Consider the following 111,638-nt stretch of genomic DNA (forward strand, 5'->3'; position numbering starts at 1 on the left):
CGCCGTTGAACACGGTGGGGGTGCCGGTGCCGAAGGCGGGGAAGGGGATGACGGCGATGTCGTCGCCGTGGGCCTCGGCGATCTGCGGGAGGGCCCACAGGCCGCACCACTGGATCGCGCACAGCTCCTGGATGATCGAGGAGGGGTCCCAGGCCTCGGTGGGCGCGCCGACCAGGAGCGAGGAGGAGTCGTGGAGCTCCTTGACCTGGAGGGCGCCGGCGATGACGGTGTCCTTGTCGAAGCCGATCCGGTTGTCCTCGGTGAGGAGGGTCTGGCCGGCGGAGAAGACGATGGGCTGGAACAGCTTGGTGGCCGAGTCGTCGTTGCCGAGGAAGAGCCCCTTGACGTCGCCGGTGGTGAGGTCGGCGGCGGCGGCCATGAGCTCGTCGAAGGTGGTCGGCGGGGTGACGCCGGCGGCGTCCAGGAGGGAGGGCCGGTAGTACAGGAACTGCGGGTCGTCGATCATGCGGACGCCGTAGACCTTGCCGTCGATGGTGTTGCGGGCCAGATCGTCGGCGGTGTAGTCGTCGAGGACGTCGGTGAGGATGTCGTCGAGCGGGACGACCTGGCCGCTCTCGACCATGGCGCGGTTGAGGTGGCCCTCGAAGACGTCGGGGTAGTCGCCCTCCTTCTCGGCGAGGAGGCCGGAGGAGAGGGCGGTGTCGTAGTCGCCGGGGATCCAGTTGATGCTGACGTGGGCGTCCTCGTAGGCGGCGGCGTACTTCTCGGCGGCCTGCTGGGTGCCGGCCTCGCCGTACTGGTGGTACCACTGGGAGAGGTTGACGCCGTCGCCGGAGCCGCGGCCGGTGTTGGAGCCGCAGGCGGCGAGCGCGCCGGTGCCGGCGGCGAGGCCGCCGAGGGCGAGCATGCGGCGGCGGTTCATCGCCAGGGCGGCGAGCGGTGCGGGGCGGTGGTTGCGGAAGGCGACCATGGTGGGCTCCTCGCTGCGTTGAGAGGTAAGGGATGCCCGCGCGGGCCGGGTCGGCGCCGCAGCGGGGATTCGACATGTGTCGATTCGTTTTTCAGTCTTGCGATCGTCCTTCACTTTGTCAATGGGTTGAAGTAAGTCGATGGGTAACGATTTCCACTCGGCCCCGTCGGGAGGGTTTTTCCTTGTGCCGCAAGTATTTTGAAGGCGCGCAGGGACCATCGCGCCCCGGCGGCGCGAACGCGTGGGGCGGGAGTGTCCGGTGTGGCGCGGTATTCGGTTGGGGACCGGTTCAGCGGCGGTTGCGCGAGCCGACCGTGTTGAGGCGGTTGAGGTGGCCCTCCAGGGCCAGGGCGGCGGCGCCGAGGGCGACCATGTTCCGCTCGTGCTTGTTGCGCCGCAGCCGGGCGGCCTTGAGGGGGGCCTCCATGGCGTGGGCGGGAAGGCGGCGCTCGACCTCGGGGACGAGGGCGTCGCCGAGGGCGGCGGTGACCCAGCCGTCGAGGACCACCAGGTCGGGGTTGACGAGGTTGATGAGGTTCGCGACGCCCGCGGCGAGGTACTCGGCCACGGTCTCCACGGTGCGGACCGCCGAGGCCTCGCCGGCCTCCCAGGCCGCCGCCAGGGCGGCCATCGCCTCGGTCTGCGACCCCGCCGCGGCGCGGCCGTCGAGCTGCGCCCACTGCCACAGGACGGCCGGGGCGCCCACATAGGCCTCGATGCACCCCTTGGCGCCGCAGCGGCACTGCGGGCCGGTCGGGTTGATGGTGGTGTGGCCCCACTCCCCCGCCGAGTTGGTCGCGCCCCGGTACAGCTGGCCGCCGAAGGCCAGCCCGGCGCCGACGCCGGTGCCGAGGATGAGGACCGCGAGCCGGTCGACCCCGCGGCCCTCGCCGAACCACAGCTCCCCCACGGTGATCGTCTTGAGGGGGTTGTCCAGGTAGATGGGGACTCCCAGCTGGAGGCGCTCGCCCAGGAGCCGCCGGAAGGGCACGTCGTGCCAGTTCCAGTTGGGGGCGAAGCCCGAGACGCCCCAGGCCACGTCCACCTGCCCGGGCAGGCTCACGCCCAGGCCGAGGATCGCGCGGCCGCCCAGGCGCGAGCGCACCTGGTCCAGGGCCGAGGCGATGTGCCCGATGACCTGGTCGGGCCGGTTCTCGCTCGGCTCCATGCGCTCGTCCACCCGGTCGACCACGGTCAGCGCCAGGTCGTAGACTTCCAGGTGCACGTAGGTCTCGGCCACGTCGACGCCGATCATGACGCCGCCGCCGACGTTGGGCGCCAGCAGGGCCCGGGGCCGCCCGCCCCCCGAGTCCTCGCGGCCCACCTCCACCACCACGCCGAGCTCGATCAGGTCGGTCACCAGGTTCGAGACGGTGGCGACGCTCAGGTCGGTCTCGCGGGCGAGGATCTGCCGCGAGGTGGGCGCGTCCGCGATGAGGTGCCGGAGCACCGCGAAGCAGTTGCGGAGGCGGATGTCGCGCGAGGTGGACTTCATGGCTGCATGCTACGACGCCTGTGCCCCTTTGTAAATGGGTTAGATGAAGGGTGTCCCGTTTTGCGGCGCTCTGACCTCGGGGCATGCGTTCTCTCCTCGCGTTCGCATGTACGCGCGTCGATGCGTCGGCCGGTTCGCGCGGTCGAGGGCGGCGCACGGGCGCCGCGTGCTTGAATGCGGGCATGGCGATCACGATCCTCCAAGGCGACATCACCCGGCAGCGCGTGGACGCGATCGTCAACGCCGCGAACTCCTCGCTCCTGGGCGGCGGCGGCGTCGACGGGGCGATCCACCGCGCGGGCGGCGGGGCGATCCTCACCGAATGCCGGGAGCTGCGCCGGAGCCGGTACGGCCGGGGCCTGCCGACCGGGCGAGCCGTGGCGACCACGGCGGGGCGCCTGGACGCGCACTGGGTGATCCACACCGTCGGCCCCGTCTACTCCCCCACCGAGGACCGCAGCGAACTGCTGTCCTCCTGCTACCGCGAGTCCCTCCGCGTCGCCGACGCGCTCGGGGCCGCGTCCGTCGCGTTCCCGGCCGTCTCCGCCGGGGCCTACGGCTGGCCCGCCGACTCGGCCGCGCGGATCGCCGTCGAGGCGGTGCGGGCCGCCGAGACCGATGTGGAGGACGTCCGGTTCGTGCTGTTCAACGACGAGGTCCTGGAGGCCTTCGAGCGCGCCGCGCGCTGATGTCGGAGCCGTCGGCTACGGTCGGGGGCTCCGGTACCGAACGAAGGGGTTCACTCTTGAAGACGCTGACCGAGGACGCGTTCGCCGCCGCCGAGCGGTATCTGGCCCTCCACGCCCGCCTCATCGACCGCGCCCGCTTCGCGAACGCCTTCCGGGGCGGCCAGGCCGGGCCGGTGCTGCACGCGGTGCGGGCCTACCAGAACCCGGACGGCGGCTTCGGCACCGCGATCGAACCGGACCTGCGCGGCGCCTCCAGCCAGCCGCAGGGCGTCGAGGTCGCGCTGTGGGCGCTGGACGCCGTGGGCGCCTTCGAGGAGGCGATCGTGCTCGGCGCCTGCGCCTGGCTGGAGGCGAACTCCACTGAGGAGGGCGGGGTGCCGTGGGTGCTGCCGAGCGTCCTCGACGACGAGCGCGGGCCCTGGTGGCAGCCGCAGGGCGAGGAGCCCCCGGCGGCGCTGAACCCGACCGCGCCCATCGCGGGGCTCCTGCACCACCACGGCGTCAAGCACCCGTGGCTCGAGGCGGCGACCGAGTTCTGCTGGCGCGGGATCGGCGATCTGCGGGAAGTGGGCGCCTACGACGCGATGTGCGTCCTGGCGTTCCTCGAGCGTGTGCCCGACCGGGAGCGGGCCGAGGCCGAGTTCGAGCGGCTGCGCGACTCCCTCAGGGCCGCTGCGGCGATCGACCCGGAGGCCGAAGGGCACGTCCACACGCCGCTGGACCTGGCGCCGCGACCGGCCTCGATGGCCCGCGGCCTGTTCAGCGACGAGGAGATCGACCTGCACCTGGACGCCCTGATCGAGGCGCAGCAAGAGGACGGCGGCTGGGCCCCGAACTTCACGATGTGGACGCCCGCGGTCGTCCACGAGTGGGGAGGGTTCCTCACCAGAGCGACCCTGGAGACCTTGAGGGCCTACGGGCGCCTCGCATAGGCGGCGTCTCCGCGGGGAGCGCAATTTTTGGGCGCAAGAATTGCGGACGGCGATGAACGCAAGGGTGTTCGCCGCTCGTGGTGGTTCTCGTTTCCACTGCCGACATGGGACGCTGAGTGTTCCACCAAGCTCAATGGAGGCGCTCATGGCCGTTCCCTCTGCGCTCACCAGTTGGCAGGTCGGCATCCATCTCGCCGACCGGCGCCAAGCCCTGGGACTCTCGCCGCTCAAACTCTCCCTGACCCTCGGCATCAGCGAAGGGACCGTTCGCAACTGGGAGAGGGGCGAGACGCTCCCCAGCTACGCCGAGGTGCTCGGCCTCGGCAAGGTCCTGCGCATGGGCGAGGAGATGACCGAGTTCCTGGCGGTCATCGCCCGCGACAAGAAGAGCCTCAACCTGGAGACCCATCCGCGGTACAACGCGCTGGGCCTGGCCAAGGCGGAACTCCACTACGGATCGATTTGGAAGTGGGAGCCGCTGATCTTCCCCGGGATCGCGCAGACCCGGGCCTACAACACGCAGGTCCTGCAGGTCGCCGAGGACACCACCGACCAGCAGGCCAAGTTCGGGGCGGACTTCAAGGAGCAGCGGCAGGAGGACATCAAGGACCGGACGACGCCGTACCGGATGAGCATCATGATCGGCACCAACGCCTTCTACGACATGAAGGTCATGGAGCGCGACGACCGGCGGGAGCAGATCGAGGCGCTGCGGGAGTGGAACGCCATGCCCGACTGGGAGATCCGGGTCATGAACCGGCCCAGCGACCTCGGCGGGCCGTTCGAGGTCTACGTGCCCGGGAAGAGCCCGACCGCGGGCCCGGCCTTCGTCTACGCGCAGATCCAGGACCGCAGCTGGTGCATCGAGGAGTTGAAGCGGGTCGAGGGATACCATGAGCGCATCAAGAAGAACTGGACCCGCGGCGACGACTTGGAGGCTTTCCTTGAAGCAGAACGTGACCGCTTGGCGTAAGAGCACGCGCAGCAATAGCGCCGGGACCTCCGAGTGCGTCGAGCTGCGCCGGTCCTGGCGCAAGAGCACGCGCAGCAGCAGCGGTAGCGACGGCAACTGCGTCGAGATCGCCCCGTGCGGCGACGCCGGTTTCCACGTGCGCGACTCGAAACTGGGCGATGCCTCCCCCCTGTTCGACCTGAGCGAGCGGGACCTCACCGCCCTCATCAACGCCACCGCTTGATCACGACGACTTCGCCTGCGGCCCCGCCCTTTCGGACGGGGCCGCAGTGCTCGACGGCCTGCTGCGCGGACGGGGGACGTGCTTGAACCGGCGGACGACCCATGAGGAGATCCTCGCCGAACGGCTCCGCGAAGCCGGTTACGCCGCAACGAGAGTCGAGAGTGCCGTCGGCGGGGTGGTCGCCGTCGCCGGACTGGTCGCGCTCCAAGACGGCTCGCAGGTCTTCGCCAAGACGCTGCCGGGACCCGAGACGGACGTGTTCACCGTCGAGGCCGCCGGGCTCGCCGCGCTCCGCGACCTCGGCGGCACGAACACGCCCGAGGTGCTGCACGCCTCCCCGCGCCTGCTCGTCCTGGAGCGGATGCGGCCGCGCCGCGACGACGAGCCCTTCTGGGAACGCCTCGCGCACACGGTCGCCGCGCTGCACACCTCCACCGTCGGCGACCGGTTCGGCTGGCACCGCGACGGCTGGCTGGGCCGGCTGCGCCAGGACAACGCCTGGGAGCGGGACGGCCACGTCTTCTTCGCCGAGCGGCGCGTCCTGCGCTGGCTGTCCGAACCGCTGGTCGGGGCGGCGTTCGACCGCGAGGAGCGCCGGGCCCTCGAAGGCCTGTGCGCCGCGCTGCCCGAGCTGGTCCCCGCGCGGCCGCCGTGCCTGCTCCACGGCGACCTGTGGCAGGGCAACGTCGTCGCCACCGACGGAGGCGAGCCCGTGCTCATCGACCCGGCCGCGTCCTACGGCTGGCCCGAGGCCGAGCTCAGCATGACGTGGTGCGCGCTGCGCCCGCCCGCCTCCGAGCGGTTCTTCGCCGTCTACCGGGAGGTCGCCGGGCTCGACGACGGCTGGGAGGAGCGGATGCCGATCCTGCACCTGCGGGAGCTGCTCAGCGTCATCGCCCATGACGACGACGACGACGGCGGCGCGGCGGCCGCCGTCCGGGCGGTCATCGCGCCGTTCCGGCGCCGCGGAGCGCCCCCGCGCTGAGGCCGCTCGCGGTCCCAGGCGTCACAGCCGTGCTCCTCGGGCACCGGGACGGGCCGGCCGGGGCGTAGTCTCGCGAAGCCCCTTCGGCCCCTGCGCATCTCGAAAGGAAGCCATGCCCTCCTCGTCTTCCCGCACCGCCCCGAGCCCCTGGCCCGTGCTCGGCGTCTTCACGCTGCTCGCCTTCCTGTTCTCCGGGGCGATCGGCCTGCTCCAGCCGGCGGTCGACGCCGAACTGCTCACCCTCGCGCAGTTCGGCCCCGCGCTCGGGGCCCTGGCGACATGGCTGATCTACCGCAGGCGCCTCAAGGCCCTGCTGCCGCAAGCGGTCTCGCGGAAGCAGGTGGTCGCCCACACCGTGCTGATGGCCGCCGCCGTCGCGCTCTTCGCCGCCCTGGCCATCGGGTTCTCGCTGGCCACGGGGACCGGTCTGGCGGGCGTCTCCAGTGTCGCGGGGGCGCCGTTCGTCCTGTACCTGGTGCTCCAGCTCGTCGGGGCGACCGGCGAGGAGATCGGGTGGCGCGGCCTCATGCAGCCGCTGTTCGAGACCCGGATGGGGCGCTTCGCGGCGTCGGTCGTCACCGGTGTCGTCTGGGCCCTGTGGCACGTCCAGATCTTCACCGCCGGGCTCCTGGTCGCCGCCTCGTTCCTCGTCTCGACCATCGCCTTCGCGGTCCTGCTGGGGCACATGGGCAACGGCGCCTTCTGGCAGCGCGTGGCCACGGCCGCCGCGGGCCACTGGCTCATCAACGTCGCCCTGCACACCGTCGCGGGCGAGGAGGTCAACGAGTCGCCGCAGGTGTACGTCACCGCCGTCGCCGCCGTGGTCACGACCGCGGTGTTCATGGCGCTGTTCCGGCGCGCCGTCGCCCGGCGCCGCGGGCGGGAGGCCGCGGCCCTATAGGGACGGCTTGCGGGCGGTGCCGACGAGGTGGGGGCTCTGGGAGACCGGCCACGGCAGGAACGGGAGCCGCTCGGTCGCCAGGTCGTCGGTCGCGAAGCCCGCCTCCCGGATCGCGCCGAGGGTGTCCCGGGAGAGGTGGCAGCCGCCGTTCAGGTGCGTCCAGAGGACGGCGTCGAGGGCCTTCTCGGTGAAGCGCCGGGCGCGGCCGGGCGAGCCGACGTGCTCGAAGCCCACCAGAGCGCCGCCGGGTTTGAGCACGCGCGCGATCTCGGCCAGGGCCGCGGCCTGGTCGTCCACCGAGCAGAGCACGGCCGTGGCGACCACGGCGTCGAACGAGCCGGTCTCGACCGGCAGCGACTCGGCGGTGCCCTCGACGACGGCGGCCTTGAGGCCGAGTTCCTCGGCGCGTTCGCGGGCCAGGTCGCGGAAGCGCTCCTCGGGTTCGACGGCGACCAGTTCGGTCACGGCACCGGGGTAGTGGGGGAAGTTGGCGCCGAAGCCGCAGCCGATTTCGAGGACGCGCCCTTCCAGCGGGGCGAGCAGGCGCGCGCGCAGCGCGGCGAGGCCGCGCTCCTCGAGCCGGGCGGCGGCGTCCGGGTACCAGCGGGCGAACAGGGGTCGGTTGCGGCGTGCCAAGGGGGTCCTCCTCTGGGGAGCGTGTCAACGCGGGCATTGCTCGTGTTCGAGCCTAGTCAAGAGTGTTCACCGGTGGGTGCCGCAGGGCGGCGGCGGGGACCGCCGGGGTCACTCCTCGTCGCGCTGCGACCGGGCCAGGGCCACGACGGCGACCACGACGCCCAGCAGCAGGATCGCGGCCACGAGGAAGGTGTCGACCGCGAACAGGGCGTTGAGGCCCTGCGCGAGGAACGGGGCCGCCATCGCGAGGAGGGCCGCCAGGGCGATCCAGCGGGCGTTGCGGCGCATGAAGTCCATCGGTGCTCCTCCCGGGTTCCCCGCGAGCCTACGGGAGGCGCCGGGGCGGGTGGACCCGGCGTCGCCCGGGGCGCTCAGTTGGTGCGGGTGTTGGGCAGGTGGTCGCCGAGGTAGCCGATCCAGATCTTGCCGGTCGCGCCGCCCGCGTCGTCGAGGAAGTGCATGCGGGGCGCGGGCGAGCCGACGGCCTGGAGCTTGATGTGCGAGGGCATGAAGACGCGCCCGGACGGGTCGATCTGGGCGGGGACGCGGAAGACCCGGGCCCGGTGGTACTTGGGGTTGCCCGAGACCGAGTCGGACTCCTTCATGGACACCATGGCGGGGGTGATGACCGGCGCGCCGGGCAGGGGCCGGGCGCACCAGTCGTAGAAGCCGCCGGTGAAGCGGTCCTCGGCGCGGGCCTCGGCGTAGGCGTCGAGGGCGAGCAGGGCGTCCCAGGCCTTGCCGGTCCAGCGGCGGCGCTGGCGCGGGTACATGACGTCGAGCCGGGAGACCTCGGTGTCGAGGGTGTCGGGCAGGTCGAGGCGGCGCAGGCGCCTGCGGGCGCGCTGGACGACGTCCATGAGGCTCTCGGCCTCCCAGTGGCCGTCGAGGTCGGTCTGGACGCCGTAGACGGGGTCGGCGTGCTCGGCGAGGCGGCCCTCGAGCCAGCGGACGCGGTCCTGGGCCTTGCGCTCGTGCTCCTGGAGCTCGACGTAGTCGGACTCGAGCTGGTCGTACTGCTCCTGGAGCCGTTCGAGCCCGTGGCCGCGGCCGTGCGGGCCGAGGAGGCCGGAGGCCTCGACGGCGCGGGTGAGGGCGTCGAGGTGGGCGGACATGGTCTTGATGAGCGCGGTGGTCTCGGAGTCGCCGCCGCGGGCCATGTCGACGAGGGCCTCGAGGACGCTGTCGTCGAGGTGGTCGGCGAGCCGCTCGGCGATGCGGTCGGCGAGGCCCTCGGCGGCGGCGGGGGTCTCGACGACGGCGGGGGCGGCCTCCGGCGGCGGTGCGGGCGCGACCGGCGGCGGGGCGGGCTCGGTCGGCGCGGGGGCGGGTGCGGCCGGCGGCTCCGGCGCGGGGGCCTGGGCGGGCGGGGCGGCCCGCTGCGGCCGCGGCTGGCGGGGGACGGCCATCGCGGCGGGGCTCGGCGGCGGGGCGTGCAGGTCCCCCGGGGCGAGGGTCCCGGCGAGGACGCGGGCGACGCGCGGTTCGGTCTGGCGCACGTCGGTCGGGAGCGGGCGGTGCACGGAGAGGTCGGCGACGCCTTCGACGACGACGCCGAGCGCGCGCACCCCGTGGTCGCGGATGGCGCCGCCGCCGCGGGGCTGGTGGCGCATCGCGTAGGTCTCCTCGCCGGGGCGCACGCCCGGCAGGTAGGTGCGCAGGCCGCCGCCGAAGACGCTGAGGTCGGGGCCGAGCCAGGCGTTGAGGTCGTCCTGGGTCCTGGTGTCGTAGAGGCGCGCGACGACGGCGACGCCCGCGAGGGCCGCGGCCAGGTGGTCGGCGCAGGCGGTGACGAGTCCGGGCTCGGTGCGGTCGGCGGTGAGGACGATGACCGGGACCCCGCGGTCGGGGTCGGCGAGCCAGGCGGTGAGCTCCTTGACCTCCTCGGGGCCGACCAGGTGCGGGCCCGCCTCGACCGGGACGGCGCCGTCGGTGGCGCGGCCGGTGGCGAGGAAGGGCGCCACGAACCCGGGGGCCTGGGCGGGGGGCTCGTCGGCGTCCCCTTCGACGGTGACGCGGACCCAGCTCTTGGCGGGGTCGGGGGCCGCGGCCCAGGTCGCGGTGGTGCGCAGACGCCCGCCGGGGGCGGGCGCGTCGAGGAGGTAGCGGCCGCAGACCCCGTCGTCGGCGAGGACGGCCCGGCCGCGTCCGGCGGCACGCTCGAGGCGGGGCGAGCCGTCGTCCGCCACGCCGGCCCACGCGGCGAACGTCCGCCGCAGGCGCGGGCCGAGCCGCTGGCCGCCGTCGCGGAGCAATGCCTGGTAGAACTGCGTCACGGCGCCTCCAACGGTCGGGCACGAGGCCACATTGAGGCAACATGCTACTGGAGGCGGGCGGCGCGGTCGTCATCCAAGTCCGATAGGGACGGTCGGGCGGAGGGCGCGCGGAGGGCCCGCGGCGCGAGTGCCGCGGGCCCTTGGGAAGCGGGGCGCGTCAGGTGGCCTCGGGGGCGGACTTCTCGGTCGCGGCGGGCTCGCCGGCCTTGTCGAGGACCGGTCCGCCCACGTCCCGCTCGGCGCGGTGGCGGCGCACCGAGTGGACGACGGCCGCGGTCCACGCGGCGGCGATGACGATGTAGACGGTCGCGGCGACCCCGCCGGGGGCGTCGATCCAGTCGCTGCGCAGCAAGGTGCGCGTGTTGGTGAGGACGATGACGCCGCCGACGGCCGAGCCGAGGACGCGCGGGGGGATGTGGCGGACGAGCCAGGCGGCGATCGGCGCGGCGATGAGGCCGCCGAGCAGCAGGACGCCGACCCAGGCGAAGTTCACGCCCTCGCCGCCGATGCCGATGATGAAGCCGATCGAGGCGGCGACGGCGACGAGGAACTCGGAGGTGTCGATCGAGCCGATGACCTTGCGGGGCTCGATGCGGCCGCTCGCCAGCAGCGCGGGGGTGCCGACCGGGCCCCACCCGCCGCCGCCGGAGGCGTCGAGGAAGCCGCCGACGAGGCCCAGCGGGGTCAGGAACCGCTTGCGCAGCGGCTTGCCGAGGTGGCGGGTGTCGACGCCGCGGAAGGTGAAGCGGATGAGCAGGTACAGGCCCAGGGAGAGCAGCACGAGCGCCATGAACGGGGCGGCGAGCTCGGTCGAGAGCCAGGAGAGGAAGGTGGCGCCCGCGAAGGCGCCGACGGCGCCGGGCACGCCGATCTTAAGGACGACCTTCCAGTCGACGTTGCCGAAGCGCCAGTGGGCGGCGCCGGAGGCGAGGGTGGTGCCGATCTCGGCGAGGTGGACGGTGGCCGAGGCGGAGGCGGGGTTGGCGCCTATGGCGAGCAGGAGCGTCGTGGAGGTGACGCCGTATGCCATGCCGAGGCTGCCGTCGACGAGTTGGGCGGCCAGACCGACCAGGCCCAGGAGGACGAGGGTGCGCACGGGGAAGCCTTTCGGGACGTTGTCCGGGCAAGTAATTCTACTAAATCTATGGGAAATATAGATTGTCGTGGAGTAGCCGTCAACCGGCGGTCCCGAAGCGCGGGACGCCGCGGCGGCGGGGCTGGAGGCCGGGGTTTCGCGGCGATTCCGGGACGCGGGCGCGCCGCGGGGCCCACAATCGGGCCAGACGCCGCCGCCGGCGGCTCAGCAGAGAGGAAGCAGCATGAGCCAACTCATCGCCGTGGGCTACCCGGACGTCGCCACCGCGCAGACGGTCCTGGCCAAGCTCGCCGACATGCAGAAGCGCGAGCTCATCAAGCTCGGCGACGCGGTGGTCGTCGAGCGCCGGGACGACGGCAAGGTCAAGCTCCACCAGTCGAACTCGCTGGTCGGCGTCAGCGCCGCGGGCGGGGCCCTGTGGGGCGGCCTCATCGGCCTGCTGTTCTTCGCGCCGCTGCTGGGCATGGCCGTGGGCGCGGCGGCCGGCGCCGCGGGCGGGGCCATGACCGACGTCGGCGTGGACGACTCCTTCATGAAGGACCTCGGCAGGGAGCTCAGCCCGGGCAGCGCCGCGCTCGTCCTCCTCGTCCTCACCGCCACCCAGGACAAGGTCCTCGAGGAGCTCGGCGGCCAGTACCAGGGGCGGCTCCTCCAGACGAACCTCTCGTCCGAGGACGAGGAGCGCCTGCGCGAGGCCATCGACGAGCAGACCTCGGGAGCGGCGGGGAACCGGACCGCGGAGGCGCAGCCGACGCAGCCCGCGGGCGCCTGACGCACGGGACGGAAGCGGACGGGAGCGGCCCCCGTCCGCTTTCGCCGTTTCCGGGGTCCGGGGGCGCCCGGCCCGCTTACGCTCGCCTCGTGAAGGCGACGGGGCGCGTGGCGGACGACATGCAGGGGTACATGCGCTCCTATGTGCTGCCCGAGACCCCGTGGAGCCGCATCGCCGGCGGCCACCCCGGCTCGGTCCTGGTGCTGCGGCTGCTGCCGCTCCTCCTGCTCGCCGTGACCGTCCCGCTCTCCTTCGTGAACCCGATCATGATCCCGTACGCGAGCTACGCGCTCGTCTTCCTGCCCGCGTTCACCGCCCTGGTCAACGGCCCGGTCGCGACCGCCCTGGCCGCGCTCCTCGTCGTCGCGGTCGCCTGCACCGGGGCCATGGGGATCCTCCCCTACCCGCACATCGCCTGGGGCGACCTGCCCGCGGTGGCCGCCGTCGGGATGCTGTGCGCCGCCCTCGCCTGGATCAGGAACCGGATCGTCATGCGCCTGCTCGACATGACGTTCGTGGCCGAGACCGTCCAGGGCGCGATCCTGCCCGAACTGCCCGAACGCGTCGGCGGCGTGCGGGTCGCCGTGGCCTACCGGACCCCCGAGGGCAGCCCCGGCCTGGTCGGCGGCGACTTCTACGACGTGCAGGAGACCGAGGCCGGGGTGCGCGCCGTCGTGGGCGACGTGCAGGGCCACGACCTGAGCACCGTGCAGCTCACCGACGCGCTCCTGGGGACCTTCCGGGAGCGGGCGCTCGACGACCCCGACCTGACCGTCCTGGCCGCGCGCATGGAGCGGCGGGTGCGCCTGCACAACCGGGGCCGCGACGAGTGGGACCAGTCCTTCGCCACCGCCGCGCTCGTCGAGATCACCCCGCGGCACGACACCGTCCGCGTCGTCCTGTGCGGGCACCACGCGCCCCTGCTGGTGCGCGGGAGCGCGGTGCCGATCGACGCCAGGCCCATGCCGCCGCTCGGGCTCGTCGACTTCGGGCTCCAGCGCGCCGAGATCCGCGAAGCGACGCTCATGCCCGGCGACCTCATCGTGGTCTTCAGCGACGGCATCACCGAGGCCCGCAACGGCGAGGGGCGGACCTTCCCGCTCACGGCGATGCTCAACTCCCACATCGCCGCGGGCGTGCGCGACCCGGACGCGCTGCACCGCAAGCTCAAGGCCGACTTCCGGGGCGGCGGGTTCGTCCGCACCGACGACCTGACCGTGCTCATCATGCAGGTCTCGGGGTCGGCCTCGCGGTAGGAGGCGGGAGCGGCGCCGCCCCGTTCGGGACGGCGCCGCAAGGCCAGCGGCGTCATGCCGTGCGGACGGCCCGCCGCGGTAGGCCCTAGTGGCCGTCGTCCGACGGCTCGAAGTACTCGCGGGTCTGGGCCTCGGCGGGCTCGCCCATCGGCAGGCTCACGGTCACCGCCTCGCCGTTGGAGAAGAGGAACACGACCTCGACCTCCGAGGCGGCGGTCAGCTCCTCCTTGAGGCCTTCGAGCATCAGGTACGAACCGGCCTCGGGCTCCAGGCGCACATGGGCGCCCGGGGCGATCTCCACGGTGAAGTCGCGCTCGCCGGACGGGGCGTCGCCGCCCTCGTCCCCTCCGGGGGTCGCGGTCTCCGCGGCGGTCGGCGACTCGCCGTCCCCGCCGGGCGTCGGGGACGCGTCGGCGCTCGGGGTCTCGGAGGCGTCCGCCCCGGGGGTCTCGGAGGCGTCGTCGGAGGTCTCGAAACCGTCCGCCTCGGACGGGGAGGGCTCCTCCTCGGTCGGCTCGGCGGGGTCGCCGTCGGGCGTCGCCGAGGAGCCGCCCGGCGGGATCTCGGTCGGGCCGGTCGCGCCCTCGGGGTTCACCAGCGTGACGGCGTCGGCGTCGGGACTGGTCACCCCCTCCAGGATCACGGTCTCCCCGCCCTCGTTGGCGATCCACACCCGCAGCGGGGCCGAGCCCCCCTCCGGGTAGCCCCCTGGCCCGCCGAAGTCCACGTGCAGGTCGCGCAAGGCCAGATCCCCCGCATTCACGTTGATGCCGTCGATGGCCGGGACCTTGTCACCGGTCTGGGCGTCCTGGCCCGCACCGCATCCGGTCAGCGCCAGGCCCGCCGCCGTCAGCGCGGCGGCCCAACGCCCCGCGGCCCGGACGGCGCCCCTGGCGGCGGTGCGGCCCGCCTCGGTGTTCGCGTCTCGTCTCTCCACAAAAGCCACCTTACGGGCGCCGGTGCGCCGGGCCCGCCGCGACATACCGGACGCGGCGGCGCGGCGCGGTGCCGGATCGGGGCCGGTCCGGGAGCGGCGGGGCGTCAGGTCCGGCGGCGGCCGACCGCGCGGTGGTCCAGGGCGGCGAGCACCCGGTCGATCAGGGCCGGGTCGCGGCCCGGCGAGGACCGCAGCCGCAGCACCCGGCCCGTGGCCGCCGAGAGCATCTCGCCCTCGACGCGCCGCACCGCGTCCAGGCGCTCGGCCAGCCGCTCGACCTCGGGGTCCCCGCGGTTCTCGACCAGGGCGGCGACCTGCTCGGACCGGCGGCCGAACCAGCGCTCCATCTTGGCGGCCGCCTCGTCGTCCACTTCGCCCGCCTCGCGCAGCTCGCGGAGGCGGCCGGTGGCCGCCGCGGCCGCCTCGGACATGATCGAGCGCAGCGCCTCGGTCTCCTTCGCCTCGTCCTCGCGCACGCCCAGGAACGCGATGAGCCCCGGCAGCGTGAGCCCCTGCGCGACCAGGGTGGCGAGCACGACCGCCACCGCGAGGAACTGGATCTGCTCGCGGCCGGGGAACGGCGCGCCGTCGGCGGTGGTCTCCGGCAGCGCCAGCGCGGTCACCACGGTGACCACCCCGCGCATGCCCGCCCACGCGGTGACCGCGGCCAGCCGCGGGTGGTTCCCGATGTCCTTCCAGCCGATGCCCATGCGCCCCAGGAGGAGCGCGAGGCCGAGCCAGACCGCGCGGACGGCGATCACGGCCCCGGCCACGGCGAGGGCCTTCCACAGCAGGTCGCCGACGCCGGGGCCGGCGGCGTCGATGATGTCGACCAGCTCCATGCCGACCAGGCCGAACGTGAGCGCGTTCAGGGCCGTCTCGAGCACGTCCCACACCGAGCCCTGCACCAGGCGGCCCTCGAAGTCCTCGGGGTCGTCGGAGCGGGCGACGAGGTAGAACGCGGCGCAGATGACGGCCAGGACGCCGGAGGCCCGGAGGCCGTCGGCGAGGAGGTAGGCGATGTAGGGGCCGGTCAGGCTCAGCGCGGTGCGGACGCGGCTGTCGTCCACGAGGGAGCCGAGTTTGACGAGGAACCAGCCCGTGGCGAGGCCGACGGCGGCCGCCGCGACGGCCGAGTAGGCGAACAGGCCCGCCGACCACAGCACCGAGACCGAGCCGCTGACCACGCCGACCACGGCCACGTTGTAGAGGGTCAGGGCCGTGACGTCGTTGAACAGGCCCTCGCCTTCGAGGACGGTGACCAGGCGCCGGGGCAGGCCGAGCCGGTCGGCGACGGCGGCGACCGCGGCGGCGTCCGGCGGGGCGCAGATCGCGCCGAGGACCACGGCGGCCCCGACCGGCAGGACCGGGCTGATCGCGGCGGCGAGCGCGGCGACCGCTGCGGCGGTGACGAAGACGAGGACGACCGCGAGGAACAGGATCGGGCGCCAGTTGGCGGCGAAGTGCCGCCAGGAGGACTTGCGGGCCGCGGCCCACAGCAGCGGCGGCAGCAGGATCGGCAGGAGGTGCTCGGGGTCGAGCTCGAGGGCGGGCACGCCGGGGACGAGGCCGAGGGCGAGGCCGTAGACGCAGATGAGGACCGGGGCGGGGATGCGCATCCACTCGGCGGCGGCCGTCAGCAGCAGGCCGCCGACGGTGAGGGCGAAGAGGGTCGCCACCAGTTCCATGCGCGTCCCTCCTGGTCCCGGGCGTCCGGGTCATCCTATGCGCGGCGGGGGCGGGTTCGGACGCTCTCGGCCACCGAATGCCCCTTTTGCGACTATCGTTTCGGCCTATGAGCACTGTCGACACCGCCGAGATCGTGGACGCCGCCCACCCCGCGCCGCCGGTGCTGAGCAGGTCCCGCCGCAACCTCGTGTTCGTCACGATCCTGCTCGGGATGCTCATGGCCGCGCTGGACCAGACGATCGTCTCGACGGCGCTGCCGACGATCGTCGCCGACCTCGGCGGCGCGGGGCACATGGCGTGGGTCGTGACGTCCTACCTGCTCGCGGAGGCGATCGCTTCGGCCGTGGTGGGCAAGTTCGGCGACATGTTCGGGCGCAAGGCGGTCTTCCAGATCAGCGCGGTCGTGTTCGTCGGCGGCTCGGCGCTGGCGGGGTTCAGCGACGACATGGTGTTCCTCATCGCCGCGCGGGCCGTGCAGGGCCTGGGCGCGGGCGGGCTCATGGTCACGGCGATGGCGCTCATCGCCGACGTGATCCCGCTGCGCGAGCGCGGCAAGTACCAGGGCGCGATGGGCGCGGTCTTCGGCGTGACGACCGTGCTCGGGCCGACCCTGGGCGGGCTGTTCACCGACCATCTGTCGTGGCGGTGGTGCTTCTACGTGAACGTGCCGATCGCGGTGGTCATGATCGCGATGGCGGCGGCGTTCGTGCCGCGGGTGCGGTCGGCGGTCCGGCCGGTCATCGACTACATGGGGCTGGTGCTCGTCGCGATCGGCACCTCGCTGCTGATCCTGGCGCTGGAGTGGGGCGGGGACGAGTACGCGTGGGACTCGCCGACGATCCTGGGGATGTTCGCGGGCGCGGTGGTCGCGCTGGCGCTGTTCGTGGTCGTGGAGCGGCGGGCGGCCGAGCCGATCCTGCCGATGGGACTGTTCGCCAACCCCGTGTTCACGGTGTGCTCGGTGCTGAGCTTCATCGTGGGGTTCGCGATGCTCGGGGCGATGACGTTCCTGCCGACGTACCTCCAGTACGTGGACGGGGTCTCGGCGACCGTCTCGGGGTACCGGACGCTGCCGATGGTGGCTGGCATGCTGTTCACCTCGATCCTGTCGGGCGCGGTGGTGAGCCGGACCGGGCGGTACAAGCTGTTCCCGATCGCGGGGACCGCGGTGATGGCCGCGGGGCTGTACCTGATGTCGACGATGGGGCCGGGGACGAGCGTCTGGCTCGAGTCGCTGTACATGCTGGTCCTGGGCCTCGGGCTGGGCCTGGCGATGCAGGTGCTGACGATCGCGGTGCAGAACACGGTGCCGTACGCGCAGCTGGGGGCGGCGACCTCGGGCGTGACGTTCTTCCGGACGGTGGGGTCGACGTTCGGGACGGCGATCTTCGGGACGCTGTTCACCAACCACTCGACGCCGCTGCTGGCGTCCGCCTACGCCGAGAGCGGGATCGACCCGGCGGCGGCGGCCGGTCCCGGTGCGCTGCACGAGCTGCCGGAGGAGGTGATCGCGCCGGTCGTGCAGGCGTACGCGGACTCGATCAACTTCGTGTTCTTCTGGACGGTGCCGGTGGCGGCGCTGGGGTTCCTGGTGGCGTGGCTCCTCAAGGAGCGGCCGCTGCACGACGCGGCGCGGGGGCGGGCCTCGGACCTGGGCGAGGGGTTCGCGGCCCCGGACCCGGCGCCGTCGGAGGAGCGGTTGGCGCGCATGGTCTCCGACGTGATGCAGCGCGAGCGGCGGACGGTCTACACCGAGGTGTACCGGTCGGCCGCGAGCGCCTCGCCGCTGGACCGGGCGGGGACGTGGGCGCTGCGGCAGGTCTACATGCGGCAGGTGGCGGGCGTGGAGGCGACGGTGTCGCGGATCGCGGCGGCGCACCGGCTGCCCGCGCAGGTGCTGCTGCCGGTGTTCACGCAGGCGGTGCGGGACGGGTACCTGGCGGTGGACGAGGGGCGGCTGCGGCTGACGGTGCGGGGGCTGCTGGAGTTCGAGCGGTTCATCGCGGCCTGGCAGCGGTGGCTGGACCGGCGCCTGGACGACTGGGACATGGACGACCCGCAGGACCGGGCGGTGTTCAACCGGGCGGTGACGCGCCTGGCGCGGGACCTCGCCGCGCAGGAGTCGTTCTCGGACGGCGAGCCGAAGGCGCGGGTCGAGGTCGGCAGCGCCTAGGTGTGATGTCCGGGAGCGTCTCGGCGGTTCTGTGCGAATCGGACACCAGAGGGACCCCCGGGGGACGACCATGGCGCGGGGGTGCGACGGGAATGCCTGCCCCGATGTCGGACACGCGCCGGACCCCGAAGCGGGGTCCGGCGCGTTCGCCTTGCGGCGCAAGGTGTTCCGATGCCGAGGTCAGGCGGTGGTGCGGAGCCAGACGGTGGTCTCGGGCGGCAGCTCGCCGCCCTCGACGGGGCCGCTGGCGAGGAGCACCTCGCCCTCCGGCAGCGGGGCGGGCCCGGCGCCGAAGTTGGCCACGGCCTCCCAGCCGCCCGCGCGCTTGACGTGCAGCACTTCGGGTCCCGAGGGCGCCCAGTCGAGCGCCTCGGTCGTCTGGAGCTCCCGGCGCAGCGCGAGGGCGTCGCGGTACAGCGCGAGCGTCGAGGCCGGGTCGCCCTCCTGGGCCTCCACCGAGAGGCCCCCGAACCACTCGGGCTGCGGCAGGTGCGCGCCGTCGTCGCCGAACCCGAAGGAGTCGCCGCCGGTGGTCCACGGGATCGGCACGCGGCAGCCGTCGCGGCCGACGTCGACGCCGGGGCTGCGGAAGAACGTCGGGTCCTGGCGGTCCTGGGCCGGGATGTCCGCCACCTCGCCGAGCCCGAGCTCCTCCCCCTGGTAGAGGTAGGCGCTGCCGGGCAGGGCGAGCATGAGCAGCGTCGCGGCGCGGGCGCGGCGCAGCCCGGCGGCCGCGTCGAGCGCGGGCTCGGCGCCGCCGGAGAGCAGCCAGGCGCGGCCGCTGCGGCGCGGCTGGTCGCCGTTGGGCGGGAGGCCGTAGCGGGTCGCGTGCCGGATCACGTCGTGGTTGGAGAACACCCAGGTGGTCGAGGAGCCCGAGTCGGCGGCCTGCTCGAGGTTGTCGGTGATGATCCGCCGGAAGGCGCCCGCGTCGAAGTCGGCCTCGAGGAGGTCGAAGTTGAACGCCTGGCCCAGGCCCTCGGCGCTGGCGTAGCGGGCGCGGCGCCAAGGCGGGTTGACCCACGCCTCGGCGACGGCGATGCGCGGCGGGTCGTACTCGTCGAAGACCCGGCGCCAGTCGGCGTAGATGTCGTGGACCTCGTCGCGGTCCCACAGGAGGTGGGTGCCGGTGGCCTTGTCCATCGCGGCGAGCTCGGTCTCGGAGGGCAGGTCGTCGGGGAGGTGCTTGGCGAGGGCGTGGGCGACGTCGACGCGGAAGCCGTCCACGCCGCGGTCGGACCAGAAGCGCAGGGTGGTCAGGAAGTCCGCGCGGACCTCCTCGTTGCGCCAGTTGAAGTCGGGCTGCTCGATGGCGAAGAGGTGCAGGTACCACTGGCCGTCGCCGACCGGGGTCCAGGCCGGTCCGCCGAACATGGAGGTCCAGTCGGCGGGCGGCAGTTCGCCGCGTTCGCCGAGGCCGTCGCGGAAGACGTACCGGTCGCGCTCGGGCGAGCCCTTCGGGGCGGCCAGGGCCTGGCGGAACCACTCGTGGCGGTTGGAGGAGTGGTTGGGGACGATGTCGACGATGAGCTTGATGCCCTTGTCGTGCAGGGCCTTGATCATGACGTCGAAGTCGTCGAGGGAGCCCAGGCGGGGGTCGACGTCGCGGTAGTCGTCGACGTCGTAGCCGCCGTCGGCGAGCGCGGACGGGTAGAAGGGGCTGAGCCAGACGGCGTCGACGCCGAGGTCGGCGAGGTAGCCGGCGCGGGAGGTGATGCCGGGCAGGTCGCCGATGCCGTCGCCGTTCGCGTCGGCGAAGCTGCGCGGGTAGATCTGGTAGACGACGGCCTGGCGCCACCAGTCGGCGTCGGCCGCGGCGCGGCCGCCGGTGATCGGCTCGGTCATGTGCGGGTGCCTTTCTGCGGTGGTCGAATCGCCGGTGGTGCCGTACCGGTGCCGGTGCGGCGACATCATTGATCCGGTGATTAAATCTAATGTAAAAATCAATTTGCCACCGTCATACTGGTACACCGAAGGCGAGGTGTCAAGCATCGTGACCGCGATCGACGAGAGGGCCGCGTTCTCCCAGCGACGGGCGAACGCGGCCGCCGTGCTGGACCGCGGGTGGGACGCGCCGGTCTTCACCGCGAGTGACGTGATCGCGGCTACCGGGCTGGCCCGTTCGACGGTGATCGCCCTGTGCGACGAGTTCGTGGAGCGCGGCTGGTTCGCGGAGCTCCCGAACGCCCGGGTTGCGGGCGGGGAGTACCGCAAGGGGCGCCCGGCTCGCCGGTACGAGCTGCGCGCCGACGCCGGAGCGGTCGTGGGCGTCGACGCCGGGCAGCACTGCGTCACGGCCGCGGTGGCGGACTTGCGCGGGAGGGAGCTCGCCCGCGCCCGCACCGGGCTCGACTCCGACGACCCGGTGCGGCGCACGGAGGCCACCGACACGGCCGTCGCGGACGCGCTCGAGCGGGCCGGCGTCGACGCTGCGTCGGTCCTGTGCATCGCGGTGGGGGTCCCCGCCCCGACCGACGCCGACGGCAACTCCCCCGAGAGCGAGTTCTGGTCCCGCATGAACCCCGGTTACGCGGCGCGCTTCCGCGACCGGGGGTGGCTCACCGAGGTCGAGAACGACGCGAACCTGGCCGCGATCGCCGAAGGGGCGGCAGGGGCGGGCAGGGGCGCCTCGTCGTACGTCACACTCGTGTCCGGGGAGCGGTTCGGCGCGGGGTACGTGGTGGACGGGCACCTGGTGCGCGGGCGCCGCGGCGGCGCCGGGGAACTGGGGCTGCTCGCACTGGTCGACGGCGTCGGCTCGGCGCACGGCGTCGGGGCGCTGCTGCGCGAATGGGCGCTGGAGGCCCGGGCGGCGGGCGCGCTCCCGGACACGAGCCCGCTCATGTGGACGGCGCCTGAGCAGACCGGCGCCGAGACGGTGCTGAAGGCCGCCGAGGCCGAGGACCCGGCGGCGCTGAAGCTCGTGGAGCGGATGGCCGAGCGACTGGCCCGGATCTGCGCGGTCCTGGGAGGACTGCTCGACGTGGAGCGGATCGTTTTCTCGGGCGCGGTCGCCGCCTCGCTTGCGCCGGTCCTGCGGCACGCAGCCGCGCGCCTCGAGGACCTGACACCAGCGCCGGCGCCGGAGCTCGTGGCCTCGACGCTGGGCGGGGGCGTGGTCAGCGTCGGGGCGCTCACGCGGGCGCTGGAACTGGTGCGGGCGAACGCGATGACGCTCGACCCGGTGCCGCGCGGAGCCGGTCCGACCGGCTGAAGCAGCGGTGTCCCGGGCGCGGGGTCGCGGGCGGGCGCGGACCGGGGGCTTCGGACGGTTGCGGGCGGCGGACGACCGGCGGCATCAGCGAACGGTCGCTAATCGCGCCCAGAGGCCCGGGGCGGGACGCCGGCGACTGCCGCGGTTTCGGCGATGCGCCGCAGTTCGGGGGCGATCCGCCTTACCAGGCCGGAGAACTCCTCGAACACCGACCGTGCGGTGTCCGGATCCGGTCGAAGCAGCCGCTGGAGGCTCTCGGGCGTCACATCTTCGCCGCTTCGCGTCAGGGCCAGGAATCCTTCGAGTCCTTCGCGGGAGGTGCCGCGCATCGTCTCTCGGTAGGAGGTTCGCATCGCCAGTTCCCTACCGAGAACGTCGGTCATCGCATCATGGTAGGCGACGGGCAGGGGGCCGACGCTGATCTCGCGGCGCCGTTCTCCTTGGCGGATCACGGCGACGCACTCCGATCGCCGCGTCCCGTCCTCGGAGTCTGACGGTGCGGGCGTTCGCGACACGACGAATCGCCATCTGCCGAGCAGCATTGCGACGGCGATGCGGTCGCGTGCACGGCCTTGGCGGCTGAAGAGCACCCTGAGGAGGCTGAAGGTGCGGACGTCCATGGGGCCGAAGGCATGTTCGGTGTCCGCCGCGAACCGCTCGAACGCGGCGGCCGCTCCCTCGACGTCGTCGGCCTCGGCCCGCTGTATCACCAGGTTGACCAGCACACGGATCGTCTGAGCGTGGCCGGCCCCCAAGGCCCGGTCCATGTCGTCGACGAGCACTTCGAGTTCGGCGGCCGCACGGGCGGGGTCGCCGGCTTCGCCTCGCCAGCGCGCCAGGTTGGACCGGACCCTGAACAGGTTCGGATACTCCGGAGCGAAGACGTCCTCCATGTCGCTCAGGAGCGATTCGAGTGCGGCCACGGCGGCGCTCGGGTCGTCCGCTCCGAGCCGGTTGGCCGAACTCGATCGCAGCGAGAACGCGGTCTCGCTCTCGGCGGAACGCCGCTCGAACTCGACGCGGACGTCCTCCGTCATCGCGGCGTCGGCGGCAGCGCCCGCCGATTCTCGCAATCCGACCAGTTCGGCCTTGAATTTGAGGACCTGGGCGTCGGCGGCGCCGAGCACGTCTTCGGCGTCGGCGACGATGCTCGTGTACTGTTCGACCGCCCGGTCCGGAAACCCCATCTGCCCACTGAGCCTCGCCAGGTCGGCCCGGTGCCACAAGGTGCGGATGTCGGTCGGGCCGTGAACGCGGACCATGCGCTCGAGGAGCCCGTCGAACACCCGGACCGCCCCGGAGAAGTCGTGCGCTTCGGAGAGCACGCTGCCATGGCTCACCTGCGCCGCCAGCGTGTCCGGATCGTCCCGTCCCAGCCGGGCCTCGCCGAGGGCCGTCAGCGCTTCGAAGTAGGCGGCGGCTTCACCGGTCCGGCCCCATTTCCCAAGGCTGATGCCGATGCGCATGAGGAGGGGGTGCATCCCCCCTTCGAAGAGGAGTTCGTCATGCTCGGCGCGGAGCCGCGCGGCGCTCGCCCGCAGTACGGCGCCGACGGCCGCACTGAGATCGAGGCGCTGCCAGGAGAGTTCCAGGCAATCGGCGGCGACCACCGCCATGCGGCGGTGTCGCTCGGGAGAGAACCAGTCGCGGACGATGCGCTGGACAAGCGAGTGCACGTCCACCGTCTCACCGTCCCAGTTGAGGAGCGACAGGCGGTGCAGGCGTGAGAGCACCGCCTCCGTCTCGTTCGCGATCGCGGTGCGGGGGGACAGGCCGGTCGACGACGTTGTGGTCTGGAAGTACCGTGATGCGGCCTGGTGCAGATAGAATCCCGTGGGAATCCCGTTCGGCTCGACCATGCTGGCCAGCTCGAGCAGCCTCGTCGGCATGCCGTTCGGGTAGTCCGGATCAGCTCGCTCGACGGCCAGTGAAAGCGCCGCCGCGGCCGACCGACGGTAGTCGTCGGGAATAGCCCGAGGGCTGAGATCCGCGAGCTTCGTGGTGCGGTCGGCGAGGCGTTCGCGATAGGCCTCGCAGTTCAGGCTCGGCATGTCGAGAATGTAGGCAGCGGCCTGAGCGAGCGCGAGCGGCAGATGGCCCAGGTCCTCGGCCAGCGCAGCGGCGCCCTCCAGGCGCCGGGAGTCATGACGCAGCCGACCACCGAGGAAGTCGGCGGCCTCCTCCGGGCTGAACATGCCGACGTCGGTTCGCGCTCGACCAGCCCCATCGAGTGCGGCGTCGCGTCGACGAGTGGTGATGACGGTGCGCCCGTTCCTGTTCGCCGGCGGCCAGAGGCCGATGAGGTCGTCCTGAGCGGTGAGGTCGTCGAGCACGATCAGCCATCGAGGCGTATCGGGGCGGTCGAGCCAGGCCAGAAACCGCTGCGCGGCGTGTTCGCCGCCGGCCGGGTCGGCGCCGCAGACCTCGGCGGCGGCTTGACCGAAGGCGGCGATGATCGCGTCACGACTGCCAGCGTTCACCCATACCAGCAGGTCGACCTTACGGTCGGCCCACTGCTTGAGAGCGCAGGCGGCGGCGATCTGGGTCTTCCCCACGCCGCTCATCCCCGACAGGATCTGGATGGCCGCGCCTCCCTCGGCGAGTGTGGCGTTCAGACGCGCATCGACCGGCCGGTCCTGCCGCGCGGCGGCCAGCGGCGGGATCGTCCCGAACCGTCGCGGTTCGAACCTCGACGGCGGGTCGCGGTCAAGCAGTCGCAGCAGGTTCTCGGACCGGAACCGGCTCCATCTCGGGTACAGGATGACGTTCCGTATTCCGTTGTTCTCGGCGCGGAAACCGTAGGAGGTGATGATGTAGCGGCATAGGACTTGCAGGTAGGGGTGCTCGTCGGCGCTCGACGCCCCGGGGCCGCCGGGCCCGGGGTCGTTCTCTAGGAGCCAGGCGTGGACGTCGCTGACCAGGTCATCGAGGTCGGTGCCGTCGACCAGCGGCCAGTCCTGGGTCTTGCCGCGGCACAGGGTGGTGCGGAGCTTCTTCTGGAGGCGGGGCTCGCCGGGGAACAACTCGGTCGCAGTCTCCGCCACGGCGGCGGTGATGACCGCCGCCAGTTCGGCCTGCTGGTCCTTGGCAGGGCGGCCTTGCGTGAGCTGCCGGCTCCGCAGCTTCACGTCGAGGCCGGCGGCGATGCGGCTGCCGACCCACTTGGCGGCCGCTGCGCTGACGAGGTCGAAGAGGGGTTCGATCACGTGGGGTGGAACCTCCGTGTCCGTGCCGCTGAAGCCAACCCATCATACTCGCCGGCATGCCACCCGTGCTTGCGCTGCGACCGAGGCAGCAGGCCGCGGCCGGTGCCGTGGGGCTCCGCTGCGAACCGGACCGGGCAGGAACGGACGGCCGGGGCGGCGTCCTTGGGCGCCGTCGCAGCGGGCCCGTTCACCCGCCGCGGGGCGGGTGGACGGGCCCGGGCGGTCAGGCGCGGCCGTACTGGACGGGGAGGGGGCGCTCGTCGCCCAGCTCGGCGGCGGCCTCGTGCGGCCAGTAGGGGCGGCGCAGCAGCTCGCGGCCGATGAAGATCGCATCGGCCTCGCCGTCGGCGAGGATCTTCTCGGCCTGGCGGGCCTCGGTGATGAGTCCGACCGCGGCGGTCGGCAGCCCGGTCTCGCGGCGCACCCGCGCGGCGAAGGGGACCTGGTAGCCGGGGGCGGAGGGGATGGGCGCGCGCGGGACGTTGCCTCCGGAGGACACGTCGAGGAGGTCCACGCCGTGCTCGCGCAGGAGCGCGGCGAGGCGCACCGTGTCGTCGGCGGTCCAGCCCTCGGGCTCGATCCAGTCGGTGGCCGAGACGCGGTAGAGCAGCGGGGCCCGCTCCCCCACGACGGCGCGGACGGCGTCGACGACCTCCAGGTGGAGCCGGGTGCGGTTCGCGAAGGAGCCGCCGTACTCGTCCTCGCGGCGGTTGGACATGGGCGAGAGGAACTCGTGGAGGAGGTAGCCGTGGGCTGAGTGGATCTCGAAGACCTCGTACCCGGCCTCGGCGGAGCGGCGGGCCGCGTCGGCGAAGGCCGCGACGACGCCCTGGATCTCCTCGCGGGTGAGCTCGTGCGGGACCTGGAGCTTCTCGCTGAAGGCGACGGCGCTGGGGCCGACGGGCTTCCAGCCGCCCCCGCCCTCGGCGAGGGAGGCGCCGCCGTTGAACTCGAGGTCGGTGCTGGCCTTGCGGCCCGCGTGGGCGAGCTGGATGCCGGGGACCGTGCCGTGGGCGCGCATGATGGCGGTGAGGCGGCGGTGGCCCTCGACCTGGGCGTCGTTCCAGATGCCGAGGTCGCCGGGGCTGATGCGGCCTTCGGCGGTGACGCCGGTGGCCTCCACGAGGATCAGGCCGGCGCCGCCGACGGCGCGGGAGCCGTAGTGCTGGAGGTGCCAGTCGTTGGGGGCGCCGGTGCCGGGTCCCTCGGTGTCGGCGCTGTACTGGCACATCGGCGCCATCCAGGCCCGGTTGGGGATGGTGGTGCCGCGGATGGTGAGCGGGGTGAACAGGTTGCTGGTCACGGTCGTTCCTTCGTGTGGCGCCGGTCGGGCGCGGTTGGCGGTGTCGGGCGGTCGCGGCGGCGTCGGCGCGATCGGGGCGGTCCGGCGACGCTATCCGATGATCCTGGACAGGGCCTCGGCGGTCGCCTGGGGCGGGGCCGGAGCGGTTCCGGCCGCCGTCCGGGTCGGTCTACTCGTCGAAGCTGGCGTAGTAGGAGGCGGCCATGTCCTCGCCGCCGCGGCCCTGGGCAGCGGCGCGGCGGAACCGCTCGGCCCCGGCCTCGGCCAGGTCGAGGCGGACGCCGGCGCCGCGGGCGGCCTCGACGATGAGGCGGGCGTCCTTGACGGCGGTGTCGAGGCCGAAGCTGGTGCGGCCGGTCTCGCCGTCGAGGATGAGGCCGCCCTTGACACGGGCGTACCCGGCGTCGAGCGGGCCGCCGTCGATGAGCTCGAAGAACCGCCGCGGGTCCACCTGGAGTCCCTCGGCGAGGGCGAGGACCTCGCCGATGCCGTGGGTGAGGACCAGGACCCAGCTGTTGGCGACGAGTTTGAGGCGCGAGGCGCTGCCGTCGGCCCCGTCGGTGCCGGTCCACACGGTCTTGGCGCCGACCGCGTCGAACACGGCGTTCGCCGCCGCGTCGCCGTTCGGCCCGGAGGCGAGGACGGTGAGCTTCCCGGCCTCGGCGGGCTCCCTCGTGCCGAGCACGGGCGCGTCGAAGAACACCAGGCCGTGCTCGTCGGCGAAGGCGGCCAGGGCGGCGACGCCCTCGATCCCGGCGGTCGTGGACTGCACCCAGCGCATGCCCGGGCGCAGGGCGGGCGCGGCCTGCTCCATGACGTCGAGCGCGGCGGGGCCGTCGTAGAGGACGGTCAGGACCGCGTCGGCGCCGTCGACGGCCGCTGCGGGGGTGTCGGCGATCAGGACGCCGTCGGCGGCCAGGGGCGCCGCCTTGTCGCGGGTGCGGTTCCACGCGCAGACCTCGTGTCCGGCGCGGGCGAGGTTGCGGGCCATCGCGGCCCCCATGATGCCGGTGCCGAGGACGGCCACGGTCGGCTTGTCGCTCATGGTGCTCCTTCTTCGCTGGTCGCGGGCGGCGGTCTCGGCGCCGGCGCGGAACGTTCGGCCCCCACATTACTTGCAAACGCGGGATAATTGCAAGCGATGGCAATTGGCGTGTTACCTATATCGCTGTACGCTAGACTTGCCCGGATCTCCGAGAGCGAGGAGGAGCGCTGTGACCGCGACCCCGGAGGCCACGACCGCCCTGGCGCAGCACTGGTGCGCGCTGTCGGCGCTGCACGAACGCATCGCCGACCGCGTCGAGCGCAGGCTGGAGGCCGAGCACGACCTGAGCGTCCGCGAGTTCTCGCTGCTCACCGTGCTCAGCCGCCAGACCAAGACGAGTCATCTCCAGATGCGGCAGGTCGCCGAGGCGATCGTGCTCAGCCAGAGCGCCACGACCCGGCTGGTGACCCGCCTGGAGGACCGCGGGCTGCTGGCGCGCACGATCTGCAAGGACGACCGCCGCGGCATCTACACGAACGTCACCGAGGAGGGCCTGAGGCTGCTCGGCGCGGCCCGGCCGACCCATGACGGCGCCCTGCACGAGGCGCTCGACGAGGCGCGGGAGAACCCCGAGTTCAAGCTGCTGGTCGAGGCGCTGGAGCGCATCGGCTGAGCATGGCGGCGGGCCTTACGGCCCGGCGGGGTCAGCTCTTCCAGAACTTGACGCCGGCGCGGGCGAGGGCGTCGCGCCGCGAGTGCTTGATACGGGACTGGTAGCGGTGGTTGAGCGAGAGGGCCGGGGGCTCGGACTCAACGCGGAAGACGTTGCCGAGCCAGCGGACCGGGTGCCCGTCGACCAGTTCCCACAGCTGGACGATCTTCTCCCCCGGGGTGACCGTCAATCTGATGTGGAGCCCTTCGAACTCGATCTCCTCGGACCGGATCCAGCCCACGACCGCCGGGTCGGGATATTTAGCGGGCAGTGCGGGTTCATCGGGTCCGTTCATCTCCGGGCCAGCCATTCCATGCATTGATGACAATCCGGTCTCCATCATCGCAGACCACGGTATGCACGCAACTGCCGCACAGAGTGACACCGGGTCCGCAATGGCCAGGATAGTAGGCGCTTCCGGCACCGCGACAGGGGGCGGGGCCCGCGGCGGGGGCCGGTGTGGCCCGCGACCGCCGCGCCGCGCCCGGGACGGCCGGGCCGGGAGGGGCCCGGATACTGGGGGCATGAAGCTCAGCCGCCCGGTCTCGGTGTTCCTCCTCGCGTTCGGCGTGTTCTCCGTTTTCGTCTGGACGACCTTCGTGAAGAACCTGTTCGCCGACGTCAGCGGCCTCGCGTTCGACGCCGCGGGCGACCCGACGGGCTACTTCTGGGTCCACATCGCACTCGCGGTCGCCTCGTTCGGGTTCGGCGTCGCGATCGGCGTCATCGGCCTGCGGGGCCTGCTCGCGCTCCGGCGGCCCGGCCGCGACTGATTCCTGAAAGGACCGTTCGACGACCGGGCGACTCGTCCGGGAGTCGGAAATCCGACCAGGGGTTTTTCACTCGTTCGGGACCGGCGTGCCGGAAGCGGGACCGGAAGGCGCCCGCCGGTGCGGGCGCCGGCGGCCTCAGGCCCGCTCCAGCTCCTCCATCGCCTCCGCGACGGCGGCGCGGTGCTTGTCGTTCTCCGTCTCCTCGAGGTGGTCCATGAACCGCAGGAGGGCCCAGGACCTGAGGCGCTCGGCGTCGACGCCGAGGCCCTCGGCGACCGCGCGCAGGAGGCCGGCGCCGCCGTGCGGGCCGTGCAGCTGCTGCATGAACAGGAAGTAGCCGCCGTCGAAGGCGCGCTCGGCGGCGTACGGTTTGGGGTCGATGACCAGCCACGGCTCCCGCTCGGCCGAGACGATGTTGCTCAGGTGGGTGTCGCGGTTGCCGATGCCCAGCTCCGGCGGGTCGGCGAGCGCGTCGCACAGTTCGAGGCCGCGGCGCAGGCGCTCCTCGCCGACGCGGCGGCGCGTCTCCGCCGAGGCGTCCGCGAACGCGGCGCGCCAGCCGTCGAGCATCTCGGTGGCCGCGGGCAGCTCGGGGAACCCCTCGGGGACGTCGATCGGGCGCCACAGGCGCCGGTAGAGCCCGCACGCGATGCCGATGCGCTTCCACGCCGACTCGGGCGTGCGGTGCCCGAAGAAGCGGGTCGACTTGAGCCGGTTGCCGGGCACGGCGTGCTCCATGAGCATCGCGCCGGCCTCGCGGTCGTACTCGTACAGGCGCACCGCGCCGTCGCCGTCGTAGGCGCGCAGCGCGGTGGGTTCGGCGCGGTTCTCCTCGTCGACGTAGACGACCTTGAGGACCGCCCGCCCGCCGTCGCCGCGGCGGACGGGGACGACGTACGAGTGCGAGCCGCCGCCGAAGGGGGCGCCGTCGATCCGCAGCGACCACTGGCGCGTCAGGCCCCAGACCGTCTGCGGGAGTGCGTCGAGCCATGCCTGACCGGCCTCGCCGTGCCAGCCGAGGACGTCGCGTCGAACCGAGGAGGGAACCACACCAAATCGCATCCGTACAGTATCGAGCACCGCCCTTTGGCGATGCGATCCGCATGCGCATGTGCGGCAAGCGGTCTGGGACCGCAGGTGGGTCAGCCTCCGGATGCCAAGGCGCCCACCGCGTCCGCCACCGGCGTGTCCCCGCCGCGCAGTTCCAGGACGACCTTCGCGACGGCCGGGGTGCACAGGAGCTCGGCGAGCACGGCGGCCACATCGGAGCGGGTGACCGCGCCGCGGCCCACCGGCGGGGCGCCCAGGAGGACCGAGCCGGTCGGCGGGTCGTCCGTGAGCTGCCCGGGGCGCAGGATCACCCAGTCGAGTTCGCGGGCGCGCAGGTCCTCCTCGGCGGCGGTCTTCGCGTCGATGTAGGCGGCCCACACCTCGTCGCGGTCCGGGTCGGCCTCCTGTCCGGCGCCCATGCTGGAGATCTGGAGGAAGCGGCGGACGCCGGCGCGCTCGGCCGCGTCGGCCAGGAGCACCGAGGCGGCCCGGTCGACGCTGTCCTTCCTGGCGGCGCCGCTGCCGGGTCCGGCCCCGGCCGCGAAGACGACGGCGTCGACCCCGCCGTAGGTCTCGGAGGCGAGGAGCCCGGCGAGGTGCTCGGCGTCGGCCTGCTCGAGGTCGAGGACGATGGGGCGCCCGCCGATCGCGGTGAGGTCCTCGGCCTGGTCGGGGTCGCGGATCAGCCCGGTGACCGAATGTCCTCCGGCGGCCAGGGTCTCGGTGAGGCGCAGCGCGATCTGTCCGTGCCCTCCGGCGATGACGACATGCATACGGCCCACCCTAGCCCGGACGGCGCGGCGGCGGGCCGCTTGCGCACAGAGGACGCGCAGGCGGCGAGTCCGGGGGCCGGCGCGGTGCGGGCGGCCGGTTCCCGCCACCTGCTTGGAAAGCGATGTCTTGACGCTTGTGGACCGATGCGCTAGCGTAGGCCGCTCCGTTCGCGGCGGAGCCGCCGTCGCGTCGGCCTAAGGCGCCGCCGCAATGCGTCTCGAGGAGCGAAGCCGTGATAACCGACGCCGAACGCGAGATGACGAACTACGCCCACGCCGGAAACCTCAAGTCCCGCATCGACCTCTACCGGTACCGGGAGCCGCGGTTCGACCCGGTCGACACGGCCGTGGAGCTGTTGCCGAAGGAGGGCCTGGGGCTCGTCCTCGACGTCGGCGCGGGCATCGGCCGCTACACCCGCCGCCTCCGCGCCGAGCACCCCCGGGCCGCCGTGGTCGCGATCGACAAGTCCCCCGGGATGCTCGCGGAGGTCGAAGCGCCCGTGATGGTCGCCGACGCGCAGGCGATCCCCTACCCCGACGACAGCGCCGACGCGGTCCTGGCGATGCACATGCTCTACCACGTGGCCGACGTCGCCGAGGCCCTCGCCGAGTTCAGGCGGGTGCTCAAGCCCGGCGGCACCTTCCTCGCCTCGACGAACATCGCGGGCGACATGGCCGAGATCGGGGCGGTGTGGGAGCGGGCGGCGCGCTCGACCACGGGCCCGGGGGCCTACGACTTCAACACGGCCCTCGACGGCTTCAACTCCGCCAGCGCCCCCGCGCCGCTGCGGGCCGCCTTCGACACCGTCGAGGAGTTCAGGGAGGAGGGCGTCGTCAAGGTCCCCGAACCCGGCCCCCTCCTGGGATACCTCGCCTCGCTGCGCTCATGGGCGGACTGCGAGGACGCGGCCTTCGACGCGCTCCTGGAGGCGGCCGCGCGGGAACTGGCCGGCCACTTCGCCGAGCATCGGACGTTCGACTTCACCAAGACGGCGGTCTTCTACCGCTGCCACTGACCGCGGCGCCCTCGCCTACCGGCCGCCTCCGGCGGCGGCGTCCCGGCGCCGAGCGGCGGCGCCCTCGCGCCCGGGAGCGGTGGCGGCGATGATCGCGGCCCCGATGAGGGCGGCGGCCAGGGAGCCGACGAGCACGCCGATCTTGGCCTCGTCGGTGAGCGGTTCGGCGCCGCCGTGGAAGGCGAGTTCGGTGATGAACAGGGCGACGGTGAACCCGATCCCGGCGACGGCGGCGATGCCGGTCATCAGCGGCCACCGCGTGCCCTCGGGCAGGCGCCCGGCCCCGGTCTTCACGGCGATCCACACCGCGGCCGTGATCCCGAGGGTCTTGCCCGCGACCAGGCCCAGGACGATGCCGATCGTGACCGTCGAGGCCGCGGCCGCGGCCATGAGGTCCCCGCTGAGGGCGACGCCGGCGTTGGCGAGGGCGAACAGCGGCAGCACCACGAACGAGGAGAACGGGTGGTGCCGGTGCTGGAGCCGGTGGGTGGGCGGCTGGGCGTCGCGGGTCAGGCGCACGAGCTGCTCGGTCTCCTCGACGGTCAGGCCCTCCTTGGCCAGCTCCTGGGCCTTGGCGTGGGCCGCATCGGGGTCCAGGAGCGGCTTGGCCGAGATGATCAGGCCCATGGCGACGCCGGCGATGGTGGCGTGGATGCCGGATTCGAGGACGGCGAGCCACAGGGCGAGGCCGACGACGAGGTAGACCGGCCCCGACCAGACGTTGAGCACGCGCAGCGCGATCGCGAGGGCGAGGATCGCTCCGGCCGCGGCGAGCCAGGGCATCGAGAGGTCGTCGGTGTAGAAGATCGCGATCACGGCGATCGCGCCGAGGTCGTCGACGATGGCGAGGGTCAGCAGGAACACCTTCGCCGCCGAGGGGATGCGCGAGCCGAACAGGGCCAGGACGCCGACGGCGAAGGCGATGTCGGTGGCCATGGGGACGCCCCAGCCTCCGGAGCCCTCCCCGCCGGCGTTGAACGCGGCGTAGATGAGGGCGGGGACGGCCATGCCGCCGATCGCCCCGGCCACGGGCGCGACCGCGTTGCGGACCCGCCGCAGCTCGCCGGAGACGATCTCGGACTTGATCTCCATGCCGACGACGAAGAAGAAGATCGCCATGAGGCCGTCGTTGATCCAGTCCTTGAGGCTGTGGTGCAGCTCGAAGGAGCCGACGTGGATCGTGATGTCCAGGCCCCACACCGCCTGGTAGGAGGCGGCCCACGGCGAGTTCGCCCACAGCAGCGCCACGACGGCGCAGGCGACCAGGACCACGCCGGCGGCGGGCTCGATCTTGAGGAACTCCGCGGCCGGGCGGCCGACGTAGCGCGCGAGGGGCTTGCGCGAGTACAGGAAGGCGGGCCGGTTTCGCCAGACGGGGGACTTCCACGGCTCTTTGGAGGCGGCGGGCACGGGCAGGGCTCCGATCGGGTCGACGGCAGGACTTGCCGACCAGACTTCCCGGCGCACCGGGGCCTACCGTACCCCGTCCGCGGCGGCGGCGCCCGTGCGGGCGGCGCGGGGCGCTACCAGGCCGGGCCGGGTTCGAGGATCGCCTCGACCGCCTGGGCGACGCCGTCCTCGGCGCCGCCGGCGCGGTCGGTCGCGGCCGCGACGGCCTCGGGGTGGGCGCCCGCGACCGCGAAGGACCGCCCGGCCCAGGCGAGCATCGAGACGTCGTTCGGCATGTCGCCGAAGGCGACCACCTCGTCGTGGCCGATGCCGCGCTCGAGGCACCAGGCCGCCAGCGCGGTGCCCTTGGCGGCCTCGGCGGCGCTGCACTCGATCTCGGGGAAGCTCCCCCAGCGCCACAGGCGCGCGCCGGGCGGTTCGATGCCGCGGGTGCGCTCGGCCATGTCCTGGCCGGTGGAGCCGGGGACGCGGACGATGAGCTCGGCGACGCCCTCGGTCGCGGGGTCGAGGACGGCGAGGGGGTCCTCGCCGGGTCCGAGGAGCGTCCAGGGGTCGTTGCAGTGGACGCCGATCTGGAGGTCGGGCGACTGGGCGATCTGCCGCTCGCCGGTCTCGACGGCGAAGACGGCGCCGGGGAGGGCCTCGCGGAGCCGGTCGTAGAGGTCGCGGGCGACCGGCGGCGGGATCGGGTGGCGCAGCTCGGCCCGGTCCGCGGCGGGGTCGTAGACGATCGCGCCGTTGCAGCAGACGGCGCCGTCGAGCACGGGGGCGAGCCCGGGGACGCGGTGGACGGCCCGGGGGGCGCGGGCGGTGACGGCGACGGTGAGGAGGCCGTGTTCGCGGGCGGCCTGGAGGGCCTTCCGGTTGCGTTCGGAGAGTCGGCCCCGGCGGTCGAGCAGGGTCCCGTCGAGGTCGGTGGCGATCACCTTCGGCACTGGCACGTGACGAGTATCGGGGTTCGGGGCGGGCGGTGGCAAGCGGGTTGGAGCGGGACCGGTCCCCCGGTCCCGCTCCGTGCGCTCGGCGGCGGTTCAGTCCGCGTACGGTGCGGCCGCGGCCTGGGCGGCGGTCATGAGCGCGCCCTCGTTCTCGGGCCACAGGGTGTCGTCGACGCACGAGAAGGCGGGGAAGAACCCGCCGCAGTTCCCGAAGCCGGGGCCGATCTCGAACGTGAAGCTGGCGATGCCGAACTCGCCGTAGGTGAAGTCGTCGGTGGTGCCGCTGGTGGCGTAGCCGACGGTGTCGTCGTTGGTGCCGACGAAGTACCCGTTGGACTCGGCCATGGCGGCGCCCAGGTCGCGCAGGGCGGCGTCGTTCGGGGCCGTGTCCGAGGTGTAGCCCCAGGGGACGATGATGTACTCGCCGTAGGAGTGCAGGCTGATGAAGACGTCGCGGGCGTCGGCCGGGGCCGCGTCGCCGGGGTCCTCGCCGCGCTGGTCGGGGTGCAGGGCGCGGAGCCAGTCCTCGACGGCCCGCGTCTCGGGCTCCGACGCGGCCGCGGGGCCCTGGTAGGTCTCGGCGCACGGGTTGGTCGAGTCGGCGCCCCACTCGAAGCCGGAGTTGCGGTTGAGGTCGATGCCGAGGCGGTCGCCGCAGTCCCCGTTGGAGTCGTTGGCGTTCTTGCGGTGGAGGACCGGGTCGTCGCCGCCGGAGGCGACGATGTCGACGCCGTCGGGGTTGGCGATCGGGACGACCCACACCTCGGTGGTGTCGAGCAGGGCGGTGACGGCGGGGTCGGTGCCGTAGCCGTCGACGAGCTTCTCCATCCAGCGCCAGGCGATCTCGCCGGTGGCGATCTCGCGGGCGTGGATCTGGGCGATGAGCGAGAACCGGGGCTTGGCCGAGTCGGGGTCGGTCTCGCAGTCGCCCGCGGCGATCGCGGTGAGGCAGACGGCGTAGACGTCGTGGCCTTGCGTCTGGTCCTGGGTCTTGAGCCAGGAGTCGCCGATGTCGTGGAGGCGGGTGAGGCCGGGGTTGGCGGCGGTGAGCTCCTGGAGGTCGGCCTCGTAGGCGTCGACGGTGCGGTAGCCGCCGTAGTAGGTGCCCTCCTGCTGGGCGGTGGTCTCGACCTCTTTGTAGACGGTGTCGAGGAACTCGGGGTCGTGGCCGAGGGCGCGCAGCTCCTCGGCGACGGCCTCGTCGCCGAGGACGTGGGCGCCGCCCCGGGTGCGGACGACGTCGAAGCCGAGCCGGTCGAGTTCGGCCAGTTCGGGGCCGGTGAGGTCGCCGACGGTCCAGGTGACGGTCTCGGAGGGGTCGGCCGGTTCGGCCTGGGCGGTGAGGGCGGCGCCGGTGGAGGCCGCCGCGACCCCCAGCGCGATGCCCGCGGTGGCGAGCCTTCGCTTGAGGTGCATGGGTCCGTTCCTTTCTCGGCCCTCCACAGGTGCGGTCGACCGGAGGGACGGGCCGAAATGATCGTAATCATACATTTAGCCATCAATCCCTTGAATAGTCAACATATTGGAACACAATGGAATTCGTGGCGGTCGCGCCGGTCACCGGCCCGCGAGGCGGCGGCTCAGGGCCAGGAGGTACGCCTCGCGGTCGAGCGGGTCCGCGTCCGTCCGCGCCCGGGCCGGGACCGGTCCGGTCACCGGCTCGTGGCGCTCGAAGGCGCTTTCGAGGACGCCTTCGCCGCTGGTCAGGCCGGGCAGGCGCCGGCCGAGTCCGTGGACGGCGGCGGCCGGGACGGTCCCTTCGAGGACGCAGCGGTCGCCGCGGTGCCGGGGCGGCTCGGGGACGGCCCGCGCCTTCGCGAGCGCGGCGAGGACGCCGCCGAGGTCCGGGGCGGGCAGCTCGATGCGGAAGCGGTGCAGCGGTTCGCACACTGCGGTGCCCGCCTGCCGCAGGGCCTCGGCGAGCACGAGCGGCACGAGGTCGCGGAAGTCCCCGGCGGTGCTGGACATGGCCTTGTCGAAGCCGCCGTGGGCGCTCGACTGGCGGGCCCAGTACCCCGAGTGGGTCATGGTGACCGCGCAGCCCTCGACCTGCCAGCCGTGCAGCCCCTGGGCGAGGGTCGCGTGGACGGCCTCCTCGACGGCCTTGAAGAACGCGAGCGGCATCGAGCCGAGCTCGACGCCGAGCCGGAACTCGGCGCCGGTCCCGGGCGCCGGTTCGATCCGCAGGCCCACGGTGGCCAGGAACGGGTTGGGGGCCTTCGCGATGAACTCGACCGCCGCGCCGGCGCCGGTCGGGCGCTCGACGCAGATGACGGTGGACTCGCGGAAGGCGACCTCCAGGCCGTGCTCCTCGGCGAGGGTCGCGCCGATGACCTCCTTCTGGACCTCGCCGTAGAGCGAGACGGAGAGTTCGCGGCGCTCCTCGTCCTGGCGCAGGCCGATGAGCGGGTCCTGCTCGGCGAGCCGCGTGAGCGCGGCGTGCAGGCCGGGGCGGTCGCTCTCGCGGGCGGGGACGACGACGGTCTCCAGGGTCGGCGGCGCGAACCGCTCGGTGCCGCGGTCCGGGGCGCGGCCGATCGGGTCGCCGACGCGGACCTCCCCCAGGCCCCAGAGCTTGGCGATCCGGCCGGCCTCGACCCGGGCGGCGGGGCGGTCGGCGCCGTCGTCGAAGACGCTGAGGGCGGTCACCTTGGCCTCCCCGCCGCCGACGGGGACGCGGTCGCGGACGCTCAGGGCGCCGGAGAACAGGCGGGCGTAGGCGATCCGCTCCCCCGCCGGTCCGCGCTCGACCTTGAAGACGGTGCCCGAGAGCGGCCCGTCCGGGTCGCCCGCCGAGGCGGGCAGGAAGCGGCGGATACCCGCGAGGAGCCCTGCGATCCCCGCGCCGGTGATCGCCGAGCCGAAGTGGACCGGGTGCGCCCGGGCGCGGGCGGTCTGGGCGGCGAGGGCGTCGTCCAGGCGCTCGCGGCCGAGCGCGTCAGGGGCGTCGAGGTAGTCGCGGACGAGGTCCTCGTCGAGGTCGGCGAGCGCTTCGGCGAGGTCGTCGAGGTAGGGCCGGTCGCGGGGGCGCGGCGCGCTGGAGGCGGCCGCGGTGCCGAGGCCGGAGGCCGCGTCGACGGCGACGACCGCCGGGTCGAGCCGGGCGGCGAGTTCGGCTAGGAGCGGGGCGCCGCGGGCTCCGGCGCGGTCGATCTTGTTGGCGAACACCAGGGTGGGCACGCCGAGTCGGCGCAGGGCGCGGAACAGGACGCGGGTCTGGGCCTGGACGCCCTCGACGGCGGAGACGACGAGCACCGCCCCGTCGAGGAGGCCGAGGACCCGCTCCACCTCGGCGATGAAGTCGGGGTGGCCGGGCGTGTCGATGAGGTTGACGGCGGTGTCGCCGAGCGTGAACGAGACCACCGCCGACTTGATGGTGATCCCGCGGCGGCGTTCGAGGTCGAGCGTGTCGGTGCGGGTGCTGCCCGCGTCGACGCTGCCGACCTCCTCGATGACGCCGGCGGCTTGGAGCAGCCGCTCGGTCAGGCTGGTCTTACCGGCGTCGACATGGGCGAGGATGCCGAGATTGAGTGTGCGCAACAGCGGTCATGTCCTTTGAGCGTCGGGTTCCCTTCTCGATGAACATGAGCTGATTCCGCATGGTGGTGGCTCCTTCGACGTGGGGCCGCGCTGAGGCGCGCGGGAACCAGTTCAGCAGAACGGGACGAAGGCCGCAATCGGTTTTCGGGGGCGGCGAAGGGCGCCCGGGCGCGGTGCCCGGGCGCTCGCGGCGGGGTCAGGCGGCGGCGTCGGCCTCGGTGTCGGCCCGGGCCTCGGCGAGGAGGCGCTCGACGACCTGGGCGACGCCGTCGTCGGCGTTGGCGGCGGTCCGGTCGGTGGCGGCCTCGACCGCTTCGGGGTGGGCGTCGCCCATGGCGTAGGAGCGCCCGGCCCAGGCGAGCATCGGGACGTCGTTGGGCATGTCGCCGAAGGCGACCACCGAGTCGGGTCCGCGGCGGCGCTCCTTGCACCAGTGGGCGAGGCCGGAGGCCTTGTCGGCGCCGCGCGCGTTGAAGTCGAGCATGCCGAAGTCGCCCCAGTGGCACATGGCGAGCCCGCCGAGGTCGGCGTCCGCGACGGCGTCGGCCATCTCCTCGCCGGTGCGGGACGCGCAGTAGACCTTGAGCTTCACCGTGCGCCGGGCGCGCTTGAAGACCGCGTCGACGCCGTCGGCGAACTCCCAGTTCGAGGAGCCGACGAGGGCGCGGTAGGCGCTCTCGCCGACGATGCGGTCGCCGGTCTCGACCGCGAAGACGGCGTCGGGGAGCCGCTCGGCGATCAGGGCGGCCGCCTTGCGCGCCGCGGCGACGCGGATGGAGCGCAGGATGCGCGTGCGGCCGGTGGCGGGCTGGTAGACGACGGCGCCGTTGGCGCAGACCGCGCCGTCGAGGTGCGGGATGAGGTCGGGCAGCATGTCGACGCCGTACGGGGTGCGGGCGGTGACGGCGACGACGAGGGCGCCTTCGGCGCGGGCGGCGGCGAGGGCTTCACGGGTCCGGTCCGACAGGTTCCCGCCCGGGGCGAGGAGGGTCCCGTCGAGGTCGGAGGCGATCACAAGGGGTTTGAGCACCGCTCAAGTATCGCCCGGCCCCGCCAGTGCCGGCAACCGCGACGGCCGCGGGCGGGGAGCGGCGACCGCTGGCTTTTCGATGCCGTTGCGCTGCAATGATTCCTGAGATCAAGGGCCGAGAGGACCCCTTTGTTGACCCCTGGGTCAAGAATGGTGTAGGGTTCTCGCATGGGCAGGCCGAAGAACTTCGAACCGGACGTCGCCGTCGCGCGGGCGATGGAGGCGTTCTGGACGAACGGCTACGCGGGCACCTCCCCCGCCGACCTCGCCGAGGCCACGGGCATCGGCAAGGGGAGCCTGTACCACGCGTTCGGCTCCAAGCGCGAGCTGTTCGGGAAGGCGCTCGACCTGTACGGGCAGGTCGGATCGGAGGTCACGGCCGCGTACCTGGACGAGCCGGGCACCGCCAAGGAGCGCATCCGCGCCTACCTGGCGTTCCTGGTCGAACTGGACTGCTCGGGCCCGGCGCCGCGCGGCTGCCTCGCGGCCAACACGGCACTCGAGCTGGGCGGGCGCGACGAGGAGGCCCTGCGCGCCGTCACGCGCATCACCGACGAGACGATCCGCCTGCTCGGCGAGCGGATCCGCAGGGGCCAGCGGGACGGCGACGTCGCCCCCGAGGTCGACGCGGACGCGCAGGCGCGCTTCCTGATGAACACCATCGTCGGGCTGCGCGTCATGGCCACGACCCATGAGCTGCCGGCGCTGCGCGGGATCATCGAGACCGCGCTGACCGGTTTCTGAGGCACGACCCGGCGCCCTCGCCCGAGGGCGTTTTTTCTCGCTCCAATTTTTGACCTCTAGTTCAAGAAAAACGAAAGGCACTCCCATGGAACTCGGACTCAACGGCAAGACCGCCCTCGTCACCGGCGCCAGCCGCGGCATCGGCCTGGCGATCGCCCAGACCCTCGCGGCCGAGGGCGTGCGCGTCGTCGGCGCCGCCCGCACCGCCACCCCCGAGCTGGAGAAGGCCGCCGAGGCCGTCGTCGGCGCCGACCTCTCGACCCGCGAGGGCGCCGAGGGGATCGTCGCGGAGGCCGTCGCAGCGGTCGGCGGGATCGACCTGCTGGTCAACAACGTGGGCGGCGGCGACGCCGGCCGGATGGCCGTCGGCGGGTTCCTGGACGTCCCCGTCGAGCAGTGGGAGGCGATCCTGGACCTCAACCTGCTCAGCGCGGTCTGGACCACGAAGGCGGCGCTGCCGGGGATCATCGCCCGGCGCGGCGCGATCGTCAACGTCTCCTCGGTCAACGGCCGCATCCCGACCGCCTCGCCCGTCGGCTACGCCGAGGCCAAGGCCGCGCTGACGATGTTCTCCAAGCGACTCAGCGAAGAGGTGGGGCCGCAGGGCGTGCGGGTGAACACGGTCTCGCCCGGGGTCGTCCGCACCTCGCTGTGGCGCGCGGAGGAGAGCTTCGGCGCGAAGGTCGCCGAGGCGTACGGCGTGTCGCAGGAGGAGCTGCTGGCGAACCTGCCCGGCCAACTGGGAACCGCGTCGGGGCGCATCAGCGAGTCCGAGGAGGTCGCGGACCTGGTGGCGTTCCTGCTCTCGGACCGGGCGGCGAACATCCACGGCGCCGACCACGTGATCGACGGCGGAACCCTCAAGGCGGCGTAGGCGAACGAGCGGGCGCGGCGAGACGCCGCGCCCGCTCCGGGAGGGGTCCCCGCGGCAGTGTGAGAAGAACGGAGTGTCGGTCCGCCGTGTCACGGTTGCATCACGAGTGCAACCCGGTCCCGGCCGGGTTCGTCAGACCGGAGCGCCGACCGGTTCGCAACACCGCCCTACCTTGGACGGTGACACCGCCCGCCGAAGGAGCCCAGCATGTCCTACAACCAGCCGCCGCACTACAGCTTCGGCCCGCCCGAGCAGCCGCAGCAGCCCCAGAGCGGGCCGCCGTCGTACTCCCCGCAGCCGCCGCCACCGCCGCAGGAGCCCGGGTACGCCCCCACGCAGCCCGCGTACCTCGCGCCCACGCAGCCGACGTACGGCACGCAGGTGCTCCCGACGCCCCCGGCCGCTCCCCGGCGGTCGCCGCTCGTGCCCGTCCTGGCGGTGGCGATGGCGATCGGCCTGGCCGGCGCGGCGCTCTCGCTGGCGCTGTGGCTGCGCTCCAGCGGGGACCTGGAGGACGCCGAGTCCAGGTTGGACGACCGCGACACCGAGATCGCGCAGCTCGAGGAGGACCTCGGCGCGGCGCAGGCCGCGGCCGACGAGGCGGAGGTCCAGGCGGCCGACGCCGAGTCGATGCGGGCCTGCCTGGACGACCTGAAGGAGTACTACGCCACGCCGGTCGGCTCGGACGAGGAGGCCGCGGCCGAGGCCGCGCTCCAGGACTCGTGCGCCACCTGGATCTGGTGACCCCCTCGGCCTCCGCCCGGAACCGCCGCGGTTCCGGGCGGCCGTCGTCTCCGGGGGCGTCGCGGCCGCCCCGCGGCGTCAGCGTTCGCCGCGGTCGCGGGCGAAGGCCGCCGGGACGCGCAGCTCGTGGCCCCGGAAGAGGTCGATCCGCTCCGACTCCTCGCGGGTGATCCAGCGCGAGTCGGAGGCCTCGAGCTCGGCGAGGCGGATCGGCTGGTCCGGGTCGGCCATGCGGGCCGTGAAGCTCATGATCATCGGCATGCGGCTGTCGCCGAGGTCCGTGTCGCGCTTGTCGAAGGCCCAGGACAGGCCGGTGAGCCCGACGTCGAGGCCGGTCTCCTCGCAGGCCTCGCGGACGGCGGCCAGGCCCACGGGCTCGCCCACCTCGGCCGCGCCGCCGGGCACCGCCCACTGGCCGGTGTCGGTGCGGCGGATGACGAGCAGCCGCCCCTCGTCGTCGAAGACCGCGGCATCGGCCCCCGTGGAGACGCAGTGCGCGGCGAGGTCGCCGCAGTCGATGCGCGGGTAGTCCAGTTCGGTCTCGCGGGCGCGCTCGCACAGGGCCGCGACGCGGTGCTGGCGCTCGACCTCATACGGGTTCGTCACGGCGGCAAGGGATTCCTTGGCCAGGGCGGCGATCGCGTCGAGGATCTCGCGGGCGGCGGGCGAGACGGGGAGCGGCCCGGCCTCGGGCATGGCCGCGCTGTCGGCGGGGGCGACGGCGGGCAGGTCGCCGTCGAGGTCGGGGTTGCCGGGGGGCAGCAGCGCCGCGGCCGCCGCGGCGTCGAGGCCGGTCGCGAGCTCGTAGACGAGCAGGTACGTGTGCGGGCAGGGCAGGCCCGCGAGGTGGGTGTCGGCGATGGCCGCCGGCGCCTCGGGGACCGCGGCGCCGAGGGCGGCGGCGGTCGCGGCGAGGCGCTGCCCGAGCGTCTCGGCGGCGTTCAGGCGCTCGCGGCGCACCAGCCGCGCGCCGTCGGCGCACTCGACGCGGAACTCGATGCCGGGCATGGGGGTGCGCAGGTTCGCGTCGGTCGCGAAGACCGCCAGGATCGCCGCGAAGGGGCGGTGGTCGACCTCGGCGAGGAGCGCCGCCGCCAGCTCCCGCAGCCGGTGCAGCCGCGCGGTCTCGTCGGGCCCGGCGCCCCAGTACAGGCCGTTGGCGGCCTCGGCGCGGAGCGCGTCGGCCAGTCGGGCGAGGCCCGCGGCCGCGAGGTGGGGGTCGGCGGTCGGGTTCGTCATGGCGCTCCTTCGCTGCTGGACCGGTACTCGCCGGATCAGCGGTTTCGTCGCGGTTCCCTCGCTGTCCGGCCGGTCAGATGGTACGCTGCGCGACCGCCGCGCGCGCGGCGCTCAGCGCCTCGCGGGTGGAGGCGATCAGGGCCGGGTCGCCGATCCGCTCGCGCATGATCAGGACCTCGGCGAGGACCTCCACGGCGAGGTGGGGCCGGCGGGCGTCGACGAGGTGCTTGCCGTAGTGCTGGAGCGCGAAGTGCAGGGTGCCGGGCGCCTCGGCCCGGGCGATCTCGACGGCCTGCTGGTAGAGCGGTTCGGCGGTCTCGAGGTCGCCGGGGTAGCGGTGGGCGTCGCCGAGGTTGACGAGGGCGGCGACCCGCTCGCGCGGGGTGGCGGCGCGGTCGAGGGCGTCCCGGAGGACGCGCTGGGCGCGGCCGTAGTCGCCGAGGGCGATGAGGCCGACGCCGGCCTGGCGCAGCTCGCCCTGCGGGAGCCGGGGTTCGCGCGCGAGTTCGAAGTGGACGAGGCGGCGGAGCTTCTCCGGCTCGGTCGCGTACATGCGGCCGTCGCTGCCGGTGGCGATGAGCTCGGTGATCCGGTGCTGTGCTGCCGGCATGGCGTGTCCTCCGTTTCCAGGCGGGGCGGGCCGCGAGGGGGCCTCACGTGAGGATATGCCCGCGCGGCGGCGCTCGCCCAGCCCCGCGGTCAGGGTTTGCGCAGGATCAGCCCCTGGTACTGGTCGACCTTGCCGTCGAGGGCGGTGAGGTGCACGTCGACCACGGTGAACTGCTCGGCGGCGATCGCCTGGATGCGGTCGGCGGTGAAGTAGGAGAAGAACCGCTTGGGCTCGTACGCGTCGCCCTCCCAGACCCCCTCGTGGTCGTGGCCGCCGTACTGGCCCCAGTAGCAGAGCCCGCCGGGGGCGAGGACGCGGCGGACCTCGGCGAGGACGCCCGGGAGGTCGGCGCGCGGGACGTGGAGCAGGCAGTTCATGGCGAAGACCGCGTCGAAGGCGGCGTCCTCGAACGCGAGGTCGCCGAAGTCCATGACGCGGGCGTCGAGCCCCTTGGCGCGGCAGTGCCCCACCAGCGCGGGCGAGAGGTCCACGCAGGTCACCGCGAAGCCCTCGTCGGCGAAGTACCGGCCGCTGACGCCGTGGCCGGCGCCGATCTCCAGCAGCCGCGAGGCCCCCGCCTCGCGCAGGCGCGCGGCGAACCGGGCCCGCTCGGCGGGCTTCCACGGCCGGTCGTCCATCGCCTCGCGGGCGTCGGCCCCGGCGTCGTAGGCGCGGCGCAGGTCCCGTTTGAGTTCGGCGTATCCCATGGGGCCCATGATGCCCGAGGGTTCCGGCGGGCTCAGCGCAGGCCGGCTCCGGTGAGGGCGCGGTTGCGGGCCTTGCGCGGCAGCCGGTCCACGTAGACCGTGCCCTCGAGGTGGTCGTACTCGTGCTGGAGGCAGCGCGAGAGGGTGCCGGTGCCCTCGATGCGGACCGGCGCGCCCGCGGCGTCGAAGCCCTCGACCGCGGCGGTCGCCGAGCGGGCCGTGTCCTCGAACGAGCCGGGGACCGACAGGCAGCCCTCGTCGCCGGTCATGAGCTCGCGGGGCGGCGCGGGCAGGGCGAGCACGGGGTTCACGACCGCGGCGACGGTGCGCACGCCGTCGGCGTCCTCGCAGTCGAGCACGAACACGCGGGCGTCGACGCCGATCTGGTTGGCCGCCAGGCCGACCCCGTTGGCGGCGTACATGCTCGCGAACATGTCCTCGACGAGCTGCGCGAGCGCGTCGTCGAAGGCCTCGACCGGCTTGCAGGCCCGGTGCAGGACGGGGTCGCCGTAGTGCACGATCGGGTGGACCCGGCCGTTCGCGCCCGGCTCGGCGCCCTCCTCCACCGGCGGCTCCTTGTCGGCCAATGCTGCTCCTCGTGTCTCCCTGCGGCGCCGTCCGCCGCGTTGTTGCAAGTGTATTGCAACAGTATCCGGCGGGCGGCGGTGACGTCCGCCGTGGGAGCGATGAAATCGCGCCCCGCGGGTAGTCCTCACCTAGGGCGGTCGCGACCGCGGCCGCGGATGAGGAGATCCATATGGGCAAGGTCTTCGTCGACGCGACGGTCTCCCTCGACGGCTTCATCGCCGACGAGTACGACGGCGTCGGCCCCCTGTTCGACTGGTACAACAACGGCGACAGGGCCGTGGCGCTGGGCGATCCGACCCGCGCCCCACGCGTGACCGCGGCCAGTGCGGCCTACCTCGAGCACGACGTCCGCCCGGCACAGGCGATCGTGATCGGGCGGCACCTGTTCGACATCACCAACGGCTGGGACGGGGTGCCTCCCGCGGGCAAGCACGTCTTCGTCGTCACCCACGAGCCGCCGAAGGAGTGGGCGTACGCCGACTCGGCGCCGTTCACGTTCGTCACCGAGGGCGTCGCGGCCGCGGTCGAGCTCGCGAAGGACTCCGCCGGGGACGGGGACGTCTCGGTGTCGGCGGGGACCACCGGCGACCAGGCGATCAGGGCGGGAGTGGTGGACGAGCTGCACTGCAACGTGGTGCCGGTCCTGTTCGGCTCGGGGAAGCGGTACTTCGGCGGGTTCGACGGCGCGCCGCTGATGCTGGGGAACCCGCGGGTGATCGAGGGCGACCGGGTTCTGCACCTGATCTACCGGATCGCCAAGCCGTGAGGCGGCGGGCCGCGGCGGGACCGCCGCGGCCCGTCCGCGTCAGAGGCTCCAGACCTCCACGAGGCCGTCGGCGGTGCCGACGAGGACGACCGGGTGGCCGTCGACCGCCCCGACGGAGGCGGACCGGATCTCGCCCTCGCCGGTGTGCGCGGCGAAGGTCGTGCCGATCTGGGCGCCGGTCTCGAGGTCGAACACGCTCAGGCCCTTGTCGCCGACGATCACCGCGGCGGCCTTGCCGTCGAGCTCGGTGACCTGGACGCCGGTGACCGCCTGGAGGAGCTCCTGCCCGGCGGCGCCGTACGGTTCGGCGGTGGCCAGGTCCCAGGCCTGGACGGCGCCGTCGCCGGTGACGGTGACCGCGAGGGGCCTCCCGGCGGCGGTGCCGGCGCTGAAGGCGTTGACCTCCAGGCTGAGCTGGTCGAAGGTGCCGCCGACGGGCTCGCCGCTGCCGAGGTCGGACACGAAGACGCTGTTGTCGTAGACGCCGACCTGCCGCAGGGTGCCGTCGACGTCGGTGAGCACGCTGAAGTCGCTGTAGGAGAGGTCCGCGTCGCCGAGCACCGCGCCGGTGTACAGCTGCTTGACGTCGTAGTCGCTGATGTAGACGGGGGTGTCGTCCTGGACGCCGACCCAGTAGATCGTGTCGTAGCCCGCCTCGCGGGTGTTGATCGGGTTCTCGGGGTCGTCGAGGTACCAGACGGCGTCGGTGGTGTAGTCGCGGGAGAACGCCACCCAGCGGCCGTCGTACTCGAAGACCGAGAGGTGCTCGACGACGTCCTTGTGGCCGCGGAAGGCGCCCAGCTCCTCGCCGGTCGCCAGGTCCCAGACGCGGATGACCTTGTCCTCGCCCGCGGTGACCGCGACCGGGACGCCGTCGACCTGCCCGGTGCGGACCTGGGTGACGGCGCCGACGTGGGCCTGGGCCATGGCGGCGACCTGGTCGCCCTGGACCGCCTGGGCCAGGGGCACGAGGCCGTCGTCGTCGCCCGCGGAGGCCGAGCCGCCGTCGCCGTCCTCCTCGACCGCCTCGGCGCTCGGGTCGGCGTCGGCGGCGTTCTCGGTCGCCCCGTCGTCGCCCGCGATCGTGCCCTCGCCCTCGCCCTCGGGCAGGAACTGGAAGGCCACGAGCGCGCCCACGGCGAGGACGACGACCACCGCGGCGGCCGCGAGCGCCGTGACGCCCTGCCTGGACTTGATCCAGGGGCCCTTCGCGGGCGGCGGGGCGGGCTGCGGGAACTGGCCGGTCGGGTGCGGGGGCGGCGACGGCTGGTGCGGCTGGGTGACCGGGCCGGGCATGGCCGGGAGCGCCTGCGGGGTCGGCTGGGAGGGCGGCCGGGGCGCCGATTGGTGCGGCAGCGGCATGGTCTGGTTCGTGGCCGGGACGGCGGCCGGGGTGGCCTGCGGGGGCGCGGTCTGCGGGGGCAGGGCCGGGCTCGGGACCGAGACCGGGGAGCTGACGGTGTGCCGGGCGACCAGGCCGCCTTCGGAGACGGCCAGCTCGGGCTGCTCGATGGCGGCGGGGGCGATCCCGATCTCGCGGTGCAGCAGCGTGGCGACCAGGGGCATGCGGCTGGCCGCGCCGACGAGGAAGAGCCCGGTGATCTGCTCCTTCGCCAGGCCCGACTCGCGGATGACGCCCTGGGTGACGCGGAGGGTGCGCTCCACGAGCGGCTTGCAGACCTGCTCGACCTCGTCGCGGGTGAGGTGGGCGTCCACGTCGAGCAGGGGGATGGTGAGCTCGGTCGAGGCGCTGCGGGAGAGGCGCTCCTTGGCCTGGCGGACCTCCTCCATGAACGCGGTGCGGTGGCGCAGGTCGGCGGGCTCGGTCGGGGCGGTGAGCCGGGCCCAGCGCTCGTCGTCCGTCTGGACGCTCGCGGCGAGGTGCTCGGCGAGGGCCTGGTCGAAGTCGAGGCCGCCGAGGTCGTCGGCGCCGTCGACGGCGAGCACGTCGAAGCCGTCGGGGCTGCGGCGCAGCACCGTGGCGTCGAAGGTGCCGCCGCCGAGGTCGTAGACGACGACGCCGGAGCCGGGCCCGACGTCGACCGCGAGGGTCTCGACGAAGTAGCTGGCGGCGGCGACGGGCTCGGCGACGAGGTCGACCCGGCCGAGCCCGGCCGCGGCGGCCGCGTCCGCGACGACGTGGCGGCGGGTCGGGCCCCAGGCGGCGGGGACGGTCACGGTGACCGGGCCGAGGCCGCCGAGGGTCTGCTCGCACTCGCGGGCGACGCGGCTGAGGACCGCGGCGATGACGCTGGTGACGGGGATCTCGGTCTCGCCGAGGAGGATCGAGGCGTCGTCGATGCGGCGCTTGGGGTTGGGCTCGTACCGGTCGGGCTTGCGCCGTCCCGAGTGGACGGCGTCGGCGCCGACGACCGGTCCGCCCTCGTCGTTCATGAACACCGCGGAGGGCAGCTGCGGTGAGCCGTCGAACAGCTGCTGGTGGACCCGCCCGTCGGCGCGGCGGATGGTGGCGACGGTGTGCGAGGTGCCGAAGTCGATGCTGATCGAGGCGGGCCGGGGGAGGCTGTTGGACATGTCCTCACTGTAGTGACCGGGGGCCAGGGCCTGTTGTACAGGGAACCCCCGTACGGCTGGGCCGGAACGGGCCGGGGGCGCCTGCGAGAATTCCTCGGTGGGCATCCAGACGCAGTTGCGGCGCGCGGTGGCGCTGTTCAGGTTCGCCGCCCTGGGCTACCCGGTGCTGCTCGGCGCCCTGTCGTTCGACGCGCTCGCGCACCCGGTCTGGGCGGTGCTGCTGGTCGCGGCGCTCGCCGCGTGGACCGGCGCGGTCAGCTACCGGTACACCCGCAGGGGCGACGAGCCGCGGGTGCTCTACGCGGACCTCGCGGTCACGGCGCTGGCGGTCGCGGCCTCGGCGCGGGCCCTGGCGGTGTCCGGCGGCGCGGTGCCGATCTCGCTGGGGCCGTGGATAGCCGGGGCGGTGCTCTGCTGGGGCGCGGCGTGGGGGCGGCGCAGCGGCGCGGTCTCGGGCGGGGTGATCGCCGTGTTCGGGATGGTCTTCCGCGGCGGCGTCAGCGAGAACACCGTGAACGAGGCGGCGCTGCTGGTCCTGACCGGGTTCACCTTCGGGCACCTGGTGCGCCTCGGCGTGGAGGCCGAGGAGCGGACGCGGCGGGCGATCGAGCGCAGCGCCGCCGCGCGCGAGCGCGAGCGCCTCGCCCGCGACATCCACGACTCCGTGCTCCAGGTGCTGGCGCTGGTCCAGCGGCGCGGCAACGAGATCGGCGGCGAGGCGGCCGAGCTGGGGCGGCTGGCGGGCCGCCAGGAGGAGGCGCTGCGCTCGCTCATCGTCTCCGAGTCGTACCGGCACCCGCTCGACGGGCGGCGCGACCTGCGGGAGCTGCTGGGGCGGCACGCGGGCGCGGCGGTGACGGTCGCGGCCCCGGCCACGCCGGTGCCGCTGCCGGCGCGGGCCGCCGGGGAGGTCGCGGCGGCGGTGGCGAGCGCGATCGACAATGTGCGCGAGCACTGCCCCGCGGGGACGCGGGTGTGGCTGCTGCTGGAGGACGACGGCGAGGCGGTCCACGTGACGGTCCGCGACGACGGCCCGGGCATGGCGCCGGGGCGGCTGGCCGAGGCCGCCGCCGAGGGCAGGCTCGGCGTGGCCCAGTCGATCCAGGGACGCGTCAGGGAGCTGGGCGGGACCGTCGCGGTCGTCTCGGCGCCCGGGAAGGGCACGGAGGTCGAGCTGCGCCTGCCGCGGCCCGCAGGAGGAGGGGACTGATGGCGACGCTCATCGTGGTCGACGACCACCCGATCTGGCGCGAGGCGATCGGCCGGGACCTCCAGGGGGCGGGGCACCGGGTGCTGGCCGCGCTCGGGGAGGGCCGCGCGGCGCTCGCGGCGATCCGGGAGCTGCGGCCCGAGGTCGCGATCCTCGACCTCCAGCTGCCGGACCTGTCCGGCGTGGCCGTGCTCCAGGGCCTCGGCGAGGACTGCCCGACGGCGGTCCTGGTGCTCTCGGCCAGCGGCGAGTCCGCCGACGTGCTCGAGGCGATCAAGGCCGGGGCGCGGGGCTACCTGGTGAAGTCGGCGTCGGCGGCCGAGCTGTCCGAGGCGGTGGAGCGGGTCGCGGCGGGCGACGCGGTCTTCACGCCGGGCCTGGCGGGCCTGGTGCTCGGCGAGTACCGCCGCCTGGCCAACGAGGCGTCCCCGCGGCGGCCGAAGCTCTCCGAGCGGGAGACCGAGGTGCTGCGGCTGGTCGCGAAGGGGCTGGCCTACCGGGAGATCGCCGAGCGGCTGTTCCTGTCGCAGCGGACGGTGCAGAACCACGTGCAGCACATCCTCACCAAGCTCCAGCTGCACAATAGAGCGCAGCTGGTGCGGTACGCGATCGAGCAGGGCATCGACGGGGACTGACCGCGGGGCCGCGGCGGAATTGAGTACTTCCGCGGCCGCTTTTGAGTAGTTCAGCCGATGCGCGGCGGGTCTGCGGTGTTGCTCAATGGAGGCATGAACGCCTACATCACCGCGGCCGGCGCGTACCTCCCCGGCGACCCGGTCGGCAACGACGAGATCGCGGCGCGCCTCGGCGGCGTCGACGACCGGGGCGACCGGCTGCGCCGCCGCGTCCTCGCCGCCAACGGCATCGCCAAGCGCCACTACGCCCTCGACGCGCGGGGCCGCACCACGGAGCTGAACGAGGAGCTGGCCGCCGCCGCGCTGCGGGCGGCCCTGGAGGACCGCGGCGCCCGCCCGGGCGACCTCGACATGCTCGCCACCGCCACCACGCAGGGCGACCTGCTCGTGCCGGGCTTCGCGTCCATGGTGCACGGCCGCCTCGGCGGCGGCCCGATGCAGCTGCTGTCGGCCGCGGGGGTGTGCGCGTCGAGCCTGGCCGCGCTGGACGCGGCCGTCGCGAAGGTGCGCCTGGGCGACCGGCGCCGGGCGGCCGTGGTCGGCTCGGAGCTGTCCAGCCGGTGGCTGCGGGCCTCCCGGTTCAACGGCGGCGGGGACGCCGACGCGCACTTCCTGCGGTGGATGCTCTCCGACGGCGCCGGGGCCGTCCTGGTCGAGGACCGGCCCCGGGCCGACCGCCCGTCGCTGCGGGTCGACTGGGTCCGCACCGTCTCGCTCGCGCACGAGCACCGGGTGGTGATGCGCGCGGGCATGGGCGAGGGCCCCGACCCGGCGGCGGGGCGCACCTGGCAGGACATGGGCAGCGCCGCCGCGGCCGAGCAGGCCGGGATGATGCTGCTGCGCCAGGACACGAGCGCCCTCGCCGCGCTGGCCGAGGCGGGGCTGCGCGAGTTCGACGCGCTCGCGAGGCAGGGCCTGGTCGACCTCGGGCGGCTCGACCACGTGCTGTGCCACTACTCGACGAACGCCTTCCGCGACCTCGTCTTCGCGAAGCTCGCCGAGACGGGGGCGGCGATCGACACCGGGCGGTGGTTCTCGAACCTGGAGACGCGCGGCAACACCGGCGCGGCCTCCATCTTCATCGCGCTGGAGGAGTGCTGGCGGACCGGGCGGTTCGCGCCGGGCCAGACGGTCCTGCTGGCCGTCCCCGAGTCGGGGCGGTTCTCGTTCGGCTTCGCGCACCTGACCTGCGTGGGCGCGGAGGGCGGTGCGCCGGCGTCGGTCGCGCCGACCGCGACGGTGGCCGGGTCCTCCCCCGCCCGGGCGACCGCCTCGGGGGCCGCCGAGGCGGCCCCGGGCAGCGTGTTCGCCCGCCTGGACGAGGTGTGGCAGGACTTCGAGCGGCGCCTCGCCGAGGTCCCGGTCATGCGGCGCCTCGAGGAGGGCACCGCCACGCTCGAGGACTACAAGCGGCTGCTGTTCAACCTGCGGCAGCAGGTCGCCGACGGCGCCCGCTGGATCTCCCGGGCCGCCTCCAACTTCTCGGTGGACCTGTTCGACCTGCGCAGCGCCGCGATCGGGCACGCCGCCGAGGAGCACCGCGACTTCATGCTCCTGGAGCAAAACTACGCGGCCTGCGGCGGCTCCCTCGAAGACATCCGCTCCGGCGAGAAGAACATCGGCTCGGAGGCCTTGTCGGCGTACATGTTCCACACCGCGAGCCGGCCCGACCCGGTCGGGCTGCTGGGCGCGATGTTCGTCATCGAGGGCCTGGGCACCGGCAAGGCCGCCGGGTGGGCCGCCCGGTTCAAGGAGCTCCTGGACCTGCGCGACGACCAGGTCAGCTTCCTGGCCTACCACGGGGAGGCCGACGACGACCACTTCGCGAAGCTCCAGGCGATCCTGGCCTCGCCGCTCGTCGACGCGACGGCCGCGGACGCGATCGTCAAGACCGCCAAGGTGGTCGCCCGCCTGTACGCGCTCCAGCTGGAGGAGCTCGACCATGTCTGACCTCGCGGGCCCGCCGCTGTGGGACGCCGTGGTCGCCGACCCCTCGGTGCCGCTGGAGCGAGAGGTCGTGCGGATGATCGCCGAGGACCAGCGCGGATGGACGCGCACCTGGCTGTACCCGGTCGCCCGGCCCGTGTCGCGGGTCCTCGCCGTGGTCATCGTCGTCCTCAAGCGCCTGACGCCGGTGCGCTGGACCGCGCACCGGCTCATGGATCGGCTGTGCATCTGGTTCCTGCGCCGGTTCGTGTCCCCGCTCGCGGTCGAGCTGCTCATCCGGCACTTCGTGATCGAGACGAACCTGCTCAACTTCATCGTCCGCAACACCGCCACGCCGATTGCGCCGGTGGCGCTGCGCCCCGTGGACCTGGCCGGGCTCGGGAACAAGGCTGTGATCGAGCACGACGTCAACGTGTACGTGGTGCTCGCGGCCCTGGACATGACGCCGGCGGGTCCGTTGGACTACAGCGGTCTCGACATGCCGCCGCTGGACCCCGAGCCGCGGCGGCGGCGGCTCATGCGGCTGGACGTCCAGACCGCCCTGTGCCTCATGAACCTGCCGTTCGCCGCGTGCCTGACCCCCGAGGAGTACCGGCGGGCCGTCCACTCCATGCGGTTCGACGACTCGGTCCTGGCGATCCTCGCCGAGATCACCGGCGACCCGACGTTCCTGCGCTGGCAGAACGGGGACCTGTCAGTGCGGGCCGACTCCAACACCGACGTGCCGCGCGCGGTCTACCGGCACGCCGTGGTCTGCGAGTACGCGCACGCCCAGTTGTGCAGGCTCGCGGCCCGGACCGACGCGGTGAGCGAGGCGGCGTAAGAGCGCTGTGGCTCTCCTGCCAGGATTCTGTGGAGTGCTCTATAGCGGGCGTTTACTTGCTCGCAGTCCCGCTGACGCGGGTCTGCGAGCCTGCGGCCGGCTGAGGTGTCGTACCCCGCATTTATCCTCAAAGCGTGCTTCTCCGGTACCGCTACCGTGTGTATCCGACTGCCCCGCAGCGAGCCTCGCTCGCGCGGGCATTCGGTTCTGCTCGGGTGGTGTACAACGATGCGGTGGCCGCGAGGAGGCACGCATTCGCGGAAGGCTTGGCGTTTCCGTCCACGGCGGCCTTGTCGAAGCAGTTGATCACCGAGGCGAAACGGACCCCGAAACGCTCGTGGCTGGCGGAAGTCTCGGCGGTGGTGTTGCAGCAGTCCCTCGCGGACTGCGACCGGGCCTACAGGAACTTTTTCGCCTCGCTGAAAGGAGCACGGCGGGGCCCACGCATGGGACCACCGAAGTTCAAGCGGCGCACTGGTACGCAGTCGATCCGCTTCACCCGCAACGCCCGGTTCGCCGTGCTCCATAGCGGGCGTTTGCGACTGCCGAAGGTCGGCGACCTGCGGGTGGCGTGGTCGCGGGAGCTGCCCTCCGAGCCGTCCTCGGTGACGATCGTCAAGTCCCCGACGGGGAAGTACTTTGCTAGTTTTGTGGTCGCGGTAGAGGACGGATCGCAGGAGCTGGAGCCGCTCGCCGACCCGGAAGCCGAGACCGGTGTCGATCTGGGGTTGAAGGACTTCGCGGTCCTGCGCGGTGGCAAGTCCATCGACAACCCGCGCTTCTTCCGGCGCCTGGAGCGGAAGCTGCGGAGAGAGCAACGGGCGTTGTCGCGGAAGATGAAGGGCTCGGCGAACCGGGCGAAAGCCCGTCTCGAAGTGGCGAAGGTCCACGAGAAGATTAGGCACACTCGCTCCGACTGGATCGACAAGCAAGTCCTGGACATTATCCGCGAAAACCAAGCGGTCTATGTCGAGGGCCTGTGTGTCACAGGGCTCAGTCGAGGCCGGGCCGCGAAATCGATGTATGATGCGGCATTCGGGATGTTCCTGGCCCGGCTCGAATCCAAAACGGCGCGCACCGGGCGTACCTTTGCCCGGGTGGACCGGTTCTTTCCGTCGACGCGGTTGTGTTCGGAATGCGGAGCCCTCACCGGCCCAACCGGTTTGGAGGGCCTGAAGGTTCGGAAGTGGTCGTGCGGGTGCGGTGCGCATCACGATCGGGATGCGAACGCGGAGGTCAACATCCGCCGCGAGGGCAGACGCCTCGCCATGGAACGAGAACGGTTCGCCGCGGGGCTCGCGGAGAACTAAAACGCCTGTGGACCGGAGGTAAGACCAAGCGTGCTTGGCGCATCGGGTTGAAGCAGGAACCCGCCCGTGACCGGGTCGTGCAAACGGGCCGGGAGCCGGGAATCCCCGTCTTTTCAAGGCGGAGAGGAAGTCAAGGTCGTGCGGCGCGGACTGGGAGAGGGGATCGGACCGTTGGACTCATGGGTGGCGATCGACTTCGAGACGGCCAACGGCAGCCGGGCCAGCGCCTGCTCCGTCGCGGCGGTCCGCGTCAGCGGCGGCGAGGAGCAGGAGGCGTACGCGACGCTCATCCGCCCGCCCGAGGGCCACGACCGGTTCGACTCGCGCAACACCGCGATCCACGGCATCCGCCGCACCGACGTGGCCCGCGCCCCCCGGTGGCCGGTGGTGTGGTCGCAGCTGCGCGAGTTCATCGGCGACGCCCCCGTGGTGGCCCACAACGCGGCCTTCGACACCTCGGTGATCCGCGGCGCGAACAGCGCGGTCGGGCTCGCCCCGCCGAGCCTGCGGTACGCGTGCACGCTGGTCATCGCCCGCCAGACCTGGCAGTTGGACTCGTACACGCTGCCGCGGGTGGCGCGGGCGGCCGGGATCGCCTTCGGCGACCACCACCGGGCCGAGGCCGACGCCCGGGCGGCCGCGAACGTGCTGCTGGCCGAGCGGCGCGCGCACGGGGCCGCGTCGCTCGACGAGCTCCTGGCGACGGCGCGGGTGCGCTGGGGGCGCCTGCACAGCGAGGGCTACGAAGGCTGCCGCAAGTGCTGAGCCGCGTGCGGCGGGAGCGCTGGACGCTTCGCCGCACGGGGTGTCAAGAACGCGTCAAGAACGTTGACGCCGCTCCCGGACGGTGGTGCGCTTGAACCTGGAACGGTTCGACACCGGAGGTGGAAGATGGAGCGCACGCCCTCGACCCCGTACTCGCGCGCCGGCGGCCTCGCCGCGCTCGGCGGCTCGATGCTGGTGGCCGGTTCGATGTTCATGCCGTGGGTCGACACGGCGGGAGGCGGGGTCGACTACTGGCACCTCGCGTCGCTCGACGGGGTCGCGGCCGACGCGCGCGTCTGGGGCCTGTCCCTGACGCTCATCCCGCTGCTCGTGCTGTGGTGCGCGCTGTACTTCGCGTGGCGCACCCACGAGGCGCGCGCGGCCTGGGCGTTCGGGGGGTTCGCCGTGACGATGATGCTGTACGCGGGCGAGCTGGTCGTCAGCCGGGACCTGCCGGCGGCGGCCCACGGGGTGGGCGAGATCGCCGCCGTCGCGGGCCTCCTGGCGCTGGCGGCCGGGTGCGTGACGGCCCTGGCGGCCAACGTGCCCGAGCCGGTCGAGTCCCGGCCGGGCTGGAAGCGCCCGCTGTAGGCGGGGGCCGGTGCCGCGGCCCGGGGCCACGGCAGCGTGGAGGGCCGGTTCAGGCGCCGATGCGGACGACGCGCTTGCCGCGGCTGTGGCCGGTGGCGATGTCGCGGTGGGCCTCGGCGAGCTCCTCCATCGCGTAGACGCGCTCGACGGCCGGTCGCAGGTCGCCGCGTTCGACCAGGTCGGCGAGGCGTTCGAGCCGGACCCGGGTGGCCTTCGCCTGGACGAGGCCGATCCGCGGCCCGGGCGTGAGGACCGAGACCAGCGCCGCGCCGGCGCCCTTGGCCGCGACCGTGGCCATGCGTCCGCCCGGGCGCAGCAGCCGCCGGTAGGCGCGCAGGTCCGTGCCGTGGGTGTCGATGACGGCGTCGAAGCGCTCGGCGCGCAGTCCGTCGAGGTCCTCGTGGGCGTAAGCGTCGGCGGCCCCGTGCTCGCGGCAGAAGTCGAGGTTGGCGCGGCCGGAGACGGTCGCGACCCGGGCGCCCGCGGCGGCGGCCAGCTGCGCGGCCGCGTTGCCGACGCCGCCGCTCGCACCGACCACGAGGACGCGCCGCCCCGGTTCGAGGCGGACCGCCTCGACGGCCAGGACGGCGGTGACGCCGACCGTGGGGAGCGCGGCCGCGGCGACCGGGTCGAGGCCGGCCGGGGCGAGGGCGTACGCGTCGGGGCCGACGGCGAGGTACTCGTCGGTGGCGCCGCCCGCGAGCGGGTCGAGCGCGCCCCAGACGGGTCGGCCCGGCAGGTCGGGGTCGCCGCCGGGGCCGACCTCGGTGATCGTCCCGGCGAAGTCGGCGCCGACGCCCCTGGGGAACGAGCGGCCGGTGAGCAGGCGCAGCGCGCCCGAGCGGACCTTCGCGTCGACGGCGTTGACGCTGCCCGCGTCGACGCGCACCAGGACCTGCCCGGCCTGCGGCACGGGCCTGGGGAGGGCGCGGACCTCCAGGACGTCGGGCGGGCCGTAGCGGTCGTAGCGGACGGCGCGCATGGCGGGGGCGGGCATGAGGGCTCCTCGAGGGGTGTCGGTGTCGTCCCCACCATCATTCACGGCCGCCGCGGCGGCGCGGGGCCGCCCCGAGAGCGCCCGCCGGTCAGGCGCTGTCGCGGACGACGAGCTCGGTCGGGAGGACGACGGGGGCGACCGGCTCCTCGTCGAGGAGGGCGATGAGGAGGCGCACGGTCTCCTCGGCGACCTTCGCGAGGGGCTGGCGGACCGTGGTCAGGGCCGGGCGGGTCGCCGAGGCGATCGCCGAGTCGTCGAAGCCGCCGACGGCCACGTCCTGGGGCACGCGGCGCCCCGCCTCGTGCAGAGCCTGGAGCGCCCCGGCGGCCATGAGGTCGGAGGCGACGAACACGGCGTCGAGGTCGGGGACGGCCGCGAGGAGCCGCCGCATCGCGGCCTCGCCGCCCGCCTGCGTGTAGTCGCCGTGGACGATCAGCTGCTTCCCGGCCTTGCGGCCCAGGACGCTGGTGAAGCCCTCCAGGCGCAGGGAGCCGCCGGGGGTGTCCATGGGGCCGGTGATCATGCCGATCCGGCGGCGGCCCTGCCCGACGAGGTACTCGGTCATGACGCGGGCGCCGCCGTGCTCGTCGGCGGCGGCGTACGGGATGACCGACTCGCGCCCGAGCACCGCGCCGCAGGCGACGGCCGGGATGCCCGCGCGCTCGATCTCCTCCAGCAGCGGGTCGCCCGCGTGGGTCGAGGCGAGCAGCGCCCCGTCGGCGTGGCCGCCGCGCAGGTAGCGGGCCACGCGCTCGCGGCCGCCGTCGTCACCGGCGATCATGAGGACCAGGGACATGTCCCGGTCGGCGAGCTGGTTGGTGGCCACGCGCATGAGCACCGAGAAGTTCGGGTCCTCGAACAGGCGCTCCTGCGGTTCGGACAGCACCATGACGATCGAGCCGGTCCGGCTGGTCACGAGGCTGCGGGCGGCCCGGTTCACGACGTAACCGGTCTCCGCGACCGCCCGGCGGACCGCCGTCTCGGCCGACAGCGAGACGTTCGACTTGCCGTTGAGGACCCGCGAGACCGTGCCGCGCGAGACCCCCGCGGCCTCGGCGACGTCGTGGATCGTCGGTCGTTTGCGTGCCAAGATGCTCAGCTCTCCCTTGTGTCTCATTCATTATCGCCCCCGCCGCCCGGCGGGACCGGCCCGCGGGCGGGAGGGGCGCGGGGAGGCCGCCCAAGGGGACGGCGGCCTCGCCGCCTCAGGTGCCGCCGAGCGCCCGCAGCGACGGCAGCGCGTTGCCGTCGAAGTCGAAGAGGCCCTGGTTGGCCCAGGAGTTCCCGGCCTCGTCCACGACGTCGTCGCCGTACTCCATGCCGGCGCGCGACGCCCAGGTGGTGCCGGGCACGGGGAGCCACGCGGGCTCCCAGTAGACGACGCCGAGGCCGCGGCCGCCGGGGACGGCCGCCACGGTGGCGTACAGGTCGCGCAGGAACGCGGCCTGGCCCTCCGGGGAGGCCTCGTAGCCGCCGGTCTCGGCCATCGCGGGCTTGAAGACCTGGTGGTGGCCCTCGGGCTGCGCGCCGGTCCACGCGTAGGCGGTCTCGACGACCGCGAGGTCCTTCCCGTAGCGCTCGGCGAGGTCGTTCATGTTGCGGCCCAGGTCGGCGAGGGTCCCGTGCCAGTACGGGTAGTAGGACAGGCCGATCTGGTCGAAGTCGACGCCGCGGGCGGTGACCGCGTCGAACCAGCCGCGGTAGAGCTCGTTCGCGCCGCCGAAGTCGAGGTGGAGCATGACCGCGGCGTCGGTGCCGTTTTCACCACTGGACTCGCGGACGGCGGCGGCGCCGGCCTTGAGGAGTCCGGCGAGGCGGTCGTAGGCGGCCGCGTCCTCGGCGTCGCCGAGGCTCTCGAAGCGCCGTTCGGCGTCGTCGAACCGCGGGGTGCGGCCTTCGGGCCAGAGCATCCCGTTGGTGATCTCGTTGCCGATCTGGACCGTGTCGGGGCGGGCGTCGGCCGCGGCGAGGGCGGCGAGGACCTCGGCGGTCCAGTCGTGGACGCGCGCTTCGAGGCCGGCGCCCTGCAGGCCGCGCCAGGACTTGGGGGTCGTCTGCTTCTTCGGGTCGGTCCAGAAGTCGGAGTAGTGGAGGTCGAGGAGGAGGTGCTGGCCCGCCTTTCTGGCGCGGCGGGCCAGCGCGACGGTGGTCTGGAGGTCGTTGGTGCCGCCCATGTAGGGGTCGCCGCGCTCGTCGCGCGGGTCGACCCACAGGCGCAGGCGGATCCAGTTGACGCCGTGGGCGGCGAGGAGGCCGAACAGGTCGCGCTCGGCGCCGCCGGAGCGGAAGACCGCGCCGCGCTCCTCGATCTCGGCGGTCATGGAGACGTCGGCGCCTCGGACGGGCAGCATCATCGGCCGTTATCCCTTCTCGGCGCCGGCGCTCGCGCCGGTCACCAGGTAGCGCTGGAGGACGATGTAGAGGATCGTGATGGGGACGGCGAGGATGACCGCGCCGGCGGCGAAGGTCGTGAACGCGTTCTGGTAGACGTCCTCGATCATGGCGAACAGGCCGAGTGCGACGGTCTGCTTCTCGGGGCTCTGGAGCAGCAGGGCCGGGAGGATGAAGTCCATCCACGGCATCGTGAACTGCGTGATGGCCACGAAGGTGAGCATGGGCCGCATGAGCGGCAGGACGATCCTGACGAAGATGGTCCAGCGGCTCGCGCCGTCGATCGCGGCGGCCTCGTCGAGGCTGGAGGGCAGGTTGTCGGTGTAGCCCTTCATGAGCCAGGTGTTGTAGGGCAGGGCGGCGGCGATGCTCACCAGGGCGAGGCCGGTGAGCGAGTCGAGCAGCCCGAAGTTGAGGAACAGCATGTAGACGGCGATGGCGGTGAGGAAGGTCGGGAACATCTGGAGGATGAGGATGCCCAGGAGCCCGGCCTTGCGGCCGCGGAAGCGGACGCGGGAGAACACGTAGCCGCACAGGGCCGACAGGACGACCGAGCCGACCATGTTCAGGGTGGCGACGTACAGCGAGTTGAGGTACCAGCGGCCGTAGTCGGTCTCGGTGAAGAGGCTGACGTAGTGCTCGACCGTGGCGTCGGCGGGGATGGGGCTGGCGTTGGCCAGGCCGGTGCCGGGGCTGAAGGAGGCGCCGACGATCCACAGCAGCGGGAAGACGACGATGGCGGCGACGACCAGGAGTTCCAGGTGGAGGAACGCGCTGGCGACGCGGTCGGCCCGGGGCGCGGTGCGGCGCCGGCGGCGCGCGGCGCGGGCCCGCTGGGCGGGGTCGGACGCGGTGAGGGTGGGTGCCTGTTCGGTGGTCATTGGTTCACAGCTCCCGAATCGCCTTGGAGCGGTTGAGGTTCCATACCGAGATGGTGCCGACGATGACGAAGATGAGCATGCTCATGACCGCGCCGATGTTGTAGAGGCGATTGTCCAGCGTGAGGTGGAACAGCCACGTGATGAGCAGGTCGGTGCTGCCGGCGAACCGGTAGTCGGCGTTGTCGGGACCGCCCTGGGTGAGGAAGTAGATGACGCCGAAGTTGTTGAAGTTGGAGACGAACGCGAGGATGAGCAGCGGCGCGACGGTCTTGTGGACGACCGGCAGGGTGATGTGGCGCAGCTGCTGGAGCGGTCCGGCCCCGTCCATGCGGGCGGCCTCGTAGTAGCTGTCGGGGATGTTGGTGAGGACGCCGCCGACCAGGGCCATGAAGAACGGGAAGCCGAGCCACAGGTTGACCAGGAGCGCGACGGCGCGGGCCAGGTTCGGGTGCGAGGGGTCGGTGAACCAGTAGACGCGCTCGTCGGTGAGGCCGACGTCGACCAGCCACTGGCTGATCGGCCCGAACTGGCCGTTGAACATCGAGCGGAACACCAGGGCCGAGACGATGCCGGGGACGGCCCACGGCAGCAGGAAGACCGAGCGCCACACGCGCGGGAACCTGACCTTCTTGTTGGCCAGGAGGACCGCCTGGAGGAACCCGGCGGCGTAGGTGGTCGCGGTGGCGACGATGGCCCACACGAAGGTCCAGCCGAGGACGCCGATGAACGTGGCGGTCCAGGAGGGGACGGCGAAGATGGTCGCGAAGTTCTCGAAGCCGACCCAGTTGACGAGGTTCTTGGGCGGGAGGTTGTCGCGGTTGTAGTCGGTGAAGGCGACGAGGATGCCGAACAGCACCGGCAGGACCGACATGAAGACGATGAGGACCATGCCCGGCGAGAGCACGATGTAGGCGAAGGCGCCGTCCCAGATCCGCTTGAAGTAGGCGCGGGAGGTCTCGGGGGCGGCCCCGGCGTTGAGGGCGCGGCGGTGGTTGGCGGCGTCGCGGACGCCCCAGATCCAGATGATCGCCAGCAGGCCGAGGGTCAGCAGCGCGATGAGGCCGTTGGCCATGAGGACGATCGAGTTGTCGCCCTCGGTGAGGCCGGTGACGGTCATCTGGCGCGGCTGGGTGCCGAGGGTGAACAGGCCCCACAGTCCCCGGATGAAGAACCCGCCGTTGGCGCGCGGCGTGTAGTCCATCCCGGCGTAGTAGTTGCCGGTCCCCATCTCCCAGCCGATGAGGGCGGCGAAGAAGGCGAAGAAGAAGGCGGCCTTGCCCGCCTGGCGGTTGAGCAGCTGGCCGGACCCCCACACCAGTGCCGAGGCGAGGCCCGGCACCGGCGCGGGGAGTCCCGGCCGGACGGCTTGTCGAGCGGTGCTCATCAGCGGTGGCGCCCTAGAGTCCGGCGAGCTCGTCGTAGCCGGCGACGGCGGCGGTGGCGGCGTCGGCGGAGGAGGTGAGGTCGTCCCAGACGGCGACGGTCATCTCGTTGGCGGTGGACCAGAAGTACTCGGGCAGCTGCGGGAACAGGTCGGCCTGGGTGGACTGGGCGACGATCCCGGCGACGTGCGGGTCCTCGGAGAGGCCGGTGATGTTCGCGAGCAGGTCGGCGTTGAGGGCCGGGATCTGGCCGGTGGTGGCGTAGACGGCGGCGGCCCCGGCGTCGGAGGCGAGGAAGTTCGCGAAGACGCGGGCGGCGGCCGGGTACTTCGTGTAGGCGGACACGGCGATGACGTGCATGCCCGCGAAGGAGGAGGCCGGGTCGCCGGAGGGCGCCGCGGGGATGGTGGTGACGCCGTACTCGAAGCCGTTCTCGGCGGCGCCGGCGTCGAACGCGGAGAACGCCCACGGGCCGGTGATGATGAGCGGCGTGTTGCCGGCGGCGAACTCGGCCTCGACGGTCTCGGCGGTGGCGTCGGCGGAGGGGACGTCCCAGACCTCGCGCAGGCCCTTGTAGTAGTCGAGGGCCTCCACGAGCGCGGGGTCGTCGAAGCCGGGCTCGGCGACGTCGCCGCCGGGGTAGGCCTGCCAGCCCATGGAGGAGAGCACGGAGTAGGAGTAGTAGATCTCGCCGGGGACCCAGCGGATCGTCCAGGTGTTGGCGGCCGGGTCGTTGTAGTCCGCGGCGATCGCCTTGACGTCCTCCCAGGCGGCGGGCGGCTGGTCGGAGCCGGTGAGCTCGGACAGGAGCGTCTTGTTGTACATGAGGGCGATGGACTCGGTGGTGACGGGCACGGCGTACATCTGGCTGTCCTCGCCGGAGACGGCGCTGGTGAAGGTCTCGGCCAGGCGCTCCTTGAGGACCGACTCGTACTCGCCGAGGGGCGCGGCGGTGCCCTCCTCGATCGCGCGGGCGATCTGGTCGTAGAAGCTCATGAACACGTCGCCGCCGTTGCCGGCCTCGCCCGCGAGGGACATCTCGCCGACGGCGTCGTTCTGGGCGACGAGCTCGTACTCGAACCGGATGTCGGGGTAGACGTCCTTGAAGGCCTCCTTGAACGCGGTGATCTGCGCGTTGGCGAGGTCCTCGTTCTCGAACCAGAGCTTGAGGGGGACCTCGCCGGAGGCGATCTCCTCCTCGATGACGTACTGCCGGGCGTCCGCGTCCCATTCGAGGCCGCCGCCCTCGGCCGCCTCCTCCTCGGGGCCGCCGCAGGCGGCGAGGGCCCCCGCGGCGGCGGCGCCCCCGCCGAGGGCGAGGAGGTTCCGCCGGTTCATGGAGGGGCCCGCGTTAGCACCTTTGCTGCGCATGTCAAGTCCTTGTCTCGGTGAGTGAGGAGTCGGGTCGGTGAACGACACCACCAGACTGTGAACGTTTACATGAATCTAGCGACCTGCATCGCAGTTGGCAACCGGGTTTTGTGCTTATTGTCCGCTTGGGCGGCAATATTTTTTCGTGAAACGATCACGATTTCGAAACGGAACCGGACAGGACCGCAGCTTGCGGGAGCGCTGCTATTGGAGTACTGTGCACGTTCACAGGCATTGGTGCAAGGAACCTCACAGGAGACGCGGTGCAGACCATTCGCTACGGAGGCGACTACAACCCCGAACAGTGGCCCGAGGAGGTCTGGCACGAGGACGTCCGCCTCATGCGCGAGGCGGGGGTGAACCTCGTCAGCCTCGGGATCTTCAACTGGGGGGTCGTCGAGCCCGCGCCCGGCGAGTACGACTGGGACGGCCTCGACCGGATCATCGCGCTCCTGCACGCGAACGGCATCGGCGTCGACCTGGGCACCCCCACCTCGGCCCCGCCCTCGTGGCTGCGCCGGGCCCACCCCGAGATCCGCCTCGTGGACGCCGACGGCCGCGCGCTCGCCTCCGGTTCGCGCCACGGCGTGTGCCCCTCCCACCCCGTCTACGCCGAGGCGTGCGCGTCCATCGTGGAGCAGCTGGCCGCCCGCTACGGGTCGCACCCGGCCGTGCGGATGTGGCACCTGCACAACGAGTACGGCTGGGCGAACGTCCAGTGCTACTGCGAGGCCTCCGCCGCGGCCTTCCGGGGGTGGCTGGCCGAGAAGTACGGCGACGCGGACCGGCTCAACGAGGCCTGGGGCACCGCCTTCTGGGGCCTGGTGTACCGGTCCTTCGACGAGGTCGAGGCCCCCGCCGCGGCGCCGCCGGGCGTCAACCCCGCGCTCCAGCTGGACTGGCGGCGCTTCTCGGTCGACGCCCACATCGCGAACTACCGGATGCAGCGCGCCATCATCGCCCGGTACTCCGAGGCCCCGGCGACCACGAACTTCATGGTCCCCAACTGCAAGGACATGGACTACTTCCGCTGGGCCCCCGAAGTGGACGTCGTGTCGAACAACCACTACCTCATCGCCGAGCGCGCCGAGCCCGAGATCGAGCTGGCCATGAGCGCCGACCTCACCCGCGCGGTCGCGGGCGGCGGCCCGTGGATGGTCATGGAGCACTCGACGTCGGCGGTGAACTGGCAGCCGCGCAACATCGCCAAGACCCCCGGCCAGATGCGCCGCAACTCCCTCGCCCACGTCGCGCGCGGCGCCGACGGGCTCATGTTCTTCCAGTGGCGGGCCTCGCGCGCCGGCGCCGAGAAGTTCCACTCCGCGATGCTCCCCCACGGCGGCACCGACACGCGGGTCTGGCGCGACGTCGTGGCCCTCGGGAGCGACCTGGAGCGCCTCTCCCCCGCCGTCGGCGCCGCGGTGGCGGCCGAGGTGGCGGTCCTGTGGGACTGGGAGTCGTGGTGGGCCCTCGAACTCGAGTGGCGGCCCTCGGTCGAGCTCGGGTTCCGCGAGCGGATCGAGGCCTACTACGGGTCGCTGTGGCGCCAGCACGTCACCGTCGACTTCGCGCACCCCGAGGCCGACCTGGGCCGCTACAAGGCGGTCGTCGCCCCCTCCTCCTACCTCCTGACGGCCGAGGCCGCGAAGAACCTGCGCGGCTACGTCGAAGGCGGCGGGCACCTGCTGGTCTCCTACTTCTCCGGGATCGTCGACGAGCACGACACCGTCCACCCCGGAGGGCACGCCGCGGTGCTGCGGGACGTCCTCGGCCTGTGGGTCGAGGAGTTCCACCCCCTGCGCGAAGGCGCCCGGCTCGCCCTCACCTCGGGGGCGACCGGCCGGATCTGGTCCGAGCACGTGCGGCTCGACGGCGCCGAAGCCGTCGCGGCCTTCGCCGACGGGCCCGACGCCGGGCGCCCGGCCGTCACCCGGCACCGGGTCGGCGCGGGCACCGCCTGGTACGTCGCGACCGCGCTCGACGATGCCGTCGACGACCGTGCCGCGGGCCTGCGGGAGCTGCTCGCCGCGGTCCTCGACGGCGCCGGGGTCGAGCGCCCCGCCGGCGTCCCCGACCGCGTCGAGCACGTGCGCCGCGGCCCCCTGAGTTTCCTGATCAACCACAGCGATCAGGACGCCACCGTCCCCGGCCTCCGGGGCACCGACGTCCTCACCGGCGACGCCCACGAACACGGCGTCCCGGTACCCGCCGGAGAGGTCGTCATCCTCACCGACTGAAAGCGAGTAGTCCCGATGAAGCGACGAACCGCCCTCACCGCGGCCGGTGCCCTCGGCGCCGCGGCCGCCCTCACCGCCGGGGGCTCCCCGGCCCAGGCGCAGACCGCGTTCGCGCGCGGCGCCGACATCTCCAGCCTCGCCAAGTCCGAGGACTACGGCGGGGTGTACATGTGGACTGACGGATGGCGCGAGGACGCGATCTGGATCCTCCAGAAGAGCGGGGTCGACTGGGTCCGGCTCAAGGTCTGGGTCGACCCGGCCGACGGCTACAACACCAAGACCCAGGTCGTCGAGCTCGCCTCGCGCGCCAAGGCCGCCGGGATGAACGTCCTGGTCGACTTCCACTACTCCGACTTCTGGACCGACCCCGGCCAGCAGGCCAAGCCCGCCGCCTGGCGGTCCCTGGGCTTCGAGGCGCTCAAGGAGGCCGTGTACGACCACACCGCCGACGTGCTCGGCGCGCTGCGCTCGGCCGGGGCCGCGCCCGCCATGGTGCAGGTCGGCAACGAGCTCAACGGCGGGATGCTGTGGCCCGACGGCCGCTACGACCGGCTCGACCAGCTGGCGCAGCTGCTCGTCGCGGGCGCCGACGCGGTGCACGACACCGCGCCGGGCGCGAAGGTCATGCTCCACCTCGCCGAGGGCGGGAACAACTCGCTGTTCCGGTGGTTCTTCGACGCCATGCGCGGGCGCGGCGTGCCCTTCGACGCGATCGGCGCCTCCTACTACCCGTACTGGCACGGCCCGCTCTCGGGCCTCCAGTCGAACCTGAACGACATGGCGTCCCGGTACGGCAAACCGGTCTACGTGGTGGAGACGGCCTACCCGTTCAGCACCGAGGACCGGGACGGGCACCCGAACATCGTCAGCGCCGCGACGCCGGTGTCGGGCTACCCGGCGAGCCGTACCGGGCAGTCGAACATGCTCACCGCGATCGCGAACGTCGTCAAGAACGTCCCGAACGGCATGGGCCGCGGCGTGTTCTGGTGGGAGGCCACCTGGATCGCCGTGGACGGCAACGGCTGGGACCCGACCGACCCGGGCAGCGGCAACGCCTGGGAGAACCAGGCGCTGTTCGACTTCTCGTGGAAGGTCACGCCCGCGCTGAAGACGCTCGGGACCCTCTGAGACCGCACCCCCTCCTCCCGGGGAGGAGGCCGGCCCCCGCTTCGGCGGGGACCGGCCTCCCGAAACCCTCCCGGCGGCGCGCCGCGCCGCCGCATCCCTCAACACAGGAAGCGCATCCCCCATGAAGCGAAGAAACGCACTCCTCGCGGCCGGCGCCTTCGGCGTGGCCGCCGCGGCGGCCACGCCCGCACTGGCCGCCGTCGACCGCCCCGGGCACGGCCACGGGTCGCGCGGCGGCTTCGTCCGCGGCGCCGACATCTCCGGCCTGATCAAGAACGAGGACTACGGCGCGGTCTACCGCCGCGCGAACGGCAGGAAGGCGGACGCGGTCAGGATCCTCGCCGACAGCGGCGTGAACTGCGTCCGCGCCAAGGTGTGGGTCGACCCGGCCGACGGCTACAACACCAAGGACCAGGTCGTGGAGCTCGGCAGGCGCGCCAAGCGGGCCGGAATGGACCTGCTGGTCGACTTCCACTACGCCGACTCCTGGGCCGACCCGGGCAAGCAGCCGAAACCGGCCGCGTGGGCCGAGCTGCCCTTCGCGGACCTCAAGTCCGCCGTGTACGACCACACCGCCGACGTCCTCGGCGCGCTCGCGAAGGCGAGGGTGAGGCCGAAGCTGGTGCAGGTCGGCAACGAGACCAACGGCGGGCTGCTGTGGCCCGACGGCCGCTGGGACCAGTTGGAGCAGATGGCCGAACTGCTCGCGGCCGGATGCGACGCCGTCCACGACGCGGCCCCGTCCGCGAAGGCGATGCTGCACCTGGCCGAGGGCGGCGACAACGGCGCGTTCCGGTGGTTCTTCGACAACGCGGTGGCGAACGGCGTGCCGTTCGACGCGATCGGCGCCTCATACTACCCGTACTGGCACGGCGAGCTGTCCGCGCTCGCCGCGAACCTGAACGACCTGGCGACCCGGTACGGGAAGCCCTTGTACGTGGTCGAGACGGCCTACCCGTTCACCACTGAGGACTCGGACGGGTGGCCCAACATCATGACCGACCCCGAACCGGTCGCCGGGTACCCCTCGAGCCCGGAGAACCAGTCGCACTGGCTCGAGGAGGTCGCGAAGGTGCTCCGGGCGGTGCCGGACGGCCTGGGCAAGGGCCTGTTCTGGTGGGAGGCCACGTGGACCGGCGTCGAAGGCGCGGGCTGGGACCCGGCCGACCCCGCGAGCGGGAACGCCTGGGAGAACCAGGCCCTGTTCGACTTCGACGGCAAGGCCCTGCCGGGGTTGCGCACGCTGGGCACCCTGTAACCGGGAACCACCCCTCCCCTGGGCGGCCGCGCCGCCCGGACCGACCGAGCCGACGGGGTCAAGCACGCGGCGAGGCGGGCCGGGCGGCGCGGCCATCATCCGCGCCCTTCAGTAAGGGTTCACGAACCCCCTAGCGCCTCCGAGCGGAGCCGTCACCCGAAAGGCGACACCGGAACTGTCGGATAACCGACTTGCGCGCTCCAGAACCCCGAAACGGTCGCACCCGTCTGCGAACATGTGCAGATGCCCGAACCAACCCCCGCGGGCGGCACCCCCGCCTCGACGGCATCCGCGGACTTCGCTCCGGGCCGCCGACCGCACCTCGTGCTCGTCGTTGGCGCCGCGCCCAGCGCCAAAGGGCTCGAGAACCTGCGCCGCAGCACCGACTGGTCCGCCGTCGTCCAGTTCGATTCGACCGAGCCCGCCCGCGTCGCGGCGATCGCCCTCGCCGACGCCCCCGAGTTCGCCCGCCGCACCCCGTTCCGCTACCTGTCCATGATGCTCAACGCGCGCCGGGGGAACCTCACCGCCGCGACCGAGACCGAACGCAAATGGGAGGCGCTGGCCGACGCGGGGCCGCGCGCCGGAAGGTTCCTCGGCTGGCTCAACCGGTCCTCCGGCTCCGACTGGGGGTCGGTGAACCTCCCGTTCCTCCAGCTGCCGCTCCAGGCCCTCCTCGCCGTTCCGCTGCGGTGGGCCCTGTACGGGGCCGCCCGGCGCCGCATGGTCAAGGCCACCTCCCAGGACGGCAGATGGGACGTCGAGACGGTCCTGGAGGCCACCGCCCAGCTACCCGCCGAGGGCGAGCCCGGCGACAGCGCCGCCGAAGGCGCCCGAGCCGAACTCGCCGCGGTGTACCGCCGGGCCTTCGTCACCGACTGCTCCCACAGCCGGGTGGAACTGGTCCTGACCGGGCTCGGCGAGGGCGACCGGGCCTCGCTGCTCGCCGCGGAGCTCGCCGGCCTCGCCGAGGACGGGGTCACCGCGTACGAGCACCGCCGTGCCGACCAGCCCGCCGGCGCCGGCGCGGTCAACCAGACGCTGAAGACCTTGCGCACCAGGGTGTCCCGGTACGCCCAGTGGCACTATTTCGCCGTCAGGCCGCCCCAGGTGCGCGCGGGGGCCCTCTGGGCCGTGACCGGACTGGCCGTGCTCACCGTCGCGGCCGTGCTCGCCGCCCTGGCGTTCCAGCTGATCCCGGGCCCGGGAGCGGCTGACTGCGCCTCGCCCTTCGCGCGGGACGCGGCGACCGAGCGGTGCCTGCCGGTCAGCGACGGCGCGAACTGCCAGGACCCCGTCCTGATGCCCGCGTGCGACGCGATCGCCCGCCAGAACGAGGCGGTCGGCACGGACGAGCCCGCGTTCACGCTCGCGCTCGCCCTGCCCATGACCTTCGAAGGCGACGACGCGAACGTCCCGCAGGACATCCTCAACCAGATGCAGGGCGCGGCCGCCGCGCAGGCGCTCATCAACCAGGGCCAGAGCCCGAAGATGCGCCTCCTGCTGGCGGACCTGGGGTCCAACAACTCGGCGTGGGAGCCCGCCGCCGACGCCGTCCTCGAACGGCGCCGCGACCACAACATCATCGGGGTCACCGGGCTCTCCAGCAGTTTCGAGACCACCAAGCGCTTCATCGACCGCATGTCGCAGGAGGGCCTGGTCGTCATGGGCTCGACGATCACCGGCGACAGCATGCTCACGGACGGGTCCGAGGAGAACTCGTCGTTCCGGGTCGGACCCACGAACACGCAGGAGGCGACGGCGCTGGCGGCGCTCGTCCGGGAGCGCTCGGACCTGTGCACGGTCTTCAACGTCAGCGACAGCGACCGCGGCTACGACTACGCGATCACGCTGAACGAGGCGTTCAAGCGCGAGCAGGAGGCCGCGGGGTGCGCCGAGGACCCGCCCCGGCCGTTCGCCTACGACGGCTCGGTGATCACCGAGCTGAACCCGTCGTCGTTCACCCAGACCGTCGAGGACGTGTGCGCCGAGATCGAGAGCGACTCGTACCTGTTCTTCGCGGGGCTCTCGCGGTTCGCGCTGCCCTCGCTCATCCGCAGCCTCAGCCTGCGCGACGCCGCGTGCCTGCAGCACGAGGTCACGATCATCACCGGCGACAACGCGGCGTCGATCCCGCACAACCGGGCCGTCGTCAACGACCTGCGCGGCGCCAACGTCCAGCTGTACTACATCGGCCTGGCGCACCCCGACCAGTGGGCGAGCGCCGACGAGGGGTTCGAGGACTCGGCGGCGCTCATGGCCGGCGCGGTCGAGCAGCTCATGCACCAGTTCGGCGCGGACACGAACCTGGAGAACGGGCAGGCGCTCATGTCGTTCGAGGCCCTGTACGTGACGGCGCTCAACGCGCAGGTGCAGGGGCCGACGGTGACGGCGGCGTCGCTGGCGGAGGCGCTGCGCGAGTACAGCGGGCGCACGGCGACCGGGCCGCTCCGGTTCGACGAGTTCGGCAACCCGGTCGGGAAGGCGATGACCGTGCTGACGGCGACGACGAACCTCGACGACCCGGTCGAGGTGGTGGACCTGGTGACCGCCGCCTAGCCGGTGGCGAGCTTCGCGGCGAAGCCGATCATGACCGCGCCGACGAGGCCGTTCCCGACTGCGGCCAGGCGGCGGCGCCTGCGGAACGTCTGGGCCAGGCCGTCGCCGGCGAGGATGAGCGTCGACAGGTACACCATCGAGCAGGCCTGGAGGATCACGAACAGGACCCCGTAGCTGAGCACCGGCCAGGCGTAGGTGGGGTCCACGAACTGGACGAAGAACGAGACGAAGAACAGGATCGCCTTCGGGTTGAGCAGGCTCGCGATGAGCGCCCGGGTGAAGGGCCGCTCGTTCGGCGGCGCCGCGGGGGCGGCGGCCTCCGGCGGGGCCTCGCCGCGGCGGGCGGCCCGCCAGGTCCGCCAGCCGCCGCGCAGGAGCCCGAACGCGAGGTAGGCGAGGTAGGCGACGCCCGCCCAGCGGACCAGGTTGTAGATCAGCGGCGAGGTCGCGAACACGGAGGCGAGCCCGGCCGCCGTGGCGATCATGAGCACCGAGTCGCCGCAGAACACCGCGGCGGCGGCCTTGAAGCCGTCGCGGCGGCCGCGGCGCGAGGCGACCGAGAGGACGTAGAGGGAGTTGGGGCCGGGCAGCAGGATGATGAGGACCGTGGCGACCACGTAGGTCCACAGGTCGACGGTGCCGAACACGGGCGCGTTCCTCTCGAGGGCGGGGGCCGCGGGCCGAGCGGGGGGTGCGCTCGTGCGGGGGGCCTGGCGGCCGGTGCCAGTCTACGGCCGCGCGGACCGGCGCGGCAAACCCTTGCGGCGCCGGTCCGGGGGCACCGGGGGCGGCGGCGGGCCTCTATGCTGGGCGGCAGACGGGGCCGGTGGCGCGCGCGGGTATGCGCCGCCGGCCCTCCCGCGTCAGGAGTTGTCGAGGCGCGGGATGACGATCTCCTTGCCGATGAGGCGGATCGCCGCGTAGAGCGGGACCGACAGGACGATGCCCACGACGCCGAACAGGGTGCCGCCGACCAGGACCGCCACGATCGCGGCGAGGTTCGAGACCTTCACCGCGCTGCGCATCACCGTCGGGTAGATGACCCAGTTCTCCAGCTGCTGGTAGGCGATGAAGAAGATCGCCGAGGCCACGGCCGTCATGGGCGACTGCGTGAGGGCGACCAGGGTGACCACGATCGCGCCGATGGTCGCGCCGATCTGCGGGATGAGGTCGAGGAGGGCGACCAGGAGCGCCAGGAGCGCGGCGTAGGGGATGCCGACGATGGCCATGAAGATCCACGAGGCGATGCCCGCGAACGCGCCGATGGCGAGCGCGCCGATGAGGTAGGCGCCGATCTGGCGGAGGATGCCCTCGAGGATGCGGTCGCCCTGCTCGCGCTGGGAGGCGGCGAAGAGGCGGACGGCGCCCTTGCGCAGCTGCTTGTAGGCGGCGAGGATGAAGATCGTCAGCAGGATCGTGGTGATGAACCAGACGAGGCCGCCGAAGAAGGAGGCGACGCCGCCCGCGACGCCGCCGAGCGCCTTGGTGACGTTGCCGGGGGTCAGCACGCCTTCGGCGCGTTCGAGCAGGCCGCTCTCGCCGCCGAACTGCTGGACGTACTTGCTGCTCATGATCGTGTCGTAGTAGCCGGGGGCCTTGTCGATGAACTCGGCGGACTCCCGGACGATCGCGGGGATGATCGCGCCGATGCCGCCGCAGAAGACCAGGACCACGCCGACGAAGAGGATGGTCATGGCGAGCCAGCGGGGCATGCCGCGCTTGGTCATGCCGCCGACGATGCGTTCGAGCCCGACCGCGAGGAAGGCCGCGACGACCAGGGCGGTCAGGACGGTGCCGAGCTCCTGGAACGCCCACACGATGCCGGTGACGACGGCCAGGCCGAGGCCGAAGAGCACGCCGGCCATGAGCGGCGGGGTTTCGGAGAGACTTCTGCGCAGGTGCATTCCGGGTTTGTCAGCCATGGGAGATGTCTAGCAGACCGCTCCGGGGTCCTGAGTCCCGCACGGTCCGTACGGGGGTGACGCGCGGCAGGCCGGTCGCCGCGTCGGCCTCCACGGTGACCGGCTGGCGGTAGACCCGGCCGAGCCGCTCGGCGGCGAGGACCTCGGCGGGCGGGCCGCAGGCCTCGATCCGGCCCTCGGCGAGCAGCGCGCACCGGTCCGAGTAGGCGGCGGCGAGGTCGAGGTCGTGGAGCACGATCACCACGGCGCGGCCTTCGGCGGCGAGTCCGCGGCACAGGCGCCCGACCATCTCCTGGTGGCGCAGGTCGAGCGCGGCGGTGGGCTCGTCGAAGAGCACGAGGCCGGCGTCCTGGGCGACGACGCGGGCGAGCATCACGCGGGCCTGCTCGCCGCCGGAGAGGGAGGTGAAGGGGCGGTCGGCGAAGCCGTCGGACTCGGTGAGCGCGAGGGCGCCCGCGATGCGGTCCTCGTCCTCGCCGGAGCGGCCGGTCCCGGCCCAGGGGGCGCGGCCCATCCCGACCACGTCGCGGACGGTGAAGGGGAAGGAGACGCGGTGCGCCTGCGGCAGCACGGCGCGGCGGCGGGCCGCCTCGAGCGCGGACCACTCCCCGACCGGGCGGTCCCACAGCAGGGCCTCGCCCGCGGCGGTCGGGAGGTCGCCGGAGAGCGCGGCGAGGAGCGTGGACTTGCCCGCGCCGTTGGGTCCGACGAGGCTCAGGACCTCGCCGGCGCGCACCTCGAGGTCGACGCCGCGCAGGACCTCCTTGCCGCCGAGCGCGACTGCGGCGTCCGCCAGGGAGGCGGGCCGGGCGGGGACGGGTCCGGGCCCGGCGGCGCGGCGGCGCCTCGCGGCGGTGCTCTTCGAGCGGTCGAGCGGCATCAGGCCCAGCCTCCTTGGCGGCGTCGGGTGCGGCGCAGGAGCCAGAAGAAGAACGGGCTGCCCACGAGCGCGGTGAGGATGCCGAGGGGGATCTCGGCGGGAGCGGCGGCGGTGCGGGCGGCCAGGTCGGCCCAGACGATGACGGCCGCGCCGCCCATCGTGGACAGCGGCAGGAGCGCCCGGTGGCCCGGCCCGGCGGCCATGCGCAGCAGGTGCGGCACGACCAGGCCGATGAAGCCGATCACGCCGGAGACCGCGACCGCGGCGCCGGTGAGGAGCGCGACGATCACGATGAGGTGCAGGCGCAGCCGTTCGACGTCGACGCCGAGGTGGCGGGCGGGCCGCTCCCCCAGGGCGAGGAGGTCGAGGCGGCGGGCGTAGCGCGGCGCGGCCAGGAGGCCGAGGGCCGCCAGGGGCGCGACGGCGAAGATCTTCGGCCAGGTCGCCTGGGAGAGGCTGCCCAGCTGCCAGAAGGTGATCGTGGTGATCTCGGCGTTGTCGGCGTAGAAGATGAACAGGCCGATGAGGGCCCCGGCGAGGCCGTTGACGGCCACGCCGGTGAGCACCAGGGTGACCACCTCGGTCTTCCCTCCGGAGCGGGAGAGGAGGTAGACGACCGAGACGGTGGCGAGTCCGGCGATGAAGGCGCACAGCGCGATCGTCCAGTTCCCGGCGAAGGTGAGGCCGAAGGCGATGGCGGCGACGGCGCCGACGGCGGCGCCGGAGCTGACGCCGATGATGCCCGGTTCGGCGAGCGGGTTGCCGAACGTGCCCTGCATGAGGGTGCCGGCGCAGGCCAGGCAGGCGCCGACGAGGAGGCCGAGGACGACGCGGGGAAAGCGGATGTTCCACAGGACGCTCTCGCCGGTGCCCTCGACGGGGGCGCCGCCGAGGCCGAGCCGGTGGGCGATCGAGTCGATGATGTCGCCCGGGGGGATCGCGAAGGCGCCGTTGGAGGCCGAGACGAGGACGCCGAGCGCGAGGAGTCCGGTGAGGACGAGGGCGAGGAGGGTCGTGACGGCCCGGCGGGGGCGGGGCCGGGCTGCGGCGGGCCGCGTGTCGGGGCCGCGGGAGGTTGTCGCCGTCGTGCTCGGCGCCTTCGGCGCCGGAGGGGCGGTCGCGGGCGGCGGTTCTGCGGGGGTCATTCGGCGTCCGCGTGGAGTTGCGCGGCGAGGTCGGCGACGACGTCGCCGGTGCGGGGGCCGTAGTTGAGCATGATGCCGTCGGGGAGGTGGGCGATGCGTCCGTGTTCGCCGGCGGGGGTCTGGGCGACGCCGGGGATCTCGAGGAGGCCGTCGACGCCGCCGACGGAGTCGAGTCCCTTGTCCATCACGAGGATCACGTCGGGGGCGGCGGCGGCGAGGGCTTCGGGGGTGAGTTCGACGAAGTCGCCGTCGAGGGCCTCGGCGCCGGCGTCGATGCCGCCCGCGGCCTCGATGAGGGAGGCGGCGCCGGAGTCGCGGGCGCCGATCATGTAGACGGAGGCCGAGCCGCGGAGGTAGAGGAAGGCGACGCGGGGCGGGTCGGCGAGGTCGAGGCCCTCGGTGGCGGCTGCGATGTCGGCCTCGGTGCGTTCGACGAGCCGGGCGCCGAGGTCGGGGACGCCGAGGGTGGCGGCGACGGCCGTGATGCGTTCGGCGGCGGAGGGGATGCCGTCGGCGGGTGCGAAGACGACGATGGGGACGCCGGCGGCGGCGATCTGGTCGAGCGCGGTCTGGGGTCCGGAGCCGGTCTCGGCGAGGATGAGGTCGGGTTGGAGGGAGAGGACGCCTTCGGCGGAGATGTCGTGGCCGTGGCTGACGACGGGGAGGTCGGCGGCCTGTTCGAAGGTGGCGGTGATGTCGCGTGCGACGACGCGGTCGCCGAGTCCGAGGGTGAAGACGATCTCGGAGAGGGAGCCGGAGAGGGGGACGACGGCGTCGGCCGTCTCGATGGTGACGGCGGCGCCGGTGGCGTCGGTGACCGTGGCGGGCAGGACCGGGTCGGCGCGCTCGGCGATGGGCTCGACGCGGTCGACGGCGGGTTCAACGGTGTCGGCTGCGTCGGTCTCGGTTGCGGCGCAGGCGGTGAGGACGAGGAGGACGGCCGTCGCGAGGGCGGCGGGGAGCCTGCGGGGGCGGGGTCTGCGCACGGGTGTGCTCCTGTTCGTTCTGCGGCGGCGGCCGATCGAGCATAGGTTAGCCTCAGCTAATAACAGTTAGCACCCCCTTTGCAAAGCGGACCTTAGTTAGGTTAGCCTTACCTTCACTGCAACCGCATACGGAGGTCCCCCCGCCATGTCCCAAGCCACCGCCCGGGTGTCCGGAGCGCTCGTCGCCGCGGCCGCCCTGGCCGCGTCGCTCCTGCTGTGGGCCGCCCCCGCGGGCGCCGAGGAGCTCTCGGGCGGCCGCCTCGGCTGGGGGGTCAAGGAGTCGTTCCGCTCCTATATCACCGGTCCGATCGCCCAGGGCGAGGTGCAGACCGGCGACGGCGCCTCCACCGCCGACGGGTCCTACCGGTTCCACTCGGCGACCGGGTCCTACGAGGACGGCACCGCGGTGATCGACTACCAGGGCTGGGTCTACTTCTGGGGCCACGGCGGCGAACTGGACGTGACCTTCGCGAACCCGTCCGTGGAGTACTCGGGCGACTCGGGAACGCTGTACGTCTACGTCAACGGGACCCGCACCGACATGGCCTCGCTGAGCGGCGCGTCGCTGAGCGCCTCAGGCAGGACGGTCTCGGTGAGCGGCGCCTCGGCGACCCTGACGAGCAGCGGCGCCGAGGCGTTCGCGGGCTACTACGAGGCGGGCCAGGCGCTCGACCCGGTGTCGTTCAGCGCCGACGTGGTCGCCGCCGAGCCCGAGGAGACCCGCGAGGCGTCCGAGCCGGAGCCGACCGGGGCGGGCGGGGACGGCGCGGTGTCCGGGGCGATCCTCGACTGGGGCGTGCGCGCCTCGTGGCGCGAGTACGTCTCGGGCGGCATCGCGGACGGCGGCTGGACCGCGGCGGAGGGCGCGGCCGACGGCGGCGCGGTCTTCCGCTTCACCGAGGGCGCGGGCACCGCGGCGGCCGGGGACTACACGCTGGCCTACGAGGGCACCGTCCGGTTCACCGGCACCGATGTGGACCTGGCGCTGACCGATCCCGCCGTGGCGGCGGAAGACGGCGCCGGGGTCCTGTCGGCCGAGGTCGGCGGGACGCGGGTCGACCTGGTGACCTTCGAGGCCGAGCTGGTCGAGGCGGGCGGCGTGCTGCTGGCCGAAGCGGTGCCGACGGCGCTGACCGAGGCCGCCGCGCCGGTCTTCGGCGGGTTCTACCAGGCGGGCGACCCCATGGACCCGTTGACGATCGCGGTCCCGCTCACCGCCGGAGCCGAGCTGCCGGCCCTGCCGGACCTCGGTTCGGAGCCGCAAGAGCCGTCCTCGAGCGCCGCGGCCGAGGAGGTCGACGCCGTCGAGGCCGCCGAATCGGACGCGAACCCCCTGGCGTGGGTCGTGCCGGCCGCGCTCGCGCTGGTCCTCGGCGTCGCCGCCGCGGTCGTCGCCCTCACTCGGCGCGCTGAGCGCCGCAAGCAGACCGGCGGGGCGGGAGCGCCCGCCGCCGGACCGGTTCCGGAGCCCGGCTCCGCAGAGGACACCCCCGAAGAGAACGGGGAGGGCGCCCACGGCGCCGGACCCGCCGGGCCCCCGGACGGGGGCCCGGAAGCCGACAAGGAGCAACAGCACCCATGAAGTCCCCCACTCGCAGACGCCTCGCGGCGCTCGCCGCGGTCGCCCTGGGCGCCGGCGCGGTCACGGGCCTCGCCGCCCTGCCCGCGCAGGCGCAGGAGTCCACGCAGTACCCCATCGTCGACGGCTCGATCACCTGGGGCGTCAAGGAGTCCTTCCGGAACTACATCACCGGCCCGATCGCGGGCGGCGAGATCACCCTCGGCGGCGGCGCCGTCGAGGACGGCGACGGCGCGTACGTGTTCGGCGGCGCCGCCGGCGTCACCGACCTCGGCGCCCAGACCTACGCCGCGGCGACGACCGGCAGCGTCCACTTCTACGGCCACCACGGCCAGCTCGACCTCCTTCTGGAGAACCTCGAGTTCACCGCCGACCACGCGACGTTCAGCGGCGAGATCATCGCGGACGTGACCTCGCTCGGCACGCTCACCGAGGACGTGGTGGTGGCCGAGTTCGACTACAGCGGCGTCCCCTCGCCGTGGACGAACACCGACGGGTTCGCGCGGCTCGACGACGTCCCCGCGACGCTCACCGCCGCCGGCGCCGAGGCGTTCGCCGGGTTCTACCAGGCCGGGTCGGCGCTCGACCCGGTGTCGATCGCGATCAAGACGGACATGGGCTCGCCCGGCGGCGAGGCGCCCTCGACCGAGGAGCCGTCCTCCGAGGACCCGTCGAGCGAGGAGCCGGGCGGCGAGGACCCCTCCGGGGAGCCCGCCACGGTCTACGAGGTCACCGGCGGCGGCGCCGACTGGGGCGTCAAGGAGTCCTACCGCGACTACGTGACCGGCCCGATCGCGCACGGCGAGATCACCGTGATCGAACCGGCCTCGCCGAACGGCGACGGGACGTTCCACTTCCCCGACGCCTCGGGCGGCTTCACCGCCGAGACCTGCGCCCTCGACGCGTCCTTCGCGGGCGGCGTCAACTTCTACGGGCACGACGGCCAGATGGACCTCGACGTCGCCGACCTGAGCGTCGAGAGCGCCGACGGCGCCCTGGCCCTCTACGCGGGCGGGACGCACATCGCGGACGTGGCCGTCGCCGAGCTGGCGGTCAGCGGCGGCGAGATCAACGTGGACGGCGCGGCCGCGACCGTGGCGGCCGGGGGCGCGGACTTCTTCGCGGGCTTCTACCCCGAGGGCACCGCGCTCGACCCGGTGAGCTTCACGGTGGAGCTGGCCGACGCGCCCGACACCGTGTGCGAGCCGACCGGGAACCCCGGCGGCGGTGGCGGCGACGGCGGTGACGAGACCTCGGCGAACGCCTCCGGGGCGGGGTCGCCGAAGCTGCCGGTCACCGGTTCGCCGCTGACGCTCGTCGTGGCCGCCGCGGTGCTGCTGGCGGGCGGCGCCGGGGCCATGGTCCTCGCCCGCCGCCGCGCGGTGCGCGCTTAGACCGCACTCCCCACCGGGAGGGTCCGCCTTCGCCTGCGATCGAGGCGGCCCCTCCCCTTCGCGTCCCTGGTGTCAGAAGTCGAACTGGCGGGTGTTCTGGAAGGAGGTCTGGAGCCACTCTCCGCGCTCGCGGGTGAGCACGTTCGTGTTCGTGGAGAAGCCGTCGGGGCGGCACCCGGTCTCGCCCTCGTCGATCAGGCAGCCCTCGCGGACGATGACGACGACGTCGCGTTCGACGTAACGCACCCGCTCCGAGAGCAGGTGCAGCCGCGACCCCTCGATGAAGTTGTCGAAGTAGTACTGCATGCCCTCGGCGATGCCCTCGCGGGTGCGCAGGTGGTCCCCGCTGAAGGTGACCACGTCCGCGTCCTCGTGGAACGTGGCGGCGAAGGCCGCGCCGTCCTCGTCGATCCACGCCTGCTCCTGCTGTGCGCGCAGGGCGTCGAAGGCGGCCTGGTCGTCCTCGCGGGTCCCGCCCCCGTCGGCGGCGGCCGTCCCCGCGGCGAGCGCGACCGCCGCGGCGGCGGTCACTCCGATGATCCTGGCGGACTTCAGGTTTCGCATGATCTGCTCCTCTGGTCGAGTGGGGGTCGACGCTAGGGGGACGCGGGGCCGCGCCGCGTCCCCCCGGGGGAGGCGTCGGGGTGAAACCTGTGCGGTACCGCCGGGCCCGGGCCTCACCCCGGGGTACGACCCGGACGCCCCCGGGCGGGGTCGCCGAGGAAGGCGCCGCGGACTGGTGCGGTGCCGGTCCCGGGCGCTACTCGACGACCTTGAGGGTCTCCTCGATCGAGGCGGTGCCGGTCTCGATCCGGGTGACGCGGGCGTTGAGCGCCTGGAGCTGCTCGAGCACCTTCGCCTGCTGCTCTTCGGAGCGTTCGACGAGTTTGAGGTAGCGGTCGTCCTGCCCGTGCTGGAGCCTGGTGCGCTTGAGGAAGGCGCTGCGCCAGATCAGCGACAGCACGACAGTGATGATCAGCGCGAACATGCCGATTCCGCCGACGATCTCCATGGTGGGTCCTCTCGTTCAGGGGCGAGCGTCGCGGGGCGCGCTCGAGGGTCGCGGGTCTCAAAGGGTGAGCGTCGCCGAGGCGCGCTCGAGTGTTTCGGGGGTGAGGCGCACCGCGAACGGGACGACCTCGTAGTAGTTCATGGCCTTGCCGTCCTCGGACACCTCCAGTGCCGAGGAGACGAGGCCGGCGGCTTCGAGTTTCTTGAGGTGGACTTGGAGCAGCGCCCGGCTGATGCCGAGGTCGCGCGCCAGCTGGCTCACGTAGTTCCGGCCGCCCGCGAGGGCGGCCATGACGCGCATGCGGTGCGGGCTGGCGAGCGCCGCCAGGAGCGCCACCAGCTCGTCCCCGGTCGGGGAGCCTTCATCCATACCGGCCTCCAATACGTGCAAGGAAATATTAGCAGGTGCCTCTATTGTCTTGCGGGTTGGTCTCCTTCACGGAGACGCGACGGGGCCGGTGGCGATGCCATCGGCCCCGTCGCGTGCGGGCGTCACCGGACCTTGGCGAGTCCGTGGGAGAGGAGCAGTCCGGTCTGGTACCGGCGGCCCCAGGCGATGAAGACGAACAGGACCAGCAGGATCAGCGGCGTGTAGACGGGGTAGTCGAGGATGGTGGCGTTGAAGATCGCGGCGCCGACCATGAGCAGGCTCAGGCCGATCGCGGCCAGGCCCGACAGGCGCGGGACGAGCAGGCCGATGCCGCCGGCGATCTCGAGGGCGCCCACGACGTACATGAACCAGTCGCCCCAGCCGATGAGGTCGAAGCCCTCGGCGGCGGACTCGTGGCCGATGACCTTCGGGAAGCCCGAGGCGGCGATCATGAAGCCGGCCAGGAGGATCTGGAGCACCCACAGGGTGATGTGCAGACCCCGTCCGGGGCGGGCGGTGGTGGTGTTCTCGGTGGCGGTGCCGTTGGCGCTCATGATGGTTCGTGCCTTTCAGAAGTATCGGGCTCTTGTGGATGTAGACGAGGCCCGCGCCGCGGATTCATCGCGGCGGGCGGGAAGAGGCGGAGGAGATGTCGGTGCCCGCGGCTACCGTGGAGCCATGATCGATCGCCTCCAGGTCGCGCGCTACCGCGTGCGCGCGCAGCAGCTCGACCGCGGCGAAGGGGGCCTCGCCGACACGGCCGCCCTCGACCTCGGCGTCCAGGAGACCGGCCCGGACGGTGCGCTGTGGGCGCTGGCGGTCCGCGGCGTCGACACCGCGGCGATCAAGGAGCGGGACCTGGTGTGGCTGTGGACGCTGCGGGGCGCGCCGCACGCGTACCGGCGCGCCGACGCGGCCGCGGTCGCGGCGGCGGTGGCGCCGTGGTCGGACGCCGACGCGGCCAAGCGGATCTTCGACGCCGCCAGGCCGCTCAAGGCCGCCGGGATACCGATCCTCGAGGCCCTCGACACGGTGGCGGCCGCGATGCGGGCGACCGTGACCGCGCCGATGGTCAAAGGCGAGGTGTCGGGGCGGCTCAACGAGCTCCTGCCCGAGCCCTACCAGCGGTTCTGCCGGTCGTGCGACGCCGTGCACCTCTACGAGCAGCCGTTCCGGCTCGCCGCCGCGCGGGCCGGACTGGAACTGCGGCCGCACACCTCGCCGCCGGTCCTCGAGCCCGTGCCGGGCTTCGCGGCCGCCGAGGCGTTCCCGGACCGCCTGGACCCGGTTCGCGCCTACCTGCGTTTGTGCGGGCCCGCGACGGTGAAGGCGGTCGCCGAGTACGTCGACTCGCCCGTCAAGGAGGTCAAGGCCCGCTGGCCCGAGGACGCCGTCGAGGTCGACGTCGCCGGCGAGCGGCGCTGGATCCTCGCCGCGGACGAGGCGGCGCTGCGCGGCGCCGACGCGACCGCGACCCGGCTCCTCGGCCCCTACGACCTGTTCCTCCAGGCCCGCGACCGCGGCACCCTGGTGGACGACCCGGCGCGCGTCAAACAGGTCTGGCCGGTCCTCGGCCGCCCCGGCGGCCTGCTCGTCGACGGCGCGCTCGCGGGGCTGTGGCGGCCCCGCAAGTCCGGGAAGCGGTTCACCGTCGCCGTCGAGCCGTGGCGCGCCCTGAAGCGGGGCGAACGGGCAGCAGTGGAGGCCGAGGCCGAGCGGCTGGCCGCCTTCCGGGGCGTCCCGCTCGCCGGGATCGACGTCGCCGGGTGACCGCGGTCAGCGCTTGGCGGTCATGTTGTCCACGAACAGGCCGTAGTCGCCGAAGGCCTCGTCGATCATCGCCGGCTCGAGCCCGTAGTGCGCCATCGAGTACTCGTGGCCGCGCTGGTCGCGCGGGCGGTCGAGCGCGTCGGCGAGGTTGCGCTCGTCGGCGTCCGTCCACTTGAGGTCGAGCTGCTCGAACAGCTCGGGCACGTGGTGGAACGGGTCGGCCATCATCGCGTGGTAGGCCACGTCCACCGTGGCCTCGCGCGGCATCCTGGTACGCTCGCGGCGGGCCCGCTCGACCATCTCGGGCAGGATCTCCAGCCACGTCCGGCCGATCAGGTGCGGGTCGACCGAGCTCGGCCGGTTGTGCAGGTAGGCGAGGGACTCGGCCATGGAGCACATCGAGCCCATGACGGTGTGCGGGTCGCGGTGGGTCCACACGAACCTCGCGTCGGGGAACACGTCGTGGATCGCGGCCGTCTCCGCCAGGCAGTCGGGGTGCTTGAGCATCCACCGCCGGGCCGGGCGGCGGTACTGGAGGATCTGGAGCGCGTCGCGCACGAACCGGTAGTCGGGCCGGGCGTCGTAGGTCCGCATGAACGCGACGTACCCCGGCATGGACGCCATGGTGTTGTGCAGGCGGCTCTGGTTGAGCAGGAAGTAGATCTCCTCGACCCAGTCGGCGCGCACCGGGTGGATGCGGCCCCACGAGGGGCTGAGGGTCAGGATCTGGTCGAGCTTGCGCTGCGTCCGCCGCCGCAGCCGCGCCTCCTCCTCCTCGGAGCGGGGCAGGCCGATGTTGTCCATCTCCCACATGTACGGGCCGCGGCCGCCCTCGGCGTTGGCGAGGATCTTGTGGGTCAGGGTCGTCGCGGTGCGGGGCAGGCCGATGACGAAGACGGGCGCCTCGATCCGCTCCCGCGTCGCCTCCGGATGCCGGGCCTGGAGGCGGCGGACGTGGAACAGGTTGCGGATGCGGGTCGCGGCCATGTCGTGCACGGACAGCCAGCCGACGCCGCTGAGCGACTCGACCGCGGCGATGTGGCGGAGGAAGCCGCGCAGGTCCTCGAGGGAGCGCTCGTCCTCCTCGGTGATCACGGCGCCGTCCAGATCGGACCTTTGGGCGGCGAGCAGGCGGTCGAAGACCTTGTCGGGGTCGCGGCGGGCGCGGGCGGCGGGGGCGGTGAGCGCGTTGACCAGGCGCATACGGGTGGTGGTGCGGCGCATAGGGGGTGTGTCCTCTCTCCGTTGGCGTCGGACGCCGGTGGGGCGGGATTCCCACGTACCGTAGCGCAGTTGTCGCTGTGCGAGAAGGCCTGGCCGATGCCTTTCTCTCTTGTGGCCGGTGCGGCCGGGCTATTCGCCGGTGGCCCCGTCGATCGCCTCGCGGATGAGGTCGGCGTGGCCGTTGTGCCGGGCGTACTCCTCGATCATGTGGACGAGGATCCAGCGCAGGGACGGTGTGCGGCCGTCCTGCCAGCCGCGGTCCGCGAGGCGGTCCAGGCCGCCGTCCGCCAGGGCCTCGTCGGTGAGGGCGCGGGCCCGGTCGACGCTGCCGCGCCACAGCGCCAGCAGCGCCTCGGGGGCGTCGTCGGCGGCGGAGTGCCAGTCCCAGTCGTAGTCGGCGCCCCAGTCGACCGAGTCCCACGGCTCGCCGAGGGGCCGGTCGAACAGGAACCCGGCGAACCAGCTGAGTTCGACGTACGCGAGGTGCTTGAGCATCCCGCCGAGGGTCATGGCCGAGGCGGCGGCGGTCCGGTCGAGGCCATCGGCGCCGAGGCCGTCCACCTTCCAGGCGAGGGTGGCGCGGTGGAAGTCGAGGAAGCCGAGGAGCATCGCGGTCTCGTCACCGGAGACGGGCGGCTCGGGGCGGCCCTGCGCGTCGAAGATCGTCATGGGCGGACTGTACCGAGTCGCGGCCCGTACGGGCGAGCGGATCCGCCGCGGCCGTTCGGGAGGAGAGCCGGTGCCCGCTCCCCCGGATCTGGGGAGCGGGCACCGGAGTTGCTCGAGGGGCAGTCCTCGGCGGGGCGCGGGGCAAGGACGGCGGTCCGCCGCGGCGACGGCGGCAATTGCGTGCCTCCACCGCTTTCGCGGCTACAGCCTAAGGTCCGGGTGCATTGCAGGTCAACACGTCAGAACGTCGCATTACGATAACCGGCTGTTCGGCCGATGCCGGGTCGGGCCGACGGCCGGACGCCGCCGGACTCCGCCGAACAAAGGCGACACCCCGGTGGAGACCGCCCTCCGGGGCGGAGAGCGGACCGGCCGGGAGCGGCCGGGAAGATCCGGGACCCGCGGGCCGGGCGGGAGGTGGTTGAATCGGCGGGTGTCACCCACCCGCGAAACGGCCACCGCACCGGCGCGCGACCTGCGCCGGCTGCGCCGCTACACGTACGGCAGCGTCATCGGCTCCGGCCCGCTGGCGCTGTTCATGGGCGCCGCGTTCCTCGCCGCCTCGGACATGGACCCCGGCGCGCTGCCGCTCGCCGCGGGTGCGCTCACCGCGTCGGTCGCCCTGTGCACCGCCGCGCTGGTGCTCCACTGGAACGGCGGCGACCTGTGGCGGCGCCGGGCCCTGTGGGGCGCGGCGCTGGCCCTGTTCCTCCTGGGCGCCGGCGTCGAGGCGGCCTCGACCCCGATCGGCGACGCCTGGGCCGCCCCGACCGGGCTGCTCGTGGCCGAGGCCGCCCTGTGGGCCCGGCCCGGCAGGCGGGCCCGGGCGCTGATGGTCGGCGTGCTCGCCGCCACGGCCGCGGCGGTGGGGCTGGCGTTGGCCGGGCTCATGACCCCGCAGGCGATGATCATGACGGTGTTCCTGCTCCCGGCCGTCGCGGGCGGCATCGTCTGCCAGCTGTGGCACTACCAGGTGGCGCAGGAGATCGAGAAGGCCCGCGGGCTCGCGGGCGAGCTCGCGGTGGCCCAGGAGCGGCTGCGGTTCGCCGCGGAGCTGCACGACGTCCAGGGCGGCAACCTCACCGTGATCACCCTGAAGGCGCAGATGGCGCGCCGCTTCATGGAGGAGCGCCCCCAGCTCGCCGCCGCCGAGGTCCAGGCGATCGAGGAGCTGGCCCGGGAGACGCTCAAGGACATGCGGGCCGTGGTGGGCGGGTACCGGAAGGTCGGCCTGTCCGAGGAGATCGACGCGGCCGCGCGGACCCTCAAGTCGGCGGGGGTCGCGGCCACGGTCCCCGACGCGGTCCCGTCCCTGGACGAGGACGCCGAGAGGCTCCTCGGGCTCCTGGTGCGGGAGGCGACCACGAACCTGATCCGCCACGCCGAGCCCACCGCCGCGGACGTGTCCATCGTGGAGGTCGACGCCGCGGTCACGGTCACGGTCACCAACGACGGCGCGCCGAAGCCCGCGCACGGGGCGGGCAACGGCCTCTCCATGCTCGCCGGGCGCTTCGGCGAGGCCGGCGGCGGCGTGGAGCACGCCCACGAGGACGGCCGCTTCACCGTGCGGGGCACGCTGCCCCGGGCGGCGGCCCCGGCCCGGCGGCTGCCGCTCCAGCCGCGCCGCCGGGCCGGGCGCCTCGCCCCGGTGCGGGCCAGGAGGTCCGCGTCGTGAGCGGCATCGTCATCGTCGATGTCGACGGCACGGTCGCCCTGCGCGTCGGGAGCCGGGCCCGCGGGCCCTTCGACTGGCACCGCGTCGGCGAGGACCGGCCGAACCCGCCGGTGATCGCCGCCGTCGAGGCGCTCGCGGCGGCCGGGCACCGGATCGTGTTCCTGTCCGGGCGAGAGTCGGTGCCCGGCTGCTACGAGGACACCTTCGCCTGGCTCGAGCGGCACGTCGACATCGAGGGCGGCATCGAGCTGTACATGCGCGCCGCGGGCGACCACCGCCGCGACACGGTCGTCAAGCGCGAGATGTTCGACGAGCACCTCGCCGGCCGGGAGGTCCTGTGCGTCTTCGACGACCGCGACCAGGTCGTGCGCATGTGGCGCCAGGAGCTGGAGCTCCCCTGCTTCCAGGTGGCCTACGGGGACTTTTAGGTCGGCGAACTCCGCGGGGCGGCATCCGGCCCGCCCTCCCGTCCGCCCGCCACCACCCGAAAGGGCCTAAGCCCCGAACGTGAACGACTCCAGGTGGTCCAAGAGCACGTACTGCGAGTCGGGACTGACCTCGGCCACCCGCTCCCCCAGGGCCGCCGCGCCGAACAGGTCGACGGCCGGGTCGGTGAGCGGCTCCTCGTAGTCGTCCCAGTGGGTCGGGACCACGTACGGCGGGAAGCCCGTCGCCGCGAGCATCCGCTCCTCGTAGTCGGGGTAGTTCGGGTTGTTCCCCTGCATGAACAGCACCGTGGGGCGGATGCCGGCGACCTCGCGCTCGTGGAACGCCGGCGTCCCGTTGAAGAACAGCGAGACCTCCCCGAAGGTGACGAGGTAGGCGAGGCTGCCGCCCTCGACGAGGTCCTTGATCCGCTTGGGGCGCTTGGGTTTCTCGCCGGGGAGCGTGCCCGGGAACAGCAGGGTCTTGTGCTTGCCGCTGACGCCGTGGGAGGCGCGGAAGACCTCGACGGTGTAGCCGTCGAACTGATACAGCTCCCCGCCCTCGACCAGCGACAGCTGGTCCTCGGGGGTGTCCATGGCGCGCAGGAGGTTCAGGTGGGTCTCGGTGCCCAGGACCGTCGCGCCGGTCTTCTCGGCGACGTACGGGACGTCGGCGATGTGGTCGAAGTGGCCGTGCGTGACCAGGATCGAGTCGGCGGCGCCGATGTGCTCGTCGACCGCCGTCTCGTCGACGGTGATCTTCGTGTCGGGGTCGAACTGGCCCGGTTTCGTCGCGCCGGTGTAGGTGCGGGAGACGTACGGGTCGACCAGGACGGTGGCCCCGCCGCCCGTGAGCTCCCAGGCGTTGGTGCCCAGCCAGCGGACGGTCACTTCAGAAGTCATGGTGCTCCAGGTGGTCGATGAGGAGGAACTCGGTGTCGGGGCTGGCGGCGGCGACGCGGTCGCGCAGCGGCTTCCAGTCGGCGCCGATCGCGGCGGGCTCGGTCAGCGGCTCGTCGAAGTCGTCCCAGTGGGTCGCGACGACGTAGGGCGGGAAGCCGGTGGCCGCGAGCAGGCGCTCCACGTAGTCGGGGGTGTGGCCGCCGCCGGGCTGGAGGAACAGCACGGTGGGGCGGATCCCGTCGATCTCGCGCTCGTGGAAGCTCGCCGAACCGGCGTTGAAGAAGGAGACGCCGCCGAAGTCGAGCAGGTAGGTGAGGCTGCCGCCTTCGACGAGGTCCTCGATCCGCTTCGGGCGTTTGGGGGGCGCGCCGGGCCGGGTGCCGCCGAAGGTGATCCGCTTGTGCTCGCCGCTCGCGGAGTGGGAGGAGCGGAAGACCTCGACGGTGTAGCCGTCGAACTGATAGAGCTCGCCGCCGACGACCTGCGAGAGCTGGTCCTCGGGGGCGTCCATGGCGCGCAGGAGGTTCAGGTGCGTCTCGGTGCCGAGCACCGTGGCGCTGGTCTTCGCGGCGAGGTAGGGGACGTCGGCGATGTGGTCCCAGTGGCCGTGGGTGACGAGGATGGTGTCGGCCTTCGGGAGGTGCTCGTCGACGACGTCCTCGTGGACCTCGATCTCGGTCTCGGGGTCGGCGCCCTCGGGCGTGTAGGCGCCGGTCGGGAAGCGGCTGACCCACGGGTCGATGAGGACGGTCGCGGTCCCGGTCGTGAACTCCCAGGCGTTCGTGCCGAGCCAGCGCAGCCGCACGGACGCGGTGGAGGGCGAGGACTCGCCCGTCTGCTGCGCGGCCGCGATGCCGCCCCCGGCGGCGGCGGCCGTGACGGCGGCGACGCCGGCGCCTTTGAGGAGGCCCCGGCGGCGCACCGCCGGTGTCGGGTCTGGTGATCTGGTCATGGCGACAGTCAAGCCGCGGCGGCCGGTTCCGTCCAATATCAACACGGCTATGGGCCCATACGGGCGTTGATATCGTTGCCGCGTGGACATCATGCGGCACTTGGAGTGCTTCCTGGCGGTGGGTGAAGAACGTCACTTCGGCCGGGCCGCCGAGCGCCTCGGGATGGAGCAGCCGCCGCTGAGCCAGCGCATCCGCCGCCTGGAGAAGGAGCTCGGCGCGGAGCTGTTCGACCGCGGGGGCGGCCAGGTGACGCTGACGGCCGCGGGGCACGTGCTCATGCGGGAGGCGCCGGAGCTGCTGAAGCGCCACCAGCGGCTGCGCAGCCTGGTGCGCCGGGCGGCCGGGACGGACCCGGCGGACCCGCCGCGGCCGTGGAGTTCGCTCTACTGACCGAGCGCGTCGGTCAAGGCGAGGGCCGCGCGGCTCATGGCGAGCTCGACTTCGCGGGTGTTGTCGCGGGTGACCTGCGCGAAGACCGCGATGGCGTGGCGGCGGCCGTCGGGCCACTCCCAGACGGCCACCTCGTTGCGCCAGCCGGGCAGCGACCCGGAGCGGCCGAACACGGCGACGCCGCTGGGGGCGAGCCGGGAGAGGCGGCCGCCGGTGAGCTGGCGGGACATCCAGGTGCGGACGTCGGCGGCGACCGGGGCGGGGCCGTTCCAGACGTGCCGCAGGAACGCGGTCAGGTCCGCGGGCGTGGAGGCGTTGGTGCGGGCCGGGTCCCAGGCGCTGGTGCCGCGCAGCTCCTCGGTGGAGACCGAGCCGCTCTCGAGGACGTGCGCGAGGGCCTCCAGGTCGGAGACGTCGAGGTCGCGGGCGACCTCTTCGAGGATGGCGCGCGGGGAGCCGATGAGGCGGGTGCCCTTGAGGCCGGTCCGGGCCGGGAGGCTCCGCAGGGAGCCGATGCCGATGTGGCGGGCGACGAGGTCAGCGGCGGTGCTGTCGGAGACCTCCATCATGAGGGCGGCCAGGTCCCAGACGCTGATCTGGGAGTCGTGGCGGAACCCGGCGGTGCCGGTGCCGCCGAGGCGGTCGGCGGCGGTGACGCGCACGAGGGCGGCCGGGTCGACCAGGCCCTCCTCGACCTGGCGGCGAAACTCCCAGGCGATGAAGAGCTTGACGACCGACACGAGGATCACCGGTTCGGTCTCGCGGACGCCGAGGCCGCGCCCGTCGGCGAGGTCGCGGATGTGCGCGGAGGCCCGGGCGCCGAGCGGCGCGAAGAACTCGTCGATCACGGCTGCTCCTTCTCGCGGGTCGGGCGCCATCGTAGCCGCGGCCCGCCGTCGCTCTCCAGGGCCGGTCAGTCGGTCCAGCCGGTCAGGGCGATCACCGCTGCGGCGATGTCGGGGACGGTGCGGCCGCCGGTGGGGACGCGGTGGACCCAGGCGGGGGCGTGGGTCTCGAGGCGGCGGGCCATGCGCTTGCTGCGGGGCAGGTGCGGTTCGAGGTAGCTGCCGATCTCGCGGGCGCGCAGGCGCTCCTCGGCCGCGGCGTCGTCGGCGGTGAGCAGGACGCCGACGGGGGTCACGTCGCCGCCCATGGCCTCGGTGATCATGTCGGGTTCGAGGACCGACACGGTGTTGCAGTAGATGAGGCGCCGCTGCCCGAGTTCGCGGTAGTTGCCCCAGACGGCGGCCAGGTTCCTGGCGGTGATCCGCGTGCGGGCCGGGTCGTCCTCGGGGGCGGGGTGGACCTGGTCGAGGAAGTCGCCCTCGATGAAGGCGTGGGCGACGCCGAGGTCGGCGAGGCGGCTCGTCACCTCCCAGGAGACGGTGGACTTGCCGACGCCGGAGCGTCCCGCGATGAGCAGGACTTCGCAGGGGTTCTCGCTGAGGTTCAAAGGGCTCCTCCGTTCAGGGGCCACCACCGTACCGGTCGCGGCCGGGTACGGCCACCGGGCGAGGGGCGGGTTCCGGGGCCCGTTGGGCGCATTGCCGGTTGGTCAGGACATTGGTGCGGGGCCGTGCGTGGGGTCCGCCTTGGAGGCCGGCGGGTCCGGTCTTTCGGCGGTCGGGGTCGTGCGCCTGGAGCCGGTGCGAGCAGGGGGCGGGGTCGGCTTCAGGCGGCGAGAAGGCGCGTGCCGGATTGATGTGGGTGCGCGAGTTCGGGCTGTCGGGGTTCGAGCTGAGGGCGGCGGCGATGGAGGGGTGGGGTGTCGCCGGGGTGGGGTGGTCGGGTGCCGGTGGTGCGGAGGCAGCGGTCAGGGCGACGGCGACGAAGCGGTGTGTGAAGGGCTGGGGTCGGTTGGCGGGCCCGGAGTCGTGGGTGGCCGGGTGGGTGGGGTGCCATTGTGGATCTGGTGGGCGGTGTCGTTGCGGGGCAGGGGCACCGGTGGAAACGTGAGGGTGTTCTACCCGTGTGGGTGTTGCCGCCGTGGGGCTATCGGGGGGATGATTGGTGGTACGTACAGGGTTACGGAATCAGTGCAAGCGAACGAGATGTGTTCATTTAATGCAGACTACGACAGCCTCTGGCCGCTCGTACCGCCCACTGGTGTCGGGGCCGCCCTCGCAGCTAGGACGGGGGTTGTTTGTCCCGCGTTCCGGTCCTGCGCTGGTACCACCGTCACCGCGGTCCACGGGCATGTGACGGGAGCGCGGCCTCCTTGAGGAGGTACCGCCGGCCAGCACAGTCGGAGTCCCGCACACACCCCCAGGCGTATCCAGCACACCCACCCAACCACCACCGACAGAAAGGAAAGGACAGGACGAACCGAGCCACATCCGGCACGCCGGATAGGACCGGCAGGACGATAGGTCCACACGCCAGAGAGAACCGGCGGGACCGGCAGGCCATGGCCGCACGGCGGCGACTACTCGACGGCGATGCGAGACCCCGCCGCGAGAGCCCGCTGCGAGACAGCACTGCTCAGCGACGCCACCGAGCGGCACGCTCACGACCACGTGCCCGCCAGGACACGACCACACCCACCGGGAGGAGGTGAACCCACCATGACCACCACGACCACCACGATGCCCTGCACCGCGACTCCTGCGGCACCCGCCGCGCACCAGGCCGCCCGGCGGCAGGCCGCTGCGACGAACCCGGCAGCCACCGACACCACCGCTACCGCAGCGACGACCGGCACCGCCGCACCAGCGCTCACCGACCCCGCCGCCGCAGCGAGGCCCGGCCGAGCCGCCACCGCACCGGCAACCACCGGCCCCACCACCACCGCCGCCGGAACACCGTCGTTCGTTCCCGCCGCGACCCACACTGCCCCGGCCCCGGCGACCACCGCAGGTCCGACCCCTCTGCCACATCGTCGCCGCCGCCTGAACTTCACGTGAGCGCCGACCCGGCCCCGGCAACCCGCCCCGGCGCCGGCCCCGGCCTCCACACCTCCGTCGCCGCCCGCCCGAACCCCAACCACGAACCCGCCCGGCTTCAGCAGCGCACGCAGCACCGGCCACTCCGCCGCACCGTCGCCGATTGACTGAACCCCACTCGAGGACCGCCCCGGCCCCGGCAGGCCACCCCGGCCCCAGCCTCCACGGCCCCGTCGCCGCCCGCCCGGACCTGACCCGAGCATCAGCCCGGCCTCGGCAACACCGCCACCACCGATCCCTCCGCCACGCCGTCGCTGCCGTCTGAACACCCCTCGATCATCGGCCCGGCCTGAGCGACACACCCAGGCTCGGCTCCCCGCCTCTTCATCGCTGCCGCCCGAACCCCGCCCGAGAACTCGGGGCCGGCCCCGGCGGCACTCCCAGCCCCGGCCGTCCGTCAATGCGTGCCCGAACACCCATCGAAGGTCGGCCCGAAGGCCGACCCCTAGCTGAACGGCATTGCCCTAGGCGACCGCGACCGGGCGCTTCGGTTCGAGGACCTCGGCCTCGCCCCGGCCGCAGGCGGCGCAGACGCCGCGGCGGCGCCGGTGGTAGGCGAGGGCCGCGACGAACAGCCCTGCGCCCCACACGACCCAGAAGACCTCGGGCAGGGTCAGGGGCCAGGTGCTCGCGGTGACGCCGTCGATCGCCACGACCCGCACGTACATGCCGGCCGCGGACGTGATGAGGACCGAGACCAGGACGGCGGGGACCACGGCGAGCATCGGCGGCACCCGCTTCCCGCGCAGGCCGATCATCCAGCGCGGGAACACCTCGCCCCAGCGCTGGATCAGGCCGAGGGTGAGCACGGCCCCCAGGGCGCCGAAGGTCGCCAGGGCCGCGCCCGCGATCCACAGGCCGCTCTCCTGGCCTTCGCGGTAGAAATCGGAGTCGATGCCGAGGCTGAAGCCGAGCGCCCACGCCCAGCGGGTCGCGCAGTACGTCAAGGGCGCGGCGAAGGCGATCCAGGTGGCGGCCCTGCCGGCGCGGTCGACCCAGGACGGCTCCTCGTCGTCGGCGCGTCCGCACGCCTCGCAGGCGCCGGCGGCCCGGCGGTGGTAGGCGACGGCCGTGAGCGCCCACGCGATGCCCGCGAGGAGGCACATCAGGAGGTTCAGGCGCGGCATCTGGTACAGGTCGCCCCACCGGAAGGCGTCGGCCCAGCCGGTGAAGGGCATCACGATGAGCATGATCGGGGTGTAGGCGACGACGATGAGGGTGCGGTAGTCCTGGATCGCGACGGTGAGGCCGATCGCGAGGGTCCAGGCGAGGACCGGCAGGAGCCACCGGGCCGGGCCCTTCGTGTAGCCGCGGGCCATGAGGACCGCGGCGGCGGCCCCGACGAGGCCGAGGACGGCGATCACGGGCCCGGCGGTCTCGGGGGCGGTCTCGCCGAGGAGGTTGAATTTGAGCGCGTTCTCGGGTTCGGCCATGAGTTCGGCGTCGCCGGTGCCGAAGGGGAACCCGCCGCCGCCGAAGGTCCAGTAGAGGCCGAGGAGGCCGTACGCGAGCGTCCATGCGGCCGTGGCGTAGCCGATCCATTGGTGCCATGTGCTTCTCATGCCTCCAGTCTCGAATCCGCGGGGCGCGGCGGCCATGTGCCGAACGGCGCCTTCCCGGGCCTGCGGCGGGCCCGCATGGCCCGTTCGGCACATGGCCGCCGCGATGCGGGGCCTTTAAGCTCGGGTGGTGATCGGACGGCGGCTCGTGGCGGCGGCGGGGACGCTCGCCCTGCTCGTCGGGGCGGTGCGGCTGCCCGCCGATCCGGCCGTGCTCATGGTCGGCCCGGTGGCGGCGGGTCTGGCGGTCGCCGCGGTGCTCGCGGCCCGGTCGATGCGGTCGCGGCTCGTGCCCGCGGCGGTGGTCGGGGCCGGCGCGGTCTCGGTCGGGGTGACCGCCTGGACGCGGGCCGCCGCCGACCCCGGGGCCGAGGTCGACGGGCTGACCGGCCTGTGGATCCTGCTGGAGCCCGCGCTGCTGCTGGTCCTGATCTACCTGTCGGTGCGGTGGTCGCCGCCGCGCGCGGCCGTGGCCTCGGCCGCGGCGGCGGGCGCGGCGACGGCGCTGATCGTGCAGCGGATGCTCACCGGCGAGCCGCTCCTGTCGCTGCTGGCGGCGAGCGCCCTGTGGCTCGTCCCGGCGCTGGCCGTCGGGACCGCGGCCTGGTATCTGCGCTGGTCGGCGGCCGAGCGCGGGCGCGCGGTGGAGCGGGCGCGGGAGGAGCAGCGGCTCGGCCTGGCCGGGGAGCTGCACGACTTCGTCGCCCACGACGTGAGCGAGATCGTGGCGCGGGCCCAGGCCGGGCGGATGGTCCTGGCGGGCGGCGACCCGAAGCTGACGGTGCTGCTGGAGCAGATCGAGGCGGCCGGGGTCCGCGCACTGGAGTCGATGGACCGCACGGTGCACATGCTCCGGGTGGACGCCTCGCGGCAGCCGGTCGGCGGACTGGACGACATCGACGCGCTCGCGCGGCGCTTCGCGGCCTCCGGTGACGCCGAGGTCGTGGTGGACCGGCGGCTGCGGGGCGGGGCGGGCCGGGAGAACGGCGCCGTCGCCTACCGGGCCGTGGTGGAGGCGCTCACCAACGTGCGCCGCCACGCGCCCGCGGCCGCGACGGTGACGATCGAGATCGCCGAGGACGACGGGTGGCTGCTGGTGGCCGTGGCCGACGACGGGCGCGCGGCCCCGCGGTCGGGGCCGCGGGCCTCGGGGGGCCTGGGACTGCCGGGCATGGCCGAGCGCGTCGGGCGCCTCGGCGGTACCGTCGAGGCCGGTCCGCGCGAGCCCCGCGGCTGGCGGGTGGCGGTCAGGCTGCCGCTGCCGGAAGGGAAGGGAGTGGACGCGTGACCATCAGGATCCTCATCGCCGACGACCAGGAGGGCATCCGGGACGCCTTCCGCATGGTCCTCGACGCGCAGCCCGACATGGCGGTGGTCGCCGAGGCGGCCGACGGGCGCAGCGCGCTGGACCAGGCGCGGCACCTGCGGCCCGACGTGGTCCTCGCCGACATCAGGATGCCGGGCCTCGACGGCCTGGAGCTGACGCGGGCGCTGGCCGGGCCCGGGGTCGCGGCGCCGATGCGGGTGGTCGTGGTGACCACGTTCGACCTGGACGAGTACGTGTACGCCGCGCTGCGCGGCGGCGCCTGCGGGTACCTGCTCAAGCGCTCCGGCCCGACGCTGCTCATCGAGGCGGTCCGGGCCGCGATGTCCGGCGACACCCTCATCAGCCCGCAGATCACGGTCAAACTGCTGCGCCGGATGATCCCGGCCGAGGCGCCGAAGGCCGAGGCGGCGCTGTCCGAGCGGGAGCGGGAGGTCGCGCGGCTGGTCGCGCGCGGGCTCACCAACGCCGAGATCGGCGCCGAGCTGTTCATCAGCGCCGGGACGGTGAAGAACCACCTGGCGAACATCCGCGGGAAGATCGGCGTGCCCAACCGGGTCGGGATCGCCGCCTGGGCCTGGTCGTCCGGGCTGGTGCCCGCGGAGGGGTGAGGCGGCCTCGCGCGGCGCGCCTATGCTCGGGCCATGGATGACGCGCACCCGCTCGTGCGGGAGGTCTATCCGGACCTCGTCGACGAGCTGGTCCGGCTGCTGGAGGCCGCGGGCGAGCGGTGGCTCGCCGTCGCGGCGCGGGACCTCAGGCTCGTCGCCGCGTGCGAATGCGGCGACGGGTACTGCCAGAGCCTCCGCACCAGCGAGCACCCGCCGGGGGCGCCGTACGGTCCCGGGCACCGCAACGTGGTGCTGGCGCCCGGCGAGGGCGACCTGATCCTCGACGTGGTCGACGAGGAGATCGTGTACGTCGAGATCCTCGACCGCCCCGCGATGCCGCGGCGCGACCGGCCCGGTTCCTGAACGGCTCAGGCGCCGTTGCGCAGGTGGGCGAGGAGCACCCCGACGGGGACGCTGAGCAGGAGGACGATCAGCGCGATCCGGTAGGCGGTCCGCGCGGGGCCCGGCGCGTTGCCGCGGGTGGCGGCGAGCGCGATGCCCAGTGCCGCCAGCAGGAGCGCCGCTCCGGCGTCCACGATCGCCGGGAGGGCGGCCAGCGTGCCCGCCAGGACCGCGGCGTTGCCGAGGGCCCAGGCGGACGACTGGATCCGGGAGGCGGTCGGCGGCAGCGCCCCGGCGCGCGACCGCGCCTGCATGAAGGCGATGGCGCACGACGCGGCACCGCACACGAGGACGAGGTAGGCGGCGGCCCAGCTGCCCTTGTAGAGGTCGAGCGGGCCGGTGGCCGCGGCGGCGAGGCCGCCGAGGAGGACGCAGGCGACGCCGGCGGCGAACAGGGCGCCGGAGCCCGCGGTGGGGCGGGGCGGTGCGGCGGCTTCGCTCCGGGCCACGGTGAGCAGGACGGCGGACGCTTCGAGCGCGTCGAGCCGGTGGCGGTGCGGCGGGAGGTCCAGCAGGTCCCCCGCCGCGCCTTCCCGGGCCTCGTCGCCCGCGCTCAGGCGCACCCGGCCGGCCAGGACCTGCAGGGTGGCCTCGCCGGGGCTCTCGTGGTCGTCCAGGGCGCGCCCGGCGGCCAGGGCCATCAGGGTCTGCCGCAGGGCGCGGTCGCCGCGCACGGTGCGGGCGCTCCGGCCGCTAGCGGAGGCTTCCGCCGCGGCGAGCTGCTCGTCGGCGAGGTCGGTCAGCGAGGATCGGTCCACAGTGCTGCTTTCAGGGTCGGGCGCGGGGGGCGGTGACGGCGAGGCACAGGCCGGGTTCGGCGAAGGCCTCCAGCCGGTCGACGGTGACCGGCGACTCCCAGCGTTCGAGGGCACCGCGCATCAGGCCGAGGTGCACGTCGCAGACGACCGGCGAGTCGGACTCGGCGAGTTCGAGGAAGGGGCAGTGCCGCAGCCCGATCCGGGCCTCGTCGCGGCGCTCGGGCGCGAACCCGAGGTCGTCGAGCAGGGACGTGAGCCGTTCGACGTCGTCGGCGGAGGCGGCCGGGGCGTCCGCCGCCGAGCGCAGCCCCCAGGCCCGTCCGGCCTCCACGGCCCGGTCGCGGGCGTCGGGCGCCGCGGCGAGTCCGTGGGCGAGGGCGTCGGCGAGCAGCCGGTAGTGGCGCGGGCCGGCCGGGTCCATGCCCCGCACCGCCCGGAACACCTGGGCGGGGCGCCCGGGGACGCGCCTGCCGGAGCGGGCGCGCTCGACCCGCCCGGCGGCGACGAGCTTGTCCAGGTGGAAGCGGACCGTGTTGGGGTGCGCGGCGATCCGCTCGGCGATCTCGGCGATGCCCAGCGGTTCAGGGGCGTCCTTGAGGATGCGGAGCACTGCGTCCCGGCGGCCCCGCCTCGCGTCGTCGGCCACGTGGTGCGCTCCCTTCGTCCCGGCATCCCGCATGGCGGGGCGCGGTGGCGGCCGCGTCGGCCGCAGGGGTAGTTTACACAAACCGACATTGTGAAAACTTCGAGGCGGAGGTGCGGATGTCCCCACAGGAGACGACCGGGCAGGCGGAGACGCTCGACGTGCGGGGGCTGCGCAAGCCCGACAAGCACCCGGCGGTCTTCGCCGCCTACGACGCGCTGCCGGTCGGCGGGTCCCTCGTCCTGGTCAACGACCACGACCCGCGGCACCTGCGGGACGAGTTCGAGGCCGCCCACCCCGGCGGCCACGGCTGGGAGCACCTCGTCCGCGAGCGGGGGAACTGGCGGATCCGGATCACCCGGCTCGCCGCGGCGCCGCTCCCCCGAATCCTGGCCGACACCGCCCGCCTCGCGGCCGACGTCGGCGCGCCGGGCGTGGCCGGGGCGGTGTGGCGCCTCGACCCGGGCGACCGGGACCTGGACTCGAACGTCATCGCGCTGCCGCCGGAGGGCCGCATCGACGCCCACGACGGGCCCGACGTCGACGTTCTCGTGCACGTCCTGGCGGGAAGCGGCAGGCTGGTCACCGAGCTCGGCGCGGTCGACCTCGCGCCCGGCGCCGTGGTGTGGCTCCCTCGCGGCTCACGACGCGGGTTCGCCGCAAGTGAGGAGGGGCTACGCTACCTCACCGTGCACCGGCGCCGGCAAGCGTTGGCCATCACGACCGCACCGCCCCGGGACCGCTGAGCGGCCCGACCGCCGAGAGGAGACGATCCGATGCCGGGTCTGGACGAGAAACTGCACGACATCCACGAGGAAGTGCTGCGCCGCAACCCCGGCGAGACCGAGTTCCACCAGGCCGTGCACGAGGTCCTGGACAGCCTGGGACCGGTCGTCGCCAAGCACCCCCAGTACGCCGACGCGGCGGTGATCCGCCGGCTCTGCGAGCCCGAGCGGCAGATCATCTTCCGCGTGCCCTGGATCGACGACGCCGGCCAGGTGCAGATCAACCGGGGCTTCCGCGTCGAGTTCAACTCGGCCCTCGGCCCGTACAAGGGCGGCCTGCGGTTCCACCCCACCGTGTACCTGGGGATCGTGAAGTTCCTCGGGTTCGAGCAGATCTTCAAGAACGCGCTCACCGGGCTGCCCATCGGCGGCGGCAAGGGCGGCTCGGACTTCGATCCCAAGGGCCGGTCCGACGGCGAGGTGATGCGGTTCTGCCAGGCGTTCATGACCGAGCTGTACCGGCACATCGGCGAGTACACCGACGTGCCGGCAGGCGACACCGGGGTCGGCGGACGCGAGATCGGGTACCTGTTCGGCCAGTACAAGCGGATCACCAACCGGTACGAGTCGGGCGTGCTCACCGGCAAGGGCCTGGGCTGGGGCGGCTCGCAGGTCCGCACCGAGGCCACCGGCTACGGGACCGTGTTCTTCACCGACGAGATCCTCAAGTCCCGCGGGGAGTCCTTCGACGGCAGGCGCGTCGTCGTCTCCGGCTCGGGCAACGTCGCGGTCTACGCGATCGAGAAGGTCCACGAGCTCGGCGGCACCGTCGTCGCCTGCTCCGACTCGACCGGCTACGTCGTCGACGACAAGGGCGTCGACCTCGAACTGCTCAAGGACGTCAAGCTGAACCGGCGCGCCCGGATCGCCGAGTACGCCGAGCGGCGCGGCGCGCACTACGTCGAGGACGGCAGCGTGTGGGACGTGCCGTGCGACATCGCGCTGCCGTGCGCGACCCAGAACGAGCTCAACGGGCGCGACGCGGCCGTGCTGATCCGCAGCGGCTGCGCGGTCGTGGCCGAGGGCGCCAACATGCCGTGCACGCCCGAGGCGGTGCGGCTCTTCGCCGAGGCGGGCGTGGTCTTCGCCCCCGGCAAGGCCGCCAACGCCGGCGGCGTCGCCACCAGCGCGCTGGAGATGCAGCAGAACGCCTCCCGGGACTCGTGGTCGTTCGAGCACACCGAGCAGCGGCTGGCCGACATCATGCACGGCATCCACGACCGCTGCCTGGAGACGGCCGACGAGTACGGCGTGCCCGGCAACTACGCGGTGGGCGCCAACATCGCCGGGTTCACCCAGGTCGCCGACGCCATGCTGGCCCTCGGCGTGATCTAGGGGCCGAACCCGAGCCTGTTCGCCCGCGCGCGGATCGGCCGTTCGCGGCGAATCCGGCGGCGCGGCTACCGGTCCGCCGGGGCCATCGCGGCGACCGGCCCGTCCGCCGCGCCCTCGGCCACCGCGTTCGACGCGGCCAGCGCGAAGTCCTGCCGCAGGTCCGGCGAAGGGGCTGCGCCCGGGGAGTGCGCCGTGACCGAGACGCCGCGCACCCGGACGGTGTAGACGCCGTCCTCCGGCGCGGGGACGCGGATCTGCTGGACGTTGTTGGTCGCGCGGACCGGCGGGTTCGCGTCCCAGTCGAGGACCGCGCCCGAAGGCGTCTCCAGTTGCAGGTACAGCTCGTTGACGAGGCCGCCGAGGCCCTCGAGGGCGGGCGCATCCGTCCACACGAGCGTGACCTTGAGCGGCGCGGACGGGTCGGCGGCCTCGATCCGGTAGCGGCGGATCTCGCCGGTCGCGACCGCGTCCTCGGGAGCGTCGGCGAAGCGGACGCGCTGCGCCGCCCCGACGGCGCGTGCGACGTCGACGCGGCCGAAGCCGCTCACCGGGTTGGGCCCCTCGGGGACCTCGCCGGGGTACTGGCCGGGGATCGCGACGGCGCCGTTCACCAGGAGCGCCTTGAGGAGCGCGCCGGAGGGGCGGCGGCCGTCCTCGAGGTGGCCCTGGGCGGCGAGGTGCTGGCGGACCAGGGCCGCCGCGCCCGCGACGAGCGGCGTGGCCATGCTGGTGCCGCCGCTCCAGCAGTACCGCTCGCGCAGCGGGTGGTCCTCGGGCAGGCGCCCCCACAGGGGCTCGCCGTCGCCGTCGTACACCGAGGACAGCATGGACAGGACGTTGGTGCCCGGGGCGACCACGTCGGGCTTGATCCGCAGGTCGTCGGTGGGGCCGCGGGAGGAGAACGCGGCCATGCCGCCGGGGTCGTCGGAGACGTGCCCGGCCTGGCCGAGCTTGGGGTAGCCGCTCCAGTCGCTCCAGTTCCGGTCCAGGCCGGGAGCGGGGTCGGAGCCGCTGGGGCGGTCGTTCTCGGTGGCGCCCACGGTGAGGCAGTTCTTGGCGGTGCCGGGCGAGCCCATCGAGTCGGCGTCGATCCGGCCGTCCGCGTCGGCGTCCTCGCCGTCGTTCCCGGCGGCGAAGAGCACCAGCATGTCCGGGTGGGCCCAGGTGAACTCGTCGACCGAGCGGGCGTTCTGGCCGTACTCCCCCGCCAGGGATGCGCCCCACGAGTTGGTGTGGACGCGCGCGCCCGCCGCGTAGGCCTCCTCGAACAGCGCCGCGATGTCGCCGGGGATGCCGTAGAGCCCCGAGGCGGGCGGCGGCCAGGGGAACGTGAAGGGCTGGAGGCCCGCGGCGGCGAGCTCGGCGAGGGACTTCCACTGCACCCGTTGGTTGATCGCCTGGAAGAAGACGCGGGCCCCGGGGGCGATCCCGGCGGGCGCGGGCCCGGCCTGGGCGGCGCGGGCGGCCTCGCCGGAGCCGAGCACCGAGCCGGTGACGTGCGTGCCGTGGCCGGAGTCGACGTCGGCGGGGCCGTCGTCGTGCGCGGGCGGGTCGTTCGTGAACGGCGCCAGCACTTCGCGGGTGGGCCAGGAGGTGAGGCCGGCGATGCGGCCGCGCACGTCGGGGTGGACGGTCCAGGGGTCGCCGGTGTCGAGTCCGGAATCGGCGACCGCCACGACCTGGCCCTCGCCCGCGAGGGCGAGGCCGGCGAAGACGCGGTCGTCCGGGACGCCCATGACGGCGGCGGCGCGGTCGTTGCTGCTCTGCGAGAAGGCGTACGGGCCGATCGCCTGGATGCCCTGAAGGTCGGCGAGCTCGGCGATGAGGGCGCGCGGGACGCTCGCGACGAGGGATTTGGGCAGGACCGTCAGCACGGTGCCGCCCGCGGCGCGGACGCGCCCGGCCAGCGCCGCGGTGTCCTCGCCGGGGAAGACGGCGACCTCGACCATCTGGAGGGCGTCGTCGTCGAAGGCGCGGGGGTCGACCGCGGCGAGCTGGGCGGCGTCCTGCTCGCGCCCGCGCGCGGGGTGGAGCTTCGGGGAGACCTTCATGGCCGGGCGGTAGGGGGTGACCTCCTCGACGCGCGGGAGGGCGCGGATCGCCGCGACGCGTTCGGGGAGGGCGCCGACGAGGAGGGTGAAGCCCGAGAGGCTGCCGTGGACGTCGGCGCCCGCGTCGGTGAGCTCGGAGAGCCAGGCGGCCGTGGGCGGTCCGACGAGCTTGACGAGGTAGTAGGCGGTGCGGCCGGGCTCGGGTTCGAGGGCCACGGCCTCCTGGGCGTCGACGGCGGCGGCGAACGCGAACGTGGCGCCGGCGGTCTGGACGGGCTGCTCGGGCAGCGGCGCGGCCTCGACGCCGCTGCCGGTGAGGGCGCGGGCCTGGCCGCGGGTGCCGGAGACCAGGAGGGTGTCGGGGTACTCGGCGAGGACCTCCATGCCGGAGTCGCGGACCGCTTCGCGGTCGTCGGCGTGGCGCAGTGTGACGAGGAGTTTGGACATGGCGGCCTTCTTTCTGAGGGGTGGCCGTCCTCTCAGGGCGGTGGAGGCGGCCGTCTTCTCAGGCTACGCGCGAAACGACCTGGGGTCGGTACACCGCGTCAACCATTGGAGACGGAGTGTCGCCTACGGCGGGCTTCGCGGGGGATCTCCGGTGGATCGGGCATCGGGGCGCGCGGCCGCGGCGGACCCGCGACAATGGCGCAGGGCCCGTGTTCGAGCGATGGCGGCAGGTGCGCAGACTGTGGACATGGATGTTCTCGAGAGTTCGCCGGTGCTGCGGCTGGTCCTGCTCGCCGCCGCGGTCGGCGCCGTCGTGTTCGCGCTCGCCGCGAAGCGCCCGACCGCCCGGTTGACGGCGTGGGGTGCGGGGTTCGCCTGCTGGATCGCGGCGCTGTGCGCGGGCGGGAGCTTCTGGGAGGGCGGGTTCGCCGCGGCGGTGGCCTTCGCGATCCTGGCGCTGCCGCCGGTCGCGCTGGTGGCGGCGTCGTGGCGGCTGCCGCGCGGCCGGGCCGACGCGGTGACCGCCGAGATCGGGCTGCTGGTGCTCATCGTGATCGCCCAATGGATCGTGGTCTTCTCGTTCTCCCATGACGATGCGGCGGAGCCGGCGCCGGTGGAGCCGCTGGTGTGGTTCCTGTTCCTGGCCGCCGCGTTCGTCGCGGCCGCGGTCCCGGTGCCGAGCCGGCGGATCGCGTACGGCGCCGCGGCGCTCGCCTGCGTGCTGCTGGGCGTCTTCCAGGAGGTGCTGCTGTGGTCGGCGACCGGGCAGCACCCGGACGTGCCGTTCAACGACGACATCCTGGTCGGCGCCGTGTACGTCGGCATCCCGGTGGTCGGGGCGGTCCTCCAGCTGCTGTGGTGGCGGAGGCGGCGGCGCTGAGCGCGTCCGTTCAGGCGGCCGGGACGACGTCGCCGTTCCGGGCGCCGCCGACGACATGGGCAGGGAGGGCGCGTTCGGTGCGCAGCAGGATGAGCCCGCCGGTGAGGACCGAGGCGGCCAGGAAGGCCCACAGCTGCCAGGCGCCGGCGTCGAGGAGGAACCCCAGGACCACCGGCGCGACGGTGCGGCACACGGCGGTCGAGAACTGGTACGTGGCGAGGTAGCGGCCCCGCAGGGGCTCGGGCGCGGCCTCCACGGCGAGGCTCTGGGCGGGCGCGGAGTGGACGAGCTCGGCGCCGGTGTAGACGACGGCGACGACCAGGACAGCGACGATCGCGGGCGCGCCGGCGCCGAGGGCGGGCAGGAACGCGAAGGCGGCGAAGGCGAGCGCGAACCCGGCGGCGCCGAGCGCGGCGCCGCGGGGGCGGCGGGCCCGGCGCATCCGGCGGGCGACGGGGACGCCGAGGAGCGCGACCATGGCGGTGTTGACGGCGAAGACGGCCCCGGCCATGGCGTCGGGGACGCCGACGTCGCGGGTGAGGAAGACCGGCAGGGCGATCGCCTGGGCGGTGTAGGCGAAGAAGATCAGGAAGTTCGCGGTCGCGAGCCGCAGGTAGAGCCGGTCGGCGGCGACGGCGCGGTAGCCGCCGCGGGGACGCCCGGGTCCGGGCGCGGGCCGGACGGCGGGCACGAGGGCGACGAGGACGGCGGCGGCCGCGAACGACCCGGCGAGGGCGAACGCGGCGGCAAGGTAACCGGTGTCCGTGCCGAAGGCGAGCATTCCGGCGGCGGCGAGGCTGCCGAGGCCCATGCCGCCGTTGCGGAGACTGCGGGTCCAGGCGAGGAGGCGGTCGCGTTCGGCGCCTCGGGCCATGTCGCCGATGAGGGCCTGTTGACTCGGGGCGGAGGCCCACATGGACACGGCGACGGTGAGCGCCACGGCCAGGAAGCCGGGGTAGGTGTCGGCGAGGGGGTAGAGCGCGAAGCCGAGGGCGCGCAGGGCGAGCGCGGCGAGGTAGACGCGGCGGCCGCCGAGCCGGTCGATGAGGGCGCCGACGGCGGGCATGGCGGCGAGGGCGCCGATCCCGGCGGCGGTGAGGCCCGCGCCGATCGCGGTGAGGGACTGATTCGTCAGGGCGTGGACGAACAGCATGGTCAGCGGCACGTAGACGCCGTCGCCGACCGCGTCGACGAGGCTCGCGGCGATGAAGCGGCGGCGGGCGGTGGCGGTGTTCACGGGAGCTCTCGTTCGGCGGCGGGTCAGGAGAGGGCGAGCGGGCCGCGGGGGCGCTTGAGCTCGGCGAAGACGTCCAGGTCCGCGAGGGTGCGGACGGCGTCGAAGAGGCGCGCGGCGGCGGCGCCTTCCGGGGCGGCGGTGAGCACCGGTCCGAAGTGGCCGGTGCCGTCGATGACGGTGATCGGGGTGCCGGCCTCCTCGCCGACGGCGTCCTGGCCGTCCCGGTGGCCGGCGCGCAGGGCCGCGTCGAAGGCGTCGGTGCGGGCCGCGTCGGCGAGGTCGGCGGGCAGTCCGGCCTCCGTGAGGGCGGCGGCGATGACGCGGTCGTGGTCCTTGTCGCGCTCGCGGTGGAGGCGGGTGCCCAGGGCGGTGTAGAGGTCGCGGAGGACGGCCTCGCCGTGGCGCTGCGCGGCGGCGGCGCAGACGCGGGCCGGGCCCCAGGCCCGGTCGTTGAACTCGCGGTACCAGAGCTCGAGTTCGCGGTGCTCGTTGAGGACCGACAGGCTCATGACCCGGAAGCGCAGGTCGATCGGGCGGTGCCGTTCGACCTCGAGGAGCCAGCGCGAGGTGATCCAGGCGAAGGGGCAGGACGGGTCGAAGTAGCAGGTCACCGAGGCAATTTTATCTTCCATGGAAGATATAATAGCTTCCACGGAAGCTATACTGCAAGTCATGGAATACGACGCGGTGGCGCACATGGCCGAGCAGTGGCGGCGCGAGCGCCCGGACCTGGACCCCTCGCCGATGCTGGTGGTGGGCAGGATGTTCCGGCTCGTAAACGAGTGGGACCGGCGGCTGCGCGGCCCGTTCGCCGAGGCCGGGCTCGGCAACGGGGACTTCGACGTGCTCGCGGCGCTGCGCAGGAGCGGCGAGCCCTACGCGCTCTCGGCGGGCGAGCTGAGCCGGACCGTCCTGGTGACGACCGGGGCGATCACGAAGCGGGTCGACCGGCTCGAGGCGGGCGGGTGGGCCGTCAGGTCGGTGGACGAGGAGGACTCGCGCGGGCGCCGGATCGCGTTGACCGAGGCCGGGATGCGGCTGGTCGACGAGCTGATGGCGGTGCACCTGGAGCATCAGGCGCGGCTCATCGGGCGGTTGGACGGGGACGAGCGCGGCGAACTGGCCCGGTTGCTGGCGAAGCTCGCCGAGGACGCCGTGTGAAGGCGCGCCTGGTCCGGGCGGCCGCGCGCGACAACGCCGAGTGGTGCGCCGCGATGTGCCGCGCGCACGGCGTGGAGAGCCGGTTCGCGGCCGGGGCGTGGGCCGCGGTGCGGCGCACGCCCCCGCTCTACCCCGACGCGGTGACGCTGGATCCCGGCGTCGCCCCCGATGACCTGCTGGCGCGGATCGACACCGGTACGCCGGGCGCCTCGGTGAAGGACGGCTTCGCCGACCTGGACCTGCGCCCGGCGGGCTTCCATGTGCTGTTCGCGGCGCAGTGGATCCACCGCCCGCCGGGCCCGCCGGGCACCGCGCCGGTGCTCGACTGGCGCGCGGCGGAGGACGCGGACGCGCTGCGCGCGTGGGCCGTCGCGTGGGACGGCGGGCAGGGGCACGCGGGCCTGTGGCGGCCGGAGCTGCTCGAGGCCCCGGAGGTGTCCGTGCTCAGTGGGCACGGCGCCGACGGGAGGGCGGCCGCGGGGGCGGTGGCGACCCGCCGGGACGCGGTGGTCGGCGTGTCCAACGTGTTCGGCGCCGACGCCTGGCCCGGCGTGCTGGACACGGTGCACCGGCGGTTCCCGGGCCTGCCGGTGGTCGGATACGAGCACGGCGGCGGCCTGGCGGCCGCCGAGCGCCACGGCTTCGCCCCGATCGGCCCGCTGCGGGTGTGGCTGCGCGGCTAGGCGGTCTCGCGCTCGGCGAGCCGTTTCAGGTTCAGCAGTTGGCGGCGGGCCATCACGAGGTCGCCGACCGATGCGAACGGCGCGATCCAGCGTCCGCGCGCGGCGACCACCTTGAGCAGCAGCCGCGTCGACTCCCCTTGGGGCACCAGGACGTAGGACAGGACCGCCCCCATGATCCGGCCCGTCAACTGCACCCCGGGGTCGACCGAGACGATGCGCCCGAGCGGGCGCCCGCCGGAGGCGGTGAACGGCTCGCCCGCGGCGGGCGGGGGAAGGTCGGCCAGGCGCCGCGGCGAGCGGCGCCCCCGATTGTCGATCAGGTCGTAGGAGTAGGGCGCCAGCCGGATCTGGGACACCCACGGCCACAGGCGATCGGGAGTGACCTCGACGGTGGTGCCGCGCCAGGCCTCGAGCACGGGGGCGGCCACGACGTCGTCGCAGGGGAACCGGCGCGCGACCTCGGCGTCGGTGACGCCCCAGCGGTCGCCGATCACCGCTCGGCCCCGCCGGTCCGCGCGGGCGGGACGATCCGGCGCACCGCTTCGGCCACGATCGCGGGGTCGTGCGGTTCGGTGTCGAGCGCGCGGTGGATGGTCAGGCCCTCGATGAGGGCGTCGACCATGCGCGCGGTGGCCGGGTCGAAATGCCGCTCCAGCGCCGCGCGGCTGCGCGCCATCCAGGCGTTCGTCAGCTCCCGGAACGCGGGCTCGCGCGCGGCGAGGGTGTACAGCTCGTGCGTGAGCACGAGGCTGCGCCGATCGTCGAAGACCGTGTCGGTGATGATCGCGACGACGGCGCGCTCGGCCGCCTCGGGGCCGTCGGCCGCGGCCATGGCCGCTTCGAACCCGTCGCCGACGGACGCGGCGAAGCGCGCGAACGCCTCCCGGAGCAGCTGGTCCATGCCGGAGAAGTGGTAGGTCATCGAGCCGAGGGGGACGTCCGCCGCGGCGGCGACCCGGCGGTGCGAGGTGCCCGCGACCCCCGACTCGGCGATCACGTCGAGGCACGCGTCGATGATCCGGTCCCTGCGGTCGGGGTCGAAGCGGCGCCCGGCGGGCGGGGACTCGTCAGGCATCGGCCTCCTCGACACTGCGGATCACGCGGGCCGGAACGCCCGCGGCGACGACGTTCGCGGGGAGGTCGCGGGTGACGACCGAGCCCGCGCCGACCACCGTATTCTCCCCTATGGAGACGCCGGGGCAGACGACGGCCCCGCCGCCGATCCACACGTTGTCGCCGATCGTGATCGGCTGCGCCGCTTCGAGCTTGTCGCGCCGCGGGCCCGGCGCGATCGGGTGGGTCGGAGTCAGCAGCTGCACGTTGGGGCCGATCTGGCAGTCCTCGCCGATGGTGATCGCGGCGACGTCGAGCGCCACGAGGCCGAAGTTGGCGAAGGAGCGGGCGCCGATGCGGATGTTGGAGCCGTAGTCGACGTGGAACGGCGGGCGGATGAACACGTCCTCCCCCAGTTCGCCGAGGAGTTCGGCCAGGTGCCCCCGGGCGGCGTCGTAGTCCTCGGCGAAGGCGGCGGCGTACCGCGCGGACAGGACGGCGGCGCGGCGCAGGAGCGCGCCGAGTTCGGGGTCGTCGACGATGTAGTAGTCCCCGGCGAGCATCCGCTCGCGCATCGTGCGGTCGTCGCCCGCGAAGTGGTCGGCAGCAGTCATGTGTACGATCGTACACTTTCGGTGTACGGTCGTGCGCATGACAGTTGACGCCCCGACGCGGCCGACTCCGGAACTGCGGCACGCCAGGGTCGCGGTCGCGGCCCTGTTCCTCACCAACGGCGCCCTCTTCGCCAACCTCGTGCCCCGCTTCCCCGAGATCAAGGACGGCCTCGGCCTCGACAACACCGCGTACGGCCTGGTCACCGCCGCGTTCCCGGCCGGGGCGATCGTGGTGGGCCTGGCGGCCGCCTGGATGATCCGGCGCTTCGGCTCGGCGCGGGCCGCGGTCGCCTCGACCGTGCTCACCGCGCTGGCGCTGTTCGCCGCGGTCCTGGTGGACGACGCGTTCGCCCTGGCCGGGCTGCTGTTCGCGGCGGGGGCCGCGGACGCGGTCACCGACGTCGCGCAGAACGCCCACGGCCTGCGCGTGCAGCGCGGGTACCGGCGCTCGATCATCAACTCGTTCCACGCGCTGTGGTCGATCGGCGCGGTCGCCGGCGGCGCGATGGCGGCGGGCGCGATCGCGCTCGACCTGTCGACGGGCGCGCACCTGGGCGCGACGGGGGCGCTGTGGTCGCTCGCCGCGATCGTCGCGCTCCGGTACTGCCTGCCCGGCCGCGATGACGAGGGCGCGACCGAACCCGAAGGAGGCCTTGCCGTCTCGAGGCGGCCGGTGATCGGCGTGCGCACGGTGCTCGTGCTCACGGCGCTGGTGGCCGTCGCGATCGGCGGCACGGTCGTGGAGAACGTCGGCAGCACCTGGGCGGCGCTGTTCCTCGCGGAGGACCTGGGCGCCCCCGCGACCCTGGCCGCCACCGGGTTCATCGCCATGGTCGGCGCGCAGTTCGTCGGCCGGCTCATCGGCGACCGCCTCGTGGACCGCTTCGGCCAGCGCGGGGTCGCCCGCGCGGGCGGCGTCCTCATCGCGGTCGGCATGGGCCTGGCGCTCGCGTTCCCGACGGTGCCCGGCGCCGTGGCGGGCTTCGCCGCGGCGGGGCTCGGCAGCGCGACGCTGGTCCCGGCCGCGATGCACGAGGCCGACGAACTGCCCGGCCTGCGGGCCGGGACGGGCCTGACGGTGGTCTCCTGGCTCATGCGGCTCGGGTTCCTGCTGACGCCGCCGCTGGTGGGGCTGGTCGCCGACGCGGCGGGCCTGCGCGCGGGCCTGCTGGCCGTCCCGATCGCGGGGGTGACGGTGGTGCTGCTGGCCGGGGTCCTCCAGGTCCGGCGCGAGACGGTGGCGCCGGTCGCGGTGCGGCAGCCGGTCGGCTAGGTTTCATGACCCGGGTGGGGCCGCACCCGAGGCCGTCCGTCCGCTCGGGAGGCGGAGGGAAGCCCGGCCGCCGGGGTGGTGACCGGGCTTTTCGACGACGCGGTGAGCGGCCCCGGGTGGCGGCGGGCCGGATGCGGGCCGGCCGGGTCATGGGGCGCGGCTTAGGCCCGGCCGGACCCGCGGGGTCCGGCCGGGCCGGTCGGCTCAGCCCTTCGCCCAGGCGCCTTCGGCGGCGGCGCGGGCCGCCCAGTCGGCGAAGGCCACCGGCGGGCGGCCGAGGACCCGCTCGACGCCGTCGGCGACATCGGCGATCCTGCCTTCGCGCATCACCTGGAACATCACGTTGAGGAACGCGATCAGCGGCTCGGGCAGGCCCGCGGAGCGCATCCCGGCGTCGTGCTCCTCGGCGCTCTCGGTCCGGAAGGCGACCGGAATGCCGGAGGCCTTGGCGATGATGTCGACGACCTCGGCGAAGGAGAGGGCCTCCGGTCCGCTCAGTTCGTAGACCTTGCCGTGGTGGCCGTCCTCGGTCAGGACCGCGGCGGCGACGGCCGCGATGTCGTCGGCGTCGATGGAGGGCTCCACGACGCCCTCGACCGGCAGCGCCAGCTCCCCGGCGAGGATCGCGCCCCGGTAGTCGCCCTCGCTGAAGTTCTGGTTGAAGTTGTTAGCCTGCAGGACGGTCCATTCGGCGTCCGAGCCCTGGACGGCGTTCTGCGCGGCGTGCATGCCGATCGCGTCGGGGCCGACGCCCGCCGCCTCGGTGAGGACTTCGATGCGCCGCCCCGACTGGGAGACCAGGCGGCGCGCGCCCGCCGCGACGGCCGCGGCGGCGAAGGCCTCGGCCGGGAACGGCTCGTCCGGCGGGATCACGTAGACGGCGGCGACGCCGTCGAGGGCCGCGGCCCAGGTGGACTCGTCGTGCCAGTCGAAGGGGATCGCGGTGCTGCGAGAGACGCCGCGCACGTCGTGCCCGGCGGCGGTGAGACGGGCGGTGAGGCGGCGGCCGACCTTGCCGGTGGCGCCGGTGACGAGGATGGTGTCCGTGGTTTCGATGCTCATGTCCCCTAGTCAAGTCGAGAAAGGGCCCCGAGCCCATCGGTGCGACGCCACGATGGATGCGCGATCGTCTACACCGAACCGACCGAAGGCTGCGCGTCACCGCCTTCGGCCTCCCGCGCCGCCTCCTCGGGGTCGGCGGCCGCGGCGTAGCGTTCGGCGAGTCGGCGCAGGAGGTCCCGCAGTTCGGGCGGGCTCTCGACGGTGAACGGCGTGTCGAGAGCGCTGAGGTGGTTCACCAGGTCCCGCAGGGAGTCGCTGCCGGTGCGCAGCAGGCACTCCCCATCGGACACGGGTTCGATGAGGCCGCTGCCGGGCGGCAGGGCCTCCGCGGCGGCCTCGGCGGACATCGGCAGCCGGATGACCGCCCGGTGCGCCCACGCGGTCTGGCCGATGCCCCGCAGGACGTGCGCGACGGCCTCCTCCGGGGGCTCCCTCGGGGTGAAGCGGGGACCGTTCGGAGTGCGGAGGCGCACGCGGTCCACGCGGAAGGTCCGCCAGTCGCCCCGGTCGGCGTCCCAGGCGAGCAGGTACCAGCGCCGTCCGGTGTAGACCAGGCGGTGCGGTTCGGCGCGCCGCCGCGTCTCCTCCCCCGCCCGGTCCAGGTAGTCGAACCGCAGCTGCTCGCGGCGGTGCACCGCCTCGGCGATCGCGGCCAGGACCGCGGGGGGCACGGTCGGGCCCGCCGCGGCGGCCGAGGCCGTGGCCGAGCGCAGCGCGTCGATGCGGCGGCGCAGGCGCGAGGGCATCGTCTGCTCCAGTTTCACCAGCGCCCGCAGCGAGGTCTCCTCGATGCCGGCGACGGTGCCCGAGGCCGCCGCGCGCAGGCCCACGGCCACGGCGATCGCCTCCTCGTCGTCGAGGAGCAGCGGCGGCAGGGCGCTGCCCGCCTCGAGGCGGTACCCGCCCGCGGCGCCGGGCACCGACCGGACGCGGTAGCCGAGGCGGCGCAGGCGGTCGATGTCGCTGCGCACGGTCCGGGTCGTCACGTCCAGGCGCTCGGCCAGCGCCGCGCCCGTCCAGTCGCGCTGCGCCTGCAAGAGGGCGAGGACGCGCAGCAGCCGCGCCGAGGTCTCCAGCATTCACCGATTCTCGCATCGATCGCGGAAGCGGATCTTCCGCAACGGCCCCTACCTTGGGGGCGACCACGAGAGATGAGGAGCCGCCATGATGCGGGGATTCGCGACCATCACCTATTTCGCCGACGACCTGGACGCGGCCGAGGCCTGGTACACCGAGCTGCTCGGCCTGCCGCCCTACTTCGAGGTGCCCGGCGGTTACGTCGAGTTCCGCTTCGGCGACCACTCGCAGGAGCTGGGGATCATCGAGGGCGGCTGGGCGCCCCACGACATGGGCGCCGCGCCGGGCGGGCAGATCGCCTACTGGCACGTGGACGACCTCGACGCGGCGATCGCGCGCCTCGCCTCCTTGGGCGCGAAGGAGTACGAGCCGAAGACCGTGCGCGGGCCGGGGTTCGTGACCGCGTCCTTCGTGGACCCGTTCGGGAACGTCCTCGGCGTCATGTACAACCAGCACTACCTCGACGTGCTCGCCGGGCGGGAGGCGCCGTGACCGTGCTCGCGTACGCGTAGCGGCCCGTCGGCGCCGCGGCCCGGGCCCGGTCCCGGGCCGCGCGGGCCCGGCGGCGATGATGGCGGGGCCCGCGCAGAGGAGGAAGCATGAACGCACCCGGACAGGCCCGGCGGCCCCAGACGACGATCTTCACGCAGATGTCGGCGCTCGCGCAGGAGCACGGCGCGGTGAACCTCGGCCAGGGGTTCCCCGACGAGTCGGGGCCGGCGCACATCGTCGAGGCCGCCGCGGCCGCCATGCGCGAGGGCCGGAACCAGTACCCGCCGATGCCCGGCATTCCCGAACTGCGCCAAGCGATCAGCGCGCACCAGCGCCACTGGTACGGGCTCGAGCCCGACCCGGGCGAGGGCGTCGTCGTCACCGCGGGGGCCACCGAGGCGATCGCGGCCTCGATGCTCGCGCTGGTCGAACCGGGCGACGAGGTGATCGCGTTCGAGCCGTTCTACGACTCGTACAAGGCGAGCGTGGAGCTGGCCGGAGGCGTCATCGTGCCGGTGCGGCTGGAGGCCCCGGGGTACCGGCCCGACCTGGACCGGCTGCGGGCGTCGGTCACCGAGCGGACCCGGGTGCTGCTGGTCAACTCGCCGCACAACCCCACCGGCACCGTGTTCACCCGCGAGGAGCTCGAGGCCGTCGCCGCGGTCGCGGTCGAGCGGGACCTCGTGGTGGTGACCGACGAGGTGTACGAGCACCTCGTCTTCGACGGGCGCGAGCACGTGCCGCTCGCCGGGTTCGCGGGGATGTGGGACCGGACGGTGACGATCGGCTCGGCCGGGAAGACCTTCTCGCTGACGGGCTGGAAGATCGGCTGGGCCTCGGGGCCCGCGCACCTGGTCGACCGGGTGAAGGCGGTGAAGCAGTACCTGTCGTTCGCGTCCGGCACGCCGTTCCAGCACGGGATCGCGACCGCGCTGTCCATCGGGGACGAGTACTACCGGGAGCTGGCCGCGGGCTACGAGCGGCGCCGGGACCTCATGGTCGCGGGGCTCGCCGGCATCGGGTTCTCCGTGCGCGAACCGGAGGGCACGTACTTCGTGACGACCGGGATCGAACCGCTCGGGTACGGCGACGGCATGGCGTTCTGCCTCGAGCTGCCCGAGCGGTGCGGGGTCGTGGCCGTCCCGACGCAGGTGTTCTACGCGGACGGGGAGACCGCGCGCCCGGAGGTCCGGTTCGCGTTCTGCAAGCCGGTCGCGGTGATCGAGGAGGGCCTGGAGCGGCTCCGCCGGGGGCTGGGGCGCGGGTGAGGCGGGCCGGGGCCCGATGTCCGCGCCGATCCGGCCGGCCGCGAGGCCTGCCGCCCGAGCCGTCCGCGTGCCCGCCCGCCGCCGGGGCGCGCCCGGGCGCGGACGGTAGGGTGGCTCGCATGCCGCTCGGATTCCTGCCCCCGCCCGCCGTTTAAGGCGGGCATCTGATCCCATCGCCGCGCACCGCGTCGACGGTGCGCGCTCCGGGCGTGCCCGCAGACGAGAGCACTCTTTCCGCGACTCTCCTCTGGAGCATGCATGTCCGCTGTCCGACCGATCCTCGGCGCGCCCTCGGTGCGCGGGGCCGCGACCGGGTCCGCCACCAAGCGCGGCCTCGCCTACCTCACCGTCACCGGGCTCGCCTGGGGCACCACCGGCGCCGCCGCCGACCTCGTCTACCGCGCCGGGGACCTCGGTCCCGCGGCCGTCTCGTTCTGGCGCCACCTCGGCGGCCTCGCGCTGCTCCTGGCCTTCGCCGCGATCCGGCCCCGGCGGCCGCGGGCCCGCTCCGCGAGGCCGTTCCACCGACGCGCCGCACTGCTGGTCGGCGTGGGCGTCGGCATGGCGGTCTTCCAGACCGCGTACTTCGCCGCCGTCGAGGCCACCGGCGTCGCGGCGGCCACGCTGCTGACGCTCGGGGCCGGGCCGATCCTCACCGCCGCCGGCGGCCGGGCCCTCCTCGGCGAGCGGCTCGGCCGCGGCGGCCTCGTCGCCGTCGCCGGGGCCCTCGCCGGGCTCGGGGTCCTGGTGGGGGCCAACGCGCCCGGCGTCATCGAGCCGTCCGGTGCGGCCTATGCGCTGCTGTCGGCCGCGGGGTACGCGGTCGTGACGCTCCTGGGCCGCCTCACCGGACGCTCCGGCGACGGCGAGGACCCGTTCACGCTGACCATGTGGTCCTTCGGGATCGGCGCGGCCGTGCTGCTGGCGCCCGCCTGGTTCGAAGGGCTCGCGCCGCAGGGCGGCGACGCGCCGCGGACGGTGCTGATCCTCGGCTACCTCGCGGCGTTCACCACCGCGCTGGCGTACCCGCTCTACTTCGCGGGCGCCGCCCGCGTGCGGGCCGCGACCGCGTCGGTGATGATGCTCATCGAACCGGTCACCGCCGCGTTCCTGGCGGTGGCGTTCCTCGGGGAGGCGTTCACGGCCGCGACCGCCGCGGGTTCGCTGATCCTGCTCGGGTCGATCGCGGCGCTGGCCGCGGTGGAGTCGCGGCGGCGGTGAGGCCGCCGGTCGGCTCCGCCGGTACCGGTGGGGCCGGCCGCTCCCGCGGAGGTTCACTCGCGGCCGAAGGCCAGGCCCTTGGCGTGGAACAGCCCGAGCAGGAGCACGCCGACCGCGACCGCGGCCCCGCCGGGCGCCGGTGCGGCGGGGACGTCGGCCGCCAGGAGCGCCAAGGCGCCGAGGCAGATGCCCGACCACCCCGCGACGAGGTTCGGGACGGGACCGGAGCCGAAGACGGTCGGGTACGGCTCCCTGGTGATGCCTTTGACGAAGTGGGGTATGCCGTTGCCGATCATGAGGCCGGCCAGGAGGCCGAGGGCGATGGCTTGGATCACGGGGTGCTCCGTTCGGGGGTGAACCCGCGGACGGTGAGGTCCACGAGGAGGCGCAGGCGCGCGCGCATCCGGTCGGCGGTGGCGCTGGACCGGGCGATGCCGACCATGGCGTCGGTGAGCAGCGCCGCGGCGTCCTCGGCGGTCACGGCGCCGAGGTCGAGTTCGCGGGCGTCGGCGAGGACCGAGGCGACCAGGTCCGTGTACGCGGCCTCCGAGGCGGCGACCAGGTCGGCCGCGACCGCGGCCGCCTCGCGGACGAGCTCGTGCCGGTGGTCGGGGGCGACGGCGGCCGCGGCGAAGTCGAGCTTGACGGCCAGGAGGTTGAAGAGCCGGTCGGCGGTGGTCGCCCCGGTCGCCCCCGCGGCGGCCGCGGCGGCGTGCAGTTCGGCGCCGACGCGGGCGGCCACGGCGCGGAACACCGCGTCCTTGTTCGGGAAGTACTGGTAGACGGCCGGGCGCGAGAGGCCGGCGGCGTTCGCGATCATGTCCATCGTGGTCTTGCGGTGCCCGTAGCGTCCGAAGACGGGCGCGGCCGCGGCCGCGATGGCCTCGCGGGCGGTCTCGGCGCGGTTCGTCATGCTGACATTCTTTATTCATAATGTCAGTTTGTCAAGTCGTGGGCGTGGAAAAGGGCCGGCCGTCCGGCCGGCCCTTCCCGTTGCGGATCAGGTGGCGGTGAGGAAGCCCGTCTCCAGCATGATGATCACGGCGACGCCGAGGATGCAGCGGTACCAGACGAAGATGAAGACGCTGTGCTTCGCGACCCACTTGAGCATCCAGTGCACCGCCCCGAGGCCCACGAAGAACGCCACGATCGTGGCCACGAGCATCTGCGCGCCGCTGGGCACCGAGCCCTCCGTGACGGGTTCGAAGACGTCGCCGAGGCTCAGGATGCCCGCGCCGTAGACCGCCGGGAGCGCCAG

106 protein-coding genes and 1 pseudogene (2 of these 107 only partly in view) are annotated in these 111,638 nt (G+C 73.6%); 47 read left to right on the forward strand and 60 right to left on the reverse strand.

Annotated features, from left to right (window positions below; translation table 11 throughout):
• On the reverse strand, positions 1-931 hold the 5' portion of the coding sequence (locus LO763_RS04470; protein ID WP_230600743.1) for an ABC transporter substrate-binding protein. 362 nt of this gene lie to the left of the window's left edge; only the first 931 of its 1,293 coding nucleotides appear in the window; the start codon lies at positions 929-931; its stop codon lies beyond the left edge, outside the window.
• 289 nt (positions 932-1,220) lie between these two features.
• Positions 1,221-2,426 carry an ROK family transcriptional regulator gene (locus LO763_RS04475; protein WP_230600744.1) on the reverse strand — a complete coding sequence of 402 codons (1,206 nt, stop codon included), beginning with the start codon at positions 2,424-2,426 and terminating at the stop codon, positions 1,221-1,223.
• A 182-nt stretch (positions 2,427-2,608) separates the two neighbouring features.
• Between LO763_RS04475 and LO763_RS04480 the strand changes: the two genes are divergently transcribed.
• The 6 genes from LO763_RS04480 to LO763_RS04505 all read left to right on the forward strand — a co-directional run bounded on the left by LO763_RS04480 (position 2,609) and on the right by LO763_RS04505 (position 7,129).
• A complete protein-coding gene (locus tag LO763_RS04480) occupies positions 2,609-3,115 on the forward strand; it encodes an O-acetyl-ADP-ribose deacetylase (RefSeq protein WP_230600745.1) in 507 nt (168 codons plus the stop codon).
• A 56-nt stretch (positions 3,116-3,171) separates the two neighbouring features.
• A complete protein-coding gene (locus LO763_RS04485; protein ID WP_230600746.1) occupies positions 3,172-4,047 on the forward strand; it encodes a hypothetical protein in 876 nt (291 codons plus the stop codon).
• A 145-nt stretch (positions 4,048-4,192) separates the two neighbouring features.
• A complete protein-coding gene (locus LO763_RS04490) occupies positions 4,193-5,020 on the forward strand; it encodes a Scr1 family TA system antitoxin-like transcriptional regulator (protein ID WP_230600747.1) in 828 nt (275 codons plus the stop codon).
• Positions 5,004-5,243, forward strand: coding sequence for a DUF397 domain-containing protein (locus tag LO763_RS04495; protein ID WP_230600748.1), 240 nt, complete (start codon positions 5,004-5,006; stop codon positions 5,241-5,243). The genes LO763_RS04490 and LO763_RS04495 overlap by 17 nt, the downstream gene beginning before the upstream one ends.
• A gap of 82 nt (positions 5,244-5,325) precedes the next feature.
• Positions 5,326-6,228 (forward strand): fructosamine kinase family protein, encoded by a 903-nt coding sequence (locus LO763_RS04500; RefSeq protein WP_230600749.1) that lies wholly within the window; start codon positions 5,326-5,328, stop codon positions 6,226-6,228.
• A 112-nt stretch (positions 6,229-6,340) separates the two neighbouring features.
• Positions 6,341-7,129: a CPBP family intramembrane glutamic endopeptidase gene (locus LO763_RS04505; RefSeq protein WP_230600750.1), complete on the forward strand. Its 789-nt coding sequence runs from the start codon at positions 6,341-6,343 to the stop codon at positions 7,127-7,129.
• Here the strand turns inward: LO763_RS04505 and LO763_RS04510 are convergent.
• The 4 genes from LO763_RS04510 to LO763_RS04525 form a co-directional block, all read right to left on the reverse strand.
• Positions 7,124-7,765, reverse strand: a complete 642-nt coding sequence (locus tag LO763_RS04510) for a class I SAM-dependent methyltransferase (protein ID WP_230600751.1) — start codon at positions 7,763-7,765, stop codon at positions 7,124-7,126. The two genes, LO763_RS04505 and LO763_RS04510, sit on opposite strands and share 6 nt — an antisense overlap.
• Before the next feature lie 108 nt (positions 7,766-7,873).
• On the reverse strand, positions 7,874-8,062 hold the full coding sequence (locus LO763_RS04515) for a hypothetical protein (protein ID WP_230600752.1): 189 nt from the start codon (positions 8,060-8,062) through the stop codon (positions 7,874-7,876).
• A 74-nt stretch (positions 8,063-8,136) separates the two neighbouring features.
• Positions 8,137-10,041, reverse strand: coding sequence for a hypothetical protein (locus tag LO763_RS04520; RefSeq protein ID WP_230600753.1), 1,905 nt, complete (start codon positions 10,039-10,041; stop codon positions 8,137-8,139).
• Between the two features lie 157 nt (positions 10,042-10,198).
• Positions 10,199-11,137, reverse strand: a complete 939-nt coding sequence (locus LO763_RS04525) for a sulfite exporter TauE/SafE family protein (protein WP_230600754.1) — start codon at positions 11,135-11,137, stop codon at positions 10,199-10,201.
• Positions 11,138-11,360: 223 nt separating this feature from the next.
• On the opposite strand from LO763_RS04525, the gene LO763_RS04530 reads away from it, so the two are divergent.
• Entirely contained in the window at positions 11,361-11,909 is a 549-nt protein-coding gene (locus LO763_RS04530) for a DUF1269 domain-containing protein (RefSeq protein WP_230600755.1), read from the forward strand.
• Between the two features lie 89 nt (positions 11,910-11,998).
• Positions 11,999-13,165, forward strand: coding sequence for a PP2C family protein-serine/threonine phosphatase (locus LO763_RS29575; RefSeq protein ID WP_230600756.1), 1,167 nt, complete (start codon positions 11,999-12,001; stop codon positions 13,163-13,165).
• Between the two features lie 85 nt (positions 13,166-13,250).
• Here the strand turns inward: LO763_RS29575 and LO763_RS04540 are convergent, their stop codons facing one another.
• Together LO763_RS04540 and LO763_RS04545 are read right to left on the reverse strand one after the other, a co-directional pair.
• Entirely contained in the window at positions 13,251-14,102 is an 852-nt protein-coding gene (locus LO763_RS04540; RefSeq protein ID WP_230600757.1) for a copper chaperone PCu(A)C domain-containing protein, read from the reverse strand.
• A 104-nt stretch (positions 14,103-14,206) separates the two neighbouring features.
• Positions 14,207-15,790, reverse strand: a complete 1,584-nt coding sequence (locus LO763_RS04545; RefSeq protein ID WP_230600758.1) for a cation:proton antiporter — start codon at positions 15,788-15,790, stop codon at positions 14,207-14,209.
• Between the two features lie 107 nt (positions 15,791-15,897).
• Here LO763_RS04545 and LO763_RS04550 point away from each other — a divergent pair, with 107 nt between their 5' ends.
• Complete coding sequence (locus tag LO763_RS04550; protein ID WP_230600759.1) at positions 15,898-17,964, forward strand: MDR family MFS transporter; 2,067 nt, start codon at positions 15,898-15,900, stop codon at positions 17,962-17,964.
• 180 nt (positions 17,965-18,144) lie between these two features.
• On the opposite strand, the gene LO763_RS04555 is transcribed toward LO763_RS04550, so the two are convergent.
• On the reverse strand, positions 18,145-19,809 hold the full coding sequence (locus LO763_RS04555; protein WP_230600760.1) for a glycoside hydrolase family 13 protein: 1,665 nt from the start codon (positions 19,807-19,809) through the stop codon (positions 18,145-18,147).
• 148 nt (positions 19,810-19,957) lie between these two features.
• Here LO763_RS04555 and LO763_RS04560 point away from each other — a divergent pair, with 148 nt between their 5' ends.
• Positions 19,958-21,178 carry an ROK family protein gene (locus LO763_RS04560; RefSeq protein ID WP_230600761.1) on the forward strand — a complete coding sequence of 407 codons (1,221 nt, stop codon included), beginning with the start codon at positions 19,958-19,960 and terminating at the stop codon, positions 21,176-21,178.
• Between the two features lie 98 nt (positions 21,179-21,276).
• Here the strand turns inward: LO763_RS04560 and LO763_RS04565 are convergent, their stop codons facing one another.
• From LO763_RS04565 to LO763_RS04575, 3 genes are all read right to left on the reverse strand, one after another.
• Positions 21,277-24,384: an NB-ARC domain-containing protein gene (locus LO763_RS04565; protein WP_230600762.1), complete on the reverse strand. Its 3,108-nt coding sequence runs from the start codon at positions 24,382-24,384 to the stop codon at positions 21,277-21,279.
• 223 nt (positions 24,385-24,607) lie between these two features.
• Positions 24,608-25,687 carry an NADH:flavin oxidoreductase/NADH oxidase gene (locus LO763_RS04570; RefSeq protein ID WP_230600763.1) on the reverse strand — a complete coding sequence of 360 codons (1,080 nt, stop codon included), beginning with the start codon at positions 25,685-25,687 and terminating at the stop codon, positions 24,608-24,610.
• A gap of 169 nt (positions 25,688-25,856) precedes the next feature.
• Positions 25,857-26,732 (reverse strand): NAD(P)-dependent oxidoreductase, encoded by an 876-nt coding sequence (locus LO763_RS04575; protein WP_230600764.1) that lies wholly within the window; start codon positions 26,730-26,732, stop codon positions 25,857-25,859.
• Between the two features lie 169 nt (positions 26,733-26,901).
• Here LO763_RS04575 and LO763_RS04580 point away from each other — a divergent pair, with 169 nt between their 5' ends.
• Positions 26,902-27,345, forward strand: a complete 444-nt coding sequence (locus tag LO763_RS04580) for a MarR family winged helix-turn-helix transcriptional regulator (protein WP_230600765.1) — start codon at positions 26,902-26,904, stop codon at positions 27,343-27,345.
• Positions 27,346-27,376: 31 nt separating this feature from the next.
• Here LO763_RS04580 and LO763_RS04585 read toward each other — a convergent pair whose 3' ends face one another.
• A complete protein-coding gene (locus LO763_RS04585; RefSeq protein WP_230600766.1) occupies positions 27,377-27,679 on the reverse strand; it encodes a hypothetical protein in 303 nt (100 codons plus the stop codon).
• A 229-nt stretch (positions 27,680-27,908) separates the two neighbouring features.
• Between LO763_RS04585 and LO763_RS04590 the strand changes: the two genes are divergently transcribed.
• On the forward strand, positions 27,909-28,157 hold the full coding sequence (locus LO763_RS04590; RefSeq protein WP_230600767.1) for an SCO4848 family membrane protein: 249 nt from the start codon (positions 27,909-27,911) through the stop codon (positions 28,155-28,157).
• Positions 28,158-28,292: 135 nt separating this feature from the next.
• Here LO763_RS04590 and LO763_RS04595 read toward each other — a convergent pair whose 3' ends face one another.
• Positions 28,293-29,219, reverse strand: a complete 927-nt coding sequence (locus LO763_RS04595) for an aminoglycoside phosphotransferase family protein (protein ID WP_230600768.1) — start codon at positions 29,217-29,219, stop codon at positions 28,293-28,295.
• Between the two features lie 80 nt (positions 29,220-29,299).
• Positions 29,300-29,980: an SDR family oxidoreductase gene (locus LO763_RS04600; RefSeq protein WP_230600769.1), complete on the reverse strand. Its 681-nt coding sequence runs from the start codon at positions 29,978-29,980 to the stop codon at positions 29,300-29,302.
• A 233-nt stretch (positions 29,981-30,213) separates the two neighbouring features.
• Between LO763_RS04600 and LO763_RS04605 the strand changes: the two genes are divergently transcribed.
• Positions 30,214-30,996 (forward strand): class I SAM-dependent methyltransferase, encoded by a 783-nt coding sequence (locus tag LO763_RS04605; RefSeq protein ID WP_230600770.1) that lies wholly within the window; start codon positions 30,214-30,216, stop codon positions 30,994-30,996.
• 15 nt (positions 30,997-31,011) lie between these two features.
• Here LO763_RS04605 and nhaA read toward each other — a convergent pair whose 3' ends face one another.
• From nhaA to LO763_RS04630, 5 genes are all read right to left on the reverse strand, one after another.
• On the reverse strand, positions 31,012-32,463 hold the full coding sequence (nhaA, locus tag LO763_RS04610) for a Na+/H+ antiporter NhaA (protein WP_230600771.1): 1,452 nt from the start codon (positions 32,461-32,463) through the stop codon (positions 31,012-31,014).
• 56 nt (positions 32,464-32,519) lie between these two features.
• Complete coding sequence (locus LO763_RS04615; protein ID WP_230600772.1) at positions 32,520-33,347, reverse strand: HAD family hydrolase; 828 nt, start codon at positions 33,345-33,347, stop codon at positions 32,520-32,522.
• 90 nt (positions 33,348-33,437) lie between these two features.
• Positions 33,438-34,760, reverse strand: a complete 1,323-nt coding sequence (locus tag LO763_RS04620) for a M14 family zinc carboxypeptidase (protein WP_230600773.1) — start codon at positions 34,758-34,760, stop codon at positions 33,438-33,440.
• A gap of 141 nt (positions 34,761-34,901) precedes the next feature.
• Positions 34,902-36,884 carry an elongation factor G gene (locus tag LO763_RS04625; protein WP_230600774.1) on the reverse strand — a complete coding sequence of 661 codons (1,983 nt, stop codon included), beginning with the start codon at positions 36,882-36,884 and terminating at the stop codon, positions 34,902-34,904.
• Positions 36,885-37,080: 196 nt separating this feature from the next.
• Positions 37,081-37,914, reverse strand: coding sequence for an HAD family hydrolase (locus LO763_RS04630; protein ID WP_230600775.1), 834 nt, complete (start codon positions 37,912-37,914; stop codon positions 37,081-37,083).
• A gap of 168 nt (positions 37,915-38,082) precedes the next feature.
• Here LO763_RS04630 and LO763_RS04635 point away from each other — a divergent pair, with 168 nt between their 5' ends.
• The 3 genes from LO763_RS04635 (at position 38,083) to LO763_RS04645 (ending at position 40,276) form a co-directional block, all read left to right on the forward strand.
• Positions 38,083-38,658: a TetR/AcrR family transcriptional regulator gene (locus tag LO763_RS04635; protein WP_230600776.1), complete on the forward strand. Its 576-nt coding sequence runs from the start codon at positions 38,083-38,085 to the stop codon at positions 38,656-38,658.
• 85 nt (positions 38,659-38,743) lie between these two features.
• Positions 38,744-39,532: an oxidoreductase gene (locus tag LO763_RS04640; protein ID WP_230600777.1), complete on the forward strand. Its 789-nt coding sequence runs from the start codon at positions 38,744-38,746 to the stop codon at positions 39,530-39,532.
• A gap of 207 nt (positions 39,533-39,739) precedes the next feature.
• Positions 39,740-40,276, forward strand: a complete 537-nt coding sequence (locus tag LO763_RS04645) for a hypothetical protein (RefSeq protein WP_230600778.1) — start codon at positions 39,740-39,742, stop codon at positions 40,274-40,276.
• A gap of 78 nt (positions 40,277-40,354) precedes the next feature.
• Here LO763_RS04645 and LO763_RS04650 read toward each other — a convergent pair whose 3' ends face one another.
• From LO763_RS04650 to def, 4 genes are all read right to left on the reverse strand, one after another.
• Positions 40,355-41,515 carry an NUDIX hydrolase gene (locus LO763_RS04650; RefSeq protein WP_230600779.1) on the reverse strand — a complete coding sequence of 387 codons (1,161 nt, stop codon included), beginning with the start codon at positions 41,513-41,515 and terminating at the stop codon, positions 40,355-40,357.
• 73 nt (positions 41,516-41,588) lie between these two features.
• Positions 41,589-42,125, reverse strand: coding sequence for a tetratricopeptide repeat protein (locus LO763_RS04655; protein ID WP_230600780.1), 537 nt, complete (start codon positions 42,123-42,125; stop codon positions 41,589-41,591).
• 89 nt (positions 42,126-42,214) lie between these two features.
• The gene (locus tag LO763_RS04660; protein WP_230600781.1) at positions 42,215-42,832 is read right to left on the reverse strand and encodes a class I SAM-dependent methyltransferase; all 618 of its coding nucleotides are present in this window, start codon (positions 42,830-42,832) and stop codon (positions 42,215-42,217) included.
• A 32-nt stretch (positions 42,833-42,864) separates the two neighbouring features.
• A complete protein-coding gene (gene def, locus LO763_RS04665) occupies positions 42,865-43,419 on the reverse strand; it encodes a peptide deformylase (protein ID WP_230600782.1) in 555 nt (184 codons plus the stop codon).
• Positions 43,420-43,589: 170 nt separating this feature from the next.
• Between def and LO763_RS04670 the strand changes: the two genes are divergently transcribed.
• Entirely contained in the window at positions 43,590-44,186 is a 597-nt protein-coding gene (locus tag LO763_RS04670) for a dihydrofolate reductase family protein (RefSeq protein ID WP_230600783.1), read from the forward strand.
• Between the two features lie 39 nt (positions 44,187-44,225).
• Here LO763_RS04670 and LO763_RS04675 read toward each other — a convergent pair whose 3' ends face one another.
• Positions 44,226-46,721 (reverse strand): Hsp70 family protein, encoded by a 2,496-nt coding sequence (locus LO763_RS04675; protein WP_230600784.1) that lies wholly within the window; start codon positions 46,719-46,721, stop codon positions 44,226-44,228.
• A 97-nt stretch (positions 46,722-46,818) separates the two neighbouring features.
• Here LO763_RS04675 and macS point away from each other — a divergent pair, with 97 nt between their 5' ends.
• The 7 genes from macS to LO763_RS04710 all read left to right on the forward strand — a co-directional run bounded on the left by macS (position 46,819) and on the right by LO763_RS04710 (position 54,002).
• Positions 46,819-47,931 carry a MacS family sensor histidine kinase gene (gene macS / locus LO763_RS29580; RefSeq protein ID WP_230600785.1) on the forward strand — a complete coding sequence of 371 codons (1,113 nt, stop codon included), beginning with the start codon at positions 46,819-46,821 and terminating at the stop codon, positions 47,929-47,931.
• The gene (locus tag LO763_RS04685) at positions 47,931-48,566 is read left to right on the forward strand and encodes a response regulator (RefSeq protein WP_230600786.1); all 636 of its coding nucleotides are present in this window, start codon (positions 47,931-47,933) and stop codon (positions 48,564-48,566) included. The genes macS and LO763_RS04685 overlap by 1 nt, the downstream gene beginning before the upstream one ends.
• 93 nt (positions 48,567-48,659) lie before the next feature.
• A complete protein-coding gene (locus LO763_RS04690) occupies positions 48,660-50,516 on the forward strand; it encodes an iron-containing redox enzyme family protein (RefSeq protein ID WP_230600787.1) in 1,857 nt (618 codons plus the stop codon).
• Positions 50,509-51,336, forward strand: a complete 828-nt coding sequence (locus tag LO763_RS04695; RefSeq protein WP_230600788.1) for a DUF6999 family protein — start codon at positions 50,509-50,511, stop codon at positions 51,334-51,336. The genes LO763_RS04690 and LO763_RS04695 overlap by 8 nt, the downstream gene beginning before the upstream one ends.
• 134 nt (positions 51,337-51,470) lie before the next feature.
• Positions 51,471-52,646, forward strand: coding sequence for an RNA-guided endonuclease InsQ/TnpB family protein (locus LO763_RS04700; protein WP_230600789.1), 1,176 nt, complete (start codon positions 51,471-51,473; stop codon positions 52,644-52,646).
• Between the two features lie 171 nt (positions 52,647-52,817).
• Entirely contained in the window at positions 52,818-53,411 is a 594-nt protein-coding gene (locus LO763_RS04705; RefSeq protein WP_230600790.1) for a 3'-5' exonuclease, read from the forward strand.
• Between the two features lie 126 nt (positions 53,412-53,537).
• The gene (locus LO763_RS04710; protein WP_230600791.1) at positions 53,538-54,002 is read left to right on the forward strand and encodes a hypothetical protein; all 465 of its coding nucleotides are present in this window, start codon (positions 53,538-53,540) and stop codon (positions 54,000-54,002) included.
• A gap of 49 nt (positions 54,003-54,051) precedes the next feature.
• Here the strand turns inward: LO763_RS04710 and LO763_RS04715 are convergent, their stop codons facing one another.
• From LO763_RS04715 to LO763_RS04740, 6 genes are all read right to left on the reverse strand, one after another.
• Positions 54,052-54,999, reverse strand: coding sequence for an NAD(P)-dependent alcohol dehydrogenase (locus LO763_RS04715; protein WP_230600792.1), 948 nt, complete (start codon positions 54,997-54,999; stop codon positions 54,052-54,054).
• Between the two features lie 88 nt (positions 55,000-55,087).
• The gene (locus LO763_RS04720; protein WP_439650263.1) at positions 55,088-56,116 is read right to left on the reverse strand and encodes a LacI family DNA-binding transcriptional regulator; all 1,029 of its coding nucleotides are present in this window, start codon (positions 56,114-56,116) and stop codon (positions 55,088-55,090) included.
• 88 nt (positions 56,117-56,204) lie between these two features.
• Positions 56,205-57,353, reverse strand: coding sequence for a glycoside hydrolase family 53 protein (locus LO763_RS04725; protein ID WP_230600794.1), 1,149 nt, complete (start codon positions 57,351-57,353; stop codon positions 56,205-56,207).
• Between the two features lie 6 nt (positions 57,354-57,359).
• A complete protein-coding gene (locus LO763_RS04730; RefSeq protein ID WP_230600795.1) occupies positions 57,360-58,271 on the reverse strand; it encodes a sugar ABC transporter permease in 912 nt (303 codons plus the stop codon).
• A gap of 4 nt (positions 58,272-58,275) precedes the next feature.
• Positions 58,276-59,655, reverse strand: coding sequence for a carbohydrate ABC transporter permease (locus LO763_RS04735; protein ID WP_230600796.1), 1,380 nt, complete (start codon positions 59,653-59,655; stop codon positions 58,276-58,278).
• A gap of 13 nt (positions 59,656-59,668) precedes the next feature.
• Complete coding sequence (locus LO763_RS04740) at positions 59,669-61,024, reverse strand: extracellular solute-binding protein (protein WP_230600797.1); 1,356 nt, start codon at positions 61,022-61,024, stop codon at positions 59,669-59,671.
• Between the two features lie 263 nt (positions 61,025-61,287).
• Between LO763_RS04740 and LO763_RS04745 the strand changes: the two genes are divergently transcribed.
• The 4 genes from LO763_RS04745 (at position 61,288) to LO763_RS04760 (ending at position 68,206) form a co-directional block, all read left to right on the forward strand.
• A complete protein-coding gene (locus LO763_RS04745; protein ID WP_230600798.1) occupies positions 61,288-63,261 on the forward strand; it encodes a beta-galactosidase in 1,974 nt (657 codons plus the stop codon).
• Between the two features lie 15 nt (positions 63,262-63,276).
• Positions 63,277-64,389, forward strand: coding sequence for a glycoside hydrolase family 53 protein (locus LO763_RS04750; protein WP_230600799.1), 1,113 nt, complete (start codon positions 63,277-63,279; stop codon positions 64,387-64,389).
• 121 nt (positions 64,390-64,510) lie between these two features.
• The gene (locus tag LO763_RS04755; RefSeq protein WP_230600800.1) at positions 64,511-65,647 is read left to right on the forward strand and encodes a glycoside hydrolase family 53 protein; all 1,137 of its coding nucleotides are present in this window, start codon (positions 64,511-64,513) and stop codon (positions 65,645-65,647) included.
• Positions 65,648-65,890: 243 nt separating this feature from the next.
• Positions 65,891-68,206: an ABC transporter substrate-binding protein gene (locus LO763_RS04760; RefSeq protein ID WP_230600801.1), complete on the forward strand. Its 2,316-nt coding sequence runs from the start codon at positions 65,891-65,893 to the stop codon at positions 68,204-68,206.
• Here the strand turns inward: LO763_RS04760 and leuE are convergent.
• From leuE to LO763_RS04785, 5 genes are all read right to left on the reverse strand, one after another.
• Positions 68,203-68,853 carry a leucine efflux protein LeuE gene (gene leuE / locus LO763_RS04765; protein WP_230600802.1) on the reverse strand — a complete coding sequence of 217 codons (651 nt, stop codon included), beginning with the start codon at positions 68,851-68,853 and terminating at the stop codon, positions 68,203-68,205. The two genes, LO763_RS04760 and leuE, sit on opposite strands and share 4 nt — an antisense overlap.
• 216 nt (positions 68,854-69,069) lie before the next feature.
• Positions 69,070-70,128 carry an AI-2E family transporter gene (locus LO763_RS04770; RefSeq protein ID WP_230600803.1) on the reverse strand — a complete coding sequence of 353 codons (1,059 nt, stop codon included), beginning with the start codon at positions 70,126-70,128 and terminating at the stop codon, positions 69,070-69,072.
• Positions 70,121-71,008, reverse strand: a complete 888-nt coding sequence (locus LO763_RS04775) for a heme ABC transporter ATP-binding protein (protein ID WP_230600804.1) — start codon at positions 71,006-71,008, stop codon at positions 70,121-70,123. The genes LO763_RS04770 and LO763_RS04775 overlap by 8 nt, the downstream gene beginning before the upstream one ends.
• Entirely contained in the window at positions 71,008-72,153 is a 1,146-nt protein-coding gene (locus LO763_RS04780) for a FecCD family ABC transporter permease (RefSeq protein ID WP_230600805.1), read from the reverse strand. The genes LO763_RS04775 and LO763_RS04780 overlap by 1 nt, the downstream gene beginning before the upstream one ends.
• Positions 72,150-73,139: a heme/hemin ABC transporter substrate-binding protein gene (locus LO763_RS04785; RefSeq protein WP_230600806.1), complete on the reverse strand. Its 990-nt coding sequence runs from the start codon at positions 73,137-73,139 to the stop codon at positions 72,150-72,152. Before LO763_RS04785 ends, LO763_RS04780 begins: the two co-directional genes overlap by 4 nt.
• A gap of 145 nt (positions 73,140-73,284) precedes the next feature.
• Between LO763_RS04785 and LO763_RS04790 the strand changes: the two genes are divergently transcribed.
• Entirely contained in the window at positions 73,285-74,721 is a 1,437-nt protein-coding gene (locus tag LO763_RS04790; RefSeq protein WP_230600807.1) for an HtaA domain-containing protein, read from the forward strand.
• Positions 74,718-76,112, forward strand: a complete 1,395-nt coding sequence (locus LO763_RS04795; RefSeq protein WP_230600808.1) for an HtaA domain-containing protein — start codon at positions 74,718-74,720, stop codon at positions 76,110-76,112. Before LO763_RS04790 ends, LO763_RS04795 begins: the two co-directional genes overlap by 4 nt.
• A 72-nt stretch (positions 76,113-76,184) precedes the next feature.
• On the opposite strand, the gene LO763_RS04800 is transcribed toward LO763_RS04795, so the two are convergent.
• The 4 genes from LO763_RS04800 to LO763_RS04815 all read right to left on the reverse strand — a co-directional run bounded on the left by LO763_RS04800 (position 76,185) and on the right by LO763_RS04815 (position 78,047).
• Positions 76,185-76,676, reverse strand: coding sequence for an SgcJ/EcaC family oxidoreductase (locus LO763_RS04800; RefSeq protein ID WP_230600809.1), 492 nt, complete (start codon positions 76,674-76,676; stop codon positions 76,185-76,187).
• A 196-nt stretch (positions 76,677-76,872) separates the two neighbouring features.
• Positions 76,873-77,124 carry a hypothetical protein gene (locus tag LO763_RS04805; RefSeq protein WP_230600810.1) on the reverse strand — a complete coding sequence of 84 codons (252 nt, stop codon included), beginning with the start codon at positions 77,122-77,124 and terminating at the stop codon, positions 76,873-76,875.
• A gap of 57 nt (positions 77,125-77,181) precedes the next feature.
• The gene (locus LO763_RS04810) at positions 77,182-77,493 is read right to left on the reverse strand and encodes an ArsR/SmtB family transcription factor (protein WP_230600811.1); all 312 of its coding nucleotides are present in this window, start codon (positions 77,491-77,493) and stop codon (positions 77,182-77,184) included.
• Between the two features lie 122 nt (positions 77,494-77,615).
• Positions 77,616-78,047, reverse strand: coding sequence for a DoxX family protein (locus tag LO763_RS04815; protein WP_230600812.1), 432 nt, complete (start codon positions 78,045-78,047; stop codon positions 77,616-77,618).
• A 124-nt stretch (positions 78,048-78,171) separates the two neighbouring features.
• Here LO763_RS04815 and LO763_RS04820 point away from each other — a divergent pair, with 124 nt between their 5' ends.
• Positions 78,172-79,263, forward strand: coding sequence for a DNA glycosylase AlkZ-like family protein (locus LO763_RS04820; protein ID WP_230600813.1), 1,092 nt, complete (start codon positions 78,172-78,174; stop codon positions 79,261-79,263).
• 6 nt (positions 79,264-79,269) lie between these two features.
• Here LO763_RS04820 and LO763_RS04825 read toward each other — a convergent pair whose 3' ends face one another.
• Entirely contained in the window at positions 79,270-80,487 is a 1,218-nt protein-coding gene (locus LO763_RS04825; protein WP_230600814.1) for a sulfotransferase family protein, read from the reverse strand.
• Positions 80,488-80,616: 129 nt separating this feature from the next.
• The gene (locus LO763_RS04830; RefSeq protein ID WP_230600815.1) at positions 80,617-81,156 is read right to left on the reverse strand and encodes a DinB family protein; all 540 of its coding nucleotides are present in this window, start codon (positions 81,154-81,156) and stop codon (positions 80,617-80,619) included.
• Between the two features lie 433 nt (positions 81,157-81,589).
• Here LO763_RS04830 and LO763_RS29585 point away from each other — a divergent pair, with 433 nt between their 5' ends.
• Both LO763_RS29585 and LO763_RS04840 read left to right on the forward strand, forming a co-directional pair.
• On the forward strand, positions 81,590-82,831 hold the full coding sequence (locus LO763_RS29585; RefSeq protein WP_230600816.1) for a sensor histidine kinase: 1,242 nt from the start codon (positions 81,590-81,592) through the stop codon (positions 82,829-82,831).
• Positions 82,828-83,259, forward strand: a complete 432-nt coding sequence (locus LO763_RS04840) for a phosphatase domain-containing protein (protein WP_230600817.1) — start codon at positions 82,828-82,830, stop codon at positions 83,257-83,259. Before LO763_RS29585 ends, LO763_RS04840 begins: the two co-directional genes overlap by 4 nt.
• Positions 83,260-83,325: 66 nt before the next feature.
• On the opposite strand, the gene LO763_RS04845 is transcribed toward LO763_RS04840, so the two are convergent.
• The gene (locus LO763_RS04845; protein ID WP_230600818.1) at positions 83,326-84,159 is read right to left on the reverse strand and encodes an MBL fold metallo-hydrolase; all 834 of its coding nucleotides are present in this window, start codon (positions 84,157-84,159) and stop codon (positions 83,326-83,328) included.
• Positions 84,149-85,111, reverse strand: a complete 963-nt coding sequence (locus LO763_RS04850; RefSeq protein WP_230600819.1) for an MBL fold metallo-hydrolase — start codon at positions 85,109-85,111, stop codon at positions 84,149-84,151. Before LO763_RS04850 ends, LO763_RS04845 begins: the two co-directional genes overlap by 11 nt.
• A gap of 91 nt (positions 85,112-85,202) precedes the next feature.
• Between LO763_RS04850 and LO763_RS28735 the strand changes: the two genes are divergently transcribed.
• Entirely contained in the window at positions 85,203-85,502 is a 300-nt protein-coding gene (locus LO763_RS28735) for a LysR family transcriptional regulator (protein ID WP_255671817.1), read from the forward strand.
• On the opposite strand, the gene LO763_RS04860 is transcribed toward LO763_RS28735, so the two are convergent.
• Complete coding sequence (locus LO763_RS04860) at positions 85,496-86,350, reverse strand: serine hydrolase (RefSeq protein ID WP_230600820.1); 855 nt, start codon at positions 86,348-86,350, stop codon at positions 85,496-85,498. The genes LO763_RS28735 and LO763_RS04860 overlap by 7 nt on opposite strands.
• Before the next feature lie 65 nt (positions 86,351-86,415).
• Positions 86,416-86,955 carry a P-loop NTPase family protein gene (locus LO763_RS04865; protein WP_230600821.1) on the reverse strand — a complete coding sequence of 180 codons (540 nt, stop codon included), beginning with the start codon at positions 86,953-86,955 and terminating at the stop codon, positions 86,416-86,418.
• 1,111 nt (positions 86,956-88,066) lie between these two features.
• Here LO763_RS04865 and LO763_RS04870 point away from each other — a divergent pair.
• The gene (locus LO763_RS04870) at positions 88,067-88,405 is read left to right on the forward strand and encodes a hypothetical protein (RefSeq protein WP_230600822.1); all 339 of its coding nucleotides are present in this window, start codon (positions 88,067-88,069) and stop codon (positions 88,403-88,405) included.
• Positions 88,406-88,908: 503 nt separating this feature from the next.
• Here the strand turns inward: LO763_RS04870 and LO763_RS04875 are convergent.
• Complete coding sequence (locus tag LO763_RS04875) at positions 88,909-90,006, reverse strand: hypothetical protein (protein WP_230600823.1); 1,098 nt, start codon at positions 90,004-90,006, stop codon at positions 88,909-88,911.
• Between the two features lie 127 nt (positions 90,007-90,133).
• Here LO763_RS04875 and LO763_RS04880 point away from each other — a divergent pair, with 127 nt between their 5' ends.
• From LO763_RS04880 to LO763_RS04890, 3 genes are read left to right on the forward strand one after another with little or no spacing between them, the layout of a single operon-like run.
• On the forward strand, positions 90,134-91,291 hold the full coding sequence (locus LO763_RS04880; protein WP_230600824.1) for a sensor histidine kinase: 1,158 nt from the start codon (positions 90,134-90,136) through the stop codon (positions 91,289-91,291).
• Positions 91,288-91,938 (forward strand): response regulator, encoded by a 651-nt coding sequence (locus LO763_RS04885; RefSeq protein ID WP_230600825.1) that lies wholly within the window; start codon positions 91,288-91,290, stop codon positions 91,936-91,938. The genes LO763_RS04880 and LO763_RS04885 overlap by 4 nt, the downstream gene beginning before the upstream one ends.
• Before the next feature lie 33 nt (positions 91,939-91,971).
• Positions 91,972-92,301, forward strand: coding sequence for a hypothetical protein (locus LO763_RS04890; RefSeq protein WP_230600826.1), 330 nt, complete (start codon positions 91,972-91,974; stop codon positions 92,299-92,301).
• Positions 92,302-92,780: 479 nt separating this feature from the next.
• Here LO763_RS04890 and LO763_RS29590 read toward each other — a convergent pair.
• Together LO763_RS29590 and LO763_RS04900 are read right to left on the reverse strand one after the other, a co-directional pair.
• Positions 92,781-93,098, reverse strand: a pseudogene (locus LO763_RS29590) (cupin domain-containing protein); the annotation flags it as partial.
• 10 nt (positions 93,099-93,108) lie between these two features.
• The gene (locus LO763_RS04900; protein ID WP_230600828.1) at positions 93,109-93,744 is read right to left on the reverse strand and encodes a helix-turn-helix transcriptional regulator; all 636 of its coding nucleotides are present in this window, start codon (positions 93,742-93,744) and stop codon (positions 93,109-93,111) included.
• A gap of 116 nt (positions 93,745-93,860) precedes the next feature.
• On the opposite strand from LO763_RS04900, the gene LO763_RS04905 reads away from it, so the two are divergent.
• Complete coding sequence (locus LO763_RS04905) at positions 93,861-94,487, forward strand: DUF2249 domain-containing protein (RefSeq protein WP_230600829.1); 627 nt, start codon at positions 93,861-93,863, stop codon at positions 94,485-94,487.
• 30 nt (positions 94,488-94,517) lie between these two features.
• Positions 94,518-95,861, forward strand: coding sequence for an NADP-specific glutamate dehydrogenase (gene gdhA / locus LO763_RS04910; RefSeq protein ID WP_230600830.1), 1,344 nt, complete (start codon positions 94,518-94,520; stop codon positions 95,859-95,861).
• 65 nt (positions 95,862-95,926) lie between these two features.
• On the opposite strand, the gene LO763_RS04915 is transcribed toward gdhA, so the two are convergent.
• The gene (locus tag LO763_RS04915) at positions 95,927-98,359 is read right to left on the reverse strand and encodes a S8 family serine peptidase (protein WP_230600831.1); all 2,433 of its coding nucleotides are present in this window, start codon (positions 98,357-98,359) and stop codon (positions 95,927-95,929) included.
• 247 nt (positions 98,360-98,606) lie between these two features.
• On the opposite strand from LO763_RS04915, the gene LO763_RS04920 reads away from it, so the two are divergent.
• On the forward strand, positions 98,607-99,239 hold the full coding sequence (locus tag LO763_RS04920) for a hypothetical protein (protein ID WP_230600832.1): 633 nt from the start codon (positions 98,607-98,609) through the stop codon (positions 99,237-99,239).
• A gap of 10 nt (positions 99,240-99,249) precedes the next feature.
• Here the strand turns inward: LO763_RS04920 and LO763_RS04925 are convergent, their stop codons facing one another.
• Positions 99,250-100,476: an MFS transporter gene (locus LO763_RS04925; RefSeq protein WP_230600833.1), complete on the reverse strand. Its 1,227-nt coding sequence runs from the start codon at positions 100,474-100,476 to the stop codon at positions 99,250-99,252.
• A 23-nt stretch (positions 100,477-100,499) separates the two neighbouring features.
• Positions 100,500-101,108 (reverse strand): mycothiol-dependent nitroreductase Rv2466c family protein, encoded by a 609-nt coding sequence (locus LO763_RS04930; RefSeq protein ID WP_230600834.1) that lies wholly within the window; start codon positions 101,106-101,108, stop codon positions 100,500-100,502.
• A gap of 40 nt (positions 101,109-101,148) precedes the next feature.
• Between LO763_RS04930 and LO763_RS04935 the strand changes: the two genes are divergently transcribed.
• Both LO763_RS04935 and LO763_RS04940 read left to right on the forward strand, forming a co-directional pair.
• Positions 101,149-101,637, forward strand: a complete 489-nt coding sequence (locus LO763_RS04935) for a MarR family winged helix-turn-helix transcriptional regulator (RefSeq protein ID WP_230600835.1) — start codon at positions 101,149-101,151, stop codon at positions 101,635-101,637.
• 53 nt (positions 101,638-101,690) lie between these two features.
• The gene (locus LO763_RS04940) at positions 101,691-102,320 is read left to right on the forward strand and encodes a hypothetical protein (RefSeq protein WP_369431919.1); all 630 of its coding nucleotides are present in this window, start codon (positions 101,691-101,693) and stop codon (positions 102,318-102,320) included.
• Here LO763_RS04940 and LO763_RS04945 read toward each other — a convergent pair.
• The 3 genes from LO763_RS04945 to LO763_RS04955 are packed head-to-tail and all read right to left on the reverse strand — an operon-like array spanning position 102,317 to position 103,987.
• Complete coding sequence (locus LO763_RS04945) at positions 102,317-102,814, reverse strand: hypothetical protein (protein WP_230600837.1); 498 nt, start codon at positions 102,812-102,814, stop codon at positions 102,317-102,319. The genes LO763_RS04940 and LO763_RS04945 overlap by 4 nt on opposite strands.
• The gene (locus tag LO763_RS04950) at positions 102,811-103,395 is read right to left on the reverse strand and encodes a TetR/AcrR family transcriptional regulator (RefSeq protein ID WP_230600838.1); all 585 of its coding nucleotides are present in this window, start codon (positions 103,393-103,395) and stop codon (positions 102,811-102,813) included. Before LO763_RS04950 ends, LO763_RS04945 begins: the two co-directional genes overlap by 4 nt.
• Positions 103,388-103,987, reverse strand: a complete 600-nt coding sequence (locus LO763_RS04955) for a sugar O-acetyltransferase (protein WP_230600839.1) — start codon at positions 103,985-103,987, stop codon at positions 103,388-103,390. The genes LO763_RS04950 and LO763_RS04955 overlap by 8 nt, the downstream gene beginning before the upstream one ends.
• 37 nt (positions 103,988-104,024) lie before the next feature.
• On the opposite strand from LO763_RS04955, the gene LO763_RS04960 reads away from it, so the two are divergent.
• A complete protein-coding gene (locus LO763_RS04960; protein WP_230600840.1) occupies positions 104,025-105,260 on the forward strand; it encodes an MFS transporter in 1,236 nt (411 codons plus the stop codon).
• 204 nt (positions 105,261-105,464) lie between these two features.
• On the opposite strand, the gene LO763_RS04965 is transcribed toward LO763_RS04960, so the two are convergent.
• Positions 105,465-106,322, reverse strand: a complete 858-nt coding sequence (locus tag LO763_RS04965; RefSeq protein ID WP_230600841.1) for an NAD(P)H-binding protein — start codon at positions 106,320-106,322, stop codon at positions 105,465-105,467.
• Between the two features lie 68 nt (positions 106,323-106,390).
• Complete coding sequence (locus tag LO763_RS04970) at positions 106,391-107,401, reverse strand: helix-turn-helix transcriptional regulator (RefSeq protein ID WP_230600842.1); 1,011 nt, start codon at positions 107,399-107,401, stop codon at positions 106,391-106,393.
• 85 nt (positions 107,402-107,486) lie between these two features.
• On the opposite strand from LO763_RS04970, the gene LO763_RS04975 reads away from it, so the two are divergent.
• From LO763_RS04975 to LO763_RS04985, 3 genes are all read left to right on the forward strand, one after another.
• Positions 107,487-107,891 (forward strand): VOC family protein, encoded by a 405-nt coding sequence (locus LO763_RS04975; protein ID WP_230600843.1) that lies wholly within the window; start codon positions 107,487-107,489, stop codon positions 107,889-107,891.
• 107 nt (positions 107,892-107,998) lie between these two features.
• Positions 107,999-109,159 (forward strand): pyridoxal phosphate-dependent aminotransferase, encoded by a 1,161-nt coding sequence (locus LO763_RS04980; protein WP_230600844.1) that lies wholly within the window; start codon positions 107,999-108,001, stop codon positions 109,157-109,159.
• Between the two features lie 258 nt (positions 109,160-109,417).
• Positions 109,418-110,380 (forward strand): DMT family transporter, encoded by a 963-nt coding sequence (locus tag LO763_RS04985; protein WP_230600845.1) that lies wholly within the window; start codon positions 109,418-109,420, stop codon positions 110,378-110,380.
• A 53-nt stretch (positions 110,381-110,433) separates the two neighbouring features.
• Here the strand turns inward: LO763_RS04985 and LO763_RS04990 are convergent, their stop codons facing one another.
• The 3 genes from LO763_RS04990 to LO763_RS05000 all read right to left on the reverse strand — a co-directional run.
• Entirely contained in the window at positions 110,434-110,715 is a 282-nt protein-coding gene (locus LO763_RS04990) for a hypothetical protein (RefSeq protein WP_230600846.1), read from the reverse strand.
• Positions 110,712-111,293, reverse strand: a complete 582-nt coding sequence (locus LO763_RS04995; protein WP_230600847.1) for a TetR/AcrR family transcriptional regulator — start codon at positions 111,291-111,293, stop codon at positions 110,712-110,714. The genes LO763_RS04990 and LO763_RS04995 overlap by 4 nt, the downstream gene beginning before the upstream one ends.
• A gap of 87 nt (positions 111,294-111,380) precedes the next feature.
• Positions 111,381-111,638: the end of an undecaprenyl-diphosphate phosphatase gene (locus LO763_RS05000; protein ID WP_369431920.1), read on the reverse strand. It continues 576 nt past the right edge of the window; the window shows 258 of its 834 coding nt (coding positions 577-834); the start codon falls outside the window, past its right edge; the stop codon is at positions 111,381-111,383.

This window comes from Glycomyces amatae, assembly GCF_020991375.1.
Classification (GTDB): Bacteria; Actinomycetota; Actinomycetes; order Mycobacteriales; family Micromonosporaceae; genus Glycomyces; species Glycomyces amatae.

Bases quoted from the DNA above. Each gene is read 5' to 3' on its own strand.
- LO763_RS04475 (WP_230600744.1), bottom strand. From the start codon at position 2,426: ATGAAGTCCACCTCGCGCGACATCCGCCTCCGCAACTGCTTCGCGGTG.
- LO763_RS04480 (WP_230600745.1), top strand. From the start codon at position 2,609: ATGGCGATCACGATCCTCCAAGGCGACATCACCCGGCAGCGCGTGGAC.
- LO763_RS04490 (WP_230600747.1), top strand. From the start codon at position 4,193: ATGGCCGTTCCCTCTGCGCTCACCAGTTGGCAGGTCGGCATCCATCTC.
- LO763_RS04505 (WP_230600750.1), top strand. From the start codon at position 6,341: ATGCCCTCCTCGTCTTCCCGCACCGCCCCGAGCCCCTGGCCCGTGCTC.
- LO763_RS04515 (WP_230600752.1), bottom strand. From the start codon at position 8,062: ATGGACTTCATGCGCCGCAACGCCCGCTGGATCGCCCTGGCGGCCCTC.
- LO763_RS04530 (WP_230600755.1), top strand. From the start codon at position 11,361: ATGAGCCAACTCATCGCCGTGGGCTACCCGGACGTCGCCACCGCGCAG.
- LO763_RS04545 (WP_230600758.1), bottom strand. From the start codon at position 15,790: ATGGAACTGGTGGCGACCCTCTTCGCCCTCACCGTCGGCGGCCTGCTG.
- LO763_RS04550 (WP_230600759.1), top strand. From the start codon at position 15,898: ATGAGCACTGTCGACACCGCCGAGATCGTGGACGCCGCCCACCCCGCG.
- LO763_RS04555 (WP_230600760.1), bottom strand. From the start codon at position 19,809: ATGACCGAGCCGATCACCGGCGGCCGCGCCGCGGCCGACGCCGACTGG.
- LO763_RS04575 (WP_230600764.1), bottom strand. From the start codon at position 26,732: ATGAGCGACAAGCCGACCGTGGCCGTCCTCGGCACCGGCATCATGGGG.
- LO763_RS04585 (WP_230600766.1), bottom strand. From the start codon at position 27,679: ATGAACGGACCCGATGAACCCGCACTGCCCGCTAAATATCCCGACCCG.
- LO763_RS04590 (WP_230600767.1), top strand. From the start codon at position 27,909: ATGAAGCTCAGCCGCCCGGTCTCGGTGTTCCTCCTCGCGTTCGGCGTG.
- LO763_RS04595 (WP_230600768.1), bottom strand. From the start codon at position 29,219: ATGCGATTTGGTGTGGTTCCCTCCTCGGTTCGACGCGACGTCCTCGGC.
- LO763_RS04600 (WP_230600769.1), bottom strand. From the start codon at position 29,980: ATGCATGTCGTCATCGCCGGAGGGCACGGACAGATCGCGCTGCGCCTC.
- LO763_RS04620 (WP_230600773.1), bottom strand. From the start codon at position 34,760: ATGCACCTCAAGCGAAGGCTCGCCACCGCGGGCATCGCGCTGGGGGTC.
- LO763_RS04635 (WP_230600776.1), top strand. From the start codon at position 38,083: ATGGGCAGGCCGAAGAACTTCGAACCGGACGTCGCCGTCGCGCGGGCG.
- LO763_RS04640 (WP_230600777.1), top strand. From the start codon at position 38,744: ATGGAACTCGGACTCAACGGCAAGACCGCCCTCGTCACCGGCGCCAGC.
- LO763_RS04645 (WP_230600778.1), top strand. From the start codon at position 39,740: ATGTCCTACAACCAGCCGCCGCACTACAGCTTCGGCCCGCCCGAGCAG.
- LO763_RS04650 (WP_230600779.1), bottom strand. From the start codon at position 41,515: ATGACGAACCCGACCGCCGACCCCCACCTCGCGGCCGCGGGCCTCGCC.
- LO763_RS04655 (WP_230600780.1), bottom strand. From the start codon at position 42,125: ATGCCGGCAGCACAGCACCGGATCACCGAGCTCATCGCCACCGGCAGC.
- LO763_RS04660 (WP_230600781.1), bottom strand. From the start codon at position 42,832: ATGGGATACGCCGAACTCAAACGGGACCTGCGCCGCGCCTACGACGCC.
- LO763_RS04670 (WP_230600783.1), top strand. From the start codon at position 43,590: ATGGGCAAGGTCTTCGTCGACGCGACGGTCTCCCTCGACGGCTTCATC.
- LO763_RS04675 (WP_230600784.1), bottom strand. From the start codon at position 46,721: ATGTCCAACAGCCTCCCCCGGCCCGCCTCGATCAGCATCGACTTCGGC.
- LO763_RS04685 (WP_230600786.1), top strand. From the start codon at position 47,931: ATGGCGACGCTCATCGTGGTCGACGACCACCCGATCTGGCGCGAGGCG.
- LO763_RS04690 (WP_230600787.1), top strand. From the start codon at position 48,660: ATGAACGCCTACATCACCGCGGCCGGCGCGTACCTCCCCGGCGACCCG.
- LO763_RS04695 (WP_230600788.1), top strand. From the start codon at position 50,509: ATGTCTGACCTCGCGGGCCCGCCGCTGTGGGACGCCGTGGTCGCCGAC.
- LO763_RS04710 (WP_230600791.1), top strand. From the start codon at position 53,538: ATGGAGCGCACGCCCTCGACCCCGTACTCGCGCGCCGGCGGCCTCGCC.
- LO763_RS04715 (WP_230600792.1), bottom strand. From the start codon at position 54,999: ATGCCCGCCCCCGCCATGCGCGCCGTCCGCTACGACCGCTACGGCCCG.
- LO763_RS04720 (WP_439650263.1), bottom strand. From the start codon at position 56,116: ATGAGACACAAGGGAGAGCTGAGCATCTTGGCACGCAAACGACCGACG.
- LO763_RS04725 (WP_230600794.1), bottom strand. From the start codon at position 57,353: ATGATGCTGCCCGTCCGAGGCGCCGACGTCTCCATGACCGCCGAGATC.
- LO763_RS04730 (WP_230600795.1), bottom strand. From the start codon at position 58,271: ATGACCACCGAACAGGCACCCACCCTCACCGCGTCCGACCCCGCCCAG.
- LO763_RS04735 (WP_230600796.1), bottom strand. From the start codon at position 59,655: ATGAGCACCGCTCGACAAGCCGTCCGGCCGGGACTCCCCGCGCCGGTG.
- LO763_RS04740 (WP_230600797.1), bottom strand. From the start codon at position 61,024: ATGCGCAGCAAAGGTGCTAACGCGGGCCCCTCCATGAACCGGCGGAAC.
- LO763_RS04750 (WP_230600799.1), top strand. From the start codon at position 63,277: ATGAAGCGACGAACCGCCCTCACCGCGGCCGGTGCCCTCGGCGCCGCG.
- LO763_RS04755 (WP_230600800.1), top strand. From the start codon at position 64,511: ATGAAGCGAAGAAACGCACTCCTCGCGGCCGGCGCCTTCGGCGTGGCC.
- LO763_RS04760 (WP_230600801.1), top strand. From the start codon at position 65,891: ATGCCCGAACCAACCCCCGCGGGCGGCACCCCCGCCTCGACGGCATCC.
- LO763_RS04770 (WP_230600803.1), bottom strand. From the start codon at position 70,128: ATGGCTGACAAACCCGGAATGCACCTGCGCAGAAGTCTCTCCGAAACC.
- LO763_RS04775 (WP_230600804.1), bottom strand. From the start codon at position 71,008: ATGCCGCTCGACCGCTCGAAGAGCACCGCCGCGAGGCGCCGCCGCGCC.
- LO763_RS04780 (WP_230600805.1), bottom strand. From the start codon at position 72,153: ATGACCCCCGCAGAACCGCCGCCCGCGACCGCCCCTCCGGCGCCGAAG.
- LO763_RS04790 (WP_230600807.1), top strand. From the start codon at position 73,285: ATGTCCCAAGCCACCGCCCGGGTGTCCGGAGCGCTCGTCGCCGCGGCC.
- LO763_RS04795 (WP_230600808.1), top strand. From the start codon at position 74,718: ATGAAGTCCCCCACTCGCAGACGCCTCGCGGCGCTCGCCGCGGTCGCC.
- LO763_RS04800 (WP_230600809.1), bottom strand. From the start codon at position 76,676: ATGCGAAACCTGAAGTCCGCCAGGATCATCGGAGTGACCGCCGCCGCG.
- LO763_RS04805 (WP_230600810.1), bottom strand. From the start codon at position 77,124: ATGGAGATCGTCGGCGGAATCGGCATGTTCGCGCTGATCATCACTGTC.
- LO763_RS04810 (WP_230600811.1), bottom strand. From the start codon at position 77,493: ATGGATGAAGGCTCCCCGACCGGGGACGAGCTGGTGGCGCTCCTGGCG.
- LO763_RS04815 (WP_230600812.1), bottom strand. From the start codon at position 78,047: ATGAGCGCCAACGGCACCGCCACCGAGAACACCACCACCGCCCGCCCC.
- LO763_RS04820 (WP_230600813.1), top strand. From the start codon at position 78,172: ATGATCGATCGCCTCCAGGTCGCGCGCTACCGCGTGCGCGCGCAGCAG.
- LO763_RS04825 (WP_230600814.1), bottom strand. From the start codon at position 80,487: ATGCGCCGCACCACCACCCGTATGCGCCTGGTCAACGCGCTCACCGCC.
- LO763_RS04830 (WP_230600815.1), bottom strand. From the start codon at position 81,156: ATGACGATCTTCGACGCGCAGGGCCGCCCCGAGCCGCCCGTCTCCGGT.
- LO763_RS04845 (WP_230600818.1), bottom strand. From the start codon at position 84,159: ATGACTTCTGAAGTGACCGTCCGCTGGCTGGGCACCAACGCCTGGGAG.
- LO763_RS04850 (WP_230600819.1), bottom strand. From the start codon at position 85,111: ATGACCAGATCACCAGACCCGACACCGGCGGTGCGCCGCCGGGGCCTC.
- LO763_RS28735 (WP_255671817.1), top strand. From the start codon at position 85,203: ATGCGGCACTTGGAGTGCTTCCTGGCGGTGGGTGAAGAACGTCACTTC.
- LO763_RS04870 (WP_230600822.1), top strand. From the start codon at position 88,067: ATGACCACCACGACCACCACGATGCCCTGCACCGCGACTCCTGCGGCA.
- LO763_RS04875 (WP_230600823.1), bottom strand. From the start codon at position 90,006: ATGAGAAGCACATGGCACCAATGGATCGGCTACGCCACGGCCGCATGG.
- LO763_RS04890 (WP_230600826.1), top strand. From the start codon at position 91,972: ATGGATGACGCGCACCCGCTCGTGCGGGAGGTCTATCCGGACCTCGTC.
- LO763_RS04905 (WP_230600829.1), top strand. From the start codon at position 93,861: ATGTCCCCACAGGAGACGACCGGGCAGGCGGAGACGCTCGACGTGCGG.
- gdhA (WP_230600830.1), top strand. From the start codon at position 94,518: ATGCCGGGTCTGGACGAGAAACTGCACGACATCCACGAGGAAGTGCTG.
- LO763_RS04915 (WP_230600831.1), bottom strand. From the start codon at position 98,359: ATGTCCAAACTCCTCGTCACACTGCGCCACGCCGACGACCGCGAAGCG.
- LO763_RS04920 (WP_230600832.1), top strand. From the start codon at position 98,607: ATGGATGTTCTCGAGAGTTCGCCGGTGCTGCGGCTGGTCCTGCTCGCC.
- LO763_RS04930 (WP_230600834.1), bottom strand. From the start codon at position 101,108: ATGGAAGATAAAATTGCCTCGGTGACCTGCTACTTCGACCCGTCCTGC.
- LO763_RS04935 (WP_230600835.1), top strand. From the start codon at position 101,149: ATGGAATACGACGCGGTGGCGCACATGGCCGAGCAGTGGCGGCGCGAG.
- LO763_RS04940 (WP_369431919.1), top strand. From the start codon at position 101,691: ATGTGCCGCGCGCACGGCGTGGAGAGCCGGTTCGCGGCCGGGGCGTGG.
- LO763_RS04950 (WP_230600838.1), bottom strand. From the start codon at position 103,395: ATGCCTGACGAGTCCCCGCCCGCCGGGCGCCGCTTCGACCCCGACCGC.
- LO763_RS04955 (WP_230600839.1), bottom strand. From the start codon at position 103,987: ATGACTGCTGCCGACCACTTCGCGGGCGACGACCGCACGATGCGCGAG.
- LO763_RS04960 (WP_230600840.1), top strand. From the start codon at position 104,025: ATGACAGTTGACGCCCCGACGCGGCCGACTCCGGAACTGCGGCACGCC.
- LO763_RS04965 (WP_230600841.1), bottom strand. From the start codon at position 106,322: ATGAGCATCGAAACCACGGACACCATCCTCGTCACCGGCGCCACCGGC.
- LO763_RS04970 (WP_230600842.1), bottom strand. From the start codon at position 107,401: ATGCTGGAGACCTCGGCGCGGCTGCTGCGCGTCCTCGCCCTCTTGCAG.
- LO763_RS04975 (WP_230600843.1), top strand. From the start codon at position 107,487: ATGATGCGGGGATTCGCGACCATCACCTATTTCGCCGACGACCTGGAC.
- LO763_RS04980 (WP_230600844.1), top strand. From the start codon at position 107,999: ATGAACGCACCCGGACAGGCCCGGCGGCCCCAGACGACGATCTTCACG.
- LO763_RS04985 (WP_230600845.1), top strand. From the start codon at position 109,418: ATGTCCGCTGTCCGACCGATCCTCGGCGCGCCCTCGGTGCGCGGGGCC.
- LO763_RS04995 (WP_230600847.1), bottom strand. From the start codon at position 111,293: ATGACGAACCGCGCCGAGACCGCCCGCGAGGCCATCGCGGCCGCGGCC.